We start from the raw sequence: 112,361 nt of genomic DNA on the forward strand, positions 1-112,361 counted from the left end.
CGCACCCGCAGGTGGCGCCATTGGGCCCGCACCGCCGCATCGAAGCGGCCGCGCCCCGGCTCCCAGAAGCACCAGGTGCGCGGACCCGGGGACGGCGGGGGCCGGGCGGAGCTGCTCCGGTCGGGCGATCAGGCGGCGGGCGCCAGGAGTTCGGCCCATTCCCGCAGCGTGGGCCGCTCGGCCAGGTCGACGAAGGCGATCTGCGCGCCCTCGGTCCGCCAGCGGGACACCAGCGACATCAGCCGGATGGAGTCGAGCCCCTGGTCGAGGAGGTTCTCGTCGGGGTCGATCTCCTCGGGTTCGGCACACAGCACGTCGGCGACGTCCTGGAGGAGCCGGTCGAGGCCGAACGGGCCTTCGGGAGCGGGCGTCCGGGTGTCGTTCGGGGAGGCGTTCGGGGAGGCGGTCATGGCAGGTGGCTTCCTCTGTGAGGGACGGATCGGAGCGCCTCACCATCGATTGGCTTAGGTAAGGCTAACCTAACTTCTGTGATTCCAGTTGCAGTCGAGCTCCCCGCGGTACCGGTCCGTCCGGCCCGCCCGGGAGACGCACACGCTCTCTTCGCCCTCTCCCGGACCTTCGTCGCGTCCGGGGAGCTGAGGTCCCGCCCCCTCGACCACTACCGCGCCCGCGCGGGGGAGTTCCTCCTGATGGAGGACACCGCCCCCGGCGGCGGGCTGGCCGGCTGTGTCGGCGTGCGGGACGAGGGGTACGGCGACGCCGTGCTCCACAACTTCTGTGTGGCCCGCGGCAGTCAGGGCAGGGGGATCGGGTCGGCGCTGCTCCGGGACGCGCTGGAGCGCGCCCGCGGCCACCGCGCGACCCGGGTGTTCACGGCGACGACGGGACCCGCCGTGCTGTTCGTGCGGCACGGCTTCGCCCCCGCGGAACCGGAACAGGCGCCCGCCGCGTGGGCGGCGGCCCTGGACCCGGCCCGGGGATCGCGGGTCTACGTACGGACGCTGTGAGGCTTCCGCGGGGGCGGCGCGGGCGGGATCACCGCCCCGCCGCCCCCGAGCGGTACGAGGGGCTCAGCGGGCGGATTCGGCCGCCACGAGGCTCGCCGGCCGCATGTCCGTCCAGTGCTCCTCGGTGTAGGCGGCGCAGCCCTCCCGGCTGTCCTCGCCGTGCACGACGCGCCACCCGTCCGGCACCGCCGCGAAGGCGGGCCAGAGCGAGTGCTGGTTCTCGTCGTTGACGAGCACGAAGTAGCGGGCGTCGTCGTCCTCGAAGGGGTTCGTGGCCATCGGGGTGTCTCCTCGTTCGCTGGGGCAGCGGGTCGCTGCGCCGGTGGGGCGGTGTGTCGGTGGGTGGGTGGATCGGTGCCGGACGGCGGGACGGGGCCCGCTCAGCCGGCCGGTGCGGCGAAGCGGGCCGCGAGCGCGGTCGCCGCCTCGGCCAGCCCGGCCGCCTCGGAGGCGTCGAACAGGGTGGTGGACCAGCGCCAGTGCACGGTCACGCGGTGGGCGCCGGCGGGACCCGCCGCGACCGTCGCGGTCAGTTCCACGGGCCCGGTGAGCGGCGGATCGCCGCGCAGGGCCCCGAGTGCGGTCCACTCCCCGTCCGGGGCAGGGCCCCAGCCGGGGGCGCAGTCCCGGGCGTGCAGGGCCGCACGCCGCCGGTAGGCGACGCCGCGGCCGGGGGTTCCGGCCGGCAGCGCCGACGTCTGGGGGTTCAGGTGGCGCAACTGCTCCTGTCCGCGCCCCCCGTCGGGAACGGCCGCCAGCAGCCGCCGTACGGGATCGGGGCCGTCGGCGTCCAGCGGCAGCCGCACCCCGTGCACGGTGGAGAGCCGTCCGGCCGTACGGGGGGCCGTCCCGGGGCGGGGGAGCTCCAGCTCGACCGGCAGCCGCGCGCCGTCGTGCAGCCGCGGCCGGCCGTCGGCGGTACGGGCCAGCGCCGCCAGGAGCGCCACGTCGACGGGGTGCGGCCCCGGCGGCCCGGCGGGCACCTCGAACCGGGTCACCGTGCGGTGCCCGCCCTCAGCCGCGGGCCAGGCCCGGGCCGCGGGTCCATCCGCCAGCTCCGTCCAGTACGGCAGCTCCCGCACCCGAGCGGGGGACTGGGCCGTGGTGGCCAGCCCGGAGGCCCATGCGGTCAGCCCGCCGGCCCGCCCGAGGGCGCCCGGTGGCGCGCCGGAGCCAGCGAACCAGTCGTACAGCACGGGGAGTTCCGCGAGCAGCAGCTGCCACGAGACGTCGTCGACGCACAGCGCGTGCGCGGTCAGCAGCAGCCTGCCCGGCTCTGCCGGACCGGCGTCGAACCAGGCCGCCCGGAACACCGAGGCCGCCGCCGGATCCAGGGCGTCCCCGGCGGCCCGCGCCGCCGCGGTGACCAGCAGGTCCCGGGCGCCGGGCGCCAGCCCTGCCACCGGGTAGCGGCGCAGGTTCGTCGCGTCGGTGACGGCCGGTGCCTCCGCCGCGGGCCGGATCTCCTGGCTCCAGACGCCGTGCGACCGGTGCAGGGCCAGGCGCAGCGCCGGGTGCCGGCGCGCCAGGGTGGTCAGGGCGCGGCGCAGCGGAGCCGTCCGCAGCCCCGCCGGAACCTCCAGCAGGACGTGCTCGTGGGCGCCTTCGGCGGGCCCAGGTGCCTCCCGCAGCCGGTGTGCGGCGGGCAGCAGGGTCAGCGGTCCGGCCTCGTGGTCCCCGGCCGGTACGGGCACCGGTCGCACGGCGTCCGACGGGGCGGCACCCGACCGCGCGGAGCCGTCGGCGTCCGGCCGGACGGCGGCGATCCTCCCGACGGGCGTCCGCGGGCGCCGGGCCAGCCCGGCCAGCAGGGCGGCGAATCCGGCTGCCTCGGACTCCAGTTCGGCCGGTTCGTACAGGGCGGGGTTGGCGTCCAGATCGAGACGGAGCAGGCCTTCGGGGGAACGGGAGGCCGAGACGGCGAGGTCGTCCACCGGCCCGGAGGCCAGGCTGACGACCCGGCCCGGCACCCCGGCGAAGTCGAGCTCGGTCTCGAACGGCCGCAGGTTGACCAGCGGCCCGGGCACCCGGGCACCGGTGTGACCGGGCCAGACGGCCCGCGCCACCTCGGTGCCGCGCACCCGCTGGTGCCTCCGCAGGAACGCGGTCTCCGCGGCCGCCCGCGCCAGCAGGTCCCGGAAGGTGTCGGCCCGCCCGGCCGCGATCCGTACGGGCAGGATGTTCACGGCCGCGGCCGGGACCCGCAGCGTGCCGGGGGCCGTGCGGGCCGCCGCGTACACGGCGAGCAGCGCCTCCGCCGCCCCGGTCCGCGCGGTGGTGTGCGCGGCCGTGGCCGCGAGCACCGCCTCGCCCCAGGTGACTCCGGCGCTCCGGGCGGCGGCCTCGACGGCGGCGGTGTCGGCCGCGTCGAGGAGCACGGTGCGGCGCAGCGCCGTGTCGGCGGGCGGCGCGCTGCGCCCGCGCAGCGGCGCGGGCGGCGCGGCCCCGGCCAGGCGGCGGGTCCAGGCGGCCAGATCGGAGCGCCGCTCGGCGGAGGCGGCGTAGGCGCTCTCCGCCTCGACGAGCGCGGTCACCGGGGCGAACGGCGACGGCCCGGCGGTACGTCCGCGCACGGCCGCCGTGTACAGCTCGGCGATGCGGTGGTTGAGCAGGGCGAGTCCGTGTCCGTCCACGGCGAGCTGGTGGAAGAACTGCACCAGCAGGTGGTGTCCGGGGCCGACCGTGACGAGCACGCTCCCGGCGAGGTCCGGCACGTCCCCGGGGACCGGCGGATCGGTGAGCAGGTCGAGCCGGGGCGGGCAGGCGAGCTGGCCGCGGACCAGGCCCAGCGCGGCGGCCACCGGGTCGGCGGCGCCGGAGGTGTCGAGCAGGGCGGGCCGCCGGGGGCGCCCCGGCGAGCGCACGGGGGACTGCCGGGGGCCGTCGTCGCCCCGGGTCAGCCGGAACCGCAGCCAGGGGGCCTCGTCGAGGGCGGCGGCCACCGCGTCCCGCAGGGCCTCGGTGTCGACGGGCCCGGCGAGTTCGACGTACTGGCCGACGTTGTGCCCGGCGTACCCGGGAGCGGCGGACTGCGCCGCCAGGAACTCGGTCTGCGCCGCGGTCAGCGGTACGGCGTCCGGTGCGCCGGCGGCGGGCACCGCGGGCACGGAGGGGGCGGCCGGTGCGGCCGGGGTGGGGGAAGAGGTGGCGGACACGTGTCAGCTCCGGATTCCCGAGGGATGGGGGGCGGCCCCGGCAGCGGCCGCCGCCAGCCGGTCGCGGCCGGTCCTCACCGCGCGCTCCGCGCCGCTCAGCAGCAGGGAGTCGCAGATCTCGCCGGACCTGACGGCCAGGGTGGAGAGCAGGGAGGAGGTGAGGCCGTGGGTGTGCTCGGTGCCCGCGCCCTGGAGGTAGATCCCGGCCCGCAGCCGCGGGGTCGTGACGACCCGGTGGTCGCGGCCTATCCGGAGCCGTCCCCGGCCGTCGGTGAGGCACTCGTCGACCAGATCGCCGAGGAGGTCGCGCGGGTCCGGGGAGCCGTAGCCGGTGGCGTACACCACGGCGTCGCAGTGCAGTTCGGCGGCGGTTCCGTCGATCAGTGAGCGGACGGTGGCGCGGGCGCCGCCCGCCTCCTCGCGGACGTCGGCGACCTCGCTGGTGTTCAGGATCCGCAGCCGTTCGGTCCCTGAGACCTTCTCCTGGTACACGGTCCGGTAGAGCTGGGTGATCAGGTCCCCGTCCACGACCGAGTAGTTGGTGTTGGCGTGGTAGCCGAGGAGCTTCTGCTTGACCTCGTCGGGCGCGGCGTAGAAGTCGTCCACGGCGGCCGGGTCGAAGATCCGGTTGGCGAAGGGGCTGTCGTCGGCGGGGCTGTAGCCGTAGCGCGCGAAGACGGCGCACACCTCCGCCTCGGGGAAGGCCCGGTGCAGGTGCTCGGCGGCCTCGGCGGCCGACTGGCCCGCGCCGACCACGACGAACCGGCGGTGCGTGAGCCCGGTCAGGGAGCGGGTGCGGTGCAGCAGTTCGCTGGTGTGCCAGATGTGCTCGCCGCGGCTCACGCCCTCGGGGAGCCGGGGCAGCAGCCCGGTGCCGAGGACCAGGTTGTGCGCGTACAGCGGAGCCGCCTCGGCGGCGTCCGACGGGGGCGCGCCGGCCGGGCGGTGGTGGACCTCCACGACCTCCAGGGCGTCCGGGTCCGCCCCGGGCAGGTCGCGGGCCGCGGCCACCCGGGTGGCTTCGGCGCCGTAGGAGACCTGGGCGGCGAAGTCCTCGGCGCACCACCGGAAGTAGTCGTGGAACTCGACCCGGGTGGGGAAGAAGGTCTTCTGGTTGATGAAGTCCGGGAGCCGCCCGTGCTCCTGGAGGTACTGCAGGAAGCTGTAGGGGCTGGCCGGGTTCCGGAGGGTCACCAGGTCCTTGAGGAAGGACACCTGCATGGTGGCGCCGTCCAGCAGCATGCCCGAGTGCCAGCAGAAGGCCTCCTGGCGCTCGACGAACGCCGCCAGGACCGCCTCGTCGGCGGACCGCCGGGCGTTGTGCTCGGCCACGGCGATCGCCAGGGCCAGGTTGGCGGGGCCGAAGCCGATGCCCACCAGGTCCCGGACAACGGGGATCCGGTCCCCGGACCCGGTGTGCGTATGTGGTGCGGACATGCCCATCCTTCCTCGGACTTACCTGGCTACTTAGGTAAGGCTGACCTAACGTCACTGATCGTTCGGGGTGTGTCAAGTCACCGCAGGTCACCCGGCCGAAGGCATGGCGAACCGCCAACCGCCGTAGCTTTCACGGAGGTTGGTTGATGGGCAAGATCGGGCCGGGAACCGGGCGGGCGGCGCTCGGTGCGCCCTCCCGGCCGTCCCGAGCGGCGCGAATCGGCCGCCGGTGATCCCGGAAGGCCGGGAATTCGGGGGATCGGGCCCCGCGGCGGACGCCTGGCGGGGTGGTGCCGGGCGTGGCTCGCGGTGGCTCGTACCGACCCCCGGGAATCGCGCTTTCAGGGCGTCCCGTTGGATGCGGTCGGCCTTTCGATTGGACGGCTCCCCGCAGCGGGAGGATCCTGCCGCTGTCGCTCAACGCATGGCCGGCCCGGCCGACTTGAGGGCCGGGCCGCTACCCGTGGGTAGCGATCCGGGCTATCGGCCGGTACCCGTTCCGGTGCCGGGCGCCCGGTCGGGGGCGGGGTCCGGCACCACGCAGGTGCCGACGGGGGTGTCGTTGAAGACCTCCAGCAGCAGCGAGTGCGGCACCCGCCCGTCCAGCACGTGCGCCATGGCCACTCCGCCGCGGACCGCCCGCAGGCAGCCCTCCATCTTCGGGGCCATGCCGCCGTCCAACGACGGCAGCAGACCGGCCAGTTCCGCCGCGGTCAGCCGGTCCACCACGGAGGTGCCGCGCGGCCAGTCGGGGATCAGCCCCGCCACGTCGGTCAGCATCACGAGCTTCTCCGCGCCCAGTGCGGCCGCCAGCGCCGCCGCTGCCAGGTCGGCGTTGACGTTGTAGACCTGCCCGTCCGTACCGCGCGCCACCGGTGAGATCACCGGGATCCGGCCCCGGTCCAGCAGGGCCCGCACCGTGTCCGGGTCCACCGACACCACCTCGCCGACCAGGCCGATGTCCACCTCGCGCCCGTCGACGAGGGCCGGGCGCCGCACCGCCGTGAGCGTGCGGGCGTCCTCGCCGGTCATCCCGACGGCGAACGGGCCGTGTTCGTTGACCAACCCCACCAGCTCCCGCTGGACCTGACCGGCCAGCACCATCCGCACCACCTCCATCACCTCGGGGGTGGTGACCCGCAGCCCCGCCGCGAACGACACCTCCAGGTCCAGCCGCCGCAGCAGCGAGCTGATCTGGGGGCCGCCGCCGTGCACCACGACCGGCCGCAGCCCGGCGTACCGCAGGGACACCACGTCCGCCGCGAACGCCCGTTTCAGCTCCTCGTCGACCATCGCGTTGCCGCCGAACTTCACCACCACCGTGCGGTCCCGGTAGCGCTCCAGCCACGGCAGCGCCTCGATCACGGTGCGCGCCCGTCCCTGCCCGTGCTTCTCGTGCGCGGCCGGTGCGGGGGGAGGGGTCGTCATGGGCCTGCCATTTCCTGGAGGAGGGTTCGGGTGGTGCGGACCACGCCCCACCGGGCGGCGGTCCAGCGGATGGCGAGGGCGTGGTCCTCCGGGCCGACGTCGGCGACGGCGTCCGCCGCCACGAAGGGCTGGATGCCGTGCATCCGCGCATCGGCCGCCGTGAGCAGCACCCCGCCCGCGGCGAACAGGCCGCACAGCAGCAGCTGGTCGCGGCCGGTGAGGGCGAGGACGCGGCGCAGGTGGCTGCGGAGGAAGGCGTTCTCGCGGACGTACGTGATCACGTGGTCGCCGCGTTCGGGGACCAGCGGGTCGTCGGGGCCGGGGCCCGCCCCCGGGGCGTGGCCGAACACGACGGGTATCCGGCGGGCCCGCGCCTCCCGGCGCAGCGCGGCGGCGTTGGCGAGCAGCTCGCCGCCGGGCGCCGCGGTCGCCGGAAACGACCGCAGGAACTGCGGCTGCATGCCGAGGATCAGCAGGGCGGCCCGGCCGGGTTCGAAGGTCCAGGCTTCCGACGAGGGCGGGAGCGCGGCCTCGTCGGGCATCGGATAGGGCGTGACTTTGGACAGGTCCATGACCGGGGTCCCCCTCGCGCGGGCGGCCGGTCGTCGCCGCCCCTAGTTTGACTTAGGTAAGCCTAACCTAATGCGAGTGTTCCCCGGTGGGGAAAGCAGTGGATCGTCCAGTTGTACGAGGCGGTAACGGCGATCGCCCGCCGCGGTCTTGCTCTCCGCAGGGTGCGCGACGCGCCCGCCGCGAGCCGTACGGGCCTCCCGCGCCGTCCGCGAGCGCATCCGCTGCGCCGCCTCCAGCAGCGCCTCCACTCCGGAGGTGGTCCGCCGCAGCCGGTTGAAGCGGCGGACGGAGAACCCGGCCAGCCGGCCGGCCACCGGCCAGGCCGCACCCCGCCCCACGGCGTCCAGGACGACCCGCAGCATCGCCGGCGTGGCGCCGCCGTCCGCGGTCAGGCCGTGCCCGTCCGCCAGGGCCCGCGCGGCCCGCAGCGCCGCCGCGAAGGCCTGGTCCTGCTCCAGCCACCCGCGCAGCATCCGCTCCGGCACGCCGGCGGCCACAGCGATCGCGGGCTCCCCAAGCCCCTGGGCGGCCGCCCGCAGGGCCTCGGCCATCCGCGCCACGGTGTCGTCGCGCTGGCTCGGCGGCCGCCCCAGGGCCTCCCGCAGCGCCTGCTCCGCCTCGTCGCGGGCGGCCAGCCAGGCCACGACCCGCGCCGCGCTCTCGGCCCGCTCGGCGGACCCTCTCATCCCGGCCGGCGCGCTCGGCCCGGCCATGTGCTCGTACACGGTCTTCCCCGATCGGTCAGGTGTACCTGACACCGAAGAATCGGCCGTCCGCGACCCGCGCGCCCGCCGTTCCGCCGCCGGGCCGCCACCCCGGCAAGGGGGTTGGAGGGATCTGGCCTCTCCGTTGTCCGTCCGGCCGCACCGGCCCGCGCCGCCCGGGCCGTGCGCCCGGCCGGACAATGTCAGTGGCGTGCGTCACAGTTGAGGGAAGTGACAGCAGCACGTACCTCCCGTCCGGGGTGATCTCCATGCAGTACGCGATCCGGGCCGAAGGCCTGGCGAAGCGGTTCAAGCAGACCCGCGCACTGGCCGGCGTGGACCTCCAGGTGCCCGCCGGCAGCGTCCTCGGCCTGCTCGGGCCCAACGGCGCGGGCAAGACGACCGCCGTCCGCATCTTCGCCACCCTCCTCCAGCCGGACGAGGGCCGCGCGGAGGTCGCCGGGTACGACGTCGTCCGGCAGGCGGGCCGGGTCCGATCGGTGATCGGGCTCACCGGCCAGTACGCCGCCGTCGACGAGAACCTGACCGGCACGGAGAACCTGCTGATGATCGGGCGGCTGCTGGGCATGCCGCGCAGCGCGGCCCGGGCCCGGGCCGCCGAGCTGCTCGACCGCTTCCAGCTGGTCGAGGCGGCGGGACGGGCCACCAAGACGTACTCGGGCGGCATGCGGCGGCGCCTGGACCTCGCGGCGAGCCTGGTGGGGCGGCCGCAGATCCTCTTCCTGGACGAGCCGACCACCGGGCTCGACCCGCACAGCCGCGGCGAGGTGTGGGACATGCTGCGCGGCCTCGTCGCCGAGGGGGTCACGGTGCTGCTGACCACGCAGTACCTGGACGAGGCGGACCGGCTGGCCGACAGCATCGTCGTGATCGACAAGGGCACGGTCATCGCCGACGGCACGCCCGACGAGCTGAAGGCGCAGGTGGGCGGCCAGGTGCTCCAGCTGCGGCCGGCCCGGACCGCGGACCTCGCCCGGGCGCACGCCCTGCTCGCCGAGGCCGCGGGCCCGCTGGCCGAGATCGACGGCGACGAGGTCACCGCGCCCGTCAGGGACCCGGAGCTCATGCCGAGCGTGGTCCGCAGGCTGGACCAGGCGGGCATCGCCGTGGCCGAGCTGACCCTGCGGCGCTCGTCGCTCGACGAGGTGTTCATGGTCCTGACCGGCCACCGGGCGCAGCCGCAGACCGCAGCGGACGACGGTGGCGGTGACGGTGACGACGAGCAGTACGCGACCGCCGGGAGCCTGTCATGACCACCGCTTCCGCACCCGTGACCGGCACCCTGGGCGGCAGCGGCCGGGTGCGCCCCCTGGCGGCGCTGCGGCAGACAGCGACGCTCGCCTGGCGCAGCCTGGTCTCCGTCAAGCACAATCCGCTGGAGCTCGTCGACTACAGCATCTCGCCGATCATGTTCGTCTTCCTGTTCACCTTCGTCTTCGGCGGACAGATGGCCGGGTCCCCGCAGGCGTACCTGCAGTACGCGCTCGCCGGGATCATCGTCCAGAACACGCTGTTCATGAGCATGTACACGGCCATGGCGCTGAACACCGACCTCACCAAGGGCGTCTTCGACCGGCTCCGCAGCCTGCCCATCGCCCGCTCGGCGCCGCTCCTCGGACGCATCACGGCCGACCTGGCCAAGCAGCTCTGGGCGATGCTCCTGATGATCGCCCTGGGCACCCTGCTGGGCTTCGAGATCACCGGCGGCGCCGCCGGGTTCGTCGGCGGACTGCTGCTGCTCCTGGTCTTCGCCGCGGCCATGTCGTGGACGGCCGTGCTGATCGGAATGCTGGCCGGCGACGCGGAGAAGGTGCAGGTCTTCGCCTTCACGCTGATCTTCCCGATCACCTTCACGAGCAGCGCGTTCGTCATGGTCGACACGATGCCCGGCTGGCTCCAGGCCTGGGTGAACGTCAATCCCGTCACCCAGCTGTCCGACGCCTTCCGCGGGCTGCTGCTCGGCACCCCGGCCGGCGAGCCGATCATGTGGTCGCTGATCTGGGCGGCGGGCATCGCGATCGTCTTCGTCCCGCTCGCGATGCGTGCGTACCGCTCCCGGGTCTGACCCCTGCCGGTCCGGCCTCGGCGGGGCCACCGGGACCAGGGCCACCGGGACCAGGGTCAGTCCGGCGACGGGGCCAGCACCACGAAGTCGGCGCCCGCCGGGTCGAGGCAGACGGCCAGCCGTCCGACGCCCTCGGCGTCCTCCGGCCCCATCTGCACGCTCCCGCCGTTCCCGGTGACCGCGGCGACCGCAGCGTCGCAGTCGGTGACGGCGAAGACGGGGTGCCAGTACGGCCTCCCGCCCGCCGCGGCCAGGTTCTCGGCGGGCAGCTCCATCACGCCGCCGTGCATGCGCTCCGCGGGTTGCCCCTCGGGCGTGACCAGGGCGTACGTCCCTCCGCCGCCCGGCAGCTCCATGTCGCTGAACCACCAGCCGAAGACCCCGCCGTAGAAGTCCTTGGCCGCCGCGGCGTCGCTCGTGCAGAGTTCCGTCCACGACAGCGAGCCCGGCTCGTCGACCAGCTCGACCCCCTTGCTGGTCCCCGGCTGCCAGACGGCGAACTGGCCCCCCAGCGGGTCGCTGTACTGGGCCATCCGCCCCCACTCGTCGAGGTCCCTCGGCGGCACCCGCACCGTGCCCCCGGCGCGCTCGACGGCCTGGGTGGCGGCGTCCGCGTCGGGCACGCTGTAGTAGATCATCCAGGCCGGGCGGGCACCCTCCTCGGTGAGCCTGCCGAGTCCGCCGACGACCTTCCCGTCCTTCCGGAACATCCCGCCCTCCATGTCCTCGCCCTCGCCCATGGACTCGTAGTCCCAGCCGAGCACGGCCCCGTAGAACGCGGCCGCGGCGGGCACGTCGGGAACGCCGAGGTCGATCCAGCAGGGGGCGCCCGCCGCGAAGTCAGTGGTGATCATGGTGGTCCCTTTCGTGCGGCGCGCTACTGGAGCTTGGACAGGTCGACCGAGTCGGCGGGCGCGGGGGGCTTGGGCCGGACCGGCTCGTCGAAGGCGGAGAAGGTGGCCTCCACGCGCTCGCCGGAGGCCTTGGCGCCCTGGAGGCGCAGGAGGTACGGCTCGTCCTGCGTGGACACCTGGTAGGTGCCGGTGTCCCCGCCGCGCTTGCCGGTGACCGTGATGGCCGGACGGCCGTCGACGCTGCTGCGCGCGCCCTTCTTCAGCTGCTCGTTCGCCGGCTTCGAGGAGAACTCCGACGTGAAGTGGTCGAGATCGCAGAACTGTGCGAAATCGCGCAGCATGATGTTGTCCGTGGTGCCGTGCAGGTAGCGGCCGTCGATCAGTGCGATCGCGTCCTCGGCCGCGGCGGCCGGCACCTGGGCCCGCAGCAGCGCGTCGTCGAGCTTCATCCACACGTCGTTGCCGCGTTTGATCACGTCGGCCCGGCCGGAGCCGCCGGGAGGCCTGACGCTGCCGACGCAGTTGCCCGCCTCGTCGAAGCGGATGTCCAGCGCGGTGGTGCCCGACCCCTCGGTCACCTTGGCCACCATGCGCATGGACGTGACCTCCGACATGGCCTTGCGCGAGGCGTCGGCGATGGCCTGCGCGCTCTTGTCGGCCATGCCGTTGTCGTCGGCCAGGGCGGTGCCCGGGCCGGCGCCCGCGAACACGATCAGAAAGACGGTTCCCGCGGCCGCGCGGCGGACCACGGCTGCTGCCCGGGGTGCGGACATCGGGCGTCACCTCCCTGGGACCGCCACCGGATGGCGCCGGGTGACACCCTGCCTGCGGTGCGGCCGGTCACCGGATCAGCGTAGGTCCGCGCCGCGGACGCCGCAGTTCGGGAGCCCGCCGCCCGTCCGGTGCGCGGCCCCGTTCCCGGCCCCGTTCCCGGCGCCGTCCTGCCGCCTCACCCGACGACGATCCTGGCGGCCTTGCGGACGTCCTCGACCAGCCTGGCCTGCAGGAGCGACTCCGCTTCGCCGACCGGTCCGTCCCCGCCGGCCAGGACGGCGGCCGTGAACGCGGCCAGCGCGTTGCGCACCTGGTCGTCCGCGGGCATCGCCAGCTCGGTCAGCCGGTCCTGCTGCTGGAGCCGGACCACGGGCTTCAGCACTTCCGGCGGGGTGTAGGCCCGCTCCACCGAGATCCGTCCCGCGCCGCCCCACAGGGCGTAGCGCGACCGGTAGGAGTGGCGGAAGCCGAACTCCAGCTGCGCCGCGACGCCGTCGGGGGCGCACAGCAGCGCCGTGCCCGCCACGTCCACCCCGGTCGCGTCGTCCACCCGCAGGGTGGCCGCCAGCACCTCCGGCTCACCGGACAGGTACATCTGCGCCGTGCGCAGCGGATAGACGCCGACGTCCAGCAGCGCACCGCCGCCGAGCGAGGGGGCGTACCGGAACCCGGCGGGGTCCAGCGGCGGTACGCCGAAGGACCCGGAGAGCACCTCCAGCCCGCCGATGGCACCCGACTCGACGAGCGAGCGGACCCCGGCGTGCTGGGAGTGGTGCAGGAACATGAAGTTCTCGGCGAGGATCCGGCGGTGCCGCCGAGCCAGCTCCATCAGCTCGACGGCCTCCGCGTGGGTCGTGCACAGCGGCTTCTCGCACAGCACGTGCTTGCCGGCCCGCAACGCCTCGGCCACCTGCTCGAAGTGCAGCGCGGGCGGGAGCGGCACGTACACGGCGTCGATGTCGTCCCGCTCCAGCAGCGCCCGGTAACCCTTGACCCCGGCGCACCCGAACCGGGCCGCCGCCCGCCGCGCCTTGGCGGCGTCCCGGCTGGCCACCGCGACGAGCTCGGCCGACTCGGCCGCCGCGATGGCCGGGAGCATCCGGCGCAGCGCGATGTCCGCGCAGCCGAGCACACCCATGCGGACCCGGCGGCCGCCGTGCCCCTCCCGCCCGGTGGGGACAGGGCTCACAGCGTGGCCAGTACGTCGTGGAGCGCACCGATCACCTTGTCCTGCACCGCCGGGTCCAGCGAGGGGTACATGGGCAGCGAGAAGATCTCCTCGGCCGCCGACTCGGTGACGGGCAGGGACCCCTTGGCGTATCCGAGGTGGGCGAAGCCCGTCATGGTGTGGACCGGCCACGGGTAGCTGATGTTCAGCTGGATGTCGTAGGCCTTCAGCGCCTCGATGATCGCGTCGCGCCGCGGATGGCGGACCACGTAGACGTAGTGGACGTGGTCGTTGCCCGGTGCCGTCGAGGGCAGGACCAGCCCGGTGCCGGCGAGGCCCTCGGCGTACCGGCGGGCCACCGCGCGCCTGCCCTCGACGTAGGCGTCGAGCCGGCGCAGCTTGCGGCGCAGGATCTCCGCGTGCAGCTCGTCCAGGCGGCTGTTGTGCCCCGGCGTCTGGACGACGTAGTAGCGCTCCTCCATGCCGTAGTACCGCAGCCGCCGCAGCGCGGCGTCCACGGCCGGGTCCGAGGTGATGACGGCGCCGCCGTCGCCGTAGGCCCCGAGCACCTTGGTGGGATAGAAGGAGAACCCGGCCGCGGCCCCCCAGGTTCCGGCGAGGCGTCCGCCCTGGCGGGCGCCGTGGGCCTGGGCGCAGTCCTCGAAGACCACCAGGCCGTGCTCGTCCGCCACGGCCCGGAGCGCGGTCATGTCCACGCACTGGCCGTACAGATGGACCGGCAGCAGACACCTGGTGCGCTCGGTGACGGCCGCGGAGACCTGCCCGACGTCCATCAGGTAGGTGTCGGGGTGGACGTCGACGAAGACCGGCGTCGCCCCCACGGAGTCGATGGCCACCACCGTGGGCGCGGCGGTGTTCGAGACCGTGATCACCTCGTCGCCGGGGCCCACGCCGATCGCCTGGAGGCCCAGCTTGATCGCGTTGGTGCCGTTGTCGACGCCCACCGCGTGCCCGACCCCGTGGTAGGCGGCGAACTCCTCCTCGAAGCCGCGCCCGCTGGCGCCGAGCACGAGCTGCCCCGACCGCAGTACGGTCTCGACGGCGTCGTGGATGTCCTCCCGCTCGTTCTCGTACTCGCGCAGGTAGTCCCATACGTAAGTGGTCATGGCTGAGTCACTGTCTCCGCTCGTCTCCGGCGCGTGCCTGGATGGGGTCCTACTGCCGTACACCGACGAACAGACCGCGGCCGGTCGGGTCGCCGGGGAGGTACTCGACGGTGCACCCGGCGTCGGCGAACGCCGCGAGGTACTCGTCCTTGGTGAAGAGGGTGAGGACGTCGACCTCGGTGAACTCCCGGATGCCCGAGCTGTCGCCGACCAGGAACCGCACCTCCATCCGGGTCGCGCGGCCCTGGAGGGTCGAGTGCGAGATCCGCGCCACCGTGCGGCCGTTCTCCCGGCCGAGGTCGCCCGCGACGTAGCCCTCGACATGGTCCTCGGGGAACCACCACGGCTCGATGACGAGCACCCCGCCGGGGCGTACGTGCCGGGCCATCGACCGCACCGCGTCCCGCATGTCGGCGACGGTGCCGAGGTAGCCGATGGCGCAGAACATGCACACGACCGCGTCGAAGGTGCGGCCGAGGCCGAAGGCGCGCATGTCGCCGGGGTGGACCGTCACCGCCGGCAGCCGCCGGTGCGCCAGCTCCCGCATCGGGGCGGCGATCTCCAGGCCCTCGGTGTGCTTGAACAGCGTTCCGAAGGTCTCCAGATGGGCTCCGGTGCCGCAGGCCACGTCGAGCAGGGAGTCCGCGTCCGGGCACCGCGCCCGTACGAGGGCCGTGACGTGGGCCGCCTCGGCAGGCCAGTCCTTGCCCCGGCTGCGGTAGAAGATCTCGTAGACCTCCGCCAGCTCCTGTCCGTACATCTCTCTCCAGTGGGTGTCGGTGTCGGCGTAGGGGTCGGGGTCGGGGTCACTCGTCGACCATGGCGACCGCCCTGGTCCAGCCCGCGCCCCCGCCCGCGATCTTCACGGGGAAGCAGACGACGGTGAACCCGTACGGGGCGGGCAGGGCGTCGAGGTTCGCCAGGCGCTCGATCTGGCAGTACTCCCGGTCGCGGCCGGCGAAGTGGGCCGGCCACAGCACCGAACGGTCACCGGAGCGCCGGTAGCGCTCGATGATGTCGGTGAACGGGGCGTCCAGGCTGAACGCGTCGGTCCCGATCACCCGCACCCCCAGGTCCAGCAGCAGGTGCACGGCCGGCCCGTCCAGCCCGGCGAACTCGGTGAAGTACTCCGGCGTGCCCGCCCGCGCCGGGGCCCCGGTGCGCAGCAGGACGATGTCCATCGGCGCCGGGGTGCGGCCGATCCGCTCGAACTCCTTCTCCAGCCGCGCGGCCCCGACGACACCGGTCGCCGCGTCGGTGAGGTCGAGCACGATCCCCGGCCTGCAGAACCAGTCCAGCGGCATCCGGTCGATGTGCCGCGGCACGCCGTCGCCGTACCCGGCCCTGGAGCCGTAGTGCGACGGCGCGTCGACGTGCGTGCCGGTGTGCGAGGTCAGGGTGATCCGGTCGAGCGAGAGGAACTCCCCGTCGGGCAGTTCGTCCGGGGAGAACTCCAGCCCGAAGTGCGTGCGCATCTCCGCGCTCATGTGCTCCGCACCCTGACGTGGCGTCAACACCTCGTGCACCACCGGATCCGGCTCGTACGCCGTGGCATCCACCGCCGACGACAGGTCGATCAACCGCACACGGACCTCCTACGCACCGAACCGCTCGCACCGACGAGCAGATCGTGCTCCGCGCCGACGGAGAAGCGCTCAAGCCTCACTCGGCTCCCGCGCGTCACGTTCGAGCCGATGTCGAAGGGCGTCGTGAATCGTTCGCGGGTGCGCCCGTTCGCCCCGAACGGGACCAGCGTGAGGAGGACGCGGTGGCAATGCGGACGGGAACCTCGTCGTCGTTCGATTCCCTCTATGCCGAAGTGCAACAGTTCTACGCCGATCACATGCACCTGCTGGACGCCGGGGACGGCGAGGGCTGGGCGCGGACCTTCACCGAGGACGGATCGTTCGCGCCGCCCTCACTGCCCGAGCCCGTCGTCGGCCGGGCCGCCCTGGCCGAGGGGGTCGACAAGGCCGCCGCGGCGCTGGCCGAGGCCGGCGAGGTGCACCGCCACCTGCTCGGCATGGTGTCGGTCCGGCAGGGCGAGGACGGCTCCCTGAACGTCCGTTCGTACGCGCAGATCATCGCCACGGCCCGGGGCGGCAGCCCCCGGCTGCACCTGATGTGCGTGTGCGACGACGTGCTCGTCCGGGTCGACGGCGAACTGAAGGTGCGCGAACGCCGCGTCACCCGTGACGACCGGCGCCCGTGACGGCGCGGAAGGGAGGACCCGGTGACGAGCCCGCATGAGGTGAGCAGGCCGAGCACGCCCCGCACGGTCGCGGTACTGGGCGCGACCGGCACCATCGGTCGGCAGGTGGCCGCGGCGTTCACGCGCGCGGGACACGAGGTGCTGGGCGTGGCCCGGCGCCCCGCGCCGCACACCGCCCGGCACCCCTTCGTCCCGCTGGACGTGGCGCAGGCGGATCCCCGGGACATCGCCGACCTCCTCGCCGAGCGGAACGTGGAGGTCGTCGTCAACGCCACGGGCGGATGGGTCGTGACCGAGGAGGCGATGCACCACGCCCACGTGCGGCTGGTGGAGCGGATGCTCGCCGGCGTCGCGAAGCTGCCCACCCGCCCCCGCGTCGTCCACGTCGGCAGCATCCACGAGTACGGATTCGTGTCCCCGGACCCCGACGGCATCGACGAATCGGTGCCGCCGGAGCCCACCACCCCGTACGCCCGGACGAAACTGGCCGGGTCGCAGGCCGTACTGGAGGCGGCCCGGACCGGGGACGTCGACGGGGTCGTGCTGCGCCCGGTCAACGTGTGCGGTCCGCACCCGTCGGAGGCGAGCTTCCTGGGCACCGTGCTGAACCGGCTGCGCGCACTGGCACCGGGGGAGCGGCTGGAGCTGGTGATCGCGGACGCGGCACGCGACTACGTCGACGTGCGGGACGTGGCCTCGGCCGTCCTGGTGGCCGCGGACGCGGCCGCCGCCGGCACCGTGTTCAACATCGGACGCGGTGAGGCGCCCACCATGCGCGAACTGGTCACCACCCTGGTCGAGGCGGCCGGCTTCCCGCCCGGCACGGTCCAGGAGACCGGCGGGGCGGTGGAGAGCAAGGGCGGCGGCTGGACGAAGGCCGACATCCGGCGCGCGGAACGGGTACTGGGCTGGCGCCCGGCCATCGGGCTGCGGGCCTCCCTGCACGACATGTGGAAGGCGGCGGGCTGAGCCCCTGCCGCCACCCCGGGCGCCCGTCGGCGGGCGCCCGGTCCCCCACCAGCGGAGAGAGGTACGTGTGATGAGTGAACTGACCCTGCCGGTACTGGTCGAGATCTTCCGCGAGTGCGCGGGCGAGGCGGACGGCGCCGATCTGGACGGAGAGGGCGTCGGTGACGTCGAGCTGAGCGTCCTCGGCTACGACTCGCTCGCCCTGCTCGAAGCGATCAGCCAGGTCGAGCGGAGGTATTCCATCGGCATGCCGGACGCGGAGACCCGCATCAAGACGCTGAACCAGTTCCTGGAGCAGGCCAACGCGGAACTGGTACAGCGGTCCTGAACCCCGCCGTCCCGTTCGCCGGATCAGCCGGCGGACGGGACGGCGACGAAGAGCCCGCGGCCGGCGGGCGCCACGGGGACGTAGTCGACGCGGAAGCCGGCGGCCGCGAACGCATCCTCGTACTGCCCTTGCGAGAACAGGCCGATCAGGTGCGTCTCGTGGAAGTGCCGGACGCCCGACGCCCCGTCCGCGACGAGGTAGTGCACGTTCATCCGGGAAGCGGCCCCCTCCCGTACGGAGTGGGAGACCCGCGACACGGTCCGCCCCCCGACCGTCGCCGTGGCGCCGGCGACATGGCCGTGCAGGTACGTCTCGGGGAACCACCACGGGTCGACGGCCAGCACCCCGTCGGGCGCCAGGTGCCGAGCGAACCGGCGCAGCGCACCGACCAGCGCCTCCTGCGTCAGCAGGTAGCCGATCGAGCCGAACATGCACGTGATGACGTCATAGGTGCGGCCCAGTTCGAAGTCCCGCATGTCGCCCACGTGCACGGGCACGTGCGGCAGCGCCGCCCGGGCGAAGCGGGCCATCGGCTCGGACAGCTCCAGCCCGGCCACCTCGTCGAACAGCTCGTCGAAACACCGCAGATGGGCCCCGGTGCCGCAGGCCACGTCGAGCAGGCTCCCCGCGTCCGGCTTGTGCGCCCGCACCCGCCGCTCCACCTCGGCCGCCTCCTGGAGGTAGTCCTTGCCGCGGCTGCGGTGGATGAGCTCGTAGATCTCGGCCAGTTCGGCTCCGTACACGGCGACCTCGCTCGACGGGCACCCGCCGGCGACAGGGCGACGGGTGCGGCGGAAGGGACAGGGGTCCGGCGGGACCGATGGTCGGGCCGGCCGCTAGAGGAACGCCGGAGACCGGCTGGACGCGCGGGTCCCCGGAGCCGCTCGCGGGCCCGGTCCCCGCTGTCGAGCAGGCTTCGAATCCCCCCTGCCAGGGTCGGGGCACCACGGACCCGCGGCACAGGTTGGAGTCCCCACCGTGAGCACAGGAACGAGCACAGACCGGACCGCCGACGGGCGCGCCGGCTCCCCGTCGGCAGAGGTCGCCGAGCTGCTGGACGTACTGCGCGGCTACCTGGACCACGCGCCCCGGCTCAGTCTGCCGCCCCGCGCCTTCACCTCGCCCGAGCTGTACGAGCTCGAACGCACCCGCGTCTTCGGACGCTCGTGGGTGCTCGTCGCGCACCGCGACGAACTCGCCGAGACGAACAGCTACGTATCGGTCGACATCGCGGGGGAACAGATCCTGGTCACCCGCGACGCGGACGGCACGCTCCACGGGATGTCACCGGTCTGCCGGCACCGGATGATGCCGCTCGTCGAACCCGGCGCCAGGGGACGGGCCGACTCCTTCACCTGCCCGTACCACCTGTGGCGGTACGGGCTCGACGGCCGCCTCATCGGCGCCACCCACATGCGCAGGAACCCGGACTTCGACCCGAAGGACTGCAGACTCCCCGCCTTCGCCGTCGAGGAGTGGCACGGCTTCGTGTACGTCAACCTCGACGCGGCCGCGGCCCCCCTCGCCCCCGAACTGAAGCGCATCTCGGGCGACCTGACCAACTACCGGCTCGACGGGATGGCGCAGCTCGGCTCCTGGAGCGAGGAGTGGGCGTGCAACTGGAAGGTCGCCGTCGAGAACGCCCACGAGAACTACCACGTCATGGGCTTCCACCCGGAGACCCTCCAGCAGTCGACGCCCGGCGGGTCCGACACGGACGTACGGGTCGACTCCCCGTGGGCGCTGCGCCTGCTCGTCCCGTTCACCGAGCCGCAGGAGGCCTACGCCCTGCCGCTGACGGAGACGGAGAAGGCCCACCTGTACGGCATCTTCGTCTTCCCCGCGGCGAGCCTGGCCGCGGCGGGCGAGATGGTCATCTGGCTCAGCCTCATCCCGCAGACGATCGACCGGACGCTGGTCCGCGGCGGCATCCTCGTGCCGCGCGCCGCGCTGGAGGGCGCCGACCTCGACGAGATGCGCCTGCAGGCCGAGACGTACGCCGGAATGATCAACAGCGAGGACCGCAACGGCCTGGAGGCCGTCCAGCGGGCGGTGGGCTCCCGCTTCGCCGCACGCGGCCACCTCAGCCCCAAGGAACCCGGCGTCCTGGCCTTCTACCAGAACCTGGCACGGGCCCTGCTGCGCGCCGACGACGACTGGCCGGGGGGTCTGTGAGCCCGCCCGCCGGGCACGTCCGCCCGCGCACGCCGTGACGATTCGCCACTCCGCTCATCCGCCACTCAAGGAAGAGGACACCCATCGTGCTCAGTTGTCGGATCTGCGGCGGTCGGCTGCACGAGTTCATCGACTTCGGACAGCAACCGCTCTCCAGCGGGCTCCTCGAGCCCGAATACCTCGGCGACGAGTTCTTCTTCCGGCTGGCCGTCGGCGTCTGCGGCGACTGCACCATGGTCCAGCTCACCGAGGAAGTACCGCGCCACCTGATGTTCAACAGCCACTACCCGTACCTGTCGTCCGGGTCCTCCGTCATGCGCAGTCACTTCGAGCGGACCGCCCGGCACTTCCTGGAGACCGAACTCACCGGGAAGGACGCCTTCCTCGTCGAACTGGGCTGCAACGACGGCGTGATGCTCCGCGCCCTGGCCGAGGCCGGGGTCCGCCACCTGGGCGTCGAACCCTCGCAGAGCGTGGCCGACATCGCGCGCCGCCAGGGCATCCGCGTCGCCACCGAGTTCTTCCAGGAGTCGACGGCCGCCGACATCCGCAAGGAGGAGGGGCACGCCCAGGTCATCTTCGCGGCGAACACCATCTGCCACATCCCCTACCTGGACTCCATCTTCAAGGGGGTCGACGAACTGCTCGCACCGGACGGGGTGTTCGTCTTCGAGGACCCCTATCTCGCCGACATCGTCGACCTCGCCTCCTTCGACCAGATCTACGACGAGCACTACTACTTCTTCTCCGTCTCCTCCGTGAGCGCCATGGTCGAGCGGTTCGGCTTCGAACTGGTCGACGTGGAACGGCTCTCCGTGCACGGCGGAGAGGTCCGCTACACCATCGCCCGCGCCGGACGGCGCACCCCCGCGCCCGCGGTCGCCGAGCTGCTGGGGCAGGAACGCCTGCGCGGACTGTCGGAGCTCGCCACCCTGCAGGGCTTCGTGGCCCGAGTGGAGCGGGCCCGCGACGAGCTGGTCGCGCTGCTGCGCAGGCTGCGCGACGAAGGCCGCACGGTCGTCGGGTACGGAGCCACGGCCAAGAGCGCCACCGTCGCCAACTACTGCGGCATCGGACCCGACCTGATCTCCTTCATCTCCGACACCACCCCGAACAAGCAGGGACGGCTGACACCGGGCTCGCACATCCCGGTGCGGTCCCGGGCCGACTTCGAGAACCCCTACCCCGACTACGCCCTGCTGTTCGCCTGGAACCACGCCGAGGAGATCATCGCCAAGGAACAGCAGTTCCGGGCCTCGGGCGGCAAGTGGATCCGCTACGTCCCGGACGTCCGCGTGCTCTGAGCGCGCCCGCGCCCACAGCACGCGAACACGCCGGCCGAGGAAGGGTGCCCGATGCGGGTCCTGTTCACCACACACACAGCGAAGTCCCATCTGTTCGCACAGGTCTCGCTGGCCTGGGCACTGCGGGCGGCCGGCCACGAGGTCCACATGGCCGGCCAGCCCGACCTCGCCGACGACATCACCCGCACCGGCCTGACGGCCGTGACGGCCGGAGCCGCGCTCGACCTGGCGGCCCAGATGGAGTCGTACGAACAGCACGAGCACGAGCACGGACACGAGCACGACGGGTCCGGGGACGGCACAGCGCAGGACCCGGGAGCCTGGGAGGCGGCCGGCGGCGGGGACGACTACCGGGCGATCGCCGAGCGGTACGCGTACTGGACGGACATGACCGAGATCCGTCCGCAGAAGCTGTCGTACGAGTACATGCACGGCGTCTTCACCGCCATGACCACCCAGGTGTTCCAGCAGTACTCCGCACCCGCGATGATCGACGACCTGGTGCGCCACGCCCGGTGGTGGCGGCCGGACCTGGTCGTCTGGGACCCCCTGACCTTCGCGGGTCCCGTCGCCGCCCGGGCCGTCGGCGCGGCCCACGTCCGGCTCCTGTTCGGCCTGGACCTCATCGGCCGGATGCGCCGCCCCTACCTCGACGCGCTGCGCCGGCTGCCGCCGGCGCAGCGCGAGGACCCCATGGAGGAGTGGCTGGGCGAGACCGTGCGGCGCCACGGCGGGGAGTTCGGCGAGGACCTCGTCGTCGGGCAGCGCACCATCGACCCGCTCCCGCCCGCCCTGCGCCTGCTGGACGGACCGGACCGCATACCCATGCGCTGCACGCCCCACAACGGCAGCTCCGTCCTGCCGGCCTGGCTGCGCGAGCCGCAGCAGCGCAGGCGCGTCTGCCTCACGCTCGGCGTCTCGCACCGCGAGCTGCTCGGCGCCGACCGGCTCCCGCTCCGGGAAGTGCTCGCGGCCCTCGCCGGAATCGACGCCGAGGTGGTGGCCACCCTGAACGCCGCCCAGCTCGCGTCCGTCACCGAACTTCCGGACAACGTCCGCGTCGTGGACTTCGTACCCCTGGAGACCCTGCTCCCCAGCTGCTCCGCGGTGATCCACCACGGCGGAGCGGGCACCTTCAACACCGCGCTGAGCTGCGGAGTGCCCCAGCTGATCCTGCCCGACGGAGTGTGGGACACCGACCACAAGGCCCGTCTGCTGGAGGAGCACGGAGCCGGTATCCGGGTCGCGCAGCCCGAGAAGGCCGACGCCGCAACGCTGCGCGGCATGCTCACACGGCTGCTGGAGGAGCCCTCCTTCGCCCGGGCGGCCGCCCGGCTGCGCGACGGGACCAGGGACATGCCCGCGCCCAGCGCCGTCGTACCCGTCCTCGAAGAGCTCGCCGCCGGGCGAGGACCGCACCAACGACAGGGAGAGTGGCAGTGAAGGACCTATCGCGCCGCGGATTCATCGCGGGCGGCGTCGCGGCCGGAGGCGCCGCGGCGCTCACCGCCGCCGGCACGGGAACGGCCGCGGCGGACACGACCGCCGCCGGGTGCTTCCCGGCGCCCCCGGCCAAGGACATCCGCCCGGGCGACCCCCGCTACGCGGAGCTGACGGCCAGGGGCTACAACGGGCGGTTCTCCGGACGCCCGGAGTCCGTACGCCTCGTCCACCGCGCCGAACAGGTGGTCGCCGCCGTGGACGACGCCCTGCGCACGGGCCGGCGGATCGCCGTCCGCAGCGGCGGACACTGCTTCGAGGGCTTCGTCGACGACCCGGCCGTCCAGGTCGTCGTCGACGTCTCCGAGATGAAGTCCGTCCACTACGACCCCCGGCACAACGCCTTCGCCATCGCGTCCGGCGCGACGCTCGGCGAGGTCTACCGCACCCTCTACCTCGGCTGGGGAGTGACCGTCCCGGCGGGTGCCTGCCCCGGCGTCGGAGTCGGCGGGCACATCGCGGGCGGCGGGTACGGAGGGCTGTCGCGCCACCACGGCTTCGTCGCCGACCACCTGTACGGCGTCGAGGTCGTCGTGGCGGACCGCCCCGGCCGGGCCCGCCTGGTCACCGCCACCCGCGACCCCGCCGACCCCCACCACGACCTCTGGTGGGCCCACACCGGCGGCGGAGGCGGCAACTTCGGCATCGTCACCCGCTATCTGATGCGCTCGCCCGGCGCACACGGCGACGACCCGACGACCCTGCTGCCCCGGCCCCCGGCGACGATCCGCTCCATCACCATCGGCTGGTCCTGGGAGGACATGACCGAGGCGGCCTTCGTACGGATCCTGCGCAACCACGGCACCTGGCACGAGCGGGAGTCCGCCGCGAGTTCCCGCTACGCACCCCTCAGCGCGTGGCTGATCCTCAACCACCGGGCGAACGGGCGGTTCACCCTCGTGGCCAACGTGGACGGCTCCCTGCCGCACGGCGCGAAGCTGCTCGACGAGTACGCCGCGGCGATCACGGCCGGCAGCGGAGTGCGCCACGAGGCCGAACAGGCGACCGCGCTGTGGATGAAGTCCACCCTGACCACCGACCCGTACGCCGGCGGCGGGTACCCCTTCAAGTCCAAGGCCGCCCTCCTGCGCAAGGCCTGGACCGAGACCCAGATCCGGACCCTGCACCGCTACCTGACGAGCTCCGGCGGCGAGCACCAGGGCTCGGCCGTGTACCTGTCCACCCTCGGCGGCAGGATCAACACGGTCCCGGCCGCCGCGACGGCGATCCCGCACCGCGACAGCCTCTTCAGCGCCTCCTACGAGACCTCCTGGTGGCCCGGGATCTCCGGCGACGAGCAACTGGCCTGGGTGCGCGGGCTGTACCGGGACCTGTACGCGGACACCGGAGGCGTTCCCGTGCCCGACGCCGCGAACGGCGGGGCCTACATCAACTACCCGGACGTCGACCTCGCCGACCCCCGGTGGAACACCTCCGGGGTGCCCTGGCACACCTTCTACTACCGGGACAACTACCTCCGGCTCCAGCAGGTCAAGGCCCGCTGGGACCCGGCGGACGTGTTCCGCCACGCGCTGTCCGTCCGGCCGCCGGGCCGCTGACTCGCCGACGGCGCCCGCGGCCCGCGGCCCCTCAGACGAGGGACTCCAGGCGCCCGACGAGCGCGGCGGGGGACGGCATCGCCGCCGCCTCGTCGCGCACCTCGGCGGCCGCCGCCCGCATCCCCTCGTCCTCCAGCAGGGCCCGGAACTCGGCGGTGCCGACGGCTCCCGCCGACGCCCCGATCGCGATGCCCCGCTCGACGACCGCGCGCTCGTTGTCCTTCTGGTCCGGGCTGAGCGGCATCACGCACTGGGGCACGCCCACGGCCATCGCGACCGCCGACGTGCCCGACCCGCCGTGGTGGATCAGCCCGTGGCAGGTCCGCAGCAGCGGGCCCAGCGCGAGCCAGTCCACCGTCCGTACATTGGGCGGCAGTTCGCCCAGCAGCGACGGGTCGCCGCCGCCGAGGGTGACGACGAACTCCGCGTCCGTGCCGGCCGCCGCGGCGACGAGCGGCGCCAGCACGGCGAGCCCGCCCCACAGGCCGGCGATCGACCCCAGCGTGACCGCGATCCGGGGCCGTCGCGGCGGCTCCAGGAGCCAGCCGGGCAGCTCGCCGTTGCCGTTGAAGGGCACGTACCTCAGGGGCACGTCGCCCTGCGCCCGCACCCGCTCCGGAAGCAGCTCCAGCAGGCTCGGCGGTATCGAGTTGAGCCGGAGGCCGGGCGCCGGCACCGGTGCGACGTCGTGCCGCACGTAGTGCTCCTTCATGTGATCGCGCATCAGACCGGCGATGCGGGGCGCGCTGTCGGCCGGGCCGGTGACCACCGACACGGCGGGCACGCCGAGTACCCCCGCCACCAGCGGGCCGGCGCCCTGGAGCGGCGAGTGGACGACCAGGTCCGGGGACCAGCCGCGGGCGACCTCCAGCAGCCGGTCCACGGTGACGCCCGACACCCGGGCGAAGAGTGCGGCGACGAACTCGTCCCCGCCGTCGACGCTGAAGTCGATCTCCTCGGGCCGGAACACCGTCGCATAGTCGAGCCCGGGGGTCACATCGACGACGTTGACGCCCGCCGCGGCCACCGCGCCGACGTCACCGCCCTGGGCGAACAGCACGTCGTGACCTGCGGCGGTCAGCGCGTGCGCCAGGGGCACCGACGGGAAGATGTGCCCCAGCCCTGGGGAGTTGACGAACAGGACGCGCATGGGGACTCCTCGCCTCATGAAAGGGGTGGGGTGCTGGTGCCACCCTCCCCCCGCGTCCTTGAGGGCTCACGGAGCCTTGTTGAACACGCCCTTCGAGCGTCTTTCGACACCCGGCTGCCAGGGTCGGTGCCCCCAGCGAGCCGAAGGACTGCCTTGTCAGATGGAGATCATCGGGAACGGGTTCCTCGCACGACATCTCGCACCGCTCTCGGCCGGACATCCCAAAGTGACGGTGCTGGCCGCGGGCGTGCCCACGCACCCGCTGCCCGACGCCGAGCACCGGCGTGAGGCCGCGCTCGTCGAAGACGCGGTCCGGGACTGCCTGCGCAGGGACCGGATGCTCGTCTTCTTCTCCACCGTCAGCATGTACGGCGGTCCGGGCGGCGCCGGCGACGAGGACGGCCCGGAGGTCGCCTCCACCCGCTACGGTCAGCACAAGCTCGACCTCGAACGGCTCGTCAAGGCCTCCGGGGTGCGCCACCTCGTCCTGCGGCTGGGCTACGTACTGGGCCCGGACGAACCCGGTTTCCGCCTCCTGACGGCGCTCGTCACCCAGGTCCTGGCCGGACGGGTGCGCGTCCAGCGCGGAGCCCGCCGGGACATGGTCCACGTGGCCGACTTCACCACCGTGGTGGACGCCCTGCTCCGCACCGGGGTGTGCGACGAGACCGTGAACGTCGCGTCCGGGGACTGCGTCGAGGTCGCCGACGTCGTGCGCCACCTCGAACGGCGCCTCGGGGTCACGGCCCAGTGGCAGGTCACCGACGACAGCATCGAGCACTGCCCCTCGGTACGGAAACTGCGGCGGCTGGTGCCCGGGCTCGAACGGCTGGGATTCGGGCCGGGATACCACCGGTCCGCCATCGACCGATATCTGGCGGCGACGCGTCCCGCGGACGTCATCCGGAGGAAAAGGACGGAAACGCCATGACGGCGGGAGACCTGACCGAACCGCGCACACCCGAGGGCCACGAACTGCTGGAGGTCCTCGACCGGCACCTGCCGGACCTCGCTGCCGGCGCCGCGGAGCACGACCGCAACGCGGCCTTCCCCCTGGACGCGGTCCGCCGCATGGGCGCCGACGGCGTCCTCGGCGCGACCGTGCCCAGGGAGTTCGGCGGACTGGGCGTCACCAGCGTCCACGACGTGTGCCTCGCCGTGAAACGCATCGCCGAGGCCGACGCGGCCGTCGCCCTGTCGCTGCACATGCAGTTCAGCCGCGGGATCACCATGTCGTACGAGCGCGAGCACTCGGCCGGCACCGGGCGCGCCCTGGCCGAGCGGCTGCTGCGGCTCATGGGCGGCGAACGGGCCCTGATCAGCGGCGCCCTCAAGGACGCGGGCGTCACCACCGAGCTGGTGCCCGCGGACGACGGCGGCTGGCGGCTCACCGGCCGCAAGATCCTGGTCAGCATGGCCCCTTTCGCCACGCACGTCGTCGTCGCGGCGCAGACACGCCCCGCCTCGGGGCCCGCACGGTTCGCCTCCGCCTTCCTGCCCGCCGACACCCCCGGCCTGAAGGCGCCGGACACCTGGGACGGCATGGGCATGCGGGCTTCCGCCAGCACCGAGGTCGTCTTCGAGGACTGCCCCGTCCCCGCGGCCGACGTCTTCCTGCGCGGACCGGTCGGCGTACGCAACGACGCCGCGATGGCCGGCCAGACCGTCAGCTCCATCGGACTGCTCGGCGTGTACGCCGGGATCGCGCAGGCCGCACGGGACTTCGCCGTCGCCGGCATCGCCCGGCGCGGCGGACAGCCGGCCGCGGCCGTCCGCACCCTGGTGGCCGAACTCGACGTGAAGCTGTACACGCTCCGCACGGTGCTCGCCGCGGCCCTGACCAACGCCGACCACCACGCGCACCGCACGGCGGTGGACCCCGACGAGCGCGGCCGGCTGATGATGGCGCCCTTCCAGTACGCGAAGCTCGTCGTCAACCGCACCGCCGCCGAGATCGTCGAGGACAGCATGACCCTCATGGGCGGGGCCTCCTTCATCACGGGCCACCCCCTGTCCCGCCACTACCGGGACGTCCGCGCCGGCTGGTTCATGCAGCCCTTCACCTACGCCGACGCCGTCGACCACCTGAGCGCGTACGCGCTCGGCACCGAACCGGAGGGCAGCACGTCGTGAGCGGCACGAGGAACGGGACCGCAGGCGGCGCCGACCGGCAGCAGCAGCCGGTGGAGGACGGACCCGCGGCGGAACGGCCCGTCGACACCCTGGTGCGCATGTCGAACCTGGTGACCCCCATGGCGCTGCGGGTCGCCGCCACCCTGCGCCTGGTGGACCACCTGCGCCGGGGCGCCACGAGCCCCGAGGACCTCGCCCGGGCGACCGGGGCGGACGCCGACGCCCTGTCCCGGCTCATGCGGCACCTGGCCGCCGCCGGCGTGCTGGAGGAGAGCGCACCGGGCCGCTATGCCCCGACCCGTCTCGGCGACCTGCTCGCCGAGGACGACCCGTCACGGCAGCGCTCCTGGCTCGACCTGGACCAGGCCGTCGGCCGCGCGGACCTGACCTTCCTCGACCTGCGCGAGGCCGTGCGCACCGGGCGGCCGCAGTACGAGGACCGCTACGGCAAGCCGTTCTGGACGGACCTGTCCGAGGACGCGGAACTCGGGGCGTCCTTCGACACCCTGATGACGACCCGGGAGGACGCCGCCTTCGCCGCGCCCGTCGCCGCCTACGACTGGAGCCGGGCCCGGCACGTGCTCGACGTGGGCGGCGCGCCGGGTGGGCTGCTCAGCGCGATCGTGCGGGCCGCGCCCGGCGTGCGCGGCACCCTGCTGGACCTGCCGGGAGCGGCGCGGCGGGCGCGCGAGCGCATCGCCGCGGCCGGTCTGGACGAGCGCATCGATGTCGTCGCCGGCGACTTCTTCGACGAACTGCCGGTCTCCGCCGACGCCGTCGTGCTGTCGTTCGTCCTGCTCAACTGGTCGGACGCGGACGCCCTGCGGATCCTGGCGCGCTGCCGCGACGCCCTGCGGCCCGGAGGCCGGATCGTCCTGCTGGAGCGGGCCGAGGCCCCGGCCGGGGGCACGCGGACCTCCGACCTGTACTTCAGCGTGCTCGACATGCGCATGCTCGTGTTCCTCGGCGGCCGCGTCCGCACCGACCGCGAATGGGCCGCCCTGGCCGACGCCGCCGGTCTGCGGATCGTCTCCAGGTCCGGGCCGCTCGTCTCGCCGAACGTGCCCCTGGACTCCTGCCTGTGGGAGCTGGCCCCGCACTGAGCCCGTCCCCGACCACCACGACCGCCCACCCACGGAACCAAGGGGTTCCGGCAGCCGAGAGGGATACCGAAGTGGCAGAACGTATCGTCACGTCGAAGGACGTGCAGCTGTGGAGCGAGGACTTCGGCGACCCCGCCGCCCCCACCGTGCTGCTGGTGACGGGCGGGAACCTCACCGCGATGAGCTGGCCCGCCGAGTTCGTCGAACGGCTCGTCGCCGACGGGCTGCACGTGATCCGCTACGACCACTGGGGGGTGGGCCGCTCCACCGGCTGGGACCCGGCCGAGCGCCCGTACAGCTACCTCCGACTGGCCGCCGACGCCGTCGCGGTGCTCGACGGCTGGGACGTCGAACGGGCCCACTTCGTCGGCATGTCGATGGGCACGGTCCTGTGCCAGCTCGTCGCGCTCGACCACCCGGGGCGGATGCTGAGCATGTCGATGATGCTCGGTGGCGCACTCGACGTGGACTTCCCCGGCAACATCCGCCGCGCCTTCGCCGGCGAGCCGTCCGCCGACGGACTGCCCCTGCCCCAGGAACGCTTCCTCCGGGCGCTGGCCGTCATGAACGAGGAAGTGGACGGACCGGAGGCGGAACTGGAGCGGCGGGTGCGCCGCTGGAAGCTGTTCTCCGGCGACGGGACCGCCTTCGACGAGGCCGACTTCCGGCGTTGGGAACAGCAGGCCATCGACCACTCCGGCGCCCTCACCGAGCCGCAGGTGCACTACGCGGTGCAGCCGCCGCCCCGGGAGCGCGCGCCCGAGCTGCGCGACGTACGGGTCCCCACCCTGGTGATCCAGGCCATGCAGGACCCGATCGCGCCCCCGCCCCACGGCCGCCACCTCGCCGGTCTGATTCCGGGCGCGGACCTGGTCGAGATCGAGTGCATGGGCCACGCGCTGCCGCGCTCGGTGCACGGGCCGCTCGCCGAGGCCGTGCTGAGGCACGTGCGCCGGGGCGGATGACCGGCCGTCCGCCTCAGTCGGCGAGCTCGAACCGGGGCTCCTCGGTCCGGGTGCGCTTGACCTCGTAGAAGCCCGGAACACCGGCCATCAGCAGCAGGCCGTCCCACAACCGGCCGGCCGTCTCCCCCGTGGGCGCGGGGGAGACGACCGGACCGAAGAAGCCGACCCGTTCGCCGCCCGGCCGGACGACCGACACCACCGGGGTGCCGATGTCGCCGCCGGCCAGCGCGACGGCCTGCGCGTGCGAGGACCGGATCGCCCCGTCGTACTCCGTGGAGCCGGCGACCTCCGCGATCTCCTCCGGCAGCCCGGCATCGGCCAGGGCCCCCGCCAGGTTCCCCCAGTCGCCCTGGAGGTGGAAGCGGGTGCCCATCGCCGTGAGGAGGTCACCGAGCGCCTGCCGGCCGAACCGCTCCTCGACCGCGGCGCAGACCCGCACCGGCGCCCACATGTAGTCCTCCCACTCGCCCTCCGGGTTGTCGTCCCGGTGCTCGTTGAGGACCGACAGGCTCATCACCCGCCAGTGGACGGTCACCGGCCGCACCTTGGTGACCTCCACCAGCCACCGCGAGGTGATCCACGTGTACGGGCAGACGGGGTCGAACCAGAAGTCCACGGTCTGCTGTTCGGTCATCGATCGGCGCTCCTCACACGGCTCTCCCTAGCGGCGCCAGCCGTCCGGCTCCGGCCACGGCTCGCCGAGCTGGCGGTACGTGCTCTGGTACTCCGGCCAGTCCCGGTGGTCCCTGATCCTGCCGTCGACGACGCGCAGCAAGTGGATCTGCTCCCCGGAGAAGCGGCGGCCGGTCGGCGCGATGCCGACCATGGGGCCGACCTGACGGCCGTAGAGCACCAGGTAGGCCCGCACCCAGTCGCCCCGCTCCTCGATCCTGACCTCCTCCAGATGGGCTTCCTCGGAGAAGGTCTTGCGCACCCAGGCTACCGCCATGGCGAACGCGTCGGGCCCTTCACCGAGCCCGTGCTCGATCGTGGCCGGATTCAGGTACTCCGGGTGGATGAACTCGTGGACGTCGTCGGTCCTGCCGGTGTTGTACGCCGCGATCATCCGCCGCACGGCTTCGATGTTCCGACTCACTGGGTGCCTCCGACTCTCGGTGTGCTCGTTGCCGACGAGCATCCCAACACCCTGATCGGCAGCGGATCGACGTTCGCTCGACCCGTCCCTCCACGGTCCCTCCACGTCCTCTCCACGGCCGCTCGACCCCCGACCGGCCACGGCGGAGGCCGGTCCAGGCGCTGTTGAGCGGGCTGCGAGACCCGACGCCCACGTTGGACGACGCCACATCGTCACAGCCCGACGCCGGACCTGAAAAGAGGCGTGAGATGCAACCGAACGACCTTGATCCCAGCGGGAGCGGGGTGGTCACCTTCATCAACAGATTCACCGTGCACGCCTCGCCGGAGGAGTTCGAGAAGGCCTTCGCCGCGACCGGACGGCACCTGGCCGGCCGGGACGGATTCCTGCAGTACACGCTGCACCGCCACGCCGAGGATCCGACCCGATGGGTCAACATCGCGCACTGGCGCGACGCGCGGTCCTTCCGGGCCGCCGTGGGCGCCCCCTCCTTCCCCCAGCACGTCGCCCGGCTGCGGGAACTGAGCACGAGCGAGCCCGGTCTGTACGTCCCCCGGCAGTACGTGCCGGCGGAGCGGGCGGCGACGGAGGGCCTGTGATGGCCGCCTCCACGGGCCGCCGCGTCGTCATCACCGGCATCGGGGTCGTCGCCCCGGGAGCCGTGGGGCGCAAGCCCTTCTGGGACGCCCTGACCGCCGGGCGCACCGCCACCAGGAGGATCACCTTCTTCGACCCGGGCCCCTACCGCTCGCAGATCGCCGCCGAGGTCGACTTCGACCCGCTGGCCGAGGGACTGACCCCGCAGCAGGTCCGGCGGATGGACCGCGCAGCGCAGTTCGCCGTGGTGAGCGCCCGCGAGGGCGTCGCCGACAGCGGGCTGGACCCCGCGGAGCTCGACCCCGCGCGCACCGGTGTCGCCATCGGCAGCGCCGTGGGCGCCACCATGAGCCTGGAGGACGAGTACTCCGTCGTCAGCGACGGCGGCCGGCACTGGAACGTGGACGCCTCCTACGCCGGGCGCCACCTCTTCGACTACTTCGTGCCGAGCTCGATCGCGGCCGAGGTCGCCCGGGACGTCGGCGCCGAAGGACCCGTGTCGCTCATCTCGACCGGCTGCACCTCAGGCCTCGACTCGGTGGGGCACGCGGTGGAGCTCATCCGGGAGGGCACGGTGGACGTCATGGTGGCCGGCGCCACCGACGCCCCGATCTCGCCCATCACCGTGGCCTGCTTCGACGCGATCAAGGCGACCACGCCGCGCAACGACGAACCGGGCGTCGCCTCACGGCCCTTCGACCGGACCAGGAACGGCTTCGTCCTCGGCGAGGGCGCCGCGGTTTTCGTCCTGGAGGACGCCGAGCACGCCCGCCGACGGGGCGCGTACGTGTACGCCGAGATCAGCGGCTTCGCCTCCCGCTCCAATGCCTTCCACATGACCGGACTGCGCCCCGACGGGCGGGAGATGGCCGAGGCGATCCGCGTGGCGATGCTGCGGGCCGGAGTCGCCCCGGGAGACATCGACTACGTCAACGCGCACGGCTCGGGCACCCTCCAGAACGACCGCCACGAGACGGCGGCCTTCAAGAGGGCGCTGGGCCAGGACGCCTACCGGGTGCCCGTCAGCGGCATCAAATCGATGATCGGCCACTCGCTGGGGGCGATCGGCTCGCTGGAGATCGCGGCCTGCGCCCTCACCATCGAGCACGACACCATCCCGCCCACCGCCAACCTGCACGAAGCCGACCCCGAATGCGACCTGGACTACGTGCCGTTGACCGCGCGCCGGCAGCCCGTGGACACCGTGCTGACCGTGGGCAGCGGCTTCGGCGGCTTCCAGAGCGCCATGGTGCTGCGCAGCCCGGAGAGGGCGGCGTCATGACGTCCACCGCTGTGATCACCGGCATGGGCGTGCTCGCGCCGACCGGCCTGGGCGCGGACTCCCACTGGAGCCGCACACTGGCCGGCCGGGCCGCGATCGGCCGGATCAGCCACTTCGACGCCGAGCGCTACCCGAGCCGGCTCGCCGGCGAGATCGCCGGCTTCGATCCGCGCGAACACGGCATCCCCAGCCGGCTGCTGCCGCAGACCGACCACATGACCCGGCTCTCCCTGGTCGCCGCAGAATGGGCGATCAAGGACGCCGGGGTGGACCTCGCGACGATGCCCGAGTACGGCGTGGGCGTGGTCACGGCCAGCTCGGCCGGCGGATTCGCCTTCGGCCACCGGGAACTGCACAACCTCTGGAGCAAGGGACCGGAGCACGTCAGCGCCTACCAGTCCTTCGCCTGGTTCTACGCCGTCAACACCGGCCAGATCTCCATCCGGCACGGCCTGCGCGGCCCGGGCGGCGTGGTCGTCACCGAACAGGCCGGCGGCCTGGACGCCCTGGCCAAGGCCCGCCGCCAACTGCGCGACGGCGTCCCGATGGTGATCGCGGGCGGCGTCGACGGCTCCCCGTCGCCCTGGGGCTGGGTCGCCCAGCTGGCCGGCGGCCGCATCAGCACCGCCGACGATCCCGAGCGCGCGTACCTGCCCTTCGACGAGGACGCCGCCGGCCACGTACCGGGCGAGGGCGGCGCGCTGTTCGTCCTGGAGACCCCGGAGTCGGCACGCGCCCGGGGCGTGTCGTCCTGGTACGCGGAGATCGCCGGCCAGGCGTCCACCTTCGACCCTGAGCCCGGCAGCGGCCGCCCGTCCACCCTGCGGCGGGCCGCCGAACTCGCCCTCGACGAAGCGGGGCTGGAACCGGGCGACATCGACGTGGTGTTCGCGGACGCCGCGGGCATCCCCGACCTGGACCGCGCCGAGGCGCAGGCCATCCGCGAGCTCTTCGGCCCGCAGGGCGTCCCCGTGACCGCCCCCAAGACGATGACCGGCCGGCTCGGCGCCGGCGGGGCGGCACTGGACCTGGCGACGGCCGTGCTGTCCATCCGGGACGGGGTGATCCCGCCGACGGCCAACGTACGCCGCCCGGTCGCCGAGTACGGCATCGACCTGGTCCGCACCCCACGCCGCGTACCGGTGTCCGCAGCGCTCGTGCTGGCCCGGGGACACGGCGGCTTCAACGCGGCCGCGGCCGTGACCCGACAACGATGAGGAGAGACATGCCCGCCCAAGACGACCGCCATGCCCTGGTCACCGGTGCCACCAGCGGCATCGGGCTCGCCATCACCACCCTGCTGTGCGAACTCGGCCAGCGCGTGTTCATCTGCGCCCGCGACGAGGAGAACGTCGCGCTCACCGTCGAACGCCTCCGCGAGAAGGGGTACGAGGTCGCGGGCCGGGCGTGCGACGTACGCTCCACCGAACAGGTCGGCGCCCTCGTCCGGGCCGCCGTCGACCGGTACGGGCCCGTGGACGTGCTGGTGAACAACGCCGGCCGCAGCGGGGGAGGCCCCACCGCGCAGATCACCGACGAGCTGTGGCTCGACGTCATCGACACCAACCTCAACAGCGTCCTGCGGATGACGCGCGAGGCGCTCACCACCGGCGGCATGCTCGAACGGGGCACGGGCCGCGTCATCAACATCGCCTCGACCGGCGGCAAGCAGGGCGTGGTGCTCGGCGCCCCGTACTCCGCGTCCAAGCACGGCGTCGTCGGCTTCACCAAGGCGCTCGGCCTGGAACTGGCCCCCACCGGGATCACCGTCAACGCGGTCTGCCCGGGCTACGTGGAGACGCCGATGGCCCAGCGGGTCAGGCAGGGGTACGCCGCGGTCTGGGACACGACGGAAGAGGCCGTGCTGGAACGGTTCGAGGCGAAGATCCCGCTCGGCCGGTACACCACCCCGGAGGAGGTCGCCGGCCTCGTCGGCTACCTCGTCACCGACCAGGCAGCACCCGTCACGGCGCAGGCGATCAACGTCTGCGGCGGACTGGGCAGCTACTGACGGCCGTTCGAGGACCAGAGGACCAGGAGACCCGCACCATGACGAACAACCACCGAGCCGAGCACCGGATCACGGTGCAGGCACCCGCCCGCACCGTCTACGGCCTGATCGCGGACGTCGAATCGTGGCCGCGGGTCTTCCCCCCGACCGTGCACGTGGACGTCCTCGACCGGACCGCCGGTGCGGAGCACCTCCGCATCTGGGCGACCGCCAACGACGCCGTCAAGACGTGGACCTCGCGCCGCGTCCTGGACCCCGCGGGCCTGCGGGTGGGCTTCCGCCAGGAGGTGTCCCAGCCGCCCGTCGCCGCCATGGGCGGCGAATGGACCGTCGAACCGCTGTCGGACACCGCCTCGCTGGTCCGCCTGACCCACGACTTCCGGGCCGTCGACGACGACCCGGCGGGCGTGGAGTGGATCACCCGCGCCATCGACCGCAACAGCGACGCGGAACTGGACGCGCTGCGGCGGGCCGCCGAGCAGGCCCGCGGCACCGGCGCCGACGACCTGTCGCTCGAGTTCGACGACGTGGTCGAGGTGGCCGGCGATCCCGCCGACGTGTACGAGTTCCTCTACGACGCCCGGCGGTGGCAGGAGCGGCTGCCCCACGTGAACCGGGTCGAGCTGGAGGAGAGCACCCCCAACCTCCAACTGCTGGAGATGGACACGCTCACCCCGAACGGCGCCGTCCACACCACGAAGTCGGTCCGGGTCTGCTTCCCCGCGGCGGCCATCGTCTACAAGCAGCTCAGGACACCCGCCCTGATGGCCGTCCACAACGGCCTCTGGCGGATCGCGAAGAGCAGCTCCGGGTGCACCGTCACCTCGACGCACACGGTCGTCCTCGACCGGGACGCCGTCGTCCCCGTGCTCGGCGAGGGCGCGACGGTCGGGGACGCGCGCACCTTCGTCCGCGACGCGCTCGGCCGCAACAGCACGGCGACGATGCTGCTCGCCAAGGAGCACGCCGAGCGAGCGGCCCGGGAGCGCTGATGCGCGTCCTGTTCACCACCTTCGGCGCGCGCAACCACGTTCACGCCCAGGTCGCGCTCGCCTGGGCGCTGCGGGCCGCCGGGCACGAGGTCTGCGTGGCCAGCCACCCCGACCTCGCCGAGGTCATCGCCCGCACCGGACTGACCGCCGTCCCGGTCGGCCGCGAGCTGGGCGAGGAACGGCTGATGGAGGAGCTGCGGGAGCGCGAGGACGCCTCCCGCGAGACCTACGACGAGGACGCCCCGGACGCCCAGTTGCTGCTGGCGATGGACGAACTGCGCCCGGAGAGGCTGACGTACGACCACATGCACGGCGTGTTCACCGCGATGACCTCGGCCGTCTTCCAGAACTACTCGTCGGCCGAGATGATCGACGACCTGGTCGGATTCGCCCGAGGCTGGCGCCCCGACCTGGTGATCTGGGATCCGCTGACCTTCGCCGGAGCCGTCGCCGCCCGGGTCACCGGCGCGGCCCACGCCCGGCTCATGTTCGGGCTGGACCTGGTCGGCCGCATGCGCGAGAGCTACCTGGCCCAGGTGCGCCGACGGCCCCCCGCGCTGCGCGAGGACCCCCTGCGGGAGTGGCTGGGCCCGGTGATGGAGCGCTACGGGGGCGAGTTCACCGAGGACCTGGTGACCGGGCAATGGACCGTCGACCCCGTGCCGACCTCGATGAGGCTGCCGGCGGACCTGCCGTACGTACCGGTGCGCTGCATCGCCTACAACGGCCGGGGCAGCGTCCCGGACTGGCTGCGCGAGGCGCCCCTGCGCCCCCGGGTGTGCCTGACGCTGGGCGTCTCCCACCGCGAGGTGATGGGCGGCGACCAGGCGTCCGTCGGCGAGCTGATCGAGGCGGTGGCCGGACTGGACGTCGAGGTGGTGGCCACCCTGGACGCCCGCCAGCTGCGCGAGGTCGGCAGCCTTCCGCCCAACGTCCGCGCCCTCGACTTCGTCCCGATGGACGTGCTGCTGCCGACCTGCTCGGCGCTCGTCAGCCACGGCGGGTCCGGCACGGTGCACGCCGCGTTCCTGTACGGCGTCCCGCAGGTCCTCGTGCCGGGCACCATGTGGGACAACGCGATCCGCGCGGACCTCGTGCAGCGGTCGGGCGCCGGACTGCGCCTGGACGCGCAGGCCCTGACCGCCGCAGCCCTGCGCGACGCGCTCACCCGGGTGCTGACCGAGCCGTCCTTCACCGCCGCCGCCGAGCGGCTGCGCCGGGAGACCCTGGCCACCCCGTCCCCCAGGGACGTCGTCCCGCTGCTGGAGTCGCTCACCGCCGAACACCGCGACGACCTTGCGAGGAACCATGTCTGACGCAGCACCCCCGGCCCCGGCCACCTCCCCGGCCCCGCGGTCGGTCGTGGTCACCGGAGGCGGCTCCGGCATCGGCAGGGCCATCGCCCGCGCCTTCGCCGACGAGGGCGCGGCCGTCCTCGTCGTCGGCCGCACCGCCGCCGACCTCGCCGGCACGGCGAAGGGGTACGACACGATCAGGACGCTCGCCGTCGACCTCACCGGGGCCGGGGCGCCCGGGGAGGTCGTGGAGACCGCGGTGCGCGAACTGGGCGGGATCGACGTCCTGGTGAACAACGCCGCGGCCCTCGGCCACCGCGCCCTCGCCGACGTCGACCCCGAGCAGGTGGCCGCCCAGCTCGGCACCAACCTGGCGGTGCCCGTGCTGCTCACCCGGGCCGCGCTCGACGCCCTCGCCGCCGACGGCGGCGGCACCGTGGTCAACATCGGCTCGTCCGGTGCGCGGGGTTCCCGGGCCTGGCCGGGCAACAGCGTGTACGGCGCCGCCAAGGCCGCCCTGGACTTCCTCACCCGCAGCTGGGCGGTCGAACTCGCCCCGCGCGGCATCCGGGCCGTCGGCGTCGCCCCCGGGCTGGTCGACTCCGGCTTCGCGGAACGGGCGGGCATGTCGCCCGAACAGTACGACGGCATGCTCCACCACGTGGGCGCGCTGACGCCCCAGGGCCGTGTCGGCACCCCCGAGGAGATCGCCTGGTGGGTCACGCACCTGACCCGGCCCGAGGCCCGCCACCTGACCGGCGCCGTACTGCCGGTCGACGGCGGGCTCTCCCTGACATGAACCGGCACGACCCCCACAGCGGTACGGGACCACAACAGGCCCCCGGAGAGGCGGAGTCCAGCACATGGTGACCATGAACGAGAGCGAACTGGGCCGTGTGCTGCTCACGCACCGCGGCGTCCAGTGGATCATCGGCACGAAGGACGACCCGTACGCCCTGCTCGTGCGGGCCGCCGGAGACGACCCGCACCGGCTCGGCGAACTGATACGGGAACGGGGCCCGCTGTACCGGAGCAGCGCCGAGGCCTGGGTGACCGCCCATCACGAGGTCGCCGCGGCCGCGCTCGCCGACCCGCGGCTGAGCGTCCGCCACCCCGACGAGGACGCGCCCGCCGCGCAGGACGGGGAGGAGCAGCGCGAGCCCATGCCGTGGGAGGTGCCCGCGCTGCGCGAGATCCTTCCCTTCGGGGAGGCCTTCCTGACCGCGGGCCGTGCCGACTGCGAGCGCGTGCGCGAGCTGCTCGAACCCCTGCTCGGCGCGAAGGCGCTGGAACGCCGGCGGGCCGGAGCCGAGCAGGCGCTGCGCCGCGCCCTCGACGGGGCGGGCAGCGGCTTCGACCTCCGCACGGAGGTGGCCGACCCGTTCGCCGCCGGGATCGTGCGGGAACTCCTCGGCGTACCGGAGGAGGACCACGACCGCTTCGCGGCACTGTGCCGGGGCGCCGCGGGCCTCCTGGACGCCACGGTGTGCTCACCGCACCTGCGCACGGCACGCGAGCTGATCGCCTCCGTCGAGGGCATGGGCTCCCTGTTCGCCGACCTGATCGCGCAGCGGCGCGAGAAGCCCGGGGGCGACCTCGTCAGCGCCCTGCTGGCGGCGACCGACGAGGAGGAGGTGCGGTCGGTGTGCACCCTCCTGGCGCTCGTCGGGACCGAGCTGTCCGCGACCCTGTTCTGCGACGCGGTCGCGGAGCTGCTGGACCACCCGGCGCAGTGGCGGGCGCTGTGCGCGGACCCCCGACTCGCTGCGGCGGTGGTCGAGGAGACGCTGCGCCACGCCCCGCCCGTCCGGCTCGTCCCGCTGTACGCGCGCGAGGACCTCGAACTGGCCGGGACGCCCGTACCGGCCGGCGGCCAGGTCGTGGTGGCGGTCGAGGCGGCCGGCCGGGACTGCGCCGTGCACGCGGAGCCGGGCGCCTTCGATCCGGCCCGGGAACGGACCGCGGAGCCCCTGGCATTCGCCGAGGGCCTGCCCGTGTCGCTGTCGGCGCCGACGGCGCGGTTCCTCGCGGAAGCGGGGCTCCGCGCGCTCGCGGCCGAGGCCCCGGGCCTGCGTCCGGCCGGGCCCGCCCTGCGGCGCCTGCGGTCCGGTGTCACCGGGGCGGTCATCGAGATGCCCGTCGCCCGCTGAACCGATCCTCACGATGCGTGACGATCCCTTTGGTCATGTGACTTGTACGGGTCGTAGTAGAGATACTATCTTTGATCTAACAGGTCTGATCGAAAGGTAGGGGCCTATGGCGGAGTTAAGTGATCTGCGCGAGGCGAACCGGGCTGCGGGAGCACCGGACGGCTCGGCAGGCGAACGAGTGATCGACATCCGCGGACTGCGTATGCGGTACGGGTCCAAAGACGTGCTGAACGGTGTCGACTTCAGTGTCCGCCGGGGTGAGGTGCTCGCTCTGCTCGGGCCGAACGGCGCCGGGAAGACAACGACCATCGAGATCATGGAGGGCTTCCGGACGCGCTCGGCGGGTGAGGTCAGCGTGCTCGGCGTCGATCCGGCCAAGGGCGACGAGGAGTGGCGCGCCAGGCTGGGCGTCGTACTCCAGTCGTGGCGCGACCACGGCAAGTGGAAGGTCCGGGAACTGCTGGCCCAGCTGGGGGACTTCTACCGGCCCTACTCCACGGCCCAGCGGCCGCGCCCGCGCGACGTGGACGAGCTGATCTCCATGGTCGGCCTGGAGGAGCAGGCGGACCAGAAGATCGGGTCCCTGTCGGGCGGCCAGCGCCGCCGGCTCGACGTCGCGATCGGCATCGTGGGCCGCCCGGAGGTGCTGTTCCTGGACGAGCCCACTGTCGGGTTCGACCCCAAGGCGCGCCGCGACTTCCACGACGTGGTGCACCGGCTCTCCGACCTGGAGGACACCACGATCCTGCTCACCACGCACGACCTGGACGAGGCCGAGAAGCTGTCCGACCGCATCCTGATCCTCGCCGGGGGCCAGATCGTCGCGGACGGCAGCGCCGACCAGCTCGCCCGGCAGACGTCGGGCAAGGCGGAGGTCCGCTGGAGCCTGAGCGGCGAGCAGTTCGTCCACGCCACACCCGACGCCAGCACGTTCGTCCATGAGCTGTTCAAGCAGCACGGCGACCGGGTCCGCGACCTGGAGGTGCGCCGGGCCAGCCTGGAGGACACGTACATGACCATGGTCCGCCAGCACGAGGCCGGCCGGTCCGAAGAGGCGATCGCCGCGTTCCGGGAGGCAGGCCGATGAATCCCACCCTGTACGCCGTGCGGCTCGGCCTGCGCCGCGGCTGGACCGAGTTCCGGCAGAGCGTGACGTCGCCGGGCGACATCATCTACTACCTCTTCCTCGGGGGCGTCTTCCTCGGGGTGCTGTTCTTCATGCGGAACTCGACCGTGGAGGGCACCGACCTGTCCCTGGCGACGCTGACCATGCCGAGCATGATCGGTGGGCTGCTCGCCTTCCAGGCCCTCGGCGGAGCGGCGTTCGCGCTGGCCGCCGAGCGGGAGGACGGCACGCTGCTGCGGGCCAGGACCGTCCCGCAGGGGCTCGTCGGCTACATCGCCGGCCGGGTGCTGGGCATCGCGCTGAGTACCCTGCTCACCCTGGTCATCATCCTGGTGCCCAGCGTGTTCCTCTTCGACGACCTGATGACCGGGGACCTCGCCAAGTGGCTGAACCTGGTGTGGGTGCTGGCCCTCGGACTCCTCGCCACCCTGCCGATCGGCCTGATCATCGGCGCGATGGTGAAGAACCCGCGCGGCGCCAACACGTGGGGGATCTTCCCGACGATGGGCCTGATGGCGATCTCGGGTATTTTCTACCCGATCACCTCGCTCGCGGGCTGGCTCCAGGGCATTGCGCAGCTGTTCCCGGTCTACTGGGTGGGCCTGGGCACCCGCGCCGCGCTGCTGCCCGACGCGGCGGTCGCGGTCGAACTCGGCGACTCCTGGCGCAGGCCCATGACCGCGGTCGTGCTGCTCGCCTGGGCCGTCGTCGCGCTGGTGATCGCACCGAGGGTCCTGGGCCGTACGGTGCGCGGCGAGACGGGTTCGAAGGTCGAGGCCCGACAACAGGAGGCATTGAAGCGCGTTGGGTGACAAGGAAACCGGCGGCAAGCGCGCGTCGGCACGCCGGGGCACGTCGGCGGCGGAGCCGGAGACAGGAGCGGTGGCCCCGCGGTCCGGCGCCGGCACCGACACGCCCGCGGCGGGCTGGCGTTCGACCGGCGAGCAGGGCCGTCCGCGCGGCGGCGCCGCGAACGAGACGGTGCACAACCGCATCGCCGTGCTGCGGGTCGAGCGGGCCATCACGCGCAGGCAGCTCGCCGACGCCCTCGGGGTGCACTACCAGACGGTGGGCTACCTGGAGCGCGGCGAGTACAGCCCCAGCCTGCACCTCGCCCTGAGGATCGCGGAGTACTTCGAGGTACCGGTCGAGGTGATCTTCTCGACCACCCCGTTCCCCCGGATCGGGAGCACGCCGCCCGCGTAGGCGGCAGCACACCGCGGCCGTCGGGGCACGGACACCCGACGGCCGCGGTGCACGCGACCTCTCTAGTGCTGTGACCGGAAAGGTTCACCGTGTCGCGGCGCCCGGCAAACCTTTCCGGCCTCAGCACCAGTCGGTCCGGTGTTCGGCGGTGAGCCGCTCCAGGACCGGGACGATGTCGGCGGGCGACGGTGTGGCGACGATCTCCCGGCGGAGCCGCTCGGCGGCGGCACGGAACGACGGCTCCTCCAGCACCCGGACCAGGGCGGCACGCAGCCCCTGCGGCGTCAGCTCCTCCGGATCGATGCACAGCCCGGCGCCCGCGTCGCGCACCCGGTGCGCCTTGGGGACGTTGCACCACATCTTGGCCGGCACGATCACCTGCGGCACGCCGTGCGCCAGCGCGGTCTGGAGCGTGCCCGAACCCCCGTGGTGCACGATCGCCGCGCTGGTTCGCAGCAGCGCGTCCAGCGGGGCGAAGTCGACGACCCGCACGTTGTCCGGTACGCGCCGGCCCGGATCGAGCTGGTCCGCGGTGAACGTCGCGACCACGTCCACGTCCAGGTCCGCCACCGCCTCCAGCAGGTCGCCGACCGACGTCCGGTCGGCGCCGACCACCTCGCGGAACGACCTGCCGAGGGTCAGGCAGACACGGGGCCGGCGGGGCGGCGGCTCCCGCAGCCAGTCCGGGACCTGCGCCTCGCCGTTGTACGGCACGTAGCGCACCGGCACCGACGGCAGGTCGACCGGCAGCCGCAGCGACGGCGGAACGGGATCGATGGTCCACTGCCCCACGACCAGGTCCTCGGAGAACTCCCGGCCGTACCGCCGCAGGGTCCGGTCCATCCACTCCTCCAGTGGATCCTCCCGCAGCGCCGGCGGGAGTCCGGCCAGCCCCCGCCGGTAGTGCTGGCGCATCAGCCCGACCAGGTCCAGCCCGAACATCAGCCGCGCGTGCGCCGCGCCGCTGATGCGCGCCGCGAGCGCGCCGGGGTAGTACATGGTGTCCCAGACGACCAGGTCGGGCCGCCAGGAACGGGCGAAGTCGATCAGTTCCCCGGTGGTGTCGTCCGGCAGGGTGTTCTGGTAGACGAACGAGGTCCACGCGGTGAGGACCCCGTGGACATAGGGAAGCGTCAGCTTCTCCGGCCGGGTCTCGCTGATGTCGAGGACGTCCAGCCAGGCTTCGTCACGTATCTCGTCGGGCTCGTCGGTGTACTCCGGATTCATCGTGGCCGCGACGTCGAGGACCCCGCCGACCGCGACCGCGGTCAGGCCGGCGTTGTTGATGTCCTCGACCACGTCCGGCCGGGTGGCGACACGGACCTCGTGTCCCGCGGCCCGCATCGCCCACGCCAGGGGTACCTGGGTGTGGACGTGGGTGCTCGCCGGGAACGGCGTGAAGAGCACTCGCATGGGAGGTCACCCTGCCGGTGCCCGTTCGTACGGGACTCGAGGATTCCCGCAGCCCCGCACGAGCCCGCGTCCACGGGCCTCCAGCGAACTTCGAAGCCCACCGGCGAGTCTCGGCCCCGGGCAACGGAGGTCCGACAGGACGGCCGCCACCGAAGCGGGAGTAGACAATGGCCACAGCTGACACGGAAGTCGACGTACTGGTGGTGGGCGCGGGCCTGGGAGGCCTGTCCACGACGATGTTCCTCGCCCGCCGGGGCGTGCCGGTGCTCATGGCCGAGAAGCATCCGACGACGTCGATCCACCCCAGAGCGATCGGCCAGAACCCGCGCACCATGGAGCTGCTGCGGCTCGGCGGAATCGCCGAGCAGGTACAGGACGCCACCGACCACCGCGGAGCCAAGGGCCACTTCACGACCCGGGTCGCCGAGACCGTGCGCGGCGAAGTGCTCGGCACCTTCGAGGAGGGCTTCGACAACCTCGTCGCCACGACCGCACCCTGTTCCCCCATGGCGTGGGCGCTGGCCTGGCAGGACCAGCTGGAGCCCCTGATGCTGGACCGGGCCCGCCGGGACGGGGCGCAGATCCGGTTCGCCGCCGCGCTGGTCTCCTACGAACAGGACGCGGACGGGGTGACCGCGGTGCTCCGCGACCGTGAGAGCGGGACGCGGACCACCGTGCGGGCGCGCTACCTGGTGGCCGCGGACGGCGACCGCAGCCCCATCAGGGAAGGGCTCGGCATCGCCCGCCGGGGCCACGGCTCGCTGTCCCACGTGGTCGGCATGATCTTCGAAGCCGACCTGTCCGAGGTGCTCACCTCGGACATGTCCGGGCTGTACTACCTGCGCAACCCCGCCTTCAGCGGCATCTTCATCGGCAGTGACCGCCCCGAGCGGCACACCTTCCTGGTCGAGTACGACCCCGAACGCGGCGAGTCCGCCGAGGACTTCACCCCCGACCGCTGCCTCGACCTGATCCGCACCGGCCTGGACGCACCGGACCTGGAGCCCAAGGTGCTGGACGTCCAGCGCTGGGAGATGGCGGCCCGCATCGCCGAACGCTGGCGCGCCGGAAGGGTGTTCCTGGTCGGGGACTCGGCCAAGGTCGTTCCCCCCACCGGCGGGCTCGGCGGCAACACGGCCATCGGCGACGGGTACGACCTGGCCTGGAAGCTGTCCGCCGTACTCACCGGCCAGGCCGGCCCCGGACTGCTGGACAGCTACGAGCCCGAGCGCAGCCTCGTGGCCCGGCTCGTGATGGACGAATCCATGTCCCTCTACGCCTCCCGGCTCGCCCCGCACCTGCAGGACCGGATGGCGGAGCCCGTCGGCTACGCCGAGGTGATCCTCGGCTTCCGCTACCGCTCGGACGCCGTCCTCATCGACGACGACGACCCCGCCCGGGTCGAGTCCCCGGCCCGGCCCACCGGAAGACCCGGATTCCGGATGCCGCACGTGTGGGTGCGCAGGGCGGGGAGGCGGATCTCCACCGTGGACCTCTTCGGCTCCGGCTGGCTGCTCATGACCGGTGCGGACGGCGCCGGCTGGACCGGCTGGGCCCGCGGCGCGAGCCAGGAACTCGGCGTCCCCGTCGAGGTCCACGGCCCGGCCACCGGTCTCGACGACCCCGACGGCGAACTCGCCGAACGGTTCGGCATCGGCACCCGCGGCGCCAGCCTCGTCCGGCCCGACGGCATCGTCGCCTGGCGCACCGCCACCCGCCCCGACGACCCGGCCGCCGCCCTGCGCGACGCGCTCACCAGGGTCCTGTCCCGCTGACCGGGACCGCCCGCACCCCACCACCACGACGAAGGAGCGAACACGCCATGACGGCCCGAAGCGCCCCGGTCACGGCCGACGTCCTCACCGACGAGGCCCGCCGCCACTACCAGGAGAACGGTTTCGTCCGCATTCCCCAGGTCCTCACCGCCTCCGAGGTCGAACGGTTCAGGGCCGCCTCCGAGGAGGTGGTCGCCCAGCACGGGCCGGAGATCTGGGGCGCCGGCGAGGACGAGGTGCAGGTGCACTTCGTCGCCCAGGCCTGGCTCAAGCACGAGGCGCTGCGCGACCTCGCGCTGCACCCGGCGATCACCGGCATGGCCAAGCGGCTCGCCGGCGGCCCCTTGCGCCTCTACAGCACCGACATCCTCCTCAAGTCCGGCCGGGAGACCCTGAACACGCTGCCCACGCTCGTCCACGACGACGAGACGGGCCTCCCGCTGCACGGCATCGACCGGACGCTCACCGCGTGGGTCGCGCTGGTCGACGTACCGGCCGAGAGCGGCTGCCTCAGCTACGTGCCCGGATCCCACCTGCGCGACGCCGACCACCGGCAGGTCCACATGACCAGCTTCGCCGAGTACCGGCCCATCGCCGACATCTGGCCCGACTACGACTGGCAGCCGCGGATCACCGTGCCCCTGAAGGCCGGTGACATCGCCTTCCACCACTGCCGCACCGTCCACATGGCCGGGGCGAACCTGACCGACAACCCCCGGATGGGCCACGGCATCGTCTACATGGACGACGGCAGCACCTACTGGCCCGGTACCGAGGACGCCCACATCTCGCACATGGCCCCCGGGGAACCGCTGGACAACGAGAAGTTCCCCCTCATCTAGAGGAGACCGTCGAAGGTGAGCGTCATGCACGGCACATGGAACCGCACGGACACAGCAGAGCTCGGCAGACGGCTCCAGCGGGCCCACGGGGAGGTGTGGCTGCACCAGGTCAAGGGCGATCCCTACGCCGACGTCCTGCGCGGCCACGCCGAGGACCCCCGTCCGGCCGAGGAGCGGATCCGCGCGCTCGGCCCGCTGTGGCGCAGCACCACCGGCGCCTGGGTGACGGCCGACCACCGGCTCGCCGGGGAACTCCTGGGCGCGGGGTGGCCGCACCGCCCCCTGGACGACGACGAGGCCCACGTACCGGTGCACGACGCCGGGCTCGGCGGGGACGCCGCGCACTACGAGCGGCTGCGCGGGTACGCGCGGGACGCCGTGACCCCGGCCGCCGTGCAGGCGGTGGCCGAGCGGGTGGTCGGCGCGCTGGGCGCGGACTTCGACCTGGTCACCGACCTCGCGGAGGCCGTTCCCACCGACCTGCTCGCCGCGGCCCTCGCGCCGGACGGCACGGACCGCCGGGAACTGGCCCGGGCCTGCACCGCCGCCGGGGTCGTCCTCGACGGCCTCCTGTGCCCGCAGCGGCTGGACGCGACCCGTCGGGCGGCGGCCGCCGTCGGCCGGCTGCGCGAGCTCCTGGCCGGCCCCGAAGCAGGCCCCGGGGCCGGACCGGGGTCCGGACCGCACGAGACCGCGGTCCTGCTGGCCACCGCCGGGGTGCGCACCGCGGCGACCCTGATCGCCGGCTCCGTGCTGGCGGTGGTGGACCGCCCCGAGGAGTGGTCGCGCGTCGCCGGGGACCCCGGGCACGCGGCCCTCGTCGTGGCCGAGGTCCTGCGCCACGACCCCCCGGTACGGATCCAGCCGGCGGTCGCCCTCGCCGACGCCGAGTTCGCCGGACAGCACGTGCGGGCGGGCGAGCGCGTGGTGGTGCTCGTCGCCGCGGCGAACCGCGACCCCGAAGCCTTCGACGAACCCGACCGGTTCGTCACCGGCCGCCCGGCCGAAGCACTGCTCCCCGCCCTCCACCACCGGGTGACCCTGCCGTTCGCCCGCGCCCAGGCCGAAGCGGTCCTGCGCACACTGGTGGCCGCCGGCCCGCGCCCGCGCCGCTCGGCCGGCCACCTGCGCAGCCGCCGCTCACCCGTGACGGGACACCTGCTCGGCTGCCCGCTCACCACCGGCTGACCGGCGCCCACAGAAAGGAACCCGGCGATGAGAGTCCTGTTCACGTCGATCGAGGGCAACCACTTCCAGCAGATGGTCCCGCTGGCCTGGGCCCTGCGCACCGCGGGCCACGAGGTGCGGGCGGCCTGCAACGAAAGCCTCGTCGACACCGTCACCCAGACCGGCCTGACCGCCGTGCCGATCCGGTCGCCCACCCTCTGGGAACAGCTCGACGGCTTCCAGAAGGAGGCGATCTCCCTCTTCAACGAGATCGGCACCAGCAAGCAGGACCCCTCCAAGGCGACCTGGGAGGACCACCTCTCCTACGAGAACATGGTCGTCCCCGCCCTCTACCAGCCGCTCAACAACGACGCGCAGATCGACCAGCTCGTCGCGGCCGCCCGCAGCTGGCAGCCCGACCTCGTCGTCTGGGAGAGCTTCTCGATCGCCGGGGCCGTCGTCGCCGCCGCGACCGGCGCCGCCCACGCCCGCCTGGTGTCCGGGCCCGAGCTCGCCCTCCAGATGGTCACCCGCGGCCACTTCGTACGCCACCGCGACCGGCAGCCCGAGCCGCTGCGCGAGGACCCGACCGCCGAGTGGCTCGACTGGACCCTCGAACGCCTCGGCAGCGACCGGCGGTTCGAGGAGACCATGCTGACCGGCCAATGGGTCGTCGACACCCGCCCCGCGAGCCTGCGCCAGGAGCTCGACCTGCCGACCGTCCCGATGCGCTACGTCCCCTACAACGGGCGTTGCGTGGTGCCCGGGTGGCTGGGCGAACCGGTGCAGCGCCGCCGGGTGTGCATCACCCTCGGTACGTCCATCACCAGCGAGGAGTCCGAGCGGTTCCGGCTGGGCGAGACCCTCGCGGCCCTCTTCCGGAGCCTGGCCGGACTCGACGTCGAGATCATCGCCGCCCTCGACCCGGCACAGCGCGGCGCCCTGCCCGACCTGCCGGACAACATCCGCACCACCGACTTCGTCCCGCTGAACGAACTGGCGCCGTCGTGCTCGGTCATCGTGCACCACGCCGGCTACCAGACGAAGGCCACCGCGGACCTGCACGGCGTCCCCCAGGTCGTCATCGTCGGCTACGAGTGGGTGAGCGAGGACATGGGCGAGGAGTACGAGAAGTCCGGCACCACCCTCGCCGTCTCCGCCCGCGACCTGACCGCCGAGGTGCTCCGCGAGAAGATCCTGCGGCTGCTCGACGAGCCCTCCTACACCGAACGGGCCGGCGCGCTCCGTGACGAGATCCGCGCCATGCCGACGCCCAATGACGTAGTGCCGGTCCTCGAGGAGATGACCAGGAAGCACCGGCGCCGCTGATGACCGGTCCACCGGCCCGGCAGCCGGTGGACCAGTGCTCCTCGTGCGCTCCTCGAGACCGGTCCCGCAGATTCGATGCCATGCCGAATCCGTGGGATCTCCCCGACGAACTGCCCACCGACCTTCCCGTCTCCCGCTGCGAACTGCCCGACGGCCGCGTGCTGTCGGCGGTGCAGGAAGCGGAGGCGCACACCCTCTGGGAGGAGATCAGCAGCGCCGCCCCCTACCGCAAGGCGGCCGAGGGCCTCCGCCCCGGCGAGGCCGTCATCGACGTGGGCGCCCACATCGGGCTGGCGTCCCTGCTGTTCGGCGGGCTGGCCCCCGAGAGCCGCGTGCTCGCCTTCGAACCCGCCCCGAAGGCCTACACCTGCCTGGAGGACAACCTCGCCCGCCACGTGCCGGGGGCGACCGCCTTCCGGCAGGCGCTGGGAGCCCAACCCGGCACGTCCGAACTGACCTACCGGCCCTACGTGGCCTCCGCCTCGACCCTGTACGACGACGCCGAGGACGACGCCCGCAACCTCGAAGCGCACCTCGACAACATCGGCGCCGACGAGCGGACCAGGGAGGTCGTGCGGCGCACCTTCAACGTGAGCCAGCGGGTCACGGTCGAGGTGACCACCCTGGCCGCCGTCATGGCGGAGCACGACGTCGACCGGGTGGGCCTGCTCAAGATCGATGTCGAACGCGGTGAACTCGACGTCCTCGACGGCATCGACCAGGCCTGCTGGTCCCGCATCAGGCGGGTCCTCCTCGAGGTCCACGACATCGACGGCCGCCTCGGCCGGGTCGTCTCACGGCTGTCCGGACTCGGTTTCCACGCCACGGTCTCCCAGTGGGGGGTCTACGTCGGCGGCAGCGTCCACCTGGTGCTGGCGGAGCGGGACTGACATGGCGGGGAGGAAGGGCCGATGAGCGACGGCGCCCGGCGTCCGTCCGGATCCGGGGCGACGGCGGACCGCGCCCTCGCCCCCGATCTCGCCCGGGGCCTGATGCTGCTGATCGTCGCCCTGGTGCACGCGCACATGTTCGTCAGCGGGAGCGCCGCCGTGATCCGGGGCTATCCGCCGGTCGCCGGCTCACCCGCGGACGCAGCCACGGCGGGGGTGCTCACGGTGCTGGCCGACAGCCGCAGCTTCCCCATGTTCGCCCTGCTGTTCGGCTACGGCACGGGCCGGATCCTCGCGCGCGAGAGGGAACGGGGACGGGACGGACCCGGTGCGCGCGGGGTGCTGCGGCGACGCGCCCGCCGGCTGCTGCTGTTCGGCGCCGTCCACGCGCTGCTGCTGTTCGCCGGGGACGTACTGGGTGCCTACGGACTGCTCGCCCTGGTCGCCGTCGGCCTGACCGGCGCCCGTGACCGCATCCTGTTCACGGTGGCGGGCGCCGGTGTCGTCGTGGGGACGCTGCTGTACGCGAGCATGCTGGCCGCGGGCGTCTCCGGCGACCCGGACGACACCGCGGCGGCGATGTTCCTCGCCGCCGACCCGGTGTCCGACGCGGCGTACCGCATCGGCACCTGGGTGATCACCACACCGCTGTTCGCCGCCATGTCGCTCGGCCCGTTCCTCATCGGTGCGCACGCGGCCCGGCAGCGGATCCTGGAGGAGCCGGGCCGCCACCGGGTCCTGCTGCGCAGGGTCGCGGTGACGGGCACCGCCCTGAGCGTCGCCGGAGGCCTTCCGCTGGCGCTGGTCACCTCCGGTCTGTGGAGCACCGCACCCTCCGACGTGACCTGGGAGCTCAGCGCACTGCACGTCCTGACCGGGTACGCGGGAGGCTGCGGCCTCGCCGCGGCGGTGGCCCTGCTCGCGCTGCGTCTGAAGGGCCGGCGGAGCAGGGCCGTCACCGCGGTCGCCGCGTGCGGCCGGCGTTCGATGAGTGCCTACATCTGGCAGTCGGTCGTCTGGCTCGTGCTGTTCGCCCCGTACGCCTTCGGGCTCGGCGACCGCGTGGGCGTGCTCGGCTCCGCACTCGTCGCCCTCGGCGCATGGGGCACCGGTGTGCTGCTCGCCGACCTGCTGGGCCGAAGGGGCCGGCGCGGGCCCGCCGAGGCGCTGCTGGCCAGGGCCACCCGCCCGGTACCGCCGACGGCCGCCGCCCGGGTGCGCGAGGTCAACGGGCCACCGTCGCCGTGACGTAGCGCACCGGCGTGTCGATCGACAGGGGTCCGCCGTCGTGGCGCATCTCGTCCAGCGCCCCGGTGAGCCGGACCCGCAGCCGCTCCCGGTCGTCGTCGGGCAGGTGCTCCCACAGCAGGCGCATGCCCTGGGTGTGGGACCACGCCACCCACGCCTCGCCGGACGGGGCCACGAGGTCGACCGGTTCGTCGGTGATCTCCACCTCGTGGAACCCCGCGGACTCCAGGGCCCGGCGCAGGTCGGCCTCCTCCGCCAGCCAGCTGTTGAAGCGCTTCTGGAGTTCCTCCGGCCGCCACTGCGGCGGCAGGTTCTCCAGGAGCGAGCGCGGGATGAGCTCGGTGAAGACGGGCGGGAGGAAGGGGAAGGTGTCGTCGGTGAACACCGGGCTCGTGAAGGCGATGCGCCCGCCGTCGGCGAGCAGCTCGGCGTAGCGCGGCAGGGCGGCCCGGGCGTCCGGGAAGAAGATCAGGCTGTAGCTGCCGGTGACGACGTCGAAGGAACGGGTCGGCAGGTCGGGGAACTCCCCGTCCATCACGCGCAGTTCGACGTTGGCGACGCCCAGGTCGGCCGCCTCCTTGCGCGCCTCCTCGATCATGGCCGGCGCGATGTCGATGCCGAGGACGCGGCCCCCGGCGCCGACGAGCGCGGCGGCGTGGAACAGGCACGCCCCCCGCCCGCAGCCGACGTCCAGCACGCGCTGCCCGGGCCGCGGCGCGGCCCGTTCGACGAGGCGCCGCCCCATGGGGGTGAAGAAGGTGACCCCCATCCGGTCGTAGGACCCGGCGGCGCGGTCGAAGGCGGCCGTGACATGGGCCTTGTACGTTGTCTTGTCCACGTGCGTCGCTCCCAGGAGTGGTCGGCGTGTCCGGCCCACCATCGTCCGGCCGGCACCTGCGCAAGCACTCGAGGGCAGATGGACCGGGCCCGGTCGAGGTCCGGGCCGGGGCTCGCGCCGTCCAGCCGTCGTTGAGGCGCGCACGAGACCCCGCGGCCATCATCGTCAGCAGCACGAGGGCCCGGTGGAGACCCCCGATCCTGGCACGCCGGACACGGGACCCAGGCGCTCACGGGCCACGGACCACAGACCGCACATCACTGCATTGAATGGGAGTCCGGCATGGTTTCCTCCATGGAGTCGCGGAAACTCTCCGTCGAGGGCGCAATCGAATTCACCCCGCGCGTTTTCGACGACGAGCGTGGAATTTTCCTGTCGCCCTACCAGGAGTCGGCGTTCTCCGACGCCACCGGCGGTCACACGCTGTTCCGCGTGGCCCAGACCAATCACAGCAGGTCGCGGAAGGGCGTGGTGCGCGGACTGCACTACACCCTGACACCGCCGGGCTGTGCCAAGTACGTGTACTGCGCGCGCGGCAGGACGCTCGACATAGCGGTGGACGTCCGGGTCGGGTCGCCCACCTTCGGGAAGTGGGACGCCGTACTGCTGGACACCGAGGTCTTCCGCTCCGTGTACTTCCCGGTCGGCGTGGCCCACGGCTTCGTCGCGCTGGAGGACGACACCGTGGTGTCCTACCTGCTCTCCGGGGAGTACGTCCCGGAGCACGAGCTGGCGCTGTCGATCCTCGACCCGGACCTCGCCCTGCCCATCCCCGGCGACATCGAGCCCGTCCTGTCCGAGCGCGACCTCGCGGCGCCCACCCTGGAGAAGGCCGCGTCGGACGGCCTGCTGCCCGACTACGCCGAGTGCCTGGCGATCGACCGGGCCCTGCGCCCGGCCTGACCGGCGGCGGTACGACGCGTGGGGGCGGCCCACCGGGAATCCGGTGGGCCGCCCCCACGCGTCGCTCGTCCGGCCGGTTCACCCGCTCACAGGACCAGCGCCCCGCCGCCGGGCCGCCGCGGCGCCAGCAGGCTGTGCAGACAGGCCACCAGGGTGCGGGCCTGCACGTTGAGGTAGTGGCTGTGCCGCAGCAGGGTGCTGAGCTCGTCCAGGGTCACCCAGCGGAAGTCCCGGTCCTCCATGGACTCGGCGTCGCCCTCCGCCTCGACGACCAGGTAGCGGTTCAGGGCGTGGTGGAAACGGCCGCCCTCCTCGGACAGCAGGCAGGCGAACCTGGTCCGCTCCGGCGGCGCCGACAGCACGTCGTCGACGAAGCGGGGCAGGGCCCCGCCCGGCGGGACGCTCTCGGGGGTGAACTGCACGGTGGGGGAGAGCTCGACCCCGTCCACGTATCCCGGCTCCACGCTGGCCCGCAGCAGGATGTGGAGCACCCCGTCGATCTGCTTGACCAGCACGGCGATCACCCCGGTGCCGTGCGGCTCCAGCATGGGCTGGGACCAGCCGCGGACCTCGCGCGTGCCCGCGGAGACCTTCACCCCGATCACGGAGAAGAACCGTCCGCTGGTGTGGGAGACCCGTTCCGGCGAGCTGTGCCAGTCGCGCAGCTCGACCAGCGGTACCGGGCGGGTGGTGAGGTCGTTCTGGGCGCGGTGCTCGGTGATCCAGCTCTGGAGCTCGTCCACGCCGTGCACCCCGCCCGGCTCCCCGGCGCACGAGCGGGCCAGGGCGTCCCGGAACGCGTCGCCGGTGCCCAGCAGGACGTCGAGGCCTCCGCCGGCCAGGGGCAGGCAGGACAGGGTGGTGCGCGTGTCCATGTTGACGATGTCCTCGACGGCCAGCAGCCGGTGGATCTCGCCGAGGGTCATCCAGCGGAAGTCCTCCTCGACGGCGATGTCCTCGGTGACCTCGATGACGATGTTCCGGTTGCGCTTGCGGTAGAACCACGCGCCCTGTTCCGACTGGAGCACGTCGGCGACGACGCGGTGGCGCGTCCTTTCCTGGAAGTACCCCAGATAGGGGACGGCGCGCCCCTTGTGCAGCCGCAGGTAATTGCTGCGGGTGGCCTGCACGGTGGGGGAGAGCTGCAGATGGTTCCTGTTGCCCGGCTCGACCTTGGCCTGCATGAGGAAATGCAGCACCCCGTCGAACTCCTTGGCCAGCAGGCCCAGTACGCCGACCTCCGGCTGGTGGATGATCGGCTGCTGCCAGTGGGGTACGGGGCCGGAGGGGAAGCGCACGTCCAGCCCGTCGATGGCGAAGAAGCCGCCGCTGGAGTGCCGCAGCGCTCCGGTGCGCGGATCCCGCTCCCAGTTCTCCAGGCCGTCGAGGTCCACCCGGTCGACCCGGAGGCCGGACCGTTCGCGGGCGTCGGCGAACCACGCCGCGAACGGGGCCGGTTGGCGGATCCGGCTCTCCTCGGTGAGGGCCGAGCGCGCGAGCCGGCCCTGGAGCGTGCGGAGGGCGGTCGGGGAAGGGAGCGGGAGGGCGATTCTGTTCACCTGGGATTCCTTTGCGCCGGGAGGACAGGGTCGGCTTGCGTACTCGGCGGTCTTCCGCGTCCGCGGCGTCGAGGAGGGTGGCCGTACCGGTGTCCGCGGATGCTCCCGTGGAGGTGGGGCCGTCGACGGCGCGCAGGGCCCAGTACAGTGCGGGCTGCCAGCAACGACCTCGAATCTCCCTGAACCGGCGCGGGCGCTGCGGCCGGGGGTTCGATCGTTCTTCGAGGGTGACGCCCGATGGTTGTCGTCATGACGCCCCCCACGCGCCCGTATCCGTTCGCAGAGCGGACCCCTCCCGACGGGGTCGAGCCAGGATCGTGGCGGCTTCCAGCGGGAGCGGGGCGCCGGTGCGACGAGGCTCCGGAGCCGGCACCGCACGCGTCCTGTCACCGCCGCACACCGACGGTTGTGCGCGCCGAAAGGAACAGGCGCATTTCCGTGGTTCATTGGCGTGAATTCGAAGCGGAATCAAGACGCCGTCAAGACGCCCGAGGGTCGGCACGTCTCGGAAGATCCTATTCCGTTTAATCCTCGGCCGTTTCGGATCGACGGGTGTGCAGGTCGCCGGTGTTGCCCCGGCGAGATGGGCCCAGGACGGTGGCATATGGCCTTGCCCCGCCTTAAAGGAAGAGTTAACTTAGTGCAAAGTCAGGGGAGGAGTCGCTTCGTGACCCTTACGACGACCGGGCGGCCCCCAACCCTCTTGTGAACACGCAGTGTCACAGCATCACTGAACGGGGGACATGAGATGGACTTCCGGATGCTCGGCCCATTGGAGATTCTCGATGGTCCGCGCAATGTCGTGCCCACCGCACCCAAGCCGCGCCAGGTGATAGCCCTTCTCCTCATGAGGAGAAACACCCTGGTGCAGACCTCTGAGCTTATCGACGAACTGTGGGAGAGCGATCCTCCCGCAAGTGCGATGACCACACTGCAAACCTATATCTACAAACTCCGGAAGATTCTCACCGCGCGAAATTCGGAGGAAATTCTCTTCACCCGGCCCGGGGGATACACCCTGACCATTCCCGACCGGTCCGTCGACCTCCACCGATTCGAAACGGAAGCCGGTGAGGGAAAGTCGCTGCTGAAGAACGGGGACCCGGCGGGGGCGGCCGAGGCACTCCGCCGTTCACTCGCGCTCTGGCGCGGCTCAGCGCTGGTCGACGTCGTGCCGGGCGGTCTGCTGTCCTCGTACGTGACACGGCTCGAGGAGTTCCGGGAGCGCACCCTCGACCTGCGGATCGAGGCCGATCTCCAGGTGGGACGCCACCAGGAGCTGATCAGCGAGCTCAAGTCGCTCGTGCTCAGCCGTCCTCTCCACGAGAACGTGCACGCCTCCCTGATGATCGCCCTCCACCGCTCCGGTCGGCGCCACGAGGCGCTCGAGGTCTATCAGGTGCTGCGGCGCAGCATGATCGACAATCTCGGCCTCGAACCGGGCAAGGAGCTCCGGGCGCTCCACCAGGCGCTGTTGTCCGAGGCGACCGGGGGCGTGCTGTACGAACGCCACCAGCAGCCCGTCCTGGTCGAGCCCGACCGGGGCCCGGCCGGGCACCCCGAGCCGGAAGAGCCGCCGGCGGCCCCCGCACCTCGGCCAGTGGCAGGACCCCGGCCCGCCGCACTCCGGCCCGCCGCCGCACTCCGGCCCGCCGCCGCACTCCGGCCCGCCGCCGCACTCCGGCCCGCCGCCGCACCCGGCGTCCCCGCACCCGCCCAGCTCCCGCCGGACATCGCCGACTTCACCGGCAGGGAGTCCATCGTCGACCGGGCCCCCGCCCTCCTGGCCGGGATGGGGGAGCGCGACCGTCCCCCCACGGCCCCGGCCGTCGCGGTCATCAGCGGCATGCCGGGCGTGGGCAAGAGCGCGCTAGCCGTGCACATGTCCCACACCGTCCGGCCGCTCTTCGAGGGCGGACAGCTCTACGCGGACCTGCGCGGCTCCACCGGCAGGGGCACGGACCCCTCGGAAGTGCTCCACGGTTTCCTGCGGGCCCTGGGCGTCGCGGAATCCGAGATCCCGGCGGACCTGGAGGAACGGTCCAAGCTGTTCCGCTCCACCACGGTCGGCCGGCGCCTGCTGATCCTGCTGGACGACGTGTCCTCGCTGGCCGACGTACGCTCGCTGCTCCCCGGCGACCCGGAGTGCTCCGTCGTCATCACGAGCCGCAGGCGCCTGCACGGCCTGGGCGGCGCCTGGAACGTCAACCTCGACGCCATGGACACCGCCGAGGGCCGCGAGCTGCTCGCCCGCATCATCGGATCCGCCCGGGTCAGGCGCGAGCGCAACGCCGCCAACCAGCTGATGGAGACCGTCGGCGGACATCCCCTGGCCGTGCGGTGCATCGGGGGGCGCCTCAGCGGCAGTCCGGGGCTCACCCTGTCCGGCTTAGCCACCCAGCTGAACTGTTCCGAGAAGCTGCTGGACGAGCTCCGCCTCGGGGAACTCGACGTGCGCTCGCGGTACGACTTCAGCTACGAAGGGCTCGGCCGCGTGGAGCAGAGCGTCTTCCGGCTGCTGAGCATCCTCCCGCCCAGGCGGTTCACCGCAGACTCCGTCGTCGAGCTCCTCGGCAGCGACAGCCGCAGCGTGGAGCACCTGCTCCAGCGCTTCGTCGACAGCCACCTGATCAACATCGTCCGGTGGGAGGACGGCGGGACCCACTACGAGTTCCCCGAACTCACCCGGGTGTACGCGCGCGAGCGGCTGCTCGACACCCTCTCGGGCGATGGACTGGAACACGAGGGCATCTGGCCGGACCGCCGCCGGTGTTGACCCCCGCCCCCGCCCGCTCACTCGCTTGCCCGCCCCCTCCGTTCGGTCCGTGTCCGGCCCTCAGCCCGCGACGGCCCCGGCCCACTTCCGGTCGACGGTCCTGCCCGCCTTCGCCTGCTGCTCCTCGGTCGGGAACGTCGGTGTGCCCTCGACGGTGGGCAGCTGCTCCGCCAGGCTCTTGTCGAGGGTGCCGTTCTCCTCCATGGACTCCATGAGGACGGGGCGCGCGTACGCCCCGAGCCGGAGGTTCTGGCCCTCCGGGCTGAAGAGGTACTCCTGCCACAGCCGCGCCGCCGCGGGGTGCGGCGCGTCCTTGTTGATCCCCTGCGCGTAGTACTGGGCGAAACTGCCGTCGAAGGGGATGGACGTCCGCCAGTCCACGTCCGCGCCCTTCCTGCGGAACGCGTCGGCATAGGCGAGGTTGAGGAAGTCCCAGTCGATGCTGATCGGGGTCTGCCCGTTCTCGATCGTGGCCGGGGTGGACTCGACCGGGATGAAGTTGCCGTTCCTGCTGAGCTCGGCGAAGAAGTCGATGCCGGGCTGGATGTTGTCGAAGGAGCCCCCGTTCGCCAGGGCAGCCGCGTACACCCCGGCGAAGGCGGAGCCCGACTTGGTGGGGTTGCCGTTGAGTGACACCTGACCCTTGTACTCGGGCCTGCGCAGGTCGGCGAAGGTCGCGGGGCAGGTCTTGACGCGCTTGGCGTCGCAGCCGATCGAGACGTAGCCGCCGTAGTTGTTGTACCAGCGGGCCCGCGGGTCCTTCTGCTCATCGGGGATGTCGTCCCACGGGGCCACCTCGTACGGGGTGAGCAGGCCCTGGCGGGCCGCGCCCGGCGCGAAGGTGCCGCCCACGTCGATCACGTCGGGGGCGGTCCCGTCGCGCCTGTGCTCCTTGAGGGCGTCGATCTCGTCCTGGCTGGAGCCGTCCGGGTTCTCCACGGCGACCTCGATCCCGTACTTCTTCTCGAAGCCGTCGATCAGCGCGCCGTAGTTGGCCCAGTCGCTCGGGAGCGCGATGGTGTTGAGCGCCCCCTCCTTCCTGGCCGCAGCGGTCAGGGCCGCCATACCGCCCGCGTCCGCGGCGGAGGTGGCCACCGCGGGCGCGCTGGGTGGTTCGGGGGGCCTGTCTCCGCAGGCGCCGAGGGGCCCCGCGGCGAGGGCGAGGCCGGCGGCGACGGCGGCTGTCCGGAGACGAGGTGCGGGCACAAAGGCTCCATAACGGGCGGCACGTACTGATCCAGGCCAGCGTACGTGCGTCTGCCGCGACAGCGCAGTCCCGGCGGGTCGCGCCGCCACCCGTCCTCCGGCCGACATACCGCAGCGGCCCGGGCTTGCCCCCGTTCCGCCCCGGAAACCGCCGCGGAACGGGCTCAGAACGGCTCGTCGTCCCAGGCCGCGAGCAGCGCCGCCCCCAGGTCCTCCCCGTCCGTGGAGGGCTCCGCGTGGAGCGCCTGCTCACTCCAGATGATCTTGCCGCGGGCGGTGTAGCGGGTGCCCCACCGCTCGGCGAACTGGGCGACCAGGAACAGGCCGCGCCCGCCCTCGTCGGTTTCCTCGGCGCGGCGCAGGTGCGGCGAGGTGCTGGACCCGTCGGACACCTCGCAGACCAGGCTGCGGTCGTGGAGCAGCCTCACCCGGATGGGCTGCGATCCGTAGCGCACGGCGTTGGTGATCAGCTCACTGAGGATGAGTTCCGTGGTGAAGGCGATGTCCTCCAGGCCCCACTCGGCCAGCCGGCGGGCACAGGCATTGCGCACCGGGGAGACGGCCGCCGGATCGGACCGCACCTCCCACTCGGCGATCCGGTCCGGATCCAGCCGCCGGGTGCGGGCCACCAGCAGGGCGATGTCGTCGCTCTGCCCGCTGGGCAGCATCGCGCCGATCACCGCGGCGCAGGTCTCCTCCGGGGTCCCGGGGGGTCCGGACAGGGCCGCGCCCAGCGCCGCCAGGGCGGCGTCGACGTCCCGGTCGCGGTTCTCCAGCAGCCCGTCGGTGAAGAGCACCAGCTGGGCCCCCTCGGGCACGGTCACCGTCGCGGTCTCCATGGGCATGCCGGCGCCCAGGCCCAGCGGCGGCGAGACCGGGAGCTCGGGGAAGGACACCGTCCCGTCGGGGTCGACGACGGCGAGACCGGGGTGGCCGGCGGTCGCGGCGGTGACCTGCCCGGATACGGAGTCGTAGACGGCGCACAGGCAGGTGGCGCCGGTCAGGCCCTGCCATTCCTGCTCACCGGCCCCCTCGTCGGTGTCGATGTGGGCGACCAGCTCGTCCAGGTGGCTCAGGAGCTCGTCCGCGGGCAGGTCGAGCGTCGAGAAGTTGTGCATGGCCGTGCGCAGCCGGCCCATGGTGGCGGCGGCGTGCAGGCCGTGCCCGACGACATCGCCGACCACCAGCGCCACCCGGGCGCCGGGCAGCGGGATGACGTCGAACCAGTCCCCGCCCACCCCCGCCTGGGCGGGCAGGTAGCGGTGGGCGACCTCGACCGCGGACTGGTCCGGTACGCCCCGGGGCAGCAGGCTGCGCTGCAGCGTGACGGCCATGGTGTGCTCGCGCGTGAAGCGGCGGGCGTTGTCGATGGACAGCGCCGCCCGGGCGGTCAGCTCCTCGGCGAAGGACACGTCCTCCTCCTCGAACGCCGGGGAGGGCTGCACCCGCCAGAAGCCGGCCATCCCCAGCAGCACCCCGCGGGCCCGCAGCGGGACGGCGATCACGGAGTGGACGCCCTGGTCCAGCATGCGCTGCGAACGGGCGGGGTCCTGGGCCATCCAGTCCCGGGTGGCCCGCAGGTCCGCCACCCGCACCGCGTGCTCTCCGGCCACACCGATCGCCATGGGGCTGGTCGGGACGAACCGGATCAGCTCGCCGACCTGGTACAGGGGATGCGGGTTCTGCGCGGCGACCACGGCGGTGCGACGCATCTCGGTACCCGGCTCGGGCGGCTCGTCGCCGTGCAGCACCGGGTCCAGCAGGTCGACCGAGGTGATGTCGGCGAACCTCGGTACCGCCACCTCCGCCAGCTCCCCGGCGGTGCGCTCCACGTCCAGGGTCGTACCGATGCGCACCCCCGCGTCGTAGAGCAGCTTCAGCCGCTCGTGGGCCACCTCGGCCCGGCCGGAGAGCGCCCGCAGCTCGGTGGTGTCCCGCAGGGTGACCACGGTCCCCGCCTGCCCGTAGGGGGCGGTGGGCCGGATGTTGACCGCCAACAGCCGATCGGCCGCCATGTGCAGCTCGTCGGTGGCGGAACGGCCCGAGGCGATCGACGTGGCGATCCCCTCCTCCAGGCCCAGCTCCGTGACGGGGCGCCCTTCCGCGTCCCCCGACAGCTCCAGGAGCCGCCGTGCCTCGTCGTTGGCCAGCAGCAGGCGCCCGCCGCCGCCGATGATCAGCACGCCCTCCCGTACCGCGTGCAGCACCGCGTCGTGGTGCTCGTACATCCTGGTCATCTCCGTCGGCCCCAGGCCGTGGGTCCGGCGCAGCAGCCGGCGGCTCACCAGGGCCGTCCCGCCCGCGGACAGGGCGAGCACCAGGGCGGCGGTGCCGATGACGACCGGCAGCTGCCGGTTCACCATGCTCTGCACGTTGGAGACGGTGACGGGGGAGGCCACCACGGCGATGACCCGGTCCTTGTCGTCCTTGACGGGCACCACCGAGACCACGGACCGCCCCAGGGAGCCCTTGAACGTCTCGGTGAAGGACGTGCCGGCCGCCGCCCTGGAGAAGGGGCCGACCACGCGCTTGCCGATCTGCCGCGGGTCGCTGTGCGTGAGGGTGACCCCGTCGAGCGTGTACACGTTGATGCCGTCCACCCCGGCGATCTTCCGCGCCGCCTGTGCGCTCGGCTGCAGCACGGCGCTCGGGTCGGGACTGCGCAGGGCGGCGACGATGCCGGGGGACTCCGCGAACGTACCGGCGGCGGCGAGCGTACGGTGCCGGGCGTCCAGCATGGCGTCACTGCGGGCCTGCACCACGAGGGCCACCACCGCCGCGGCGACCAGGAGCACCACGACGACGAGCTGCAGGAGGAACACCTCGCCGGCCACGCTGCGCGCGCTCAGGAGGGACGACAGCCGCTGCGGCTTGCGGACCCTGTTCGCCCAGGCCTGGGCGTGCTCCTGCTGCTCCCGGCGATCTTCGGAGCGGGGACCTCGGGAGGCGGCGGAGGCGCGCTTGGCCGAGCCGGGCAGCACACGCCGGAGGTGTCCCAGGAAGACGCTCATAATCCATCTTCTAACCTCTCCGGCCCGTCGGCAGCGGGGAGCGGCGCCCACCCGTCGGCGCGTGCGGGTGGTCCCGGAGCTTTTTCACTCTATGGAGGAGGCGTCCGGGCCGGGTCAGGGTCAGGGGCCGGGTCCGGTTCCGCAAGGGCTTCGTCGTAGAGGCGGAACAGGCGCGGGCGGCCGGCGGCCTCGTCGTCGTCGCCGTTCAGCGCTTCCCAGCAGCGGGCGGCCAGGGCGCGGGCGCGGCTGCCGGGCCAGGGCCGGGGCAGCAGTTCGGGAGGCAGCAGGGGGTCGGGCTCCATGGCGTGGGTGAAGGCCGCCGCGAGCTCGATGGCGCAGGTCAGCCTCTCGACACCGGTGGGGCGGCCGAGGGTGGCCAGGCGGGCCGTACGGGCCGCGGCGAGGGCGGCCAGAGCCTCGTGGCCTTCGGCGATCGAGTCGAGCGGCCACAGGAGGGCGGCCAGCCGTGCCGGGTCCTCCTCCTCGCCGACTCTCAGGTCGCGGCTGGTGAGGCGGGTGAGCGAGGGCAGGACGCCGAGGTGGCGGGCGTGGGCCTCCACGATGCCGCCGATCGCGTTCGCGGCGACGTACAGGCCGCCCTGGAGCGGGGCGGCGCCCAGGTGAAGGAGTGTGTCGCGCAGGGCGTCGCGGGACTGCCGGGCCGTCTCGGGGATGGCGAAGGCGAACAGGTGCCAGGTTCCGTCCCAGGGCGCGAGCCCCCGGTCCTGCCGGTAGGCGTGGCGGACGTACTCGACGTCCGGCGCGACGGCGCCCGTCGCATCGGCGGTGGCGACCAGGCGGGCCTTGCGGCCGCGGCCCTCCTGGGTGAACCGGCCCTCGGCGACGAGCCGTTTGAGGCAGAGCCGGACCTGCTGATCGGTCATGCCGAGCGCCTCGGCGACGGCGTACAGCTCGCCCGCGTCGACGGTGCCGTCCTCGCGGACGAGCGCGAACACCAGAGTCCGGGTCCCGATGCCGGGGGTGGCGGCCTCTGCCGCGGGTCGGCTGGTCATCGCTGCTGCTCCAGGGTGTGGCCGGGGTGGGCCTCGACGGCCCGGTGCATCGTAGTCACCGAGCCGAAGCCCATGAGGCGCCGCAGGTACGGGGTCGGCTCGGTGCGTACGGCGCTGAAGCCGCGCCGTTCGTACAGGGCGCGGGCCCTGCGGTTGACGTCGACGACGTCGAGCCGGACCCGGGAGCACCCGTGTTCGGCCGCGACGGCCGCGATCTCCGCCAGCAGGAGGCTGCCGGTGCCCGTGCCGCGGTGTGCGGGGTCGACGGCGATGCCGTCCATGGCCAGTTCGCCACGCTCCGGGGTGCGCTCGAGCAGCGCCAGCAGGGCGAGCCGGGGCAGGCCGCGGAAGAGCCCGTAGGCACGGAGCACGTCGCGCACGCCGCCGCCGGTCAGCGCGCGTCCGCCGATCCGGTAGCCGGCCACGCCCACGACGCGGTGGTCGCCGGGGGTGAGGGCGACGGCGGCGCGGTCGTGATGGAGGTGGGCGGCGATGAAGGCGCGGCCGAGCTCCGGCGGGCCCAGGGCGGCGCCGAGCTTTCGGCCGAAGGCCTCCCAGTACAGCTCGGCGACCTGCTCCTCGGCCCCGCGCGGCACGCCGCGTCCGATGACGACTGCTGCGTCCATGCTTCCTCCTCCACTTGTGCGTATGAACAGAGTACGGTCGAATGGGAAACGAGCGTTATGAAATCAATAGTTTTCTTGGGGGTCGGATGAAACGCGTGCGCGCGACACGTACGGCACGCTCGCCGCGGACGACACGCTCGCCACGCCGTCGCCGAGTGGTGCGGGCCGCCCTCGCGGCACTTACCGCTCTGGTGGTGGTGGCAGCGGGTCTGGGCGGACTGGTGGTGTGGCAGAACGCCTACGCGCTGCGCGAGGAACCGGTGGCGATACGCCTGGGCGGGCGCTCCCTCGACGCCGTCCTGGCCCTGCCGGAGCGGGGTAAGGGGCCGTTCCCGCTGGTGGTGTTCGTGCACGGGGACGGGCCGGTGGATGCCACCCACGACACCTTCTACCGTCCGATGTGGGAGGCCTTCGCCCGCGCCGGGTACGCCTCGCTGTCCTGGAACAAGCCGGGCGTCGGCGGCGCCCCGGGCGACTGGCTCGACCAGAGCATGGACGACCGGGCGGGCGAAGCCGCCGACGCGATCGCCTGGGCCCGGCAGCGCCCGGACATCGACGGCGGCAGGATCGGATTGTGGGGCGCCAGCCAGGCCGGCTGGGTCCTGCCCAAGATCGCCGCCAGGGACGGCGGCATCCGATTCGTCATCGCCGTCTCGCCCGCCGTCAACTGGCACCGGCAGGGCCGCTACAACCTCCTCGCCGAGCTGGGCCGGGACGGCGCCTCCGACGCGGAGGTCGCGACCGCCCTGGGCCGCCGCGAGACCGGCCTGGAACTGCTCCGGCGCGGCGCCTCCTACGAGGAGTACGTCCGCGCCGTCGGCGACCCCCACGGCATGACCGCCGCCCGCTGGCGGTTCGTGTCCAGGAACCACACCGCCGACGCGAGCGCGGACCTGCCGGCCCTGCGCGGCACCCCCGTCCTCCTGGTGCTCGCCGGACACGACGTCAATGTGGACACCGCCGAGACCGAGGCCGCGTACCGCCGCCTGCTGCCGGGACCGGCGCTGCGCGTCGCCCACTACCCCGATGCCGCCCACGGCCTGGTCCGGCACGCCGTCGAGGAATCCGCGACGCGCCTGACCCTGACCGCGCTGTTCGCCCCCAGATCCCTGTTCGCCGAGGGGTTCCTCGCCGACCAGCAGCAGTTCCTGACCTCCGTCGCCACCGGACGGGCCGGGCGGTGACCACCGGCCCCCGCAGCGTCCCCGCGGGGCCGGGGGTCTACGGCGTCAGCCGGCGGTAGGCGGAGCGGGCGTGGGCGAGCCGGGCGAGAACGGTCCCCGTGCCGGCGGCCGCGAGGAGGCAGACGATCCGGCCGAGGTCGTACGGAGCCTCCCAGGTGAGAGCGCCTATGGGGGCGGTGGCGAAGGCGTTGAGCACGAGCCAGCAGAGCAGGGCGGTTCCAGGTGCGGCGGTGAGGCGCGCTCCCGTGCTGACCACGGCCGCGGTTGCGGAGATCGCGACCAGGTCGAGGGTGGGGTCACCCTGTCCGTCGAGGAAGTTGAAGACGGCGACCAGGGCGAAGGCGGTGGCGGCCGCGACGGCCCAGACCATCGACGTCGCGGCCGGATCGGGCACGGGGCGGATGCCGGAGCGAACCTGCTTCCATTCGAGCATGCAAAGCCTCCTTCACGCGGTTCCCGCTCCCTTGCGGCCGAACCGACTGACGCCGTCGCTACTGTAACGGCGCCCAAAGAGCAAGGAGTTCATGGCGATTCAGAGGGATTTGTCCACGAGGCCGGGCCCGCTGCCCCGTCCCCACTCGGAGGCTGAGGACCGGCTCCCCGTGCACCCGGCCCTCCTCGCTCAGGTGCCACGAGCCGGAAGGAACCGGACGAGGTGGGCGGTCCGGCGAAATCCTGCGGATAGCTGACCCGGCGAGCGAAGCGTTGTAGGCTGCGGAGAACGCCCTTGACCTGCATAAAGCGGGCAGGGAGCCGACACTCCGGGAGTTTCTCCATGCTGCGTACGATGTTCAAGTCCAAGATCCACCGGGCTACCGTCACCCAGGCCGACCTGCACTACGTCGGGTCCGTGACCGTTGACGCCGACCTGCTGGACGCCGCCGATCTGCTGCCCGGGGAGCTCGTCCACATCGTGGACATCACCAACGGCGCGAGGCTGGAGACCTACGTCATCGAGGGCGAGCGCGGATCGGGCGTGATCGGGATCAACGGGGCCGCCGCGCACCTGGTGCACCCCGGGGACCTCGTCATCCTCATCAGCTACGCGCAGGTCGAGGACGCCGAGGCCCGGGCGCTCAAGCCCCGCGTCGTGCACGTCGACACCGACAACCGGATCGTCGAACTGGGCGCCGACCCCTCCGCGCCGGTACCGGGCACCGACCAGGAGCGCAGCCCCCACGCCGTCGCCGCCCGATAAGTCCGAGAAGGAGCCGGGGACCATGCCGGAGGTCGAGTTCCAGGACGAGCGCAGGGCGGGGCGGCTGCTCGCCGTCGAGGACGGGACGGCGGTCGGGTACATCGCCTACTTCGTGCTGGCCGAGCCGCCCCACGCCCTGGTGGCGGTGCACACGGTCGTGGAGCCGGGCCACGAGGGCCGGGGCATCGCCGGAGGTCTGGTGAGGACCTTCTACGGACTCGCCGAGGTCGAGGGCGTTCCCGTGGTTCCGCTCTGCCCGTATGCGGCGAGCTGGGCCGCCAAACATCCCGACGAGGCGCCCGCCGCGCCGGCCGAGGTCGTCTCGGCGGCCAAGGCGCAGCTGGTGGCCGGCTCCGACCTGCGATGACGGTCCCCGACCTGACCCTGCTGCACACCTCGCCCGTGCACGTCCCCGTCTTCGACGCGCTGCGCGACCGGCACCACCCGGGGGCCGTACTGCGGCACCTGGTGGTGCCGGAGCTGCTGGACCGGGCGCGTGCGCTCGGGCCGCGGTCCGTGGCCCCGGCCCTGCTGGACCTGCTCGCGGGGGCCGGGCCGGGCCCCGTGCTGGTCACCTGCTCCACCATCGGGGCGACCGCCGAGGCGCTGGCTCCGGCCCTCGGCGCCCCGGTGCTGCGGGTGGACCGGCCCATGGCGGCAGCGGCCGTGCGCACCGGCCCGCGCATCGCCGTCCTTGCCGCCCTCGCATCGACCCTCGCCCCGACCGCGGAGCTGATCGCCGAGGAGGCCGGCGGGCGGCCCGTGTCGGTCGTCACGCACCTCGTCGACGACGCCTGGGAGAGCTTCGAGGCGGGGGACACCACCCGATACCTCACCCGGGTGGCCGACGCCGCCGACGCCGTCACCGGTGCGGACGTCATCGTCCTGGCCCAGGCCTCCATGGCCGGCGCGGCCGGGCTGGCCACGACCGGGACCCCCGTCCTGGCCAGCCCGGGGCCGGGCCTCGCCGCCGCGCTCGCCCTCGCGCACTGACGGCCGCACCGGAGGGGCCCACGCGGCGCCTGCAGGACGTGTACAGGACGCGTACGGGACGCAATCGCGGGAAAGTGCCGTATATGGTGCCCACACTCGAAGACACACAGCCGCCGGCCCCCGAGCCCGACCCGACGCCGGCCCCCACCCCGTTCCCGGACCCGGAGCCCATCCCGCGCCCCGCGCCGCCCGTACCCGGCCCCGTCCCGGAGCCGGACCCGGTGCCCCCGCCCCCGGGACCCGCGCCGGTTCCCCAGCCCGGACCCTGGAGCTGAGCCGCGCCGTCAGTCCGTGCGGACCTCGGAGCGGTCGCCGCTCCAGAGGGTGTGGAACGAGCCCTCGCGGTCGGTCCGCCGGTAGGTGTGCGCCCCGAAGAAGTCCCGCTGGCCCTGCGTGAGGGCCGCCGGGAGCCGCTCCGCGCGCAGCGCGTCGTAGTACGCCAGCGAGGCGGCGAAGGCCGGCACCGGAATCCCCGCACTCACCGCCGCCGCGATCACAGACCGCCAGCCCTCCTGCGCCGCCCCGATCTCCTCGGCGAAGCGCTGGTCCGCCAGCAGGCTCGGCAGGTCGGGCCTGGCGTCGTAGGCCGCGCGGATCCGGTCGAGGAACGCCGCCCGGATGATGCAGCCGCCCCGCCACAGGGAGGCCACCGCGCCCAGGTCGATGTTCCAGTCGTACTCCGCGCTGCCGGCCCGGATCTGGTGGAACCCCTGCGTGTACGAGACGATCTTCGACGCGTACAGCGCCTCCTCCACCTGCGCGGCGAACGCGTCCGCCGCCTCCGGTGACAGCGTCGCGGGTGCCGGGCCTGCGAGTCCGCGAGCGGCCGTCCGCAGGTCTGCGTGGCCCGAGACGGCGCGGGCGAACACGGCCTCGGCGATCCCCGACACCGGGACCCCGAGGTCCAGGGCGATCTGCACGGTCCAGCGCCCGGTGCCCTTCTGTTCGGCGGCGTCTGCCACGACGTCGACGAACGCCTGCCCGGTCGCCGCGTCCGTGTGGGCGAGCACCTCCGCCGTGATCTCGATCAGGTACGAGTCCAGGCGGCCCCGGTTCCAGTCCCGGAAGGTCTCCGCGATCTTCTCGGGGGAGTAGCCGGCGACCTCGCGCAGCAGGTGGTAGGCCTCGGCGATGAGCTGCATGTCGGCGTACTCGATGCCGTTGTGGACCATCTTGACGAAGTGTCCGGCGCCGTCGGGACCCATGTGCGAGGTGCACGGCGTACCGTCGGCGGCCTTCGCCGCGATCTTCTCCAGCAGCGGGCCGAGCGACGCCCACGACTCCTGCGACCCGCCCGGCATGATGCTCGGGCCGAGCAGCGCGCCCTCCTCGCCGCCCGAGATGCCCACGCCCACGAAGTGGATGCCCTGCTCGCGCAGTTCCCGCTCGCGGCGCCGGGTGTCCTCGAAGTGCGCGTTCCCGCCGTCGATGATGACGTCGCCCTCCTCCAGGAGCGGGGCGAATTCGCGGATCACGGCATCGGTGGGATCCCCGGCCTTCACCATGATGACGATGCGTCGGGGGCGCTCCAGCGCATCGACGAACTCCTTGGCCGACTCGGCGGCCACGAACGCGCCCTCGTGACCGAACTCCTCCACCAGTGCCGTGGTCCTGGCGGTGGTGCGGTTGTGGACGGCCACGGTGAATCCGTTGCGGGCGAAGTTGCGGGCGAGGTTGCTGCCCATGACTGCGAGGCCGGTGACGCCGATCTGGGCCGTGCTGGTGCTCATCTGTGCGCTCCTGCGTGCTTCGGTGTGCGGGCTGTGCCCGACGCTACCCCGCTGAGGGGCGGGCGGCGCCGACGCCCGCCGTGTCATTGTCAAGTTCCGCTGAACAGCGCCCCGTTGCTCCCTTGTCATGCAATGATCCCGACGTTACGTTGTGCGATTCCTGATGACTCGAATGGGGGCTCCCATGCGCGTACGGGGCCGGCACCGCCGGTATCAGCCGAGCAGTATCAACCGGGCCTCGCTGGCCGTCACCGCCGGAGGCGCAGGGATCGCGCTCCCGTTCATGGGTGCCGGAGCGGCCGAAGCCGCGTCCGTGGACACCTGGGACAAGGTCGCGGCCTGCGAGTCGACCAACAACTGGCGCATCAACACCGGCAACGGCTATTACGGCGGACTCCAGTTCAGCCAGAGCACCTGGCGGGCCTTCGGCGGCACCGCCCACGCGCCGCGTGCCGACCTGGCCACCAAGGACCAGCAGATCGCGGTGGCCGAGAAGGTCCTGGCGGGCCAGGGGCCCGGGGCGTGGCCCACCTGCGGCAAGGGGGCCGGACTCACCCGCGGCGGCCCGTCGCCGGCCCTCGCCGCGCAGGCCCCGGCGAAGCTCCCCGCGCAGCGCGAGGCGCCTTCACAGCCCCGGACGCAGGAGGTGAAGGCGGCGCCGGTGCAGGGCACCACGCCCCGCCCGACCGGAACCTCGGTCCTGCCGAACCCGTACGTCGTCGCGCCGGGCGACTCGCTCTCCGCGATCGCCACCGAGCAGCGCGTCGAGGGCGGCTGGCAGGCGCTCTACGAGACCAACCGGGCCGTCGTGGGCGACAACCCGAACATGATCTTCCCCGGCCAGCGCCTCACGATGCGGGTCACCACCGCCCCGCCGGCCCCGCCCGCGCAGAACCCGGAGAAGCCGCCCCGGACCGCAGAGCCGGTCAAGCCCGGGGAACCGGCGGCCGAGAAGCCGGCGGAGCGGCCCGCGCCGAAACCCGCCGAGAAGGAGGCCCCGAAGCCGGCCGAGAAGCCCGCCGCGAAGCCGGCAGCGAAGCCCGACCCCCAGCCCGCCTCAGCGCAGCAGAAGCCGGCCGCGGGAGGGTTCTCCGCTCCCGTCGACGCCGCCCTCGGCACCGCGTACCGCGTCTCGGGATCCTCCTGGTCGAGCGGCTACCACACGGGAGTCGACTTCCCCGTGGCCACCGGCACCACCGTCAAGTCCGTCGGACCCGGCCAGGTCGTCTCCGCCGGCTGGGCCGGCGCCTACGGCTACCAGGTCGTCATCCGGCACACCGACGGCCGGTACTCCCAGTACGCCCACCTCTCGGCGCTCGGCGTGAAGTCCGGGCAGCAGGTCTCCGGAGGCCAGCGGATCGGCCGCTCCGGCTCGACCGGCAACAGCACCGGCCCGCACCTGCACTTCGAGATCCGCTCGGCACCCGGCTACGGCTCCGACATCGACCCCCTGAGGTACCTGCGGAGCCACGGCGTCCGCATCTGACCCGCGCCGATGCGGCGGCACGGCCGTGAGCAGGACCAGGCCGGCCGCCGCCAGCACGGCGCTGGCCAGCGCCGCCGCCGTGCCCGCGGCCCCGTGGCGGAAGCCCTCGCCGAAGAGCGTGATCCCGACCGTCGCCGCGACCACCGGATTGACCACCGTCACCGTGGCCAGCGGCGCGGTCAGACCGGCGCCCCGGTAGGCGGCCTGGGACAGCAGCAGCCCGACCGACGCCAGCGCCGCGATCGCCGCCAGGTCCGGCCACAGGCCCGCCGGTGCACCTGGTCCGACGTTCTCGGCGACCGACTTGGTGAACACCGAGGCCATGCCGAAGGCCGTACCGGCCGCCGCCGCCAGCAGCACGCTGTGCAGCACCACCCGGCGCATCCGGTGAGCCGCCAGGAACAGCGCCGCCACCGCGGCCCCGGTCACCACGAGCAGCAGGCTCCGCTCGTCTTCCGCCAGGGACTGCTCCGCACGTCCGTCACCGCCGGTCAGCGCCAGCAGACCCGCGAGTCCGACCGTGGCCAGCACCGCCCCGCGCCAAGCCGCCGCACCCGCCCGGCGCCGTACGAAGACGGCCGCCATCGGCAGTGCGAACACGATGGTGAGCGCCCCCAGCGGCTGCACCAGGCTCAGCGGCCCGTAGGCGAGCGCCACCACGTGCAGCAGCGCACCGAGGCCGTTCAGCCCCACCGCGACCCACCAGCCGCCCCGGCGCAGCGGCGCGTACCGCCGGTCCGGCGTACTCGCCGCGACCCTTTCCTGGACGATCGCCCCGCCCGCGTACGCAACGGCGGACACGAGGCAGAGCAGGACCGACAGCGCCAGTGCACTCATAAGCTCCACAATGCCCGACCCACCTGCGCTATTCCTCCGCCCACAGGTGGTCACGAGTCATACTCCCGACGTAGTACCGGAGTACGCAGCGTGGCTCTGGCATCAGCGCAGTGCCACCTCGGCCGCGCCCCCACGGCCACCGCGTGAACCCGTACGGTGACGGCCTGTTCGCGGTATGTGAGGTTCCGGGCCACGGGTTTGGCTCGGGGCGCGTCCGATCCGTACAGTTCCCCTTTTGAGGACCTCCGCAGCAGGCGGATGCGGACGAGTGACCAAGGAACGGCAGCGGCCATGACGGTGACCGAAGACAGCCACGACCAGGCACAGGCCTACGGACCGGGCATCGACCCCGAGCGGCTGGCGCTCTGCCTCGACGTGCTCGCCGAACTCGACACGATCGACGTGGACCACCCCGACGCCATCGCCGTGCGCCGCGCCACGGCGGGCGTCTACCGCACGGTCAAGCAGCGCCGCCGCCAGGAGCGCCGCGCGGCCAAGACCGCCAACGACAAGGCCGTCACCGAGGCGACCGCGACCGGCTCCGCCGAGCGCATCGACGACGAGACCGAGGGCATCCTGCCCTCCTCGGTCACGGAGGCCGGCCGGATCGCCGGGATACTCCAGCGCCCGCGCTCCTGCTACGTCTGCAAGACGCGGTACGTCGAGGTCGACTACTTCTACCACCAGCTCTGCCCGGACTGCGCCGTCGAGAACCGGACCAGGCGCGAGGCCCGCGCCGACCTCGCCGGCAAGCGCGCGCTGCTCACCGGCGGCCGCGCCAAGATCGGCATGTACATCGCGCTGCGGCTGCTGCGCGACGGCGCCCACACCACGATCACCACGCGCTTCCCCAAGGACGCCATCCGCCGCTTCAAGGCGATGGAGGACTCCGCGGACTGGATGCACCGCCTGGAGGTCGTCGGCATCGACCTGCGCGACCCGGCGCAGTCCGTGGCCCTCGCCGAACAGGTCGCGGCGGCCGGTCCGCTCGACATCCTGATCAACAACGCGACGCAGACCGTGCGCCGTCTGCCCACCGCCTACGCGGCGCTGGTCGAGGGGGAGTCCGCCCCGCTGCCCGCCGGTGAGCTCCCCGCCCACCATGTCATCGGCGCCTTCAACTCCGGCGCGGTCGACGGCCTGGCGGCGCTGCCCGTCGGAGTGAGCGGGCTGGAGGCGCAGAAGGTCGCCGACCTGGCCCTGGTCGCCGGCAACGCCAGTCTGGAGCGGCACCTCGCCGGCACCGCCATCGACGCGGGCGGCCTGCTGCCCGACGTCGTCGACAGCAACACCTGGGTGCAGACCATCGACCAGATCTCCCCGGTGGAGCTCCTCGAGACCCAGCTGTGCAACTACACGTCGCCGTTCATCCTGATCAGCGCACTGCGGCCGGCCATGGCCGATGCCGCCCGGAAGTCGTCCAGCGGCCGGGCGTACGTCGTGAACGTCTCGGCGATGGAGGGCGTCTTCAGCCGCGGCTACAAGGGCGCGGGGCACCCGAACACCAATGCCGCCAAGGCCGCGATGAACATGGTGACGCGGACCAGCGGCCAGGAGATGTTCCAGACCGACCGGATCCTGATGACCTCGGTCGACACCGGCTGGATCACCGACGAGCGCCCGCACTTCGACAAGCTGCGCCTCGCCGAGGAGGGCTTCCACGCCCCCCTCGACCTGGTCGACGGCGCGGCCCGGGTCTACGACCCGATCGTGCGCGGCGAGGCGGGCGAGGACCTGTTCGGCGTCTTCCTGAAGGACTACGCCCCCGCGAACTGGTGACCCCGGCGTCCCCCTGTCCTACCGCACGTCCGTGATCGGCCCCCTCGGCGAACCGAGGGGGCCGATGGCGTTCCCGGCCCTGCAGGATCCGGCCGCGACCAGCTCCAGCAGCGGACGCCAGTCCTCCAGCACGCCCGCGTCCCGTCCGGACGCCCCGGCCGCCTCGCGCGCCTGGAGCAGGGCGGCCACCGCCTCCGCCTCCGCGTCCTCGCCCGGCCGGTCGGCCCCGCCGCCCGCCGCGGCCAGCGCCTGGAGCCGCACGAGCCGGGCCACCCGCTCACCCAGCAGGGGGCGCAGCGCCTGCGCTGCGAGTACGGCGTGTCGCGCTCCGTCACCCGGACGGAGCATCCGGCCGACGCCGTGCAGCAGCCCCGCGAGCTGCAGTTCCTTGTCGGCGGGGTGGGAGCGGCGGAGCAGCGCCGCGGTCCGCAGGGCGTGATCGTCGCGGCCGGCGTGCAGCAGCTCCATCAGCTCAACCACGCTTGTGACGTACGGTACTTCGGCCTCCGCCGCTCCGGACCTCGCCACCGCCGACCCCCTCCGTCGCGCCCCGCGCATCCGGGTCCGAGCACACCATCCGTGACCCGACCGCCGGCCGACGACTTGCTGAACTCGGGACGAAACTGAGAGGGCGCAGCGGATTTTGCCTTCCTATCGAGCGGAGGTCCGCTCATATGTGTACCCTGGGGCATCAAGACGGCCCCCATCCGGGCCGCGCTCCACCAAGGCGCCACCGCGTCCGGAACCCTTGATCCCTTGCCCGGCTCGCGGTCTGCCCGCCGGGTTACGCGACACAGAGGAGTGCGCGGTGACTGAAAAGACGCAGCCCGAACCGAAGTTGCTGGAGCGGACCGGAGCGCGCGCCAAGACGCGGTCCGACGAACTCGGAAGCCTGGAAGTCTGGGCGCGCTCCGCCCCGATCCGGCTCGCCGGGTACGAGGACGACCTGGCGGAGTCGCACATCCTGCCCGGCATCGACTAGTCGTCACCTCCGCACCGACCCGCAGAGCGGTGCAAGCGCCCCCTCGTGCTCACCCGCACCGGGGGCGCTGCCCTGTCCGGCAGCACATCCCGCTACGCCCTGAGCGTCATCGCCGACAGCGATCACCGCTTCCGCGGCCCGCCCCACCGGGCCAGGGTGAGCGCATGAAGCTGCTGATGCTGGGTGGTACCGAATTCGTCGGACGCGCGATCACCGAGGACGCCCTCGCCCGGGGCTGGGAGGTGACCGTCTTCCACCGGGGGCACCACGCGCCCCCGCCGGGCACCCGGGCCCTGCACGGGGACCGCACCGCCCCCGGCGGCCCGGCCGCCCTCGCCGAGGGGGAGTGGGACCTCGTCGTCGACACCTGGGGCGGCGCCCCCGCGGCGGTGCGCGACAGCGCCCGCCTGCTGAGCGGCCGGGCCGGGAGGTATGCGTACGTCTCCAGCCGCTCGGTGTACGCCTACCCGGCCCCCGCGGGGCAGGCGGAGGACGGCCCTCTCGTCGAGGGCTCGCCGGACGCCGGGGCGACCGCCTACGCCGAGGACAAGAGGGGCGGCGAACTCGCCGCGCTGGACGCCTTCGCCGACCGTGCCCTGCTGGTCCGCGCCGGGCTGATCCTCGGCCCCTACGAGAACGTCGGCCGGCTGCCGTGGTGGCTCGGCCGCAGCGCGCGCGGCGGCCCGGTGCTCGCCCCCGGCCCGCGCGGACTCCCGATCCAGTACATCGACGTGCGCGACCTCGCGCGCTGGACCCTGGACGCCGCCGAAGGCGGGCTCGGCGGCCCGTACAACCTGGTCTCGCCGGTCGGGCACGCCACCATGGGCACGCTCCTCGACGCCTGCGCCGCCGTCACCGGCGGCGGCGCCGAACTGCGCTGGACCGACCCGGGACCGATCCTCGCAGCGGGCGTGGAGCCCTGGACCGAGCTGCCGATCTGGCTGCCGGAGGGCCGGTCGCACGACTACATGTTCGGCGGGGACGTGACCCGGGCGCTGGCCGCCGGTCTGAAGTGCCGCCCCGTCGAGGAGACCGTCGCCGACACCTGGGCCTGGCTGCGCACCCTCGGCGGCCGGGCCCCGCAGCGGGCCGACCGGCCGGCCCCCGGACTCGACGCCGCACGGGAGGCCGCGCTACTCGGGCTCTGACGGGCGGGCCCGCGCGATCCGGGTCGGGGGGAGGTACTCGCGCACCAGCGTGCGGTGCCACCAGTCCCCGCTCTCGCGCAGCTCCCGCCAGGTGGTGAAGCGGTAGCGGTAGAGCAGGGCGCGGACGTACACGGGCGGGGCGTCCGGGAACGGGTTGTGGCGCAGCAGCCGCAGCGTGTCCCGGTCGCCCGCCAGCAGCCGCTCCACGAACGGCCCGAACCAGTCGCGCGCGTAGCCGGGGGAGATCGCCGCGAACCACATCAGCCAGTCCAGGCGCAGGTGGTAGGGGGCGAACTGGCGCGGGAGCCTGCCCGGTTCACCGGGTTTGCCTCTGAATCCGTACTCCTTCCAGGCGCCGTCCTCGCGCGGCACCGGGTCCGCGGTGCCCTCCACCGCCACCTCCATGCGGACCCGGCCGACCGAGCCGAAGGCCCCGTAGGTGTTGACGAGGTGCAGGGCGTCGAAGGAGCGGTTCATCACTTGGCGGCGCGAGACCATGTTGAGCACCGGGTGGCGGCTGAGGAACAGGACCAGGGCGGTCACCGCGCAGACCAGGACGGCGAACCACACGGGAGCCGGCCGTGAGGCGGCGGCCGGGGGCGGCCCCGCGAGCCCGGTGAAGTCCACGGCCGACACGGCGAGGGTGATCGTCAGCCAGTTCAGCCAGGCGAAGTTGCCGGACAGCACGAGCCACAGCTGCGTCGCGATGACGGCTCCCGCGGCGTACGAGGCCACCGGCTGCGGGGTGAACAGCAGCACCGGCACGACCAGTTGCGTCACGTGGTTGGCGGCGCACTCCACCCGGTGCAGCGGCTTGGGCAGGTGGTGGAAGAACCAGCTCAGCGGCCCCGCCATCGGCTGCGTCTCGTGGTGGAAGTACAGGCAGGTGAGCCGCCGCCAGCAGGGGTCCCCGCGCATCTTGATCAGCCCGGCCCCGAACTCCACGCGGAAGAGCACCCAGCGCAGCAGCCACAGCACCAGCACCGGCGGCCCGGTCCGGGCGTTGCCGAGGAACACGGCGAGGAAGCCCACCTCCAGCAGCAGCGACTCCCAGCCGAAGGAGTACCAGGTCTGGCCGACGTTCACGATGGAGAGGTAGAGCAGCCACAGCGCGGCCCACATCGCCATGGCCGCGGCCAGCGGCACCTCGTCCCCGGCCCCGGCGGCCAGGGCCGCCGACAGTGCTGCCCCGGCCCAGGCGCAGCCCGCGAAGAGCCGGTCGGAGTAGTGCAGTTGGAACAGGCTCGGGGCGCGCCGGAAGGGCACGTACCGTACGTAGCGCGGCACGGGCAGCATGCCGTGCGCCCCGATCAGGGCCCGGAACTGCAGGGCGGCCCCGACGAAGGCGGCGAGGTAGACGCCGGCCAGGGCCCGCTGGAAGACCAGCCGGGCGAGCCAGTACCCGGGCGCCGTGAACCAGTCCATCGCCTCCAGTATCCGGCCGGCCGGCGGCCGCCGGCCAGTCGGTCCGCGGCGGGTCGGCTCGGGGTCGGCCGGCCGACGTCTTGAACATGTTCAGCCCACATGGGTGAGCCGGCGGGGTTCCTTGGGCGTGTTCAAGGGGCGCTCCGGTTGCGGCTCCCGTGCGGATGCGGCAGACAAGAGGGAGTACTCGGGGCGAAAAGGGAGAAATTTGTGAACGGACCGTCACTTCCGACACCTCGTCAGGCGTCGCGTCGTCAGGCACCGGCCGGCGCCGCCCTCTTCGCCCTCCTCGGCCTGTTCGCCGCGGCCTGCGGCGGGCACCAGGAGCCGATGAGTGCGGCCGGACCCGAGAGCCAGGAGGTCCACCTCCAGCCGGTGGCCAGCGCCGGCCCCGACCCCTTCACCGTGTCCTCGGCCACCGGTGAGTCGGCCCCCGTCCAGCCCCCGCTGCCCAATCCCACCGGGGAGGGCATCCGCACGGTCAACGCGGCCACCCCCGGCCTCTACGGCGGCACCCAGCGGCTCGGCAGCTGCGACGTGGAACAGCAGGTCGCCCACCTGACCGAGGACAGTGCCAAGGCCCGCGCCTTCGCCGAGGCGTCCGGGATCGAAGAGGCCGGGATCCCCGACTTCCTGCGCGGTCTCACGCCCGTCGTGCTGCGCGCCGACACCCGCGTCACCAACCACGGCTTCCGCGGCGGCCGCGCCGAGGGCTACCAGTCCGTCCTCCAGGCCGGCACTGCCGTCCTGGTCGACGACCACGGCATGCCCCGCGTCCGGTGCGGCTGCGGAAACCCGCTCGGTTCCCCGCGCGCGCCCAAGGGGAGCCCGGTGCACAAGGGCGACCCGTGGAACGGCTACCAGGCCAACCAGGTCGTCGTGATCGAACCCACCGCCCACGTGATCAACAACCTGGTGATCGTCAACATCGCGAACAACACCTGGATCGAGCGCAAGCGGGGCGACGACGGCGCCCAGGACCGGACCCCGCAGGCCCTGCCCCCGTACGACCCGGCCGACGGCATCCCCAGCGGCCCCGCCGCCTCTGGCGCCGCCTCGGCCGCCCCCTGCCCGAGCACCCCGGGATCCGGGCCGGCGGGCTGCCCGGCGGACCCGCAGAGCTCGCCGGGCACGAACGCCCAGCAGAGCCCCGCCGTGCCGCTGAACCCCTCCACCCGGCCGCGACAGCCGCAGCAGCCCCAGAAACGGCAGCCGTCGGACGTCCCGACCGACCCGCTGGCGCAGGACCCGGCCGATCCCGCCCTCCCGCCGTACCCCGACGGATCGACCACGCAGCCGGTCGACCCCCAGGACCCGTACGCCGACCCGTACGCGGACCCCTATACGGATCCGTACGCCGACCCCTACGCCGACCCGTACACGGACCCCTACGCCGACCCCGACCTCCAGCCGGCGCCGTCCGACGAGAGCCAGTCGCTGGAGAGCGCCTGACCGGCCCGTGTGTCATGGTGGACCGGTGCCGACCACCGTATCGCTGCCGGACGACTGGCCCGCACACCCGGACCGGTCGCTCTCGCTCAACCGCATGGGAAGTTTCGACTGGGACCTGGTCACCGGTCTCATGCACATGGACGAAGCCGCCCTCGACGTCTTCGACATGGCCTCCGACGAGTACGACGGCCGGCCCGGTTCGCTCTCGCCGCGCGTCCCGCCGGCCGAGTCGGCACGGCTCGACGCCATGGTCTCCTCCGCGCTCAAGAGCGAGGTGGACAGCTACGGCGCCTACTTCCGCATCCGCTGCCGCGACGGGCGGCTGCGCTGGACGCACACCCAGGGCCGCGTCATGCGCGGCCCTGACGGGCGGCCGCACCGGATCATCGGCATCGTCCGGGACGCGACCGAGGAGCTCAGCCACTCGGCGGAACGGCTCGGACTCGACGAGGAGCGGCGCCGGCAGACCTCGGTGGTGGAGAGCACGACCGCCGCCCTCGCGCACGCCCGGACCGTGCAGGACGTCATCGACGCGCTCGGCGACGCCCACGGTCTGGAACGGCTGGGCTCGATGGGCATGGTGATGGGCCTCGTCGAAGCCGGCCGGATCCACCTCGTGGCCGAAGGCCCGGAGGGCAGCTTCGTCCCCGGGACCCGCTACACCCGCATCGACGAGCAGTACCCGATGAGCGAGGTCGTCCGCTCCCTCCAGCCGCGCTTCCTCGACTCGGCGGAGGAGTTCGCCGAGGACTATCCGGCGCTCTGGACGAAGATCTCGTACATGCGGATCTCGGCCGCGGCCTACCTGCCGCTGATCGCCCAGGCCCGCCCGATCGGCGCCATCGGCCTGCTCTACCAGGACAAGGACGGTTTCACCCAGGAGGAGCGCAACCTGCTCGTCGCCCTCGGCAGCAGCATCGCGCAGAGCCTCCAGCGGGCCATGCTGCTGGAACAGGAGCACGATCTGGCCGAGGGCCTCCAGCAGGCCATGCTGCCCCGGCGGATCCCCGCGGTGCCCGGCGGCGAGATCGCCGTACGGTACCGCTCCGCCCGGATGGGCCAGGACATCGGCGGCGACTGGTACGACGTCATCCCGCTGCCCGGCGGCCGCGTCGGCGCCGTCATCGGCGACGTCCAGGGCCACGACACCCATGCGGCCGCCGTCATGGGTCAGCTGAGGATCGTCCTGCGCGCGTACGCCGCCGAGGGGCACTCACCCGGCACCGTCATGGCCAGGGCCTCCGTCTTCCTGCACGAGCTGGACACCGAGCGCTTCGCGACGTGCACGTATGTGGAGGCCGACCTCTCCACCGGGGTGCTCCAGGTGGTCCGCGCGGGCCACATCGACCCGCTGCTGCGCACCCGCGACGGGGACTGCCACCGGCTCCCGGTGGGCGGCGGCATGCCGCTCGGCCTCTCCGCGGAGTTCGGCCGGCTCGAATACCCGGTCACAACGGTGGAACTCGACCCGGGAGAAACGCTCCTGCTGTGCACCGACGGACTCGTCGAACACCCCGGCGCCGACCTCGACGACGGGATCCACATACTGACCTCCCACATCCGCAGCGGCCCCGCCGACCTGCAGCTCCTCGCCGACCGACTGTGCGAGATCGTCACCGATCGCGGCGGCAACGACGACATGGCGCTCCTGCTGCTGCGCCGCCGGCCCGCCCCCGCCCCGCCCGGCGGCGGCCGACTGCAGCAGCACGTGGCGCCGGGAGACCCGGAGGCCCTGGTGGCCGCCCGCCACATGATCGGAGCGGCGGTGCGCGCCTGGGGCGCGCGGGAGCGGGCCGACGAGATCGAGCTGGTCGCGGACGAGCTGATCGTGAACGCGCTCATGCACACGGACGGCCCCGCCATCGTGACGCTGCGCATCCTGGCGGGCCACGAGCACAGACTGCGCGTGGAGGTCGCCGACCGCTCCAGCGCCCTCCCGCGCCGACGGGAGGCCGGCGACTCGGGGGTCTCCGGCCGCGGCCTGATGCTGGTGGACCGGCTGGCGGACGTATGGGGCGTGGAGCCGCGCGGCAGCGGCAAGTGCGTCTGGTGCGAGTTCGTCGTGGGCTGAGAGCGGCGCCGGGGCCGGGCAGCGGGGAAAGTCCGTTGCGGGCGCGGCAGGCGTCGTCGAGGATCAGGGGCGATGACCAACGCCATGGAAGATGTACGCCGTTCACTGGAGCAGGACGACCTGCCCGGAGCGGCCCGGGCCCTTCGGCCGCATGCCGAGAAGACACCGATCCCCGAACTCGCCGGGGCCGCCGCGGCCATGGGCGAGGCGGCCGGGTTCGAGGACCTGGCCGAAGCCGCCCGCAGGGCCGCCGAGCGGCCCCACGAACCGCAGGCCCTCTACGACTTCGGGTACGCCTGCGTCGAGCGCGGCCTCGCCTTCCTCGCCGTCGCACCGCTGCGCGAGGCCCTCGGGCTGCTCCCCGACTCGCGCACGCTCCTCGCCGAGCTGGTCTCCGCCCTGGAGGAGGAGCGCCGGCACGCGGAGGCCGCCGCACTGCTCTCCGGCCGCGGCGACCGACTGCCCGCCTGGCCCGAGACCTACCTCCTCGTGCACAACACCCTGTTCGCCGGAGACCTGGACACCGCCGAGGGGCTGGCGTCCGCCCTCCCCGCGCCCGAAGACCCGCAGTGGGCGCCCGCACGGGACCGCCAGGCCCGCCAGGTCCTGCGCAGCGGGCACTCCCGCCGCGCCCAGCGGAGCGCCGGACACCCCGACCCGCTCGGCCCGGCCGACCTGCGCGGCTGGCACTACGGCCTCACGGGCGGACTGCTCGCCACCCTGTCCCCGTACGGCTGGGACGCCGGGATGACCGGCCGGTACGCCTACCTCGGCGACTCCCACGAGCAGTGCCGCCACGGCCTGGCCCGCCTCGGGACCGCCCTGGAGGCCGCCGGGCGCCGCCCCGCCTCCGTCTCGCTGCTGCCCGGCCGCTCCGACCGGATCCTCGGCCTCGCCGCCGCCGCCGTGCTGGGGCTGCCCGCCGTCCCGTACGACCCGGACCGTACGGACACCCTCGTCGTCGCGTACGACCTGAACAAGGCCGACCCGGACCTCATCCGCACGCTGCACACCCGCACCGACGGCCAGATCCTGTCCGAGCACGCCACCTGCTGGACCGATCCGCCCGCGGTGAGCGCCGACTTCAGCACGCTGCTGTGCCAGTACGTGGTCCCGCCCTGGCGGGAGGACGACCGGTCCGAGGAGGAGATCGCCCGGGACGTCGCCGCGGCGGACCCCGCCCCGGACGGCGGCGACGGAGCGACCCCGACCGATCCGGACGAGGCCTTCCGCGCCTTCGCGGCCGGCGTCGCAACCGGCTGGCTCACGGGCCCCCGGGACCGGGTCGCGTGGCCCGGCCCCGTGCCCAGCTCGCGCTTCGCCTGAGGCGGCGGCAGGCTGGGACCATGCCGGAGCTGCCCGAGGTCGAGGCCCTGCGCGAGTACCTCGACGAACACCTCACCGGGCGGGTGGTCGAGCGCGTCCTCCCGCTCGCGGTGAGCGTGCTCAAGACGTACGACCCGCCGCTGACCGTCCTCGAAGGGCAGCCGGCCGGAGCCGTCGCCCGCCACGGGAAGTTCCTCGACCTGCGGATCGGCGCGCTCCACCTCGTCACCCACCTGGCCCGGGCCGGCTGGCTGCGCTGGCAGGACACCCTGCCGGAGCAGCCGCCGCGCCCCGGCAAGGGGCCGCTGGCACTGCGCGTCGCACTTGAGGGAGGGGGCGGCTTCGACCTCACCGAGGCCGGCACCCAGAAACGGCTCGCCGTGTACGTGGTCCACGATCCCCGGGAGGTGCCCGGCATCGCCCGCCTCGGCCCCGATCCGCTCGCCGAGGACTTCGACCGGGACGCCTTCGCCGCGCTCCTCGCGGGGGAGCGGCGCCAGATCAAGGGCGTCCTGCGGGACCAGAGCGTGATCGCGGGCATCGGCAACGCCTACAGCGACGAGATCCTGCACGCGGCCCGGGTGTCGCCGTTCAAGCTCGCCTCCTCCTTCGGGGAGGAGCAGATCACGCAGCTCCACGCCGCGGTCCGGGACACCCTGCGCGAGGCGGTGGGCCGGGCGCACGGGGTCGCCGCCGGGAAGCTCAAGGCCGAGAAGAGGAGCGGGCTGCGCGTGCACGGCCGGGCGGGCGAGCCGTGCCCGGTGTGCGGCGACACCATCCGCTCGGTGTCCTTCGCCGACTCCTCGCTGGAGTACTGCCCCACCTGCCAGACCGGCGGGAAGCCGCTGGCCGACCGGCGGCTCTCGCGCCTCCTCAAGTAGCGGGGCGCTGCGTAGACTCCGGCACCATGGCCGAGGAGCAGCAGCAGGCGCCGCCCCGGCGCGAGATCGTCACCGGGGTGCCCCGGGGCGCCCGCCGCCGGGCGCCCGCCCACACCCCGGCGCGTTCGGAGATCTCCGAACAGACCACCCTCGGGGCCACCTACGTACGGGCCCTCATGCGCAGCCAGCTGCGCGCGGGCCTCGGTGCGCTGGCGGCGCTGGCGGCCCTGGTCGGGTCGCTGCCGCTGGTGTTCGTGGTGGAGCGGGCCCGGGCGGGCCCGCTCGTCTGGCTCGTGCTCGGCCTGCTCGTGTATCCGGTGATGTGGCTGATCGCCCGGTGGTACGTCCGCCGGGCGGAGCGCAACGAGGCGGATTTCACGGGCCTGGTGATGGACCCGGCCGACAAGTCCCCGTAGCGCGTCTCCCGCCGCTCAGAACAGGTGCATCGCCAAGTGGCCCAGGGGCAGGCCGAGCTGCCAGGCCGGGGTCCACACGCGCGCGTTCTCGTCCAGTCCGGGCGGGGTGTCGGCGTGGCCGTGCCGCCCCGGGTCGAGATTGGTCGCGAACAGTTCGGTGCCGTCCAGCCAGCGCCACGCCGCCCGGGCCAGCTCCAGGTCGGGGTCCTCGCCGCGGCCGCGTTCCCGGGCCGCCTCGCCCAGGTCGAGGAAGCGGGTGTGCACCCAGTCGCGCCAGGGGTGCCCGTACGCCGTCAGCGACAACCACTCGTCGAGCTGTGAGACCACGCGGATCCCGGACAGCTCGCCGGCCGCGTCGGAGAGGTAGATGGTCAGGGCCAGCGTGTCCCGTCCGGCCCGGAACTCCAGGGTGCTGACCGGGATCAGCCTGCCCGTGCGCAGCAGTTCGTCGGCGATGTACTCGGCATAGAGCCAGGCCATGGGCACCGCGAGCCCACCGTCACTGGTGCCGTTCGTACCCTCGGGCTGCACCGTTCCACCTTCTCCCGCGCGTCGAGCGTCCCGTCGTCAGCACCGAGCCTTCACCGAGCGGCTCACGGAGCGGGGGATGTTTACTCAACTTGGACGGTCTTATGTCGAATTCCCGGCGCTTTTTGTCCGGTCCGCATCCGTTCGCGGCGTTCCGGGACGCGTTGCTCAGGCGCCGAGACCGTAGCCGTACCCCTGGAGGCCCATCTTGAGGGCGCGCAGGGCGTAGTAGGTGCGGGACTTGACGGTCCCTGCCGGGATGCCGAGCTCGGCGGCCGCCTCGGCCACCGACCGGTCCCGGAAGTAGACCTGGAGCAGCACCTCGCGGTGCTCCGGCCCCAGCGACCCCACGGCCCGCCGCACGTCGATCGCCGTGACCGAGCCGGCCACCGCGTCCTCGGGCGCGGGTGCCTGCTCCAGGCCCTCGGGGTCCACCTCCAGGGGCCGTGACAGCCGGGCCCGCCGGGCGTCGATCGCGAGCCGCCGGGCCACCGTGAACAGCCAGGGCCGCATGGAGTCGTGCCCGCTGGCCAGCGCCTCCGGGTGCTGCCAGACCCGTACGAGGGTCTCCTGCACGAGGTCTTCCGCGCGCTGGGCGTCGCCGGCCGTGAGGCCGACCAGAAAACCGAACAGGGCCCGCCCGTGGTCGCGCTGGAGTTCGGCGAGTGCCTCGGGATCCGTACGCGGGAGGGTGGGGGAGAGCGGCACGAGTGGCTCCTTCCGGGGTGCGCGGGGGTCCGTGGGGGCGGCGCCCCGTCCACCCTGACCTGCGGCGGGCCGACCCGGAACCGTCGGACCCCGGTGTTGCGCCCAAGTACCCGGGTGGTCCGACGGGCGGCCGTGCCGGTCGGTGAACGGTCGAACGGCGCGGCGAACGGCACAGGGCGCTGCCGTGTCCGCCGTCGGAGTGAGCCCGTCGGCACGGTGCGGATCCGATCCTTGACTTACTGCGTGTTGTTATATGGATTGCAGATGATGACATGTCAGATAGTCATACAAATGGGAGCCGATTGATGACCACGCGCACCCGGCCGAGGGCGGCCGCCCTCCTGTCCGCCCTGCTGCTGTCCGCAGCTGCGGCGGGCTGTTCGGCCGCCGGGGACACCGCCCCCGCCCGCCTCGGGGAATCCGGCCCGCCGGCCCCCTCCAGCGCCGGAGGGGCGCCGGCCGCCAAGGGCTTCACCCTGGTCGCGAGCGGCGACGTACTGCCGCACACCTCGGTCATCCAGCGGGCGGCGAACGACGCGCAGGACGACGGCTACGACTTCAGGCCCATGTTCTCCGGCGTCAAGGCCCTGGTCTCGGGGGCCGACCTGGCCCTCTGCCACATGGAGACGATCTACGGCGAGGAGGGCGGACCCTTCTCCGGCTACCCGGCCTTCAAGTCCCCGCCGGAGGTCGCCGACGGTCTGAAGGACGCCGGCTACGACGGCTGCTCCACCGCCTCGAACCACACCCTCGACGACGGCGCCGCCGGGCTGCGCCGCACGCTGGACCGCTTCGACAAGGTCGGCCTGAGGCACGCCGGCTCGGCCCGTACGGCGGCCGAGGCGGCCACGGTGACCACGTACACGGCGGGCTCGGCCACGGTGGCCCACCTCGCGTACACCTACGACACCAACGGCTACCCGCTGCCGGACGGCCAGCCGTGGGCGGTCAACCTGATGAAGCAGGACAAGATCATCGCCGATGCCCGGGCCGCCCGGCAGGCGGGCGCGGACGTGGTGCTGGTCAGCGTGCACTGGGGAACGGAGTGGCAGACCGAACCGGACGAGACCCAGCTCTCGCTCGGCAAAGCGCTGACCGCCTCGCAGACCGCCGGCCGGCCCGACATCGACATGATCCTCGGCACGCACGCCCACATCCCGCAGCCCTACGAGAAGGTCAACGGGACCTGGATCGTCTACGGCATGGGCGACCAGGTGGCGGGCGAGATGTTCAACTACACGGGCGCCCGCGAGATGCGCGGCAACTACGGCTCGATCGGCCGCTTCACCTTCGCCCCGCCGGCCGCCGCCGGGCAGCGCTGGCAGGTCACCAAGGCCGAGTTCGTGCCGCAGATGATGGACCTGTCCGCCGGCCGGGTCGTCCACCTCCCCGACGCCCTCGCGAAGGATCCCGGCCGGGAGGACTACGAGGCCGCCCGGGACGAGATCACCGAGGCCGTCCTCGGCCGGGGCGCCGCCAAGGACGGCCTGAAGCCGGCCCAGTAGGGGTGGGACGTCCTTCCCGATCGTGCCGGGCGGTCCGCCCGGACCCGGGCGGCGGGCCCGGTCAGGGGACCACGGTCACCGGCCAGCGGCCCGCCTTGACCAGGCGGATCGCCACCGAGCCGACGATGCGGTGGCCCGCCTGCTCCGAGGCGCCGACCACCACCGCGTCCGCCATCAGCTCCTGCGCCGCGCTCACCAGGCCGGCGTAGGGGTCGCCGCGGAAGGTGTGGAACTCCCAGCGCACCGCGTAGATGCCCTTCAGCCGCTCCGCCGACGCGCGGATCTCGGCCACCAGGCCCTCCGCGATCTCCCCGGTCGTGTCGGCCACGGGCGCGCCCAGCGCCGCCCCGGCCGCCACCACCGGCTGGACGTACACCAGCGCCAGCAGTGCGTTCTGCCGCCGGGCCAGCCCCGCCGCGTAGGCCGCCGCCCGCAGTGAGGACTCCGAACCGTCCACCCCGGCCAGGATCACCTTCGGGCCGTCGGTACCGCGTTCGAATCCCGTGTTCACGTGCTCCGTCACCCTGCGAGGATAGGCCGTTGCGCGCGGGACGCCCCCACCCGCTCGGCGAGCGCACCGCCGCACCCCTCCCTACAGTGCGAACCATGAGTGCCACCGCGGAGGAGACGCACGGGACCCGGAACCGCTTCCTGAACCGGGTGCCCGACGGGTTCGGCGCGTTCTTCGGGACGATCGGCCTGCTGTGCGCGCTGCTCTCGCTCTCCCCGACGCTGCGGCGCCTCCTGCGGCACGTCGTGCGCTTCCTCGACCTGATCGTCGTACCGGTCAGCGCCAACCTCGCCTACGCCGTCTTCCTGTTCCTCTTCGCGGCCGCCCTCGGCACCCGCAAGAAGGTCGCCTGGTGGATGGTCATCACCTATCTGGCCCTGCTGATCGTCGACGACCTGCTGGACATCGCCGTCGGCGACTACTGGATCGGCATCTCGTCCATGGCACTGGCCGTCGCCGCCATGGCCGTACTGATCGCCGCCCGCAAGGAGTTCTACGCCGCGTCCCGGCCCGGGGCGCTGTGGCACGCCCTGATCGTGCTCGGCCTCGGCATGCTCGCCGCCGTCCTCCTCGGCTGGGCGCTCGTCGCCCTCTTCCCCGGCACCCTGCCCCGCGGCCAGTGGCTGGACTGGGCCGCCAAACAGGTCTTCGGCGGCCTCTTCTCGGCCCGGGAGTTCGACGGCCGCCCACCGCGGCCGCTGTACTTCCTCCTCGGCCTCTTCGGCGCGCTCGCCCTGCTCAACGCGGCCGCGACCCTCTTCCGCTCCCAGCGGCTGACCGCCGCCCTGCACGGGGACGAGGAACCCAGGATCCGGGCCCTCCTCGGCGCGTACGGGCGGGCCGACTCGCTCGGCTACTTCGCCACCCGGCGCGACAAGGCCGTCGTCTTCGCCCCCAACGGCCGGGCCGGCGTCACCTACCGCGTCGAGGCGGGCGTCTGCCTGGCCAGCGGCGACCCGGTGGGCGACCCGGCCGCCTGGACCGCCGCCATCGACGCCTGGCTGGCCGTGGCGGGCCGCCACGGCTGGCAGCCCGCCGTGATGGGCGCCTCCGAGGACGGCGCCACCGCCTTCGCCCGCTCGGGGCTGAGCGCCCTCCAACTGGGCGACGAGGCCATCCTGCACGTCGCCCACTTCGACCTCGACGGCCGCGACATGCGCGTCACCCGCCAGGCCGTCAACCGCGTCAAGCGCGCGGGCGCGACCACGGTGATCCGCCGCCACTCGGCCCTCTCCGAGGACGAGATGCGCACCATCGTCGACCGGGCGGACCGCTGGCGGGACACCGAGACCGAACGGGGCTTCTCCATGGCCCTGGACCGCCTCGGCGATCCGGCCGACGGGGACTGCCTGCTGGTCGAGGCCTTCGACGCCGCCGGCGAGCTGATCGCTCTGCTCTCCTTCGTCCCCTGGGGCAGGGACGGCATCTCCCTCGACCTGATGCGCCGCGACCGCACCGCGCCCAACGGGGTCATGGAGTTCATGGTCGCCGAACTGTGCGCCGCCGCCCCCGGCCTCGGCGTGCGCCGCATCTCCCTCAACTTCGCCGTCTTCCGCTCCGCCTTCGAGGAGGGCGGCCGCATCGGCGCCGGCCCCGTCCTGAAGGTCTGGCGCAAGCTGCTGCTCTTCTTCTCCCGCTGGTGGCAGCTGGAGGCGCTGTACCGCTCGAACGTCAAGTACGGCCCCGAGTGGTACCCGCGGTTCCTCTGCTACCAGGACGCCGGCTCGCTCGCCCGGGTCAGCCTCGCCTCCGGCATCGCCGAGGGCTTCGTCTCCGTACCCAGCCTGCGCACCCTGTGGGGCAACGGCCACCCCAAGGGCGTCACCGCCCCCGCCACCACCGAGGGCCTGCCCCCGATCGACTCCCTGGGCCTGGAGGCGGTCGGGGAGGAGCTCCCCGGCGTTTCCGAGGAGCGGCTGCCCGAACAGGTGCGCGTCCGCCACGCCAAACTGGACCGCATCCGGGCCTCCGGCACCGACCCCTACCCCGTCGGGATCCCCCTGCGCACCCACACCGTCGCCCAGCTCAAGGCGGCCCACCCGAGTCACCCGCCCGGCGCCCGCACCGCCGATCAGGCCACCCTCGCCGGGCGCGTGATGGTCGTGCGCGACCTCGGCGGCGTGGTCTTCGCCGTCCTGCGGGACTGGTCCGGCGACCTGCAGCTGATGCTCACCCGCGACGAGGCCGGCGCCGAGGTGCTGGACTCCTTCACCGCCCAGGTCGACTTCGGCGACCACGTCCTCGTGACCGGCGAACCCGGCGCCAGCAGGACCGGCGAGCCCTCCCTCGTGGTCCGGTCCTGGCAGCTCACCGGCAAGTGCCTGCGCCCCCTCCCCGACAAGCGCAAGGGTCTCGCCGACCCCGAGGCCCGGGTCCGGCGCCGCTACCTCGACCTCGTCGCCAGCCCCGAGGCGCGCGACGTCGTACGGGCCCGCTCCAGCGCGGTCCAGGCCCTGCGCCAGGGGCTGCTCGACCGGGGCTACCTGGAGGTCGAGACCCCGATGCTCCAGCAGATCCACGGCGGCGCCAACGCCCGGCCCTTCCGCACCCACATCAACGCCTACGACCTCGACCTCTACCTGCGCATCGCACCCGAGCTGTACCTCAAACGGCTCTGCGTCGGCGGCATGGAGAAGGTCTTCGAGATGGGCCGCACCTTCCGCAACGAGGGCGTCTCCTACAAGCACAACCCCGAGTTCACGATGCTGGAGGCCTACCAGGCCTTCGCCGACTACGACGTCATGCTCGACCTCACCCGCGAACTGATCCAAGGAGCCGCGACCGCAGCCTTCGGCTCGCCCATCGCCCACAAGGCGGGGCCGGACGGGAAGCTCGTCGTCCACGACATCTCCGGGACCTGGCCGGTGAAGACCATGTACGGGGCCATCAGCGAGGCCCTCGGCGAGGAGGTCGACGCCGACACCGAGGAGAACGTGCTGCGCAGGCTGTGCGACCGCGCCAAGGTGCCGCACGGACCGGAGGACACCCGCGGCGACGTGGTCCTGGAGATGTACGAGCGGCTGGTGGAGGAGAGGACGAAACTGCCCACCTTCTACAAGGACTTCCCCACCGACGTCTCCCCGCTCACCCGCCAGCACCGCAGGGACCCCCGGCTCGCCGAGCGCTGGGACCTCGTCGCCTTCGGCACCGAGCTCGGCACCGCCTACTCGGAGCTGACCGACCCCGTGGAGCAGCGCCGCCGGCTCACCGCCCAGTCCCTGCTCGCGGCCGGCGGCGACCCCGAGGCCATGGAGCTCGACAACGACTTCCTGGACGCCCTCGAATACGCGATGCCGCCGACGGGCGGCCTCGGCATCGGAGTGGACCGGCTCGTCATGTTCCTCACGGGCCTGACGATCCGCGAGACCCTCCCCTTCCCCCTGGTACGGCGCGGCTGACCGTCGCACGACCGGTGTGCGCGACGGCCCGCGCGACTGGTCCGCACGGGTGAGCGAAACGGGGCACGTCCGTGCCTCTCGACATCCGCGGGGATGTCGTTGATACGTAGTAATAATGAAAAAAGACGAGCCGACAGTAGGGCGGCGCGTGCTCCTGCGTACCGCCGTCTTCCTCGGTGTCGCGGCCGCCGGACTGATCACCACGGGCAACGGCATCGAGGGCGGGACGCCCACGACGCCCGGTGGGCCGGGCGCGGGCGGTGCACCGGGGCCCGCCGCCGGGCCCGGCCCGAACCTCGCCGCAGGGCCCGGGGGACTCCCCGGGGCGCTGCCCGAGAAGGCCTACCGGCTGCGCCCCATGACGGCGGACGCCCCCGCCCGCCCGGCCACCGTGAAACCTGCCGTGCGGACCCGGCCCATCCTGGAACTCCCCGCCGACGCGAGCTCGGACAGCTCCATGGTGCTCACCTTCGACGACGGGCCGGACCCCCGCTACACCCCGGCCATCCTCGACACCCTCGGCCGCCACGGCGTGCGCGCCATGTTCTTCGTCTGCGGGGAGATGGCCGCGGAGAACCGCGACCTGCTGCGCCGGATGGTCGCCGAGGGGCACGTCATCGGCAACCACACCTGGACCCACCCGCTCATCCCCAAGCTGAGCCGGCCCGCCCTCGCCGCCGAGATCGGCCGCACGAGCGAGGTCGTGCAGCGGGCCGTCGGCGAGGCGCCGCAGTGGTTCCGGGCGCCCTACGGGGCCTGGAACCGGGCCGCCTTCGAGATCGGGGCCGAGCTGGGGATGGAGCCGCTCGCCTGGACCGTGGACAGCCTGGACTGGGAAGAGCCCGGCACCACCACGATCGTCTCCCGGGTCCTGCGCGGCGCCGGCCCCCGCGCGATCGTCCTCTCGCACGACGCGGGCGGCAACCGGACGCAGAGCGTCCAGGCCATCGCCTCCTACCTGCCCCAACTGATCGCGCGGGGCTACCGGATGACGCTGCCGACCCTGTCCTCCGTGGCCTCCGGCTGAGGCGGGGCCGGGGAAGCCCGGCCCCGCCCCCGCTCAGCGGGACTCCACCATCCGCGCGAAGACGACCACGTTGCCGTCGTACCCGCGCGCCTTGGAGTAGCCGCCGCCGCAGGTGATCACCCGGAGTTCCGCGTGCCCGGTGTCCCCGTACACACGCGCTCCGGGGAAGGCCTCCTTGGAGAAGACCTCCACCCCGTACACCTCGAACACCGCCGTGCGCCCGTCGTACCGCTCCACCTCGATCTGGTTGCCCGGCTTGACCGAGCCCAGGCCGTAGAAGACCGCCGGGCCCTGGGCGTTGTCCACGTGGCCCACGATCACCGCCGAGCCCCGCTGGCCGGGCGAGATGCCGTTGAGGTACCAGCCCGCGAGGTTGCGCTCCTGCGGGGGCGGTGCGTCGATCCAGCCCTCCGCGTCCAGCCCGACCGTCATCACCGGCGCGTCCACGTTGATCGTGGGAATCCGGATGCGCTGCACGGACGAGTGCTCCAGCAGCTCCATGTCCGCGGGCGGCTTCGGCGGATTCGCCGGCAACTGGTCGGCCGTCACCGCGACGGCCGAGGCCGCGGTGGGCTGGGGCGGTCCGTCGTCGATGTTCACGCCGTTTCGCACCATGGCGAGGCCGGTGAGCATGACCAGGGCGATCGCGCCCCACGGTGAGCGCCTGCGTGACTGCCCTGTCTCGTCCTCGCCCATCGCTCTCCCTTCCCGACGCGGGGGTCCCGACCCGCGTTCCTGTCCCACCCCTGTACGCCCTGCTTCACGCACGCTAAGGCCGGGGCGGCAGGTCGGCGAGGGGGGAGGGGCGAACGGGTGGCCGGGCCCGCGGAGGGGGCCATAGGGGGCCGGAAGGGATGCGCCCATCCAGGTAATCGTCACATAAATGCCTGACGGGTCGTGACCTGCGGATCCGTCAGCCGGGCCGCCCGCGCTTCGGCGTGTCGCTCAACCGGGCGGCCCAAAGCCGGAAATGCGGAGGTTGCGGGACGACCGGAGGGTTCGACGTGGGAGGCGTTCTCGTCGATCATCCGGGGCCGACGCTCCGGGGCGCTTCCCGCTGGAGGTTCCACCATGCGTGTCTTGCGCGCTCTTACCGTGACGGCGGCAGCCTGTGCCGCCCTCGGCCTCAGTGCCCCGCTCGCCTCCGCGAACCAGGATCCCGGGGGCCGGGGTGGGAATGGGGGCGGGAACGGCCCCAGCAACATCTCGGTGAACCCGTACGCCGTGCACCAGGGCTCGACGATGCAGGTGAGCGCGGCGGGCTGCGGTCACGGCGGTACCGTCACCTCGCACGGGAACTTTCCGCCGGCCAACCTGTCCGCAGGATCGATCGGCTTCGCGACCGTGCGGGTCTTCAACCACGCCTCTCCGGGGACCCACACGCTGTCGGTCAAGTGCAACGACAGCAACCTCATCGCCACGGCCCGCTTCCGGATCCTCGAAGGCAACCCCTCGCAGGGCGGCATCGGCGGCTCCTTCGGCCCGTCCACCGCCGAGACGGCCATCGGCGCGGGCCTGGTCGGCGCTTCCGCCCTGGGCGCGGGCGCCCACGTGATGCGCCGCCGCCGTCCGCTGCGGAGCCGGAGCTGACCGGTCGGCCTTCCCGGTAAGGCACCGCCGCCCGCTCCCGCCGGTCGCCCCGCGTCCTCCCAGAGGACCCGGGGCGACCGGCGGTGGAGGGGCAGCTGCGCGCGGGGTTCAATGACCGCGGCCGGACGCCCTGCGGCGCAGGGCGTACGCGGTGGCGCCCGCGGCGGCGAGGAAGAGACCGGCGCCCGCACCGAGTTCCACCGGGTCCATCCCGGCGACGCTGCCGCCCAGGCCACCGCGGACACCTCGGGCGGAGGTGGTGGTGGCGGGGGCCGTGGCCGGGGTCGTCGCGGCGGCGGTGGCCGTGGCGGTCCTCGTGGAACTCGTCGTGGGCCTGGTCGTACCGCCGGCGATCGTCAGATCCGCCGAGCCCGTCTCACCGTTGCAGGTGAAGGAGACGGAGTACACGGCCCCGGGCCGGGCGTCCCGGTCGACGGTGGCCCGTACGCTCTGCCCGCGCGCGATGCTCACGGTGTCGAACACACCGGAGGAGGCGGTGGAGTAGGCGGCGTTGCAGGCGCTGACCGCGAGCACCACCTGGCCGCCGGGGGCGACGGTCGAGGGGGTGAGGGTGAAACCGAACGAAGTGACCTGCGGGGCGCGGGCCCTGGCCTGCTTCCCGGCCTGTGCTCCTGCCCCTGTTCCCGCCGGTGTTCTCGCCTCGGGCCGGGTATCGGCCGCGGACGCGGCGGGCGCGCCGAGGGCTCCGAGTGCGAGTACGGCGAACGTGGCGCCGGCACTCAGCAGGGCGGTGGCGGAGGTACGTATCGCACCCATGGTTCATTCTCCGGATCCCCGAGGAGCATCCGCGGAACGGTTTCCGCACGGTGGGGTTCGTGCGCCTCGATGTCCGCCACGCTAGGTCCGGGTGGCGGGGCCCGCGATCAGGAACGGGCGAATGGGGCACGGCCGTAGGCCGAACCGGGGACGGGAGGCCCGCCCCCGGTTTGCCGGGCGGCCTCAGCCGCCGAGGTCGAGGTGGGAGAACTGCGTGAGGAACGGCTCGGCGGTCGCCGAGATGCCCCGCCCGAACGGCGCGTCGAAGTCCCAGATCAGGAACAGCAGGAACGCGATCAGCGCGCTGAACAGCCCGGCCAGCAGCATCTCCCGGAACGAACGCCTGATCTGCAGGGTGAAGATCAGGCCCACGGTGACCAGCGCTCCGGTGATCAGCCCGAACCAGACCACGCCCGGCATCGTGGCCCCGGCGCTGGCGCCGCGTGCGCTGCGGGCGTCGTCGGCCACCGCCACCTGGTCGACGAGCGGCTGGTAGGCCTGGCCCTCGTGGTCGGTCTGCGGCTCGTAGTCGGTGACGTCGCGGCGGATACGTTCCAGCAGTTCCCCGCCGCGGTCCGTGAGCTCGCCCTCGTCGGCCATCGCCTTCCACTCGGTGTCGACCACGTAGGTCACGTACGCGTCCACGTCGGAGCGGATCCTCGCCCGGACCTCGGCCGGGTAGACCTGCGAGCGGACACTGATCTCGTGCAGGGCCTGCGCTTCCTGGCGCACGTATTCCTGGGCGGCCCCGCGGCCCTCCCAGACGCCCGCGATCGCCAGGCCCAGCACGATCGCGTAGATCACCCCGATCATCATCGTCATGTACTCGATGACGTCCGGGGTCTCGTTCGGATCGTCGTCCTCGCCGATCCTGCGGTGATTGAAGAAGGCGATGGACAGCACCACGGCACAGGCCGCGGCCATCGCGAGGGACAGGACGAGCCATTCCGACAAGATGACTCCAGATCGTTTGGCATAGGGCGGATTACCGCGGGCGCAGCGCGACGATCGCGAGCACCGCGGGAGCCGCGGTCAGCAGGGTGAAGGTCACCGGCGAGATGTGGTGCTCGTCCGGTTTGCGGGTCGCCGCGCGGTACGCCGGCCGGGCCACCGGTTCCGGGGTGGGCGAGGCCACCACGGGGGGCGGCGGCGGTGGCGGCGCGGGCGCCTTCGCCGCACGGGGCGGCGCGGGCTTCGGCCGGGCCGGTGCGGGCAGGACGGGCTTCGGCGCGGGCCTGGGCGCGGCCTTCGGCGGCGCGGGTTTCGGGGGTGGCGGCGCGGGCGGAGGCGGTGGGGTCGGCACCGGGCTCGGCGTGGGCCTCGGCGGTGGCGGAGGGGGCGGCGGCTCGGGCGGCGGCGTGGGTTTCGGCGGCTTCGGCGGACACGGCGGGGGCGGCGGCGGTGGGCAGTGGGGGCGGCCGTGATGCCCCCCGCCCCGGCCGTCACCACGGTGTCTTCCGTGGTCGGAGCGGTGGTCGTCACCGTGATGTCCACCACCCGGTCCGCGTCGGCGGCCGTCGCCGGAGGCCACCGCGACCACCGCGGCGGCGCTCGCGCCGTCGCCGGAGTCGGTCGTCGGGTAGGCGCTGCTATCAGCCACGGCCGGCGTGGCGGACAGGGCCGCCCACAGCAGGACCGGGACCGCCAGCAGGCGCCTGGCACAGGCTCTGTTCACCCGGGGAGCATGGGCCCGCGCGCCCCCGCGCACGCGAGGCTCGGCCCCGGTTCGCCTGAACGGGTGGAGAGCGGACCGGAAAGGTTTGAGCCAGCCGCGGAGCGGTCGGAGCCGAGTCCGATCACCCTCCGGTCAATTCTCAAAAGGGATTTGTCGGTACCGGTCATTTGCCCCGGGGGCGCCGCCGGGCGCCTTTGGTGTGTGACGAAGAACGGATCGCCAATTTCCGCTTTTGCTCGCCCTGTTGGTCAATGATCAGTACATTCGGCTCGGACAGGAGTCCGACCCCGCACGGACCGCCGCAGGAACAACGCTTGGAGATCCCGATGGAGCGCCCCGCCTGGGCCCCGCCAGGCATCGACATATCGGTGCCGAGCGTGTCCCGCATCTACGATTACTACCTTGGCGGGTCCCACAATTTCGAGGTCGACCGCCAGGCGGCCCGACGCGCCATGGAATTCATGCCGGGACTGCCCAAGATCATGCAGGCGAACCGGGCGTTCATGCGCCGCGCCGTCCGGCACGCCGTCGCCGAGGGCATCACGCAGTTCCTCGACATCGGCTCCGGCATCCCGACCTTCGGCAACGTCCACGAGATCGCCCAGGCCGCCAGCCCCGGAGCCCGCGTGGTCTACGTCGACCACGACCCGGTGGCCGTGGCGCACAGCCATGCCGTCCTCCTGGACGACGAGCACACCGGCGTCGTCGCCGCGGACCTGCGCAAGCCCAAGGAGATCCTGGCCGCCCCCGAGGTCGGACGGCTCCTCGACTTCGACCGCCCGGTCGCCCTGCTGCTCGTGGCCGTCCTGCACTTCCTCGAGGACAGCGACCGCCCCTACGAGGCCGTGGCCGAACTGCGCGAGGCACTGGCCCCCGGCAGCCTGCTGATCCTCACGCACGCCTCCTACGAGGGCATCCCGCTCACGGAGGACGTCGCGAGCGGCACCGTCGGCGTCTACCGGGACATCCGCAACCCCCTCGTCATGCGCACCGGCGGGCAGATCAGCGGCTTCTTCGAAGGGTTCGAAATGGTGGAGCCCGGCCTGGTCTCCATGCCCGACTGGCGTCCGGACAGCACCGAGGGCGGGGAGGACGGCGAGACGCCGGAGGACCCCTACGCCTTCTCGGGCTACGCAGGCGTGGGACGCAAGGCGTGAGACTTCCGGCACAGACGGCGGGCGCGCCGAACACCGTCGCGGCGCCCGCAGCCGCGCCCGCACCGGCCGCGCAATCCGCGGCCGCGCGCGACGGCGGCATCGAGGACCGGATCTCCCGCTTCGCGACGATCTGGGGGCGGGCCATCTTCCCCGTCACCGCGACCTCGCTGACCCGGCCCGAGTTCGAACAACACCTCGTGCCGCTCACCCGGACCCTCACCGAGGCCCTGCACGCCAGGCCCTTCGACGCCGCCGTTGCCCAGCGGGTGGGGGCGGACCTCGTCGCCGTGCACTGCACCGACCCCGAGGCCCTGGCAGGCACCCTCGGCGTGATCGAGTCCTACCTGGTCCTCTACTGCGGACCGGACGGACTCGAGGGCTCCGGCGTGGAGGCGACCGCCGAGTACCACTCGCGCTGCGCCCGGCTCCAGCACGCCATCGCGGCCGGATACGCCCGCGCGCTGCGCGAGCGCACCCTCAGTGAGCAGGAGGCCATCGCCCGCTCCGCGCTGACCGCCCGCACCGACGCCCAGCAGGCCCTGCACGCGAGCGAGGAACGCTTCCGGGCGGTCTTCGAGGGCGCGGCCGTCGGCATCGGCATCGCCGATCTCGACGGGAACGTCCTGGAGGTCAACGACACGCTGCTCCAGATGTTCGGCGGCCTGGAGGGGCACGTCCGCAGCCGCAACGTCAGCGAGTGGGGCCACCCCGACGACACCCCGCACGTCTGGCGGATGTACGGCGAGCTGGTGCGCGGCGAGCGCGAGAGCTACCGCGTGGAGAAGCCGTACTACCGTCACGACGGGACGGTGCTCTGGACCAACCTGACGGTGTCGCTGCTGCGTGACGCCGAGGGCAAGCCGCAGTACCAGCTGGCGCTGATGGAGGACACCACCGAACGCCGGCTGCTGAACCTGCGCCTGCGCTACGAGGCCACCCACGACGCCCTCACCGGACTGCCCAACCGGACGCTGTTCTTCGAACGCCTGGAGAAGGCCCTGAGCGGGTCCGGCGGTGACCGCTACGGCCTGTGCTACCTGGACCTCGACGGCTTCAAGGCGGTCAACGACAGCCTCGGGCACTCGGCGGGCGACCGACTGCTGGTGGAGGTCGCCGACCGGCTGCAGAGCTGTGCGACCGGTCCCGGCGAGGTCGTCGCCCGGCTCGGCGGCGACGAGTTCGTCGCGCTGACCACCGGCCCGGACACCGAGGAGCAGGTGACCGAGCTCGCCGTCCGCATCCTGACGGCCCTGTCGACGCCGATCCGGCTGGAGGGCCGGGAGCTGACGGTCCGGGGAAGCATCGGCATCGTCGAGGGACGGGCCAGGGAGCGCACCCCGGCCGAGGTGCTGCGCAGCGCCGACATCACCATGTACCGGGCCAAGGCGGCGGGCGGGAACCGCTTCGAGTTCGCCGACGCCGAGGCCGACGCCCGTGCGATCACCCGGCACGGACTGACCAACGCCCTGCCGGCGGCCCTGGAGCGCGGCGAGTTCTTCATCGAGTACCAGCCGCTGGTCCACATGCGCGACGGCACCGTGCACGGTGCCGAGGCACTGGTGCGCTGGTCCCACCCGCAGTACGGGGTGCTCGGCCCCGACCGCTTCATCCCGCTCGCCGAACGGACCGGGCTGATCGTCCCCCTCGGCCGGTGGGTCCTCGAGGAGGCCGTCCGCCAGGCCCGCGTCTGGCAGCGCGAGCACGGGGGCTCCGCCCTGCGGATCAACGTCAACCTCTCGCCGACCCAGCTGCACCACCCGGGTCTGGTCGCCGACACCGTGGCGGTGCTGGAGAAGTCCGGCCTCGCCCCGGGCGCGCTGTGCCTGGAAGTCACCGAATCGGCCCTGATAGGCGCGGACGACGAACTGCTGGAGCCGCTGCGCCGGCTGGCCGAACTCGGCGTGGACATCGCCCTCGACGACTTCGGGACCGGCTACTCCAACCTGGCCAACCTGAGGCGCCTGCCGGTCAGCGTCCTCAAGCTCGACCGCTCCTTCACCCGGGGGATGCAGCAGCAGCCCGCCGATCCGGTCGACGTCAAGATCGTGGAGGGGATCGTCGCCCTGGCCCACAGCCTCGAACTCGCCGTCACGGTCGAGGGCGTGGAGACCGGCGCCCAGGCCGCCCAGCTGCGCGCGCTCGGCTGTGACACCGCCCAGGGCTGGTACTACGCCCGCCCCGGGGCTCCCGACCGGATCCACACCCTGTCCCTTTCGGACGCGGTGCCCACGCCTTCCTGACCGCTGCCCGGGCCCGTGGCGGCCCGGGCGGGCGAGTCCTGCGGCGCCGCCTCCGGCGCGCGGTGCCACGTCAGTCCAGTCCGGCCTCCGTCCCGCGGCCGGGGGTCCGGACGGCTTCCACGACCCGCTCGTACCGCTCGGCGGTGTCGGCCAGGACCCCCGCGGCCACCGCCAGCCGCTCCGTCTCGTACGCGTCGAGCGCCGCGTCCGCGTCCGGCCCGGCGAGGGCGGCGGACAGCGCCCGGCCGAGCGCCGCCGCGTCCGCGATGCCGGTGTTCATGCCCAGCCCGCCGGCTATCGGGTGCACGTGGGCGGCGTCGCCGGCGAGCAGGACCCGGCCCTCCCGGATCCGGGTGGCCATGCGGACGTTGACCCTCCAGGAGGAGAGCCAGGTGGCATCCTCCAGCCGGATGCCCGGCATCCCGGCGCACCGGTCGAAGATCCGCTGGAAGCTCTCCAGGGACGGCGGCAGCGGGTCGCCGTGTTCGTCCTGCTCGGGTGAGGCCTGGAGCTGGAAGGAGTCCGTCCCCGGTATCGGGCAGAGCAGCATGCCGCCGCCCTCCGAGGTGAACCACTGGTGCCATGCGTCCCGGCCGAGTCCCGGTGCCCTGACGTCACCGATGACCATCGCGGGCTCCGTCTCCCCGTTCCCCTCGAAGGGGATGCCGAGCAGCTTGCGGGTGGTGCTGCGCCCGCCGTCGCACCCGGCGAGATAGCGGGCCGCGATCACGCTTCCGTCCGCCAGCTCGGCGCGCACCCCCTCCTCGTCCTGGGTGATGCCGACGAGCTCCGACCCGTACTCGACGTGCACGCCCAGTCCGGCGAGCCGGTCGCGCAGCGCCTCCTCGGTCTGCCACTGCCCGATCAGCAGGCCGGCGTCCGCCGGGGTGGCGGTGTCGTTGATGTGCTCGCCGTCGAAGTACTTGCGCAGGACCACCCCCGCGGTGCCGTCGGCGATCAAGGGCTCGGCCATGCCGAGCTCCTGGAAGATCGCGATGCTGCCGGCCCGGAGCCCCTTGGCCCGGGATTCGCGGTGCGGCCCGGTGCGCCGCTCGATGACACGGACGGCGAATCCGCGCAGGGCGAGGTCGCAGGCGAGCGTCAGGCCGGTGGGGCCGGAGCCGGTGATCAGTACGTCGGTGTGGTTCATCGGAAGTCCTCTCCTCGTCGATGTCTCAAGGAAAGCGGCTCCCGGCAGAAAATGCAACCCGGTTAAAAAAATTACTCAGTCTCTCGTTCGTGCTACGCTGTGCGCATGGAGAACACGACGGGTCTGCGCGAGAGCAAGAAGCTCCGTACACGACGCCAGCTGGCGGCCACGGCGCTGGAACTCTTCCTGGAGCGGGGCTTCGACGCCGTGTCGGTGGCGGATGTCGCCGCCGCTGCCGAGGTGTCCAAGCCCACCCTCTTCCGGTACTTCCCGACCAAGGAGGACCTGCTTCTCGACCGGTTCGCCGACCATCAGGACGAGGTGGCGCGCATCGTCCGCGAGCGGCCCGCGGGCCGCACGCCGGTGGCCGCCGTGCATGCGCAGTTCCTGACGGCCCTCGCCGAGCGGGACCCGATCACCGGGCTCTGCGACCACCCCGAGGTCCTCGCCTTCCAGCGGCTGCTCTACTCCACCGCCAGCCTGGAGTCCCGCCTGTCCCACTACGGCGACCGCGAGGTCGAGCTGCTCGCCGTCGCCCTGGAGGCGGAGTCGGTGCCGCCGCTCGCCGCCCGGCTGGCGGCCGTCCATGTGGTGGCGGTCCGCCACGAGCTGGGGCGGGAGAACTGGCTGCGGCTCGATGCCGGGCAGAGCGCCGACGAGGCCCACCCGGCCGCCGTGGCCGACGCCGACCTGGCCTTCGGCATGCTCGCCCACGGCCTCGATCGGGTCCTGCCCGCCCCTGCCGTGGATACCGCCTGAGCCCGCCCGTGCCGTGGGTACCGCCCGTGAAGCCCCCGCCCGGGCCGGGCCGGCCGCGGGGCCCCGCCCGGGTCACGCCATCAGCATGCGCTTCAGCTCGCGCGCCGCGCGCGGGGGAGCCACATCCGTGCGGTGCGCCAGCGCGATCGTCCGCCGCAGGGGCGAGCCGACCAGCGTCGTCGTCCGCAGCCCCGGACCCGCGCCCTCCACCACCATCTCGGGGACCACCGCGACGCCCAGCCCCGCCCGCGCGAAGCCCAGTACCGCGTCCATCTCGCCGCCCTCCACGGTGAAGGCCGGCTCGAAGCCCTCCGCCCGACAGGCCGCCACGGTCAGCTCTCGCAGGTCATAGCCGTGCCGGAACATCACCATCGGCTCGTCGCGCAACGCCGCGATGGTCAGTTCCCTGCCCCCGCCCGGCGCCGGCAGCTTCGTCGAGGACACCACCACCAGGTCCTCCGTCAGCAGCTCCACCGTCGTCAGGGCCGGCGCCGAGGGCGGCAACGGCAGAGCGATCAGCGCCAGGTCCAGCGCCCCGCGCGCCAGCTCCCGTACGAGGTCGAGCGAACCGCTCTCCTCGATCAGCAGCTCGATCCCCGGATGCGCCAGGTGGAAGGCCCGCAGCACACCCGGCAGCAGGCCCGTGCACACGCTCGGCGTGGCACCCAGCCGGATCCGCCCGCGCCGCAGCTGCGCCAGCTCCTGCACCTCCAGCCGTGCCGTCTCCGCGTCCGCCAGGATCCGCCGGGCCAGTGGCAGCAGTGCCTCGCCCGCGTCCGTCAGCGTGATGTTGCCCCGGGCGCGGCTGAAGAGCTCCGCCCCCAGCTCCCGCTCCAGCGCCTTGATCTGCTGGGAGAGCGACGGCTGGGCCACGTGCACCCGCTCCGCGGCCCGGGTGAAGTGCCGGGTCTCGGCCACGGCCACGAAGTAGAGGAGCTGCTGGAACTGCATAGGTCATGTCTATCAAGATGACCGACATCATGTCTTGGACCTTTCGGGTCCTCCGTCCCTACCGTCGAAGGCATGGCTCTGGCAACGCGCACCCGGACGAGCGCCCCCTCGCTCTGGGGCTCCACCATCGGAAAGAAGACCGTCATGGCGGTCTCCGGGCTGATCATGCTCGGCTACCTCGTCGTGCACATGCTCGGCAACCTCAAGATCTTCTTCGGGGCGGACGAGTTCAACGGCTACGCCCACTGGCTGCGCACCCTCGGCTCGCCCTTCCTCCACTACGAGTGGGCCCTGTGGATCGTCCGCGTGGTGCTCCTCGCCGCCGTCGCCGCGCACGCCGTCTCCGCCTACCAGCTCAGCCGGCTCGACATCAAGGCCCGACCGGTCAAGTACGTCCACAAGCGCCGCCGAGCGAGCTACGCCACCCGCACCATGCGCTGGGGCGGCATCATCCTCGGCCTGTTCATCGTCTGGCACCTGCTCGACCTCACCACGCTCACCGTCAACGAGCGCGCGTGGGCCGGCCACCCGTACGAGAACGTCCTCGCCACCTTCTCCACCTGGTACGGGAACACCATCTACATCGTGGCGATGGCCGCGCTCGGCCTGCACATCCGGCACGGCTTCTGGAGCGCGGCCCAGACCCTCGGCGCGGGCCGGGCCCGGCGCGAGCGCACGCTGAAGGCCCTCGCCAACGGCCTTGCCGTCGTCCTCTTCACGGGCTTCGTGTCCGTCCCCGTCGCCGTCATGACCGGAATGGTGAACTGACCGTGAGCAGCTACGCACACCACACCACCGGCGAGCCCATCGCCGACACCAAGGCCCCCGAAGGCCCGATCGCGGACCGCTGGGACCGGCGCCGCTTCGAGGCCAGGCTCGTCAACCCCGCCAACCGCCGCAAGCACACCGTCATCGTCGTCGGCACCGGCCTGGCGGGCGGATCGGCCGGCGCGACCCTCGCCGAGCAGGGCTACCACGTCGTCCAGTTCTGCTTCTCCGACTCCCCGCGCCGGGCCCACTCCATCGCCGCGCAAGGAGGCATCAACGCCGCCAAGAACTACCGCAACGACGGCGACTCGGTGCACCGCCTCTTCTACGACACCGTCAAGGGCGGCGACTTCCGCGCCCGCGAATCGAACGTGCACCGCCTCGCCCAGATCTCCGTCGAGATCATCGACCAGTGCGTGGCCCAGGGCGTCCCCTTCGCCCGGGAGTACGGCGGCCTCCTCGACACCCGCTCCTTCGGCGGCGTCCAGGTCTCCCGCACGTTCTACGCCCGCGGCCAGACCGGACAGCAGCTCCTCCTCGGCGCCTACCAGGCCCTCTCCCGGCAGATCGCCGCGGGCAACGTCGAGATGCACGCCCGCACCGAGATGCTGGACCTGATCGTCGTCGACGGCGTGGCCCGCGGCATCGTCGCCCGCGACCTGGTCACCGGCGAGATCTCCACCCACTACGCCGACGCCGTGGTCCTGGCGAGCGGCGGCTACGGCAACATCTTCTACCTCTCCACCAACGCCATGAACTCCAACGCGACCGCCGTCTGGCGGGCGCACCGGCGCGGCGCGTACTTCGCCAACCCCTGCTTCACCCAGATCCACCCCACCTGCATCCCGCGCACCGGCGACCACCAGTCCAAGCTCACCCTCATGAGCGAGTCCCTGCGCAACGACGGCCGCATCTGGGTCCCCAGGGCCAAGGGCGACACCCGCCCCGCCGCCGACATCCCCGAGTCGGAGCGCGACTACTACCTGGAGCGGATCTACCCCTCCTTCGGCAACCTCGTGCCCCGCGACATCGCCTCCCGCGCCGCCAAGAACGTCTGCGACGAGGGCCGCGGCGTCGGGCCCGGCGGGCAGGGCGTCTACCTCGACTTCGCCGACGCCGTCCGCCGCATGGGCCGCGACAAGGTGGCCGAGAAGTACGGCAACCTCTTCGAGATGTACGAGCGGATCACCGCGGAGAACCCGTACGAGGTCCCCATGCGGATCTATCCCGCCGTGCACTACACGATGGGCGGCCTGTGGGTCGACTACGACCTCCAGACCACGGTCCCCGGCCTGTTCGCGATCGGCGAGGCCAACTTCTCCGACCACGGCGCCAACCGGCTCGGGGCCTCCGCGCTCATGCAGGGCCTCGCCGACGGCTACTTCGTGCTCCCCTCCACCATCAACGACTACCTCGCCCGCCACCCCCACCGCGACACCGTCGACGACACCCACCCCGAGGCGGTCGCGGCCGTACGGGAGACCCGCGAGCGGCTGGAGCGGCTGCTCGCCGCCGACGGCGACCGCACGCCCGACTCCTTCCACCGCGAGATCGGCGAACTCATGTGGGAGTACTGCGGGATGTCCCGCAGCGAAGAGGGCCTGCGCAAGGCGCTGGAGCGCATCCCACAGATCCGCGAGGAGTTCTGGCGCCGCATCAAGGTCCCCGGGACCGGCGACGAGTTCAACCAGTCGCTGGAGAAGGCCAACCGCGTCGTCGACTACCTCGAACTCGCCGAGCTGATGTGTCTCGACGCGCTCCACCGCGCCGAGTCCTGCGGCGGCCACTTCCGCGAGGAGTCCCAGACCCCGGACGGCGAGGCGGCCCGCCAGGACGAGGCCTTCGCCTACGCCGCGGCCTGGGAGTTCACCGGCACCGCCGCCGCCCCCGTCCTTCACAAGGAAGACCTCGTCTTCGAGTACGTCCACCCCACCCAGCGGAGCTACGCATGAAGCTCACCCTGCGCGTCTGGCGCCAGCGCGGCGCCGACGCCCCCGGCCACATGGCCTCGTACGAGGTCGACGGCATCTCCGAGGACATGTCCTTCCTGGAGATGCTCGACACCCTCAACGAGGACCTCATCCTGCGCGGCGAGGACCCGGTCGCCTTCGACCACGACTGCCGCGAGGGCATCTGCGGCGCCTGCAGCCTCGTCATCAACGGCGACGCGCACGGCCCCGAGCGCACCACCACCTGCCAGCTCCACATGCGCTCCTTCACCGACGGCGACACCATCGACGTCGAGCCCTGGCGGGCCGCGGCCTTCCCGGTGGTCAAGGACCTGGTCGTCGACCGGGGCGCCTTCGACCGGATCATCCAGGCCGGCGGCTACATCACCGCACCCACCGGCGCCGCCCCCGAGGCGCATGCCACCGCCGTGCCCAAGGCGGACGCCGACTTCGCCTTCGAGCACGCCGAGTGCATCGGCTGCGGCGCGTGCGTGGCGGCCTGCCCCAACGGCTCGGCGATGCTGTTCACCTCCGCCAAGGTCAACCACCTGAACGTGCTCCCGCAGGGCTCGCCGGAACGGGAGACCCGGGTCCTGGACATGGTGGCCCGCATGGACGAGGAGGGGTTCGGCGGCTGCACCCTCACCGGCGAGTGCGCCACGGCCTGCCCGAAGGGCATCCCGCTCCCCTCGATCGCCGCGATGAACAAGGAATGGCTGCGGGCGGTCCGCAAGGGCCCCCGCTGACCCCGACCGGAACCGGAACCCGGCGCAGGACCCCGCCGTCCCGGGGCCCTGCGCCGATCGGCTGACCGGGCGGGCGGCCGTCGTGCCGCGGCCCGGCGGCGCCCGGGGCATGGGAGACAGTGGGCCCATGCCAGAAGCCCCCGCCGGGACCGGACCACGCCGCAGAGCCCTCCTGGCCGCCGCCCTCGTGCCACTGGCCGCGGCCGGCTGCTCCGGCGAGGAAGCACCCCGCACCCCGTCATCCGGGCAGCAGCCCGCCCCCAAGGACGCCGTGGTCATGGTGATCCGGCACGCGGAGAAGCCGTACGCCGGGGACTCCGGCCAGGACGAGGACGGCGAGGACGACCCCGGCTCGCTGGCCGGGCGCGGCTGGCGCCGGGCCGAGGAGCTGCCGCGGCTCTTCCCGCCGGCCAAGGGCGCCCCGCTGCCCCGCCCCGCCGCGGTCTTCGCCGCCGGCGGCAAGGTCCGTGCCCCCGCCCGGTGCCGGCAGACGGTGACCGCCCTGGCCACCGCGCTGCGCACCCCGGTACGCGCCGAGTTCGCCGTCGGCGCCGAATCCGCCCTGGCACACGCCGTGCTGGCCGGGCCCATGCCCGCACTCGTCTGCTGGGAGCACACCGGGATCCCCCGCCTGGTGCGCGCCCTCGGCGCCCACCAGGTCCTCGGCCTCCCCGCCTCCTGGCCCGACCGCTACGACCTGGTGTGGCAGTTCACCCGCCGCAGCGGGCAGTGGAGCTTCCGCGAACTGCCCCAGCAGCTCCTGCCCGGCGACGCCTGAGCCTCAGAACCTGTACAGCTCGTTCCCGCTCGCGTCCAGGAGCAGTACGGTTCGAGGAAGAGCTCCAGCGGGCGCACGCCGTCGTTCGGGATCGGAAGCCGTGCCACCGGAGCGGCGGGGTCCCACGGCTCCGGCGGCATCGGCGCCACGCGTTCGACCGGGCCCGCGCCGGGCGCAGGTACGGCATCGCGCCCGCCGTCTTCCGGGGCCCCAGCCGTCTCCAGAACATCCGCGCAGCCTATCCGACCCGCCCGACCGCCTCCCGGGCGCTCGTGAGGGCCCGGGCCAGGTACGGCGCCGTGCGGCTGCCCTGCACCCGGGCCACCTCGTACGGCGTACCCGACGCGACGACCCGGCCGCCCTCCGTGCCGCCGCCCGGGCCCAGGTCGATCACCCAGTCCGCGCCGGCCACCACGTCCATGTCGTGCTCCACGACCACCACCGAGTGCCCGGCGTCCACCAGCCCGTGCAACTGCCGCAGCAGCACCCGCACATCGGCCGGGTGCAGACCCGTCGTCGGCTCGTCCAGCAGGTACAGCGTGTGGTCCCGGCGCAGCCGCTGGAGCTCCGTCGCCAGCTTGATCCGCTGCGCCTCGCCGCCCGACAGCTCGGTGGCCGGCTGCCCCAGCCGCAGGTATCCCAGCCCGATCTCCTCCAGCGCCCGCAGGCTGCGCGCCGCCGCCGGGACGTCCGCGAAGAACCGGGCCGCGGACTCCACCGTCAACGCGAGCACTTCCGCGATGTCCAGGCCCTCGTACCGGACCTCCAGCGTCTCGGTGTTGTACCGCGCGCCGCCGCAGTCCGGGCACGGGGCGTACGTACTCGGCAGGAACAGCAGCTCCACCGAGACGAAGCCCTCGCCCTGGCACGTCTCGCACCGGCCGCCCGCCACGTTGAAGGAGAACCGCCCCGCCTTCCAGCCGCGCGCCCGCGCCTGCGGGGATTGCGTGAACAGCTTGCGCACCACGTCGAACAGCCCCGTGTACGTGGCCAGGTTGGACCGCGGGGTCCGGCCGATCGGCTTCTGGTCCACCTCCACCAGCCGCCGTACGGGGAAGCCGGGCTCGGCGATCCGCTCGTCCACCTCCCGGGCCAGCGCCTGGCCGACCAGCGTGGACTTCCCCGAACCCGACACCCCGGTCACGGCGGTGAACACCCCGAGCGGGAACCGCGCGTCGAGATCCCGCAGGTTGTGCCGGTCCACCCCGTTCAGCAGCACTTCCCCGGTCGGCCGGCGCACCTGACGGACGGGCCCGGCCGGCCCCCGCGCCGCGAACAGGTGCCGGGCCGTCGCCGACTCCGCGACACCGGCCAGGTCGGCGGGCGGCCCGCTGTGCAGCACCTGCCCGCCCCGCTCCCCGGCGAGCGGCCCCACGTCCACCAGCCAGTCCGCGTGCCGCACCACGTCCAGATCGTGCTCGACGACGAAGACGGTGTTCCCGGCCTCCTTCAGCCGGTCCAGGACGCCGAGCAGCGCCTCGGTGTCGGCCGGATGCAGCCCCGCGGACGGCTCGTCCAGCACGTACACCACCCCGAACAGACCCGACCGCAGCTGCGTCGCCAGCCGCAGCCGCTGCAGCTCGCCCGCGGACAGGGTCGGCGCGGTCCGGTCCAGGCTCAGGTAGCCGAGCCCCAGCTCCGTGACGGGCCCGATCCGCGCACGGAGGTCGTCGGAGAGGACCCGCGCCGCCTCCCCGTCGGGGGGTGCCGAGGCGAGTACGGCGTCCAGGTCCGTCAGCGCCAGCGCCGCGAGCTCCGCGATGGTCCGTCCGGCGAACGTGACGGCGAGGGCCTCCGGGCGCAGCCGGCGCCCCTCGCACACCGGGCACGGCGAATCGGCGAGGAACTTCTCGGCGCGGGCCCGCAGGGTGGCGCTCTTGCTGTCGGAGAAGGTCCGCATGACGTACCGGTGCGCGCTCATGTACGTGCCCTGGTAGGGACGTTGGATCCGGTCCGCGTCCCGTACCGGGTGCACGGTCACCACCGGCTGCTCCTCGGTGAACAGGATCCACTCGCGGTCCTTCGCAGGCAGCTCCCGCCACGGCCGGTCCACGTCGTGGCCGAGCGACTCCAGGATGTCCCGCAGGTTCTTGCCCTGCCAGGCGCCCGGCCAGGCGGCGATGGCGCCTTCGCGGATCGACAGACCGGGGTCGGGGACGAGGAGCTCCTCGCCGGTGCGGTGGATCCGGCCGAGTCCGTGGCAGGAAGGGCAGGCTCCGGCAGCGGTGTTGGGCGAGAACGCGTCCGAGTCCAGCCGCCCCGCGCCCGGCGGATACGTGCCCGCACGCGAGAAGAGCATCCGCAGGGAGTTGGACAGCAGGGTCACGGTGCCCACCGAGGAGCGCGAGCCGGGGGAGGAGCGGCGCTGTTCCAGCGACACCGCCGGCGGCAGGCCCGTGACGGAGTCCACCTTCGGAGCGCCGATCTGGTGGATGAGGCGGCGGGCGTACGGGGCCACCGACTCGAAGTACCGGCGCTGGGCCTCGGCGTACAGCGTGCCGAAGGCGAGGGAGCTCTTCCCGGAGCCGGACACCCCGGTGAACACGGTCAGCGCGTCGCGCGGGATGTCCACGTCGACGCCGCGCAGGTTGTGCTCCCGGGCGCCCCGCACCCGTACGCAGGGGTCGTGGCCGTGGTCGGTCCGGGCTTCGGTGGACTGGTGCATTCGTCCCAGTTTACGGCTCGATCCGGGAAGCCTTCACGGCCGCAGGCCCGCGATCCGGGCCAGCCGGGCGTAGGAGTCCAGCAGGGCGGTGCGGTCGTACGTCGAGGTGGTGACCAGCAGTTCGTCCGCGCCCGTCTCCTCCGCGACCGCCGACAGCTGCTCCGCCACCTGCTCCTCCGTGCCGTGGATGTGCCCGGTGAGGGCGCCCTCGTACAGTTCCCGCTCCTTCGGGCTCATCTCCAGCGCCTCGACCTCCTCGGCCGGGCGGAGCGGCGGGAAGCTGCCGCGGGTGCGGGAGTACGCGAGGGACCAGGCCTCCGGGAGCAGGATGCGCCGGGCCGCCTCGGCCGTGGCCGCGACGGCCACCGTGCCCGAGACCACGACGTACGGCTCCGAGCCCCGCGCGGAGGGCCGGAACTCCTTGCGGTACCCCTCCACGATCCCGGCGACCCGGCCGCGGCTGCGCAGGTCGCCCACCACCAGCGGCAGTCCCGCCCGGGCGGCGATCCCCGCACCCTCGCCGGTGGCCAGTACGTACGCCGGGACGGTCAGGCCCTCGGCGGGGTGGGCGTGCACCTCGGGATGCGTCCCCTGGGTGCCGTCGAGCCAGCCGAGGAGCTCCGTGAGCTGTTCCTCGAAACGGTCGGCGTCCCCGGTGTCCCGGCCCAGGGCACGCCGGATGCCGTTCGTGAAGCCGACCGAGCGGCCGAGGTCCATGTCGATCCGGCCGGGGAAGAGCGATTCCAGTACCCCGAACTGCTCGGCGACCACGAGGGGCTGGTGGTTGGGGAGCATGACCCCGCCCGTGCCGACCCGGATCCGGTCCGTCGCCCCGGCGACGGCCGCCGCCAGCACGGTCGGTGCGGAGCCCGCGACGCCGGGCACGCTGTGGTGCTCCGACACCCAGAAGCGGTGGTAGCCGAGCGCCTCGGCCGTCCGGGCCAGCGCCACGGTGTCGCGCAGGGCCTGCGGGGCCGGGTGGTCCCGGCGGGTGCGCGACCGGTCGAGTATCGAGAGTTTTCGGATCACACAGGACTCAACGCCGCAGGGCCGCGGGGATTCCCGTCCGGGCCCGTGTCGGTGCCCGGCCATAGGCTGGCCGGATGAGCGACAAGAGCACGTCGCGGCCCCCGCTGGCCGTCTTCGACATCGACAACACCCTGGCCGACACCGCCCACCGCCAGCACTTCCTGGAGCGTCGCCCCAGGGACTGGGCCGGCTTCTTCGGCGCGGCGCCGGCCGATCCGCCGCTCGCGCGCGGGATCGCGCTGGCGGTGGAGAGCTCGGCCGACTGCGAGGTGGTGTACCTGACCGGGCGGCCCGAGCGGTGCCGGGCGGACACGGTGGAGTGGCTCACCCTGCACGGCCTCCCCGAGGGGCGGCTGTGGATGCGCGGCAACCAGGACCGGCGCCCGGCCCGGACGACCAAGCTGGAGGTGCTGGGACGGATCGCGCGGGGCCGTGAGGTGCGCATGCTCGTCGACGACGACGAACTGGTCTGCCAGGCCGCGCGGGCGGCCGGTTTCCGGGTCGTCGTCGCCGACTGGGCGCAGGACGCGCCCGAGCTCACGTCCGGCCAGGAGGTCGAGGGCCGGACCTGAGCGGTCGGGGGACAGCCGCAGGGGTGGCCCTCAGTCCTCGCCGTCGAGGCGGAAGCCGACCTTCAGCCCCACCTGGTAGTGGGCGATCTCCCCGTTCTCGATGTGGCCGCGGACCTGGACCACCTCGAACCAGTCCAGGTTCCGTACGGTCTGGCCCGCCCGGGCGATCCCGTTGCGAATGGCCTGATCGATGCCCTCTTGAGAGGTGCCGACGATCTCGGTCACCCGGTACGTGTGGTTGGACATGGGGGTCTCCCGACAGTGGGTCGCTTTTGCCTGGTTCTACGGTGCCCCAGTTAGTCCTGCTCCGCGAGCTTTGCGCCAACAATCCCGAGCGAAAGACCCTTGACCGGCCTATTGGTCTATGCCAATTTCGAGCCATCTGAGACCGAGCTCCAGAAGGTGACCCTCTTGAAGATGCGCTTCCTCGCCGTGTGCACGGCCCTCGCGGCCGCGGCCGCGACCGCCCTGACGGGCTGCGTCCAGTCGGCCGATCAGGCAGCAGGGCGGCAGAAGGTGACGCTCTGGCTGATGAAGGGCAGCGCCTCGGAGGACTTCATCGACCGGTTCACCGCGTCCTTCGAGCAGGACCATCCCGGCCTCGACCTGGACGTCAGGATCCAGGAGTGGACGGGCATCGGCGACAAGGTCAACGCCGTCCTGGACGGCACGAGCAAGGAGCCCGCCGACGTCATCGAGGTCGGCAACACCCAGGTCGCGCAGTACATCGAGACCGGAGGCCTCTCCGAACTCACCCTCGAAGGACTGCGCGAGTGGGGCAGCAAGGACTGGCTCAAGGGCCTCGCCGAGCCGGGAAGCATCAACGGCGCCCAGTACGGCGTCCCCTGGTACGCAGCCAACCGCGTCGTCGTCTACAACAAGGACCTCTTCGCGAACGCCGGCATAAAGACCCCGCCCAAGAACCGCCAGGAGTGGATCCAGGCAACCCAGAAGCTCGACAAGGGCGACCAGCAGGGCATCTACCTCGCGGGCCAGAACTGGTACGTCCTGGCCGGCTTCGTCTGGGACGAGGGCGGCGAGCTCGCCGTCGAGACGGGCGGCAAGTGGGTCGGCACCCTCGACGACGAGAAGGCACTGGCCGGCATGGAGTTCTACAAGCAGCTCCAGGCCCTCGGCGACGGCCCCAGGACCGCCGACGAGGAGACGCCCCCGCAGTCGCAGGTCTTCGCCCGCGGCCAGGTCGCCCAGATCATCGCCCCGCCCAGCCAGGCCGCCGAGATCGAAGCGGCCAACCCCGCACTGAAGGGCAGGCTCGGCTTCTTCCCGATCCCCGGCAAGACCTCCGACAAGGCCGGCTCCGTCTTCACCGGCGGCTCCGACCTGATCATCCCGGAGCGGACCGGACACCGTAAGGGCGCCGTCGATGTGATCACGGCCCTGGTCAGCGAGAAGTGGCAGACCGAGCTCGCCCGCACGATGAGCTACGTACCGAACAAGACCACCCTCGCGCACGTGGTCGAGGGCAACGAGGGCGCCACCAACATGGCCCCCGGCGCCGCACAGGGCCGGGCCACCCCGACCTCCGCCCGCTGGGCCGAGGTCGAGGCGAAGAACCCGATCAAGCCCTTCATGACCGCCGTGCTCACCGGACAGGACCCCAAGCAGGCCGCCCGCACGGCCTCCGCGGAGATCGGCAGGATCCTCAGCTCCGACCGCTGACGCCGGCGCCGCCGCGGCGCGGTACCGGCGAGTTCGCCGTCCGCACACCCGCGGGCCGCAGAGCGGTCATGTCGAATCCAGCCGGTCACGGAAGAAGTAAAGGAGCCAGGCCACCACCTGCCGGCCTGGCCCTCCGTGTCCGGTTCAGGAGCCGCCATGACCATCGCACCCCTGTCCCCGTCCCTCTCCACGGCCCCCGCCCCCGCCCCCACTTCCCCCCTCCTCGCCCCCGCGCCCGCCCCGGCCAAGGCCGCCGCCGACCCCCACTACACCGTCCGCCTGGCCCGCGACGAGGACGAGGTACGGGCCGCCCAGCGCCTGCGCCACCAGGTCTTCGCCGGCGAGCTCGGCGCCCGCCTCGACGGCCCCGAGCCGGGCCTCGACGCCGACGCCTTCGACGCGTACTGCGACCACCTCCTCGTCGTCGACGAGCAGACCGAGCAGGTCGTCGGCACCTACCGGCTGCTGCCCCCGGAGCGCGCCGCCGTCGCGGGCCGCCTCTACTCCGAGGGCGAGTTCGACCTCTCCGCGCTCGCGCCCATCCGCCCCGACCTCGTCGAGGTCGGCCGCTCCTGCGTCCACCCAGACCACCGCAACGGCGCGGTCATCGCCCTGATCTGGGCGGGCCTCGCCCACTACATGGACCGCACCGGCCGCAATTTCCTCGCCGGCTGCTGCTCGATACCGCTCGCCGACGGCGGCGTCCTCGCCGCCGCCACCCGGGAGAGCGCCCTGCGCCGCAGCCCCGCACCCGAGGAGTACCGGGTCACCCCCCACATCCCCTGGAACCCCGAAGGCATCGACTTCCCCGACCGCACGGAACTGCCGCCGCTGCTGCGCGGCTACCTGCGCCTGGGCGCCTGGGTCTGCGGCGAGCCCGCCCTCGACGCCGAGTTCGGCTGCGCCGACCTGTACGTCCTGCTCTCCCTGCGCCGGACCAACCCGCGCTACCTGAAGCACTTCCGCTCGCTCATCCCGGGCACATGAGCGTCTGGCTGCCCACCTCGCCCTGCACCCCCGAGGCCTGCGCCGGCCACGAGGGGCGCACCGCGAGCGTCCCGCACGCGGTGCTGCGGCTCGCCGGCGCCGTGGCCCTGATCCTGCTGGGGATCCTGGGCGCCCCGCCGGTCCGGCTGCTGCCGGCCGGCCCCCGCCACGCACTCGTACGGGCCTGGGCGGCCGCACTGGTGCGGGCCTTCGGCGTACGGATCACCGTGCACGGCAGCCCCGGCCGGCACGGCGGCCGGCTGCTCGTCGCCAACCACATCTCCTGGCTCGACATCCCGCTCGTCGCGGCCGTCCTGCCCAGCCGGATGCTGGCCAAGAGCGACATCCGGGCCTGGCCCGTCCTCGGCCGCCTCGCCGGGCAGGCCGGGACCCTCTTCATCGAGCGCGACCGGATCCGCGCGCTGCCCGCCACCGTCACCACGATGACCCGCGCACTGCTCGCAGGCGACCGCGTCGCCGTCTTCCCGGAGGGCTCCACCTGGTGCGGGCGCGCCCAGGGCGCCTTCCGCCGGGCCGCCTTCCAGGCCGCCCTGGACGCGAGGGTTCCCGTACAGCCCGCGCACCTCGCGTACCTGCGGGCCGACGGGAGCCCGGCCGGGGCGCCCGCCTTCGTCGGGGACGACCCGCTCACCTCGTCACTGTGGCGGATCGCCCGGGCCCGCGGGATCCGGGCCGAGGTCACCCTGCTGCCGCGGATCCCGCCGGGCCGGTACACCGACCGGCGGGACCTCGCGGCCGCGGCCCAGCGGGCCGTGGCCGGCCGCGCGCCGGAGCGGCCGCGACCGGACCCAGGGGGTGTCCCGCCGATCACGCCGGGCTCCCTGGTCCAGCCCGATCGACAAGACAGCCCCCTACCCGATCAGGAGCGGCCCACCGGGCCCTCGGCGACCGACAGGGACAGCGCGAAGCGGCCCGCCGCGTCCGTCCACCACTGGGTGAGCTCCAGCCCGGCCGCGGCCAGCTCCTTGCGCACACCCTCCTGACGGAACTTCGCGGACACCTCCGTAAGGATCTCCTCACCCTCCGTGAACGGCACCACCAGGTCCAGCGCCCGGACCTTCACCGTCAGCTCGGACCGGGCGCGCAGCCGCATCTCGATCCACTCCTGCTCCCTGTTCCACACTGCCACGTGCTCGAAGTCGGCGGTGTGGAAGTCGGCGTCCAGCTCCCGGTTGATGACGGCCAGCACGTTCTTGTTGAACTCGGCCGTCACCCCCCGGGCGTCGTCGTACGCCGTCACCAGCACGGACTCGTCCTTCACCAGGTCCGTGCCCATCAGCAGCGCATCACCGGGAGACAGCATCGCCCGTACGGACGCCAGGAACACCGCACGCTCCGGCGGCAGCAGGTTCCCGATGGTGCCGCCCAGGAACACCACCAGCCGGGGCCCGGGGGAGTCCGGCAGCTGCAGCGCGCGGGTGAAGTCGGCCAGCAGGGCGTGCACGCGCAGCCCCGGATGGTCGGCGAGCAGCGCGGTGGCCGCTCCCCGCAGGGCGCTCTCGCTCACGTCCACCGGTACGTAGGTGTCCAGCGCGGGCATCGCCTCGATCAGGTGCCGGGTCTTCTCGGAAGACCCGGAGCCCAGCTCCACCAGGGTGCGGGCGCCGCTCTCCGCGGCGATCTCCCGCGCCCTCTCCAGCAGGATCTCCCGCTCCGCGCGGGTCGGGTAGTACTCGGGCAGCCGGGTGATCTCCTCGAAGAGCTCACTGCCCCGCGCGTCGTAGAACCACTTGGGCGGCAGCACCTTCGGCGTGTGGGTCAGCCCGTGCAGCACGTCCGCGCGCAGTGCGGTCTCCGCCGCGTCCTCGTCGAGGGTCCGGGTCAACTGAAAGCTGTTCACGTGCGGTTCTCCTTGAGCGGGGTCAGGCGGACCCGCGAACGGGTGGCGGTCAGCAGGGTCCGGTCGGGCACTTCGCACCAACGGGTGTCGTCGTCGTACGGCTCGGACGCCACCACGGTGCGCCCCGCCGTCGGATCGGCCAGGTACCAGAGCGAATCGCCCCAGGCCGTCGCGGCGATCGCCGCGCCGTCCGTGAGCAGCAGGTTCAGCCGGGAGCCGGGCGCGGCCGAGGACAGTTCCCGCACGGGCTCGGCGAGCGCCGTGCCCAGGTCGTCACCGGCCCGCAGGCGGCGCCGCACCAGGGCCCATACCAGTGCCGAGTCGGTCCGGGCGGCCAGCTGCAGCAGTTCCTCGGGCGGCAGCGCCGCCGCGAGCGGGGCCGCCGCCGCGGGCCAGTCGCGCACCGCGCCGTTATGGCT

General features: G+C 73.1%; 103 protein-coding genes and 2 pseudogenes (1 of these 105 running past the window's edge). 62 read left to right on the top strand and 43 right to left on the bottom strand.

All coding sequences use genetic code 11. The features are described 5' to 3' along the window. Window positions 1-128: 128 nt before the first annotated feature. Complete coding sequence (locus tag E6U81_RS17580; protein WP_136231032.1) at window positions 129-410, bottom strand: phosphopantetheine-binding protein; 282 nt, start codon at window positions 408-410, stop codon at window positions 129-131. Window positions 411-488: 78 nt separating this feature from the next. On the opposite strand from E6U81_RS17580, the gene E6U81_RS17585 reads away from it, so the two are divergent. Further along, window positions 489-968, top strand: a complete 480-nt coding sequence (locus E6U81_RS17585; protein WP_136231033.1) for a GNAT family N-acetyltransferase — start codon at window positions 489-491, stop codon at window positions 966-968. Between the two features lie 63 nt (window positions 969-1,031). Here E6U81_RS17585 and E6U81_RS17590 read toward each other — a convergent pair whose 3' ends face one another. The 6 genes from E6U81_RS17590 to E6U81_RS17615 all read right to left on the bottom strand — a co-directional run bounded on the left by E6U81_RS17590 (window position 1,032) and on the right by E6U81_RS17615 (window position 8,286). Further along, window positions 1,032-1,247 (bottom strand): MbtH family protein, encoded by a 216-nt coding sequence (locus E6U81_RS17590; protein WP_136231034.1) that lies wholly within the window; start codon window positions 1,245-1,247, stop codon window positions 1,032-1,034. 101 nt (window positions 1,248-1,348) lie between these two features. Further along, entirely contained in the window at window positions 1,349-4,123 is a 2,775-nt protein-coding gene (locus E6U81_RS17595; RefSeq protein WP_136231035.1) for a condensation domain-containing protein, read from the bottom strand. A gap of 3 nt (window positions 4,124-4,126) precedes the next feature. Then, window positions 4,127-5,560, bottom strand: a complete 1,434-nt coding sequence (locus tag E6U81_RS17600) for a SidA/IucD/PvdA family monooxygenase (protein ID WP_136231036.1) — start codon at window positions 5,558-5,560, stop codon at window positions 4,127-4,129. Between the two features lie 480 nt (window positions 5,561-6,040). Beyond that, window positions 6,041-6,988, bottom strand: a complete 948-nt coding sequence (gene argB, locus E6U81_RS17605; RefSeq protein ID WP_136231037.1) for an acetylglutamate kinase — start codon at window positions 6,986-6,988, stop codon at window positions 6,041-6,043. Then, window positions 6,985-7,560, bottom strand: a complete 576-nt coding sequence (locus E6U81_RS17610) for an isochorismatase family protein (protein WP_240803872.1) — start codon at window positions 7,558-7,560, stop codon at window positions 6,985-6,987. The genes argB and E6U81_RS17610 overlap by 4 nt, the downstream gene beginning before the upstream one ends. A gap of 42 nt (window positions 7,561-7,602) precedes the next feature. Next, on the bottom strand, window positions 7,603-8,286 hold the full coding sequence (locus E6U81_RS17615) for a hypothetical protein (protein WP_136231038.1): 684 nt from the start codon (window positions 8,284-8,286) through the stop codon (window positions 7,603-7,605). Between the two features lie 248 nt (window positions 8,287-8,534). Between E6U81_RS17615 and E6U81_RS17620 the strand changes: the two genes are divergently transcribed. Both E6U81_RS17620 and E6U81_RS17625 read left to right on the top strand, forming a co-directional pair. Next, window positions 8,535-9,539, top strand: coding sequence for an ATP-binding cassette domain-containing protein (locus E6U81_RS17620; RefSeq protein WP_136231039.1), 1,005 nt, complete (start codon window positions 8,535-8,537; stop codon window positions 9,537-9,539). Further along, complete coding sequence (locus E6U81_RS17625) at window positions 9,536-10,351, top strand: ABC transporter permease (protein WP_136231040.1); 816 nt, start codon at window positions 9,536-9,538, stop codon at window positions 10,349-10,351. The genes E6U81_RS17620 and E6U81_RS17625 overlap by 4 nt, the downstream gene beginning before the upstream one ends. A gap of 56 nt (window positions 10,352-10,407) precedes the next feature. On the opposite strand, the gene E6U81_RS17630 is transcribed toward E6U81_RS17625, so the two are convergent. The 6 genes from E6U81_RS17630 to E6U81_RS17655 form a co-directional block, all read right to left on the bottom strand. Continuing rightward, complete coding sequence (locus E6U81_RS17630) at window positions 10,408-11,205, bottom strand: VOC family protein (RefSeq protein WP_136231041.1); 798 nt, start codon at window positions 11,203-11,205, stop codon at window positions 10,408-10,410. A gap of 23 nt (window positions 11,206-11,228) precedes the next feature. Then, window positions 11,229-11,978, bottom strand: a complete 750-nt coding sequence (locus tag E6U81_RS17635; RefSeq protein ID WP_136231042.1) for a hypothetical protein — start codon at window positions 11,976-11,978, stop codon at window positions 11,229-11,231. 176 nt (window positions 11,979-12,154) lie between these two features. Then, window positions 12,155-13,117 (bottom strand): Gfo/Idh/MocA family oxidoreductase, encoded by a 963-nt coding sequence (locus E6U81_RS17640; RefSeq protein WP_136231211.1) that lies wholly within the window; start codon window positions 13,115-13,117, stop codon window positions 12,155-12,157. A gap of 47 nt (window positions 13,118-13,164) precedes the next feature. Beyond that, window positions 13,165-14,274 (bottom strand): DegT/DnrJ/EryC1/StrS family aminotransferase, encoded by a 1,110-nt coding sequence (locus E6U81_RS17645; protein ID WP_136231043.1) that lies wholly within the window; start codon window positions 14,272-14,274, stop codon window positions 13,165-13,167. 49 nt (window positions 14,275-14,323) lie between these two features. Beyond that, entirely contained in the window at window positions 14,324-15,034 is a 711-nt protein-coding gene (locus E6U81_RS17650; RefSeq protein ID WP_136231044.1) for a class I SAM-dependent methyltransferase, read from the bottom strand. Window positions 15,035-15,080: 46 nt separating this feature from the next. Continuing rightward, window positions 15,081-15,860: a cyclase family protein gene (locus E6U81_RS17655; RefSeq protein WP_136231045.1), complete on the bottom strand. Its 780-nt coding sequence runs from the start codon at window positions 15,858-15,860 to the stop codon at window positions 15,081-15,083. A gap of 188 nt (window positions 15,861-16,048) precedes the next feature. Between E6U81_RS17655 and E6U81_RS17660 the strand changes: the two genes are divergently transcribed. From E6U81_RS17660 to E6U81_RS17670, 3 genes are all read left to right on the top strand, one after another. Further along, window positions 16,049-16,486 carry a nuclear transport factor 2 family protein gene (locus E6U81_RS17660; RefSeq protein ID WP_136231046.1) on the top strand — a complete coding sequence of 146 codons (438 nt, stop codon included), beginning with the start codon at window positions 16,049-16,051 and terminating at the stop codon, window positions 16,484-16,486. 21 nt (window positions 16,487-16,507) lie between these two features. Next, the gene (locus E6U81_RS17665; protein WP_240803873.1) at window positions 16,508-17,455 is read left to right on the top strand and encodes an NAD(P)-dependent oxidoreductase; all 948 of its coding nucleotides are present in this window, start codon (window positions 16,508-16,510) and stop codon (window positions 17,453-17,455) included. A 70-nt stretch (window positions 17,456-17,525) separates the two neighbouring features. Continuing rightward, on the top strand, window positions 17,526-17,783 hold the full coding sequence (locus E6U81_RS17670; RefSeq protein ID WP_136231047.1) for a phosphopantetheine-binding protein: 258 nt from the start codon (window positions 17,526-17,528) through the stop codon (window positions 17,781-17,783). 23 nt (window positions 17,784-17,806) lie between these two features. Here the strand turns inward: E6U81_RS17670 and E6U81_RS17675 are convergent, their stop codons facing one another. Continuing rightward, window positions 17,807-18,526, bottom strand: a complete 720-nt coding sequence (locus tag E6U81_RS17675; RefSeq protein ID WP_136231048.1) for a class I SAM-dependent methyltransferase — start codon at window positions 18,524-18,526, stop codon at window positions 17,807-17,809. Between the two features lie 235 nt (window positions 18,527-18,761). Here E6U81_RS17675 and E6U81_RS17680 point away from each other — a divergent pair, with 235 nt between their 5' ends. The 4 genes from E6U81_RS17680 (at window position 18,762) to E6U81_RS17695 (ending at window position 24,321) form a co-directional block, all read left to right on the top strand. Then, window positions 18,762-19,958 carry an aromatic ring-hydroxylating dioxygenase subunit alpha gene (locus E6U81_RS17680; protein WP_168714654.1) on the top strand — a complete coding sequence of 399 codons (1,197 nt, stop codon included), beginning with the start codon at window positions 18,762-18,764 and terminating at the stop codon, window positions 19,956-19,958. Window positions 19,959-20,044: 86 nt separating this feature from the next. Further along, a complete protein-coding gene (locus E6U81_RS17685; protein ID WP_136231050.1) occupies window positions 20,045-21,262 on the top strand; it encodes a class I SAM-dependent methyltransferase in 1,218 nt (405 codons plus the stop codon). A gap of 51 nt (window positions 21,263-21,313) precedes the next feature. Beyond that, complete coding sequence (locus E6U81_RS17690) at window positions 21,314-22,705, top strand: activator-dependent family glycosyltransferase (protein WP_136231051.1); 1,392 nt, start codon at window positions 21,314-21,316, stop codon at window positions 22,703-22,705. Next, entirely contained in the window at window positions 22,702-24,321 is a 1,620-nt protein-coding gene (locus tag E6U81_RS17695; protein ID WP_136231052.1) for an FAD-binding protein, read from the top strand. The genes E6U81_RS17690 and E6U81_RS17695 overlap by 4 nt, the downstream gene beginning before the upstream one ends. A 31-nt stretch (window positions 24,322-24,352) precedes the next feature. On the opposite strand, the gene E6U81_RS17700 is transcribed toward E6U81_RS17695, so the two are convergent. Further along, on the bottom strand, window positions 24,353-25,471 hold the full coding sequence (locus E6U81_RS17700) for a nucleotide disphospho-sugar-binding domain-containing protein (protein WP_136231053.1): 1,119 nt from the start codon (window positions 25,469-25,471) through the stop codon (window positions 24,353-24,355). Window positions 25,472-25,631: 160 nt separating this feature from the next. Between E6U81_RS17700 and E6U81_RS17705 the strand changes: the two genes are divergently transcribed. From E6U81_RS17705 to E6U81_RS17720, 4 genes are all read left to right on the top strand, one after another. After that, window positions 25,632-26,402 carry an NAD-dependent epimerase/dehydratase family protein gene (locus tag E6U81_RS17705; protein ID WP_136231054.1) on the top strand — a complete coding sequence of 257 codons (771 nt, stop codon included), beginning with the start codon at window positions 25,632-25,634 and terminating at the stop codon, window positions 26,400-26,402. Beyond that, window positions 26,399-27,604 (top strand): acyl-CoA dehydrogenase family protein, encoded by a 1,206-nt coding sequence (locus E6U81_RS17710; protein WP_136231055.1) that lies wholly within the window; start codon window positions 26,399-26,401, stop codon window positions 27,602-27,604. The genes E6U81_RS17705 and E6U81_RS17710 overlap by 4 nt, the downstream gene beginning before the upstream one ends. After that, on the top strand, window positions 27,601-28,707 hold the full coding sequence (locus tag E6U81_RS17715; RefSeq protein ID WP_240803874.1) for a methyltransferase: 1,107 nt from the start codon (window positions 27,601-27,603) through the stop codon (window positions 28,705-28,707). The genes E6U81_RS17710 and E6U81_RS17715 overlap by 4 nt, the downstream gene beginning before the upstream one ends. 71 nt (window positions 28,708-28,778) lie before the next feature. Further along, on the top strand, window positions 28,779-29,672 hold the full coding sequence (locus E6U81_RS17720; protein ID WP_136231056.1) for an alpha/beta hydrolase: 894 nt from the start codon (window positions 28,779-28,781) through the stop codon (window positions 29,670-29,672). A 13-nt stretch (window positions 29,673-29,685) separates the two neighbouring features. Here the strand turns inward: E6U81_RS17720 and E6U81_RS17725 are convergent, their stop codons facing one another. Both E6U81_RS17725 and E6U81_RS17730 read right to left on the bottom strand, forming a co-directional pair. After that, window positions 29,686-30,306: a DsbA family protein gene (locus tag E6U81_RS17725; RefSeq protein ID WP_136231057.1), complete on the bottom strand. Its 621-nt coding sequence runs from the start codon at window positions 30,304-30,306 to the stop codon at window positions 29,686-29,688. 27 nt (window positions 30,307-30,333) lie between these two features. Beyond that, entirely contained in the window at window positions 30,334-30,768 is a 435-nt protein-coding gene (locus E6U81_RS17730; RefSeq protein ID WP_031147011.1) for an ester cyclase, read from the bottom strand. A gap of 248 nt (window positions 30,769-31,016) precedes the next feature. Between E6U81_RS17730 and E6U81_RS17735 the strand changes: the two genes are divergently transcribed. The 11 genes from E6U81_RS17735 to E6U81_RS41075 all read left to right on the top strand — a co-directional run bounded on the left by E6U81_RS17735 (window position 31,017) and on the right by E6U81_RS41075 (window position 41,427). Further along, window positions 31,017-31,367 (top strand): antibiotic biosynthesis monooxygenase family protein, encoded by a 351-nt coding sequence (locus E6U81_RS17735; protein WP_136231058.1) that lies wholly within the window; start codon window positions 31,017-31,019, stop codon window positions 31,365-31,367. Further along, entirely contained in the window at window positions 31,367-32,647 is a 1,281-nt protein-coding gene (locus tag E6U81_RS17740; RefSeq protein ID WP_136231059.1) for a beta-ketoacyl-[acyl-carrier-protein] synthase family protein, read from the top strand. Before E6U81_RS17735 ends, E6U81_RS17740 begins: the two co-directional genes overlap by 1 nt. Further along, the gene (locus E6U81_RS17745; protein WP_136231060.1) at window positions 32,644-33,864 is read left to right on the top strand and encodes a ketosynthase chain-length factor; all 1,221 of its coding nucleotides are present in this window, start codon (window positions 32,644-32,646) and stop codon (window positions 33,862-33,864) included. The genes E6U81_RS17740 and E6U81_RS17745 overlap by 4 nt, the downstream gene beginning before the upstream one ends. A gap of 8 nt (window positions 33,865-33,872) precedes the next feature. Then, window positions 33,873-34,658 (top strand): SDR family NAD(P)-dependent oxidoreductase, encoded by a 786-nt coding sequence (locus tag E6U81_RS17750; RefSeq protein ID WP_136231061.1) that lies wholly within the window; start codon window positions 33,873-33,875, stop codon window positions 34,656-34,658. Window positions 34,659-34,696: 38 nt separating this feature from the next. After that, window positions 34,697-35,650, top strand: coding sequence for an aromatase/cyclase (locus tag E6U81_RS17755; protein WP_136231062.1), 954 nt, complete (start codon window positions 34,697-34,699; stop codon window positions 35,648-35,650). After that, a complete protein-coding gene (locus E6U81_RS17760; RefSeq protein ID WP_136231063.1) occupies window positions 35,650-36,966 on the top strand; it encodes an activator-dependent family glycosyltransferase in 1,317 nt (438 codons plus the stop codon). Before E6U81_RS17755 ends, E6U81_RS17760 begins: the two co-directional genes overlap by 1 nt. Next, entirely contained in the window at window positions 36,959-37,744 is a 786-nt protein-coding gene (locus tag E6U81_RS17765) for an SDR family oxidoreductase (protein WP_136231064.1), read from the top strand. Before E6U81_RS17760 ends, E6U81_RS17765 begins: the two co-directional genes overlap by 8 nt. Window positions 37,745-37,808: 64 nt before the next feature. Then, on the top strand, window positions 37,809-39,095 hold the full coding sequence (locus E6U81_RS17770; protein ID WP_136231065.1) for a P450-derived glycosyltransferase activator: 1,287 nt from the start codon (window positions 37,809-37,811) through the stop codon (window positions 39,093-39,095). A gap of 202 nt (window positions 39,096-39,297) precedes the next feature. Next, on the top strand, window positions 39,298-40,182 hold the full coding sequence (locus E6U81_RS17775; RefSeq protein WP_136231214.1) for an ABC transporter ATP-binding protein: 885 nt from the start codon (window positions 39,298-39,300) through the stop codon (window positions 40,180-40,182). Further along, complete coding sequence (locus E6U81_RS17780) at window positions 40,179-41,033, top strand: ABC transporter permease (protein ID WP_030957368.1); 855 nt, start codon at window positions 40,179-40,181, stop codon at window positions 41,031-41,033. Before E6U81_RS17775 ends, E6U81_RS17780 begins: the two co-directional genes overlap by 4 nt. 169 nt (window positions 41,034-41,202) lie before the next feature. Then, on the top strand, window positions 41,203-41,427 hold the full coding sequence (locus tag E6U81_RS41075; protein WP_037631637.1) for a helix-turn-helix transcriptional regulator: 225 nt from the start codon (window positions 41,203-41,205) through the stop codon (window positions 41,425-41,427). A 120-nt stretch (window positions 41,428-41,547) separates the two neighbouring features. Here E6U81_RS41075 and E6U81_RS17790 read toward each other — a convergent pair whose 3' ends face one another. Further along, window positions 41,548-42,840, bottom strand: a complete 1,293-nt coding sequence (locus E6U81_RS17790) for an activator-dependent family glycosyltransferase (protein WP_136231067.1) — start codon at window positions 42,838-42,840, stop codon at window positions 41,548-41,550. Window positions 42,841-43,007: 167 nt separating this feature from the next. Here E6U81_RS17790 and E6U81_RS17795 point away from each other — a divergent pair, with 167 nt between their 5' ends. The 6 genes from E6U81_RS17795 (at window position 43,008) to E6U81_RS17820 (ending at window position 50,091) form a co-directional block, all read left to right on the top strand. Beyond that, window positions 43,008-44,615, top strand: a complete 1,608-nt coding sequence (locus E6U81_RS17795) for an FAD-dependent monooxygenase (protein WP_136231068.1) — start codon at window positions 43,008-43,010, stop codon at window positions 44,613-44,615. A gap of 47 nt (window positions 44,616-44,662) precedes the next feature. Further along, window positions 44,663-45,457: a phytanoyl-CoA dioxygenase family protein gene (locus E6U81_RS17800; protein ID WP_136231069.1), complete on the top strand. Its 795-nt coding sequence runs from the start codon at window positions 44,663-44,665 to the stop codon at window positions 45,455-45,457. Between the two features lie 24 nt (window positions 45,458-45,481). Beyond that, window positions 45,482-46,645, top strand: a complete 1,164-nt coding sequence (locus E6U81_RS17805) for a P450-derived glycosyltransferase activator (RefSeq protein WP_136231070.1) — start codon at window positions 45,482-45,484, stop codon at window positions 46,643-46,645. A 27-nt stretch (window positions 46,646-46,672) separates the two neighbouring features. Beyond that, complete coding sequence (locus E6U81_RS17810; protein WP_136231071.1) at window positions 46,673-47,953, top strand: activator-dependent family glycosyltransferase; 1,281 nt, start codon at window positions 46,673-46,675, stop codon at window positions 47,951-47,953. Window positions 47,954-48,033: 80 nt separating this feature from the next. Next, window positions 48,034-48,843 (top strand): FkbM family methyltransferase, encoded by an 810-nt coding sequence (locus tag E6U81_RS17815; RefSeq protein ID WP_136231072.1) that lies wholly within the window; start codon window positions 48,034-48,036, stop codon window positions 48,841-48,843. A 21-nt stretch (window positions 48,844-48,864) separates the two neighbouring features. Further along, window positions 48,865-50,091, top strand: coding sequence for a DUF418 domain-containing protein (locus E6U81_RS17820; protein WP_136231073.1), 1,227 nt, complete (start codon window positions 48,865-48,867; stop codon window positions 50,089-50,091). Here the strand turns inward: E6U81_RS17820 and E6U81_RS17825 are convergent. Further along, entirely contained in the window at window positions 50,069-50,929 is an 861-nt protein-coding gene (locus tag E6U81_RS17825) for a methyltransferase domain-containing protein (protein ID WP_136231074.1), read from the bottom strand. The genes E6U81_RS17820 and E6U81_RS17825 overlap by 23 nt on opposite strands. 294 nt (window positions 50,930-51,223) lie before the next feature. Here E6U81_RS17825 and rfbC point away from each other — a divergent pair, with 294 nt between their 5' ends. Beyond that, a complete protein-coding gene (rfbC, locus tag E6U81_RS17830; protein ID WP_136231075.1) occupies window positions 51,224-51,832 on the top strand; it encodes a dTDP-4-dehydrorhamnose 3,5-epimerase in 609 nt (202 codons plus the stop codon). Between the two features lie 86 nt (window positions 51,833-51,918). Here the strand turns inward: rfbC and E6U81_RS17835 are convergent, their stop codons facing one another. Further along, window positions 51,919-53,391, bottom strand: coding sequence for an NDP-hexose 2,3-dehydratase family protein (locus E6U81_RS17835; protein WP_240803875.1), 1,473 nt, complete (start codon window positions 53,389-53,391; stop codon window positions 51,919-51,921). Window positions 53,392-54,151: 760 nt separating this feature from the next. Here E6U81_RS17835 and E6U81_RS17840 point away from each other — a divergent pair. Continuing rightward, window positions 54,152-56,167 carry an AfsR/SARP family transcriptional regulator gene (locus E6U81_RS17840; RefSeq protein WP_276615811.1) on the top strand — a complete coding sequence of 672 codons (2,016 nt, stop codon included), beginning with the start codon at window positions 54,152-54,154 and terminating at the stop codon, window positions 56,165-56,167. A 60-nt stretch (window positions 56,168-56,227) separates the two neighbouring features. Here the strand turns inward: E6U81_RS17840 and E6U81_RS17845 are convergent, their stop codons facing one another. The 4 genes from E6U81_RS17845 to E6U81_RS17860 form a co-directional block, all read right to left on the bottom strand. Continuing rightward, window positions 56,228-57,373 (bottom strand): extracellular solute-binding protein, encoded by a 1,146-nt coding sequence (locus tag E6U81_RS17845; protein WP_240803877.1) that lies wholly within the window; start codon window positions 57,371-57,373, stop codon window positions 56,228-56,230. A 164-nt stretch (window positions 57,374-57,537) separates the two neighbouring features. Beyond that, on the bottom strand, window positions 57,538-60,384 hold the full coding sequence (locus E6U81_RS17850; protein WP_136231078.1) for a SpoIIE family protein phosphatase/ATP-binding protein: 2,847 nt from the start codon (window positions 60,382-60,384) through the stop codon (window positions 57,538-57,540). An 89-nt stretch (window positions 60,385-60,473) separates the two neighbouring features. Continuing rightward, window positions 60,474-61,397: a PaaX family transcriptional regulator C-terminal domain-containing protein gene (locus E6U81_RS17855; RefSeq protein ID WP_136231079.1), complete on the bottom strand. Its 924-nt coding sequence runs from the start codon at window positions 61,395-61,397 to the stop codon at window positions 60,474-60,476. Continuing rightward, window positions 61,394-62,023, bottom strand: a complete 630-nt coding sequence (locus E6U81_RS17860) for a GNAT family N-acetyltransferase (RefSeq protein ID WP_136231080.1) — start codon at window positions 62,021-62,023, stop codon at window positions 61,394-61,396. Before E6U81_RS17860 ends, E6U81_RS17855 begins: the two co-directional genes overlap by 4 nt. Before the next feature lie 194 nt (window positions 62,024-62,217). On the opposite strand from E6U81_RS17860, the gene E6U81_RS17865 reads away from it, so the two are divergent. After that, window positions 62,218-63,207: a CocE/NonD family hydrolase gene (locus tag E6U81_RS17865; protein WP_240803878.1), complete on the top strand. Its 990-nt coding sequence runs from the start codon at window positions 62,218-62,220 to the stop codon at window positions 63,205-63,207. A gap of 37 nt (window positions 63,208-63,244) precedes the next feature. On the opposite strand, the gene E6U81_RS17870 is transcribed toward E6U81_RS17865, so the two are convergent. Then, window positions 63,245-63,640, bottom strand: a complete 396-nt coding sequence (locus E6U81_RS17870; RefSeq protein ID WP_136231082.1) for a hypothetical protein — start codon at window positions 63,638-63,640, stop codon at window positions 63,245-63,247. Window positions 63,641-63,982: 342 nt separating this feature from the next. Between E6U81_RS17870 and panD the strand changes: the two genes are divergently transcribed. From panD to E6U81_RS17885, 3 genes are read left to right on the top strand one after another with little or no spacing between them, the layout of a single operon-like run. Then, on the top strand, window positions 63,983-64,405 hold the full coding sequence (gene panD / locus E6U81_RS17875; protein ID WP_136231083.1) for an aspartate 1-decarboxylase: 423 nt from the start codon (window positions 63,983-63,985) through the stop codon (window positions 64,403-64,405). Window positions 64,406-64,427: 22 nt separating this feature from the next. Next, window positions 64,428-64,772, top strand: coding sequence for a GNAT family N-acetyltransferase (locus E6U81_RS17880; protein ID WP_136231084.1), 345 nt, complete (start codon window positions 64,428-64,430; stop codon window positions 64,770-64,772). Beyond that, complete coding sequence (locus tag E6U81_RS17885; RefSeq protein ID WP_136231085.1) at window positions 64,769-65,398, top strand: aspartate/glutamate racemase family protein; 630 nt, start codon at window positions 64,769-64,771, stop codon at window positions 65,396-65,398. The genes E6U81_RS17880 and E6U81_RS17885 overlap by 4 nt, the downstream gene beginning before the upstream one ends. 284 nt (window positions 65,399-65,682) lie before the next feature. Here E6U81_RS17885 and gndA read toward each other — a convergent pair whose 3' ends face one another. Beyond that, complete coding sequence (gene gndA, locus E6U81_RS17895) at window positions 65,683-67,128, bottom strand: NADP-dependent phosphogluconate dehydrogenase (RefSeq protein WP_136231087.1); 1,446 nt, start codon at window positions 67,126-67,128, stop codon at window positions 65,683-65,685. A 184-nt stretch (window positions 67,129-67,312) separates the two neighbouring features. Here gndA and E6U81_RS17900 point away from each other — a divergent pair, with 184 nt between their 5' ends. Continuing rightward, window positions 67,313-68,614 (top strand): transglycosylase family protein, encoded by a 1,302-nt coding sequence (locus tag E6U81_RS17900; protein ID WP_136231088.1) that lies wholly within the window; start codon window positions 67,313-67,315, stop codon window positions 68,612-68,614. 24 nt (window positions 68,615-68,638) lie between these two features. On the opposite strand, the pseudogene E6U81_RS17905 reads toward E6U81_RS17900, so the two are convergent. After that, window positions 68,639-69,451, bottom strand: a pseudogene (locus E6U81_RS17905) (DMT family transporter); the annotation flags it as partial. A gap of 291 nt (window positions 69,452-69,742) precedes the next feature. Between E6U81_RS17905 and E6U81_RS17910 the strand changes: the two are divergent. Further along, window positions 69,743-71,230, top strand: coding sequence for an SDR family NAD(P)-dependent oxidoreductase (locus E6U81_RS17910; RefSeq protein WP_136231089.1), 1,488 nt, complete (start codon window positions 69,743-69,745; stop codon window positions 71,228-71,230). A gap of 18 nt (window positions 71,231-71,248) precedes the next feature. Here E6U81_RS17910 and E6U81_RS17915 read toward each other — a convergent pair whose 3' ends face one another. After that, window positions 71,249-71,698: a hypothetical protein gene (locus E6U81_RS17915; RefSeq protein ID WP_136231216.1), complete on the bottom strand. Its 450-nt coding sequence runs from the start codon at window positions 71,696-71,698 to the stop codon at window positions 71,249-71,251. A gap of 340 nt (window positions 71,699-72,038) precedes the next feature. Between E6U81_RS17915 and E6U81_RS39865 the strand changes: the two genes are divergently transcribed. Both E6U81_RS39865 and E6U81_RS17920 read left to right on the top strand, forming a co-directional pair. Further along, complete coding sequence (locus E6U81_RS39865; RefSeq protein ID WP_168714653.1) at window positions 72,039-72,212, top strand: hypothetical protein; 174 nt, start codon at window positions 72,039-72,041, stop codon at window positions 72,210-72,212. Window positions 72,213-72,376: 164 nt separating this feature from the next. Further along, a complete protein-coding gene (locus tag E6U81_RS17920) occupies window positions 72,377-73,360 on the top strand; it encodes an NAD-dependent epimerase/dehydratase family protein (RefSeq protein ID WP_136231090.1) in 984 nt (327 codons plus the stop codon). Here the strand turns inward: E6U81_RS17920 and E6U81_RS17925 are convergent. Beyond that, window positions 73,346-74,785, bottom strand: a complete 1,440-nt coding sequence (locus E6U81_RS17925) for a lipase maturation factor family protein (RefSeq protein ID WP_136231091.1) — start codon at window positions 74,783-74,785, stop codon at window positions 73,346-73,348. The genes E6U81_RS17920 and E6U81_RS17925 overlap by 15 nt on opposite strands. A gap of 210 nt (window positions 74,786-74,995) precedes the next feature. Between E6U81_RS17925 and E6U81_RS17930 the strand changes: the two genes are divergently transcribed. From E6U81_RS17930 to E6U81_RS17950, 5 genes are all read left to right on the top strand, one after another. Beyond that, entirely contained in the window at window positions 74,996-76,237 is a 1,242-nt protein-coding gene (locus E6U81_RS17930; RefSeq protein ID WP_136231092.1) for a DUF6777 domain-containing protein, read from the top strand. Between the two features lie 7 nt (window positions 76,238-76,244). Further along, window positions 76,245-78,308, top strand: coding sequence for a SpoIIE family protein phosphatase (locus tag E6U81_RS17935; protein ID WP_240803879.1), 2,064 nt, complete (start codon window positions 76,245-76,247; stop codon window positions 78,306-78,308). 72 nt (window positions 78,309-78,380) lie between these two features. Further along, window positions 78,381-79,634, top strand: coding sequence for a hypothetical protein (locus tag E6U81_RS17940; RefSeq protein ID WP_136231093.1), 1,254 nt, complete (start codon window positions 78,381-78,383; stop codon window positions 79,632-79,634). Between the two features lie 20 nt (window positions 79,635-79,654). Beyond that, window positions 79,655-80,515, top strand: coding sequence for a DNA-formamidopyrimidine glycosylase family protein (locus tag E6U81_RS17945; protein WP_136231094.1), 861 nt, complete (start codon window positions 79,655-79,657; stop codon window positions 80,513-80,515). A 26-nt stretch (window positions 80,516-80,541) separates the two neighbouring features. Beyond that, window positions 80,542-80,931, top strand: a complete 390-nt coding sequence (locus tag E6U81_RS17950) for a hypothetical protein (RefSeq protein WP_136231095.1) — start codon at window positions 80,542-80,544, stop codon at window positions 80,929-80,931. Between the two features lie 15 nt (window positions 80,932-80,946). On the opposite strand, the gene E6U81_RS17955 is transcribed toward E6U81_RS17950, so the two are convergent. Then, on the bottom strand, window positions 80,947-81,411 hold the full coding sequence (locus E6U81_RS17955) for a hypothetical protein (RefSeq protein ID WP_051892804.1): 465 nt from the start codon (window positions 81,409-81,411) through the stop codon (window positions 80,947-80,949). Between the two features lie 216 nt (window positions 81,412-81,627). Further along, window positions 81,628-82,167, bottom strand: a complete 540-nt coding sequence (locus tag E6U81_RS17960) for a sigma-70 family RNA polymerase sigma factor (protein ID WP_136231096.1) — start codon at window positions 82,165-82,167, stop codon at window positions 81,628-81,630. Window positions 82,168-82,472: 305 nt separating this feature from the next. Here E6U81_RS17960 and E6U81_RS17965 point away from each other — a divergent pair, with 305 nt between their 5' ends. Next, on the top strand, window positions 82,473-83,672 hold the full coding sequence (locus E6U81_RS17965) for a CapA family protein (RefSeq protein ID WP_136231097.1): 1,200 nt from the start codon (window positions 82,473-82,475) through the stop codon (window positions 83,670-83,672). Between the two features lie 61 nt (window positions 83,673-83,733). Here E6U81_RS17965 and E6U81_RS17970 read toward each other — a convergent pair whose 3' ends face one another. Beyond that, a complete protein-coding gene (locus tag E6U81_RS17970) occupies window positions 83,734-84,195 on the bottom strand; it encodes a universal stress protein (RefSeq protein WP_136231098.1) in 462 nt (153 codons plus the stop codon). An 83-nt stretch (window positions 84,196-84,278) separates the two neighbouring features. Between E6U81_RS17970 and lysX the strand changes: the two genes are divergently transcribed. Together lysX and E6U81_RS17980 are read left to right on the top strand one after the other, a co-directional pair. After that, a complete protein-coding gene (gene lysX, locus E6U81_RS17975) occupies window positions 84,279-87,581 on the top strand; it encodes a bifunctional lysylphosphatidylglycerol synthetase/lysine--tRNA ligase LysX (protein ID WP_136231099.1) in 3,303 nt (1,100 codons plus the stop codon). 115 nt (window positions 87,582-87,696) lie between these two features. Beyond that, a complete protein-coding gene (locus E6U81_RS17980; protein ID WP_136231100.1) occupies window positions 87,697-88,608 on the top strand; it encodes a polysaccharide deacetylase family protein in 912 nt (303 codons plus the stop codon). 33 nt (window positions 88,609-88,641) lie between these two features. On the opposite strand, the gene E6U81_RS17985 is transcribed toward E6U81_RS17980, so the two are convergent. Further along, window positions 88,642-89,304, bottom strand: coding sequence for a class F sortase (locus tag E6U81_RS17985; RefSeq protein WP_136231101.1), 663 nt, complete (start codon window positions 89,302-89,304; stop codon window positions 88,642-88,644). A 375-nt stretch (window positions 89,305-89,679) separates the two neighbouring features. Here E6U81_RS17985 and E6U81_RS17990 point away from each other — a divergent pair, with 375 nt between their 5' ends. Continuing rightward, window positions 89,680-90,198 (top strand): hypothetical protein, encoded by a 519-nt coding sequence (locus E6U81_RS17990; RefSeq protein WP_136231102.1) that lies wholly within the window; start codon window positions 89,680-89,682, stop codon window positions 90,196-90,198. Between the two features lie 108 nt (window positions 90,199-90,306). Here the strand turns inward: E6U81_RS17990 and E6U81_RS17995 are convergent, their stop codons facing one another. The 3 genes from E6U81_RS17995 to E6U81_RS41730 all read right to left on the bottom strand — a co-directional run bounded on the left by E6U81_RS17995 (window position 90,307) and on the right by E6U81_RS41730 (window position 92,086). Next, a complete protein-coding gene (locus E6U81_RS17995) occupies window positions 90,307-90,975 on the bottom strand; it encodes a hypothetical protein (protein WP_136231103.1) in 669 nt (222 codons plus the stop codon). 183 nt (window positions 90,976-91,158) lie between these two features. Continuing rightward, on the bottom strand, window positions 91,159-91,929 hold the full coding sequence (locus tag E6U81_RS18000) for a DUF4239 domain-containing protein (RefSeq protein ID WP_136231104.1): 771 nt from the start codon (window positions 91,927-91,929) through the stop codon (window positions 91,159-91,161). A 31-nt stretch (window positions 91,930-91,960) separates the two neighbouring features. Beyond that, a complete protein-coding gene (locus E6U81_RS41730) occupies window positions 91,961-92,086 on the bottom strand; it encodes a hypothetical protein (protein WP_266494179.1) in 126 nt (41 codons plus the stop codon). A gap of 10 nt (window positions 92,087-92,096) precedes the next feature. Between E6U81_RS41730 and E6U81_RS18005 the strand changes: the two genes are divergently transcribed. The 3 genes from E6U81_RS18005 (at window position 92,097) to E6U81_RS18015 (ending at window position 96,047) form a co-directional block, all read left to right on the top strand. Beyond that, complete coding sequence (locus tag E6U81_RS18005) at window positions 92,097-92,399, top strand: hypothetical protein (protein ID WP_136231105.1); 303 nt, start codon at window positions 92,097-92,099, stop codon at window positions 92,397-92,399. 577 nt (window positions 92,400-92,976) lie between these two features. After that, window positions 92,977-93,807, top strand: coding sequence for an SAM-dependent methyltransferase (locus tag E6U81_RS18010; protein WP_136231218.1), 831 nt, complete (start codon window positions 92,977-92,979; stop codon window positions 93,805-93,807). A 98-nt stretch (window positions 93,808-93,905) separates the two neighbouring features. Further along, window positions 93,906-96,047: an EAL domain-containing protein gene (locus E6U81_RS18015; RefSeq protein WP_136231219.1), complete on the top strand. Its 2,142-nt coding sequence runs from the start codon at window positions 93,906-93,908 to the stop codon at window positions 96,045-96,047. 70 nt (window positions 96,048-96,117) lie between these two features. On the opposite strand, the gene E6U81_RS18020 is transcribed toward E6U81_RS18015, so the two are convergent. Continuing rightward, the gene (locus E6U81_RS18020) at window positions 96,118-97,197 is read right to left on the bottom strand and encodes an FAD-dependent monooxygenase (protein ID WP_136231106.1); all 1,080 of its coding nucleotides are present in this window, start codon (window positions 97,195-97,197) and stop codon (window positions 96,118-96,120) included. A 105-nt stretch (window positions 97,198-97,302) separates the two neighbouring features. Here E6U81_RS18020 and E6U81_RS18025 point away from each other — a divergent pair, with 105 nt between their 5' ends. Further along, a complete protein-coding gene (locus tag E6U81_RS18025) occupies window positions 97,303-97,956 on the top strand; it encodes a TetR/AcrR family transcriptional regulator (protein WP_136231107.1) in 654 nt (217 codons plus the stop codon). Window positions 97,957-98,028: 72 nt separating this feature from the next. Here E6U81_RS18025 and E6U81_RS18030 read toward each other — a convergent pair whose 3' ends face one another. After that, window positions 98,029-98,907 (bottom strand): LysR family transcriptional regulator, encoded by an 879-nt coding sequence (locus tag E6U81_RS18030; protein ID WP_136231108.1) that lies wholly within the window; start codon window positions 98,905-98,907, stop codon window positions 98,029-98,031. Window positions 98,908-98,979: 72 nt separating this feature from the next. Here E6U81_RS18030 and E6U81_RS18035 point away from each other — a divergent pair, with 72 nt between their 5' ends. The 4 genes from E6U81_RS18035 to E6U81_RS18050 all read left to right on the top strand — a co-directional run bounded on the left by E6U81_RS18035 (window position 98,980) and on the right by E6U81_RS18050 (window position 103,148). After that, a complete protein-coding gene (locus tag E6U81_RS18035) occupies window positions 98,980-99,675 on the top strand; it encodes a succinate dehydrogenase (RefSeq protein ID WP_136231109.1) in 696 nt (231 codons plus the stop codon). 2 nt (window positions 99,676-99,677) lie between these two features. Further along, on the top strand, window positions 99,678-101,627 hold the full coding sequence (locus tag E6U81_RS18040; protein ID WP_136231110.1) for a fumarate reductase/succinate dehydrogenase flavoprotein subunit: 1,950 nt from the start codon (window positions 99,678-99,680) through the stop codon (window positions 101,625-101,627). Next, the gene (locus E6U81_RS18045; RefSeq protein ID WP_136231111.1) at window positions 101,624-102,370 is read left to right on the top strand and encodes a succinate dehydrogenase/fumarate reductase iron-sulfur subunit; all 747 of its coding nucleotides are present in this window, start codon (window positions 101,624-101,626) and stop codon (window positions 102,368-102,370) included. The genes E6U81_RS18040 and E6U81_RS18045 overlap by 4 nt, the downstream gene beginning before the upstream one ends. A 127-nt stretch (window positions 102,371-102,497) precedes the next feature. Continuing rightward, window positions 102,498-103,148: a hypothetical protein gene (locus E6U81_RS18050; protein WP_240803880.1), complete on the top strand. Its 651-nt coding sequence runs from the start codon at window positions 102,498-102,500 to the stop codon at window positions 103,146-103,148. 238 nt (window positions 103,149-103,386) lie between these two features. Here E6U81_RS18050 and E6U81_RS18055 read toward each other — a convergent pair whose 3' ends face one another. Further along, window positions 103,387-105,813, bottom strand: a complete 2,427-nt coding sequence (locus tag E6U81_RS18055; protein ID WP_136231112.1) for an excinuclease ABC subunit UvrA — start codon at window positions 105,811-105,813, stop codon at window positions 103,387-103,389. A gap of 33 nt (window positions 105,814-105,846) precedes the next feature. Next, window positions 105,847-106,842 carry an LLM class flavin-dependent oxidoreductase gene (locus E6U81_RS18060; RefSeq protein WP_240803881.1) on the bottom strand — a complete coding sequence of 332 codons (996 nt, stop codon included), beginning with the start codon at window positions 106,840-106,842 and terminating at the stop codon, window positions 105,847-105,849. 74 nt (window positions 106,843-106,916) lie between these two features. Here E6U81_RS18060 and E6U81_RS18065 point away from each other — a divergent pair, with 74 nt between their 5' ends. Beyond that, window positions 106,917-107,414 (top strand): hypothetical protein, encoded by a 498-nt coding sequence (locus tag E6U81_RS18065; RefSeq protein WP_136231114.1) that lies wholly within the window; start codon window positions 106,917-106,919, stop codon window positions 107,412-107,414. Window positions 107,415-107,444: 30 nt separating this feature from the next. Here the strand turns inward: E6U81_RS18065 and E6U81_RS18070 are convergent, their stop codons facing one another. Next, window positions 107,445-107,660, bottom strand: coding sequence for a dodecin (locus E6U81_RS18070; RefSeq protein ID WP_136231115.1), 216 nt, complete (start codon window positions 107,658-107,660; stop codon window positions 107,445-107,447). Between the two features lie 171 nt (window positions 107,661-107,831). Between E6U81_RS18070 and E6U81_RS18075 the strand changes: the two genes are divergently transcribed. The 3 genes and pseudogenes from E6U81_RS18075 to E6U81_RS41930 all read left to right on the top strand — a co-directional run. Beyond that, window positions 107,832-109,094, top strand: a complete 1,263-nt coding sequence (locus E6U81_RS18075; protein WP_136231221.1) for an extracellular solute-binding protein — start codon at window positions 107,832-107,834, stop codon at window positions 109,092-109,094. A 156-nt stretch (window positions 109,095-109,250) separates the two neighbouring features. Next, a complete protein-coding gene (locus tag E6U81_RS18080; RefSeq protein WP_136231116.1) occupies window positions 109,251-110,081 on the top strand; it encodes a GNAT family N-acyltransferase in 831 nt (276 codons plus the stop codon). Beyond that, window positions 110,078-110,650: pseudogene (locus E6U81_RS41930) on the top strand (lysophospholipid acyltransferase family protein); the annotation flags it as partial. The gene E6U81_RS18080 and the pseudogene E6U81_RS41930, both read left to right, overlap by 4 nt. 311 nt (window positions 110,651-110,961) lie before the next feature. On the opposite strand, the gene egtD reads toward E6U81_RS41930, so the two are convergent. Both egtD and egtC read right to left on the bottom strand, forming a co-directional pair. Then, window positions 110,962-111,942: an L-histidine N(alpha)-methyltransferase gene (gene egtD, locus E6U81_RS18090; RefSeq protein ID WP_136231117.1), complete on the bottom strand. Its 981-nt coding sequence runs from the start codon at window positions 111,940-111,942 to the stop codon at window positions 110,962-110,964. Next, a protein-coding gene (gene egtC, locus E6U81_RS18095; protein WP_136231118.1) for an ergothioneine biosynthesis protein EgtC crosses the window boundary here: on the bottom strand, window positions 111,939-112,361 show its 3' portion. It continues 336 nt past the right edge of the window; only the last 423 of its 759 coding nucleotides appear in the window; its start codon lies off the right edge, out of view — the gene reads right to left on this strand; its stop codon occupies window positions 111,939-111,941. The genes egtD and egtC overlap by 4 nt, the downstream gene beginning before the upstream one ends.

Origin of the sequence: Streptomyces sp. A0592 (genome assembly GCF_004795115.1) — a bacterium.
Classification (GTDB): domain Bacteria; phylum Actinomycetota; class Actinomycetes; order Streptomycetales; family Streptomycetaceae; genus Streptomyces; species Streptomyces erythrochromogenes.

Bases quoted from the DNA above. Each gene is read 5' to 3' on its own strand.
- E6U81_RS17580 (WP_136231032.1), bottom strand. From the start codon at position 410: ATGACCGCCTCCCCGAACGCCTCCCCGAACGACACCCGGACGCCCGCT.
- E6U81_RS17590 (WP_136231034.1), bottom strand. From the start codon at position 1,247: ATGGCCACGAACCCCTTCGAGGACGACGACGCCCGCTACTTCGTGCTC.
- E6U81_RS17600 (WP_136231036.1), bottom strand. From the start codon at position 5,560: ATGTCCGCACCACATACGCACACCGGGTCCGGGGACCGGATCCCCGTT.
- argB (WP_136231037.1), bottom strand. From the start codon at position 6,988: ATGACGACCCCTCCCCCCGCACCGGCCGCGCACGAGAAGCACGGGCAG.
- E6U81_RS17610 (WP_240803872.1), bottom strand. From the start codon at position 7,560: ATGGACCTGTCCAAAGTCACGCCCTATCCGATGCCCGACGAGGCCGCG.
- E6U81_RS17620 (WP_136231039.1), top strand. From the start codon at position 8,535: ATGCAGTACGCGATCCGGGCCGAAGGCCTGGCGAAGCGGTTCAAGCAG.
- E6U81_RS17625 (WP_136231040.1), top strand. From the start codon at position 9,536: ATGACCACCGCTTCCGCACCCGTGACCGGCACCCTGGGCGGCAGCGGC.
- E6U81_RS17630 (WP_136231041.1), bottom strand. From the start codon at position 11,205: ATGATCACCACTGACTTCGCGGCGGGCGCCCCCTGCTGGATCGACCTC.
- E6U81_RS17635 (WP_136231042.1), bottom strand. From the start codon at position 11,978: ATGTCCGCACCCCGGGCAGCAGCCGTGGTCCGCCGCGCGGCCGCGGGA.
- E6U81_RS17640 (WP_136231211.1), bottom strand. From the start codon at position 13,117: ATGGGTGTGCTCGGCTGCGCGGACATCGCGCTGCGCCGGATGCTCCCG.
- E6U81_RS17645 (WP_136231043.1), bottom strand. From the start codon at position 14,274: ATGACCACTTACGTATGGGACTACCTGCGCGAGTACGAGAACGAGCGG.
- E6U81_RS17650 (WP_136231044.1), bottom strand. From the start codon at position 15,034: ATGTACGGACAGGAGCTGGCGGAGGTCTACGAGATCTTCTACCGCAGC.
- E6U81_RS17660 (WP_136231046.1), top strand. From the start codon at position 16,049: ATGCGGACGGGAACCTCGTCGTCGTTCGATTCCCTCTATGCCGAAGTG.
- E6U81_RS17670 (WP_136231047.1), top strand. From the start codon at position 17,526: ATGAGTGAACTGACCCTGCCGGTACTGGTCGAGATCTTCCGCGAGTGC.
- E6U81_RS17690 (WP_136231051.1), top strand. From the start codon at position 21,314: ATGCGGGTCCTGTTCACCACACACACAGCGAAGTCCCATCTGTTCGCA.
- E6U81_RS17700 (WP_136231053.1), bottom strand. From the start codon at position 25,471: ATGCGCGTCCTGTTCGTCAACTCCCCAGGGCTGGGGCACATCTTCCCG.
- E6U81_RS17705 (WP_136231054.1), top strand. From the start codon at position 25,632: ATGGAGATCATCGGGAACGGGTTCCTCGCACGACATCTCGCACCGCTC.
- E6U81_RS17710 (WP_136231055.1), top strand. From the start codon at position 26,399: ATGACGGCGGGAGACCTGACCGAACCGCGCACACCCGAGGGCCACGAA.
- E6U81_RS17725 (WP_136231057.1), bottom strand. From the start codon at position 30,306: ATGACCGAACAGCAGACCGTGGACTTCTGGTTCGACCCCGTCTGCCCG.
- E6U81_RS17735 (WP_136231058.1), top strand. From the start codon at position 31,017: ATGCAACCGAACGACCTTGATCCCAGCGGGAGCGGGGTGGTCACCTTC.
- E6U81_RS17740 (WP_136231059.1), top strand. From the start codon at position 31,367: ATGGCCGCCTCCACGGGCCGCCGCGTCGTCATCACCGGCATCGGGGTC.
- E6U81_RS17745 (WP_136231060.1), top strand. From the start codon at position 32,644: ATGACGTCCACCGCTGTGATCACCGGCATGGGCGTGCTCGCGCCGACC.
- E6U81_RS17750 (WP_136231061.1), top strand. From the start codon at position 33,873: ATGCCCGCCCAAGACGACCGCCATGCCCTGGTCACCGGTGCCACCAGC.
- E6U81_RS17755 (WP_136231062.1), top strand. From the start codon at position 34,697: ATGACGAACAACCACCGAGCCGAGCACCGGATCACGGTGCAGGCACCC.
- E6U81_RS17760 (WP_136231063.1), top strand. From the start codon at position 35,650: ATGCGCGTCCTGTTCACCACCTTCGGCGCGCGCAACCACGTTCACGCC.
- E6U81_RS17765 (WP_136231064.1), top strand. From the start codon at position 36,959: ATGTCTGACGCAGCACCCCCGGCCCCGGCCACCTCCCCGGCCCCGCGG.
- E6U81_RS17770 (WP_136231065.1), top strand. From the start codon at position 37,809: ATGGTGACCATGAACGAGAGCGAACTGGGCCGTGTGCTGCTCACGCAC.
- E6U81_RS17775 (WP_136231214.1), top strand. From the start codon at position 39,298: ATGCGGTACGGGTCCAAAGACGTGCTGAACGGTGTCGACTTCAGTGTC.
- E6U81_RS17780 (WP_030957368.1), top strand. From the start codon at position 40,179: ATGAATCCCACCCTGTACGCCGTGCGGCTCGGCCTGCGCCGCGGCTGG.
- E6U81_RS17790 (WP_136231067.1), bottom strand. From the start codon at position 42,840: ATGCGAGTGCTCTTCACGCCGTTCCCGGCGAGCACCCACGTCCACACC.
- E6U81_RS17795 (WP_136231068.1), top strand. From the start codon at position 43,008: ATGGCCACAGCTGACACGGAAGTCGACGTACTGGTGGTGGGCGCGGGC.
- E6U81_RS17800 (WP_136231069.1), top strand. From the start codon at position 44,663: ATGACGGCCCGAAGCGCCCCGGTCACGGCCGACGTCCTCACCGACGAG.
- E6U81_RS17805 (WP_136231070.1), top strand. From the start codon at position 45,482: ATGCACGGCACATGGAACCGCACGGACACAGCAGAGCTCGGCAGACGG.
- E6U81_RS17810 (WP_136231071.1), top strand. From the start codon at position 46,673: ATGAGAGTCCTGTTCACGTCGATCGAGGGCAACCACTTCCAGCAGATG.
- E6U81_RS17815 (WP_136231072.1), top strand. From the start codon at position 48,034: ATGCCGAATCCGTGGGATCTCCCCGACGAACTGCCCACCGACCTTCCC.
- E6U81_RS17820 (WP_136231073.1), top strand. From the start codon at position 48,865: ATGAGCGACGGCGCCCGGCGTCCGTCCGGATCCGGGGCGACGGCGGAC.
- rfbC (WP_136231075.1), top strand. From the start codon at position 51,224: ATGGAGTCGCGGAAACTCTCCGTCGAGGGCGCAATCGAATTCACCCCG.
- E6U81_RS17840 (WP_276615811.1), top strand. From the start codon at position 54,152: ATGCTCGGCCCATTGGAGATTCTCGATGGTCCGCGCAATGTCGTGCCC.
- E6U81_RS17850 (WP_136231078.1), bottom strand. From the start codon at position 60,384: ATGAGCGTCTTCCTGGGACACCTCCGGCGTGTGCTGCCCGGCTCGGCC.
- E6U81_RS17855 (WP_136231079.1), bottom strand. From the start codon at position 61,397: ATGACCAGCCGACCCGCGGCAGAGGCCGCCACCCCCGGCATCGGGACC.
- E6U81_RS17860 (WP_136231080.1), bottom strand. From the start codon at position 62,023: ATGGACGCAGCAGTCGTCATCGGACGCGGCGTGCCGCGCGGGGCCGAG.
- E6U81_RS17870 (WP_136231082.1), bottom strand. From the start codon at position 63,640: ATGCTCGAATGGAAGCAGGTTCGCTCCGGCATCCGCCCCGTGCCCGAT.
- panD (WP_136231083.1), top strand. From the start codon at position 63,983: ATGCTGCGTACGATGTTCAAGTCCAAGATCCACCGGGCTACCGTCACC.
- E6U81_RS17880 (WP_136231084.1), top strand. From the start codon at position 64,428: ATGCCGGAGGTCGAGTTCCAGGACGAGCGCAGGGCGGGGCGGCTGCTC.
- E6U81_RS17885 (WP_136231085.1), top strand. From the start codon at position 64,769: ATGACGGTCCCCGACCTGACCCTGCTGCACACCTCGCCCGTGCACGTC.
- gndA (WP_136231087.1), bottom strand. From the start codon at position 67,128: ATGAGCACCAGCACGGCCCAGATCGGCGTCACCGGCCTCGCAGTCATG.
- E6U81_RS17900 (WP_136231088.1), top strand. From the start codon at position 67,313: ATGCGCGTACGGGGCCGGCACCGCCGGTATCAGCCGAGCAGTATCAAC.
- E6U81_RS17910 (WP_136231089.1), top strand. From the start codon at position 69,743: ATGACGGTGACCGAAGACAGCCACGACCAGGCACAGGCCTACGGACCG.
- E6U81_RS17915 (WP_136231216.1), bottom strand. From the start codon at position 71,698: ATGGAGCTGCTGCACGCCGGCCGCGACGATCACGCCCTGCGGACCGCG.
- E6U81_RS17920 (WP_136231090.1), top strand. From the start codon at position 72,377: ATGAAGCTGCTGATGCTGGGTGGTACCGAATTCGTCGGACGCGCGATC.
- E6U81_RS17925 (WP_136231091.1), bottom strand. From the start codon at position 74,785: ATGGACTGGTTCACGGCGCCCGGGTACTGGCTCGCCCGGCTGGTCTTC.
- E6U81_RS17940 (WP_136231093.1), top strand. From the start codon at position 78,381: ATGACCAACGCCATGGAAGATGTACGCCGTTCACTGGAGCAGGACGAC.
- E6U81_RS17945 (WP_136231094.1), top strand. From the start codon at position 79,655: ATGCCGGAGCTGCCCGAGGTCGAGGCCCTGCGCGAGTACCTCGACGAA.
- E6U81_RS17950 (WP_136231095.1), top strand. From the start codon at position 80,542: ATGGCCGAGGAGCAGCAGCAGGCGCCGCCCCGGCGCGAGATCGTCACC.
- E6U81_RS17955 (WP_051892804.1), bottom strand. From the start codon at position 81,411: ATGGCCTGGCTCTATGCCGAGTACATCGCCGACGAACTGCTGCGCACG.
- E6U81_RS17965 (WP_136231097.1), top strand. From the start codon at position 82,473: ATGACCACGCGCACCCGGCCGAGGGCGGCCGCCCTCCTGTCCGCCCTG.
- lysX (WP_136231099.1), top strand. From the start codon at position 84,279: ATGAGTGCCACCGCGGAGGAGACGCACGGGACCCGGAACCGCTTCCTG.
- E6U81_RS17980 (WP_136231100.1), top strand. From the start codon at position 87,697: ATGAAAAAAGACGAGCCGACAGTAGGGCGGCGCGTGCTCCTGCGTACC.
- E6U81_RS17985 (WP_136231101.1), bottom strand. From the start codon at position 89,304: ATGGGCGAGGACGAGACAGGGCAGTCACGCAGGCGCTCACCGTGGGGC.
- E6U81_RS17990 (WP_136231102.1), top strand. From the start codon at position 89,680: ATGCGTGTCTTGCGCGCTCTTACCGTGACGGCGGCAGCCTGTGCCGCC.
- E6U81_RS17995 (WP_136231103.1), bottom strand. From the start codon at position 90,975: ATGGGTGCGATACGTACCTCCGCCACCGCCCTGCTGAGTGCCGGCGCC.
- E6U81_RS18010 (WP_136231218.1), top strand. From the start codon at position 92,977: ATGGAGCGCCCCGCCTGGGCCCCGCCAGGCATCGACATATCGGTGCCG.
- E6U81_RS18020 (WP_136231106.1), bottom strand. From the start codon at position 97,197: ATGAACCACACCGACGTACTGATCACCGGCTCCGGCCCCACCGGCCTG.
- E6U81_RS18025 (WP_136231107.1), top strand. From the start codon at position 97,303: ATGGAGAACACGACGGGTCTGCGCGAGAGCAAGAAGCTCCGTACACGA.
- E6U81_RS18030 (WP_136231108.1), bottom strand. From the start codon at position 98,907: ATGCAGTTCCAGCAGCTCCTCTACTTCGTGGCCGTGGCCGAGACCCGG.
- E6U81_RS18035 (WP_136231109.1), top strand. From the start codon at position 98,980: ATGGCTCTGGCAACGCGCACCCGGACGAGCGCCCCCTCGCTCTGGGGC.
- E6U81_RS18045 (WP_136231111.1), top strand. From the start codon at position 101,624: ATGAAGCTCACCCTGCGCGTCTGGCGCCAGCGCGGCGCCGACGCCCCC.
- E6U81_RS18050 (WP_240803880.1), top strand. From the start codon at position 102,498: ATGCCAGAAGCCCCCGCCGGGACCGGACCACGCCGCAGAGCCCTCCTG.
- E6U81_RS18055 (WP_136231112.1), bottom strand. From the start codon at position 105,813: ATGCACCAGTCCACCGAAGCCCGGACCGACCACGGCCACGACCCCTGC.
- E6U81_RS18065 (WP_136231114.1), top strand. From the start codon at position 106,917: ATGAGCGACAAGAGCACGTCGCGGCCCCCGCTGGCCGTCTTCGACATC.
- E6U81_RS18070 (WP_136231115.1), bottom strand. From the start codon at position 107,660: ATGTCCAACCACACGTACCGGGTGACCGAGATCGTCGGCACCTCTCAA.
- E6U81_RS18075 (WP_136231221.1), top strand. From the start codon at position 107,832: ATGCGCTTCCTCGCCGTGTGCACGGCCCTCGCGGCCGCGGCCGCGACC.
- E6U81_RS18080 (WP_136231116.1), top strand. From the start codon at position 109,251: ATGACCATCGCACCCCTGTCCCCGTCCCTCTCCACGGCCCCCGCCCCC.